General features: G+C 58.1%; 107 protein-coding genes, 2 tRNA genes and 1 pseudogene (1 of these 110 only partly in view). 37 read left to right on the plus strand and 73 right to left on the minus strand.

The features are described 5' to 3' along the window. Window positions 1-1,415, minus strand: a pseudogene (locus GRI44_RS10025) (hypothetical protein); the annotation flags it as partial. Between the two features lie 456 nt (window positions 1,416-1,871). Further along, a tRNA-Gly gene (locus GRI44_RS10030) sits at window positions 1,872-1,945 on the minus strand. A gap of 220 nt (window positions 1,946-2,165) precedes the next feature. Between GRI44_RS10030 and cysD the strand changes: the two genes are divergently transcribed. Genes cysD through GRI44_RS10045 form a run of 3 tightly spaced genes read left to right on the plus strand, consistent with a single transcriptional unit; the run spans window position 2,166 to window position 5,802 of the window. Next, window positions 2,166-3,068, plus strand: coding sequence for a sulfate adenylyltransferase subunit CysD (gene cysD / locus GRI44_RS10035; RefSeq protein ID WP_160601663.1), 903 nt, complete (start codon window positions 2,166-2,168; stop codon window positions 3,066-3,068). Then, window positions 3,068-5,017, plus strand: a complete 1,950-nt coding sequence (cysN, locus tag GRI44_RS10040; protein ID WP_160601664.1) for a sulfate adenylyltransferase subunit CysN — start codon at window positions 3,068-3,070, stop codon at window positions 5,015-5,017. The genes cysD and cysN overlap by 1 nt, the downstream gene beginning before the upstream one ends. Beyond that, entirely contained in the window at window positions 5,014-5,802 is a 789-nt protein-coding gene (locus GRI44_RS10045; RefSeq protein WP_160601665.1) for a 3'(2'),5'-bisphosphate nucleotidase CysQ, read from the plus strand. Before cysN ends, GRI44_RS10045 begins: the two co-directional genes overlap by 4 nt. A 71-nt stretch (window positions 5,803-5,873) precedes the next feature. Here GRI44_RS10045 and GRI44_RS10050 read toward each other — a convergent pair whose 3' ends face one another. From GRI44_RS10050 to pepN, 8 genes are all read right to left on the minus strand, one after another. After that, the gene (locus GRI44_RS10050; RefSeq protein ID WP_160601666.1) at window positions 5,874-6,509 is read right to left on the minus strand and encodes an OmpA family protein; all 636 of its coding nucleotides are present in this window, start codon (window positions 6,507-6,509) and stop codon (window positions 5,874-5,876) included. After that, the gene (locus GRI44_RS10055; RefSeq protein WP_160601667.1) at window positions 6,506-8,356 is read right to left on the minus strand and encodes a cation:proton antiporter; all 1,851 of its coding nucleotides are present in this window, start codon (window positions 8,354-8,356) and stop codon (window positions 6,506-6,508) included. The genes GRI44_RS10050 and GRI44_RS10055 overlap by 4 nt, the downstream gene beginning before the upstream one ends. Before the next feature lie 152 nt (window positions 8,357-8,508). Then, window positions 8,509-9,045, minus strand: coding sequence for an adenine phosphoribosyltransferase (locus GRI44_RS10060; protein ID WP_160601668.1), 537 nt, complete (start codon window positions 9,043-9,045; stop codon window positions 8,509-8,511). 90 nt (window positions 9,046-9,135) lie between these two features. Beyond that, entirely contained in the window at window positions 9,136-9,990 is an 855-nt protein-coding gene (locus tag GRI44_RS10065; protein WP_160601669.1) for a cytochrome c1, read from the minus strand. A gap of 40 nt (window positions 9,991-10,030) precedes the next feature. Beyond that, complete coding sequence (locus GRI44_RS10070; protein WP_160601670.1) at window positions 10,031-11,326, minus strand: cytochrome b; 1,296 nt, start codon at window positions 11,324-11,326, stop codon at window positions 10,031-10,033. 17 nt (window positions 11,327-11,343) lie between these two features. Next, window positions 11,344-11,919 (minus strand): ubiquinol-cytochrome c reductase iron-sulfur subunit, encoded by a 576-nt coding sequence (petA, locus tag GRI44_RS10075; protein ID WP_160601671.1) that lies wholly within the window; start codon window positions 11,917-11,919, stop codon window positions 11,344-11,346. 293 nt (window positions 11,920-12,212) lie between these two features. After that, on the minus strand, window positions 12,213-12,995 hold the full coding sequence (gene pgeF / locus GRI44_RS10080; RefSeq protein WP_160601672.1) for a peptidoglycan editing factor PgeF: 783 nt from the start codon (window positions 12,993-12,995) through the stop codon (window positions 12,213-12,215). Then, window positions 12,967-15,630: an aminopeptidase N gene (gene pepN, locus GRI44_RS10085; protein ID WP_160601673.1), complete on the minus strand. Its 2,664-nt coding sequence runs from the start codon at window positions 15,628-15,630 to the stop codon at window positions 12,967-12,969. Before pepN ends, pgeF begins: the two co-directional genes overlap by 29 nt. Before the next feature lie 216 nt (window positions 15,631-15,846). On the opposite strand from pepN, the gene GRI44_RS10090 reads away from it, so the two are divergent. Continuing rightward, window positions 15,847-16,674: a Rossmann-fold NAD(P)-binding domain-containing protein gene (locus GRI44_RS10090; RefSeq protein ID WP_160601674.1), complete on the plus strand. Its 828-nt coding sequence runs from the start codon at window positions 15,847-15,849 to the stop codon at window positions 16,672-16,674. On the opposite strand, the gene GRI44_RS10095 is transcribed toward GRI44_RS10090, so the two are convergent. Next, window positions 16,587-17,513 carry a DMT family transporter gene (locus GRI44_RS10095; RefSeq protein WP_160601675.1) on the minus strand — a complete coding sequence of 309 codons (927 nt, stop codon included), beginning with the start codon at window positions 17,511-17,513 and terminating at the stop codon, window positions 16,587-16,589. The two genes, GRI44_RS10090 and GRI44_RS10095, sit on opposite strands and share 88 nt — an antisense overlap. After that, entirely contained in the window at window positions 17,510-18,508 is a 999-nt protein-coding gene (locus GRI44_RS10100) for a threonine aldolase family protein (RefSeq protein ID WP_160601676.1), read from the minus strand. The genes GRI44_RS10095 and GRI44_RS10100 overlap by 4 nt, the downstream gene beginning before the upstream one ends. A 76-nt stretch (window positions 18,509-18,584) precedes the next feature. Here GRI44_RS10100 and GRI44_RS10105 point away from each other — a divergent pair, with 76 nt between their 5' ends. Further along, window positions 18,585-18,881, plus strand: a complete 297-nt coding sequence (locus GRI44_RS10105; protein ID WP_202386309.1) for a GNAT family N-acetyltransferase — start codon at window positions 18,585-18,587, stop codon at window positions 18,879-18,881. A 23-nt stretch (window positions 18,882-18,904) separates the two neighbouring features. On the opposite strand, the gene GRI44_RS10110 is transcribed toward GRI44_RS10105, so the two are convergent. The 4 genes from GRI44_RS10110 to GRI44_RS10125 form a co-directional block, all read right to left on the minus strand. Next, window positions 18,905-20,509, minus strand: coding sequence for a PH domain-containing protein (locus GRI44_RS10110; RefSeq protein ID WP_332872402.1), 1,605 nt, complete (start codon window positions 20,507-20,509; stop codon window positions 18,905-18,907). After that, complete coding sequence (locus GRI44_RS10115; RefSeq protein WP_232843103.1) at window positions 20,506-21,045, minus strand: PH domain-containing protein; 540 nt, start codon at window positions 21,043-21,045, stop codon at window positions 20,506-20,508. The genes GRI44_RS10110 and GRI44_RS10115 overlap by 4 nt, the downstream gene beginning before the upstream one ends. A gap of 63 nt (window positions 21,046-21,108) precedes the next feature. Continuing rightward, a complete protein-coding gene (locus tag GRI44_RS10120) occupies window positions 21,109-22,269 on the minus strand; it encodes an acyl-CoA dehydrogenase family protein (RefSeq protein ID WP_160601677.1) in 1,161 nt (386 codons plus the stop codon). A gap of 88 nt (window positions 22,270-22,357) precedes the next feature. Continuing rightward, window positions 22,358-22,432: transfer RNA gene (locus tag GRI44_RS10125), tRNA-Thr, on the minus strand. A 163-nt stretch (window positions 22,433-22,595) separates the two neighbouring features. Between GRI44_RS10125 and GRI44_RS13900 the strand changes: the two genes are divergently transcribed. The 9 genes from GRI44_RS13900 to GRI44_RS10165 are packed head-to-tail and all read left to right on the plus strand — an operon-like array spanning window position 22,596 to window position 30,417. Continuing rightward, window positions 22,596-22,763, plus strand: coding sequence for a hypothetical protein (locus tag GRI44_RS13900; RefSeq protein WP_202386310.1), 168 nt, complete (start codon window positions 22,596-22,598; stop codon window positions 22,761-22,763). Between the two features lie 35 nt (window positions 22,764-22,798). Beyond that, on the plus strand, window positions 22,799-23,497 hold the full coding sequence (gene gpmA, locus GRI44_RS10130) for a 2,3-diphosphoglycerate-dependent phosphoglycerate mutase (RefSeq protein ID WP_160601678.1): 699 nt from the start codon (window positions 22,799-22,801) through the stop codon (window positions 23,495-23,497). A gap of 1 nt (window position 23,498) precedes the next feature. Continuing rightward, window positions 23,499-24,014 carry a 5-(carboxyamino)imidazole ribonucleotide mutase gene (purE, locus tag GRI44_RS10135; RefSeq protein WP_160601679.1) on the plus strand — a complete coding sequence of 172 codons (516 nt, stop codon included), beginning with the start codon at window positions 23,499-23,501 and terminating at the stop codon, window positions 24,012-24,014. Between the two features lie 9 nt (window positions 24,015-24,023). Next, window positions 24,024-25,091 carry a 5-(carboxyamino)imidazole ribonucleotide synthase gene (locus GRI44_RS10140; RefSeq protein ID WP_160601680.1) on the plus strand — a complete coding sequence of 356 codons (1,068 nt, stop codon included), beginning with the start codon at window positions 24,024-24,026 and terminating at the stop codon, window positions 25,089-25,091. A gap of 2 nt (window positions 25,092-25,093) precedes the next feature. Then, a complete protein-coding gene (locus GRI44_RS10145) occupies window positions 25,094-25,600 on the plus strand; it encodes a dihydrofolate reductase (protein ID WP_160602333.1) in 507 nt (168 codons plus the stop codon). Next, window positions 25,597-26,535, plus strand: a complete 939-nt coding sequence (locus tag GRI44_RS10150; protein WP_160601681.1) for a bifunctional riboflavin kinase/FAD synthetase — start codon at window positions 25,597-25,599, stop codon at window positions 26,533-26,535. Before GRI44_RS10145 ends, GRI44_RS10150 begins: the two co-directional genes overlap by 4 nt. After that, window positions 26,532-29,471 carry an isoleucine--tRNA ligase gene (gene ileS / locus GRI44_RS10155; RefSeq protein ID WP_160601682.1) on the plus strand — a complete coding sequence of 980 codons (2,940 nt, stop codon included), beginning with the start codon at window positions 26,532-26,534 and terminating at the stop codon, window positions 29,469-29,471. The genes GRI44_RS10150 and ileS overlap by 4 nt, the downstream gene beginning before the upstream one ends. Next, the gene (gene lspA / locus GRI44_RS10160; protein WP_160601683.1) at window positions 29,471-30,001 is read left to right on the plus strand and encodes a signal peptidase II; all 531 of its coding nucleotides are present in this window, start codon (window positions 29,471-29,473) and stop codon (window positions 29,999-30,001) included. Before ileS ends, lspA begins: the two co-directional genes overlap by 1 nt. A gap of 2 nt (window positions 30,002-30,003) precedes the next feature. Next, window positions 30,004-30,417, plus strand: coding sequence for a DUF3035 domain-containing protein (locus GRI44_RS10165; RefSeq protein WP_160601684.1), 414 nt, complete (start codon window positions 30,004-30,006; stop codon window positions 30,415-30,417). A 111-nt stretch (window positions 30,418-30,528) separates the two neighbouring features. Here GRI44_RS10165 and GRI44_RS10170 read toward each other — a convergent pair whose 3' ends face one another. After that, entirely contained in the window at window positions 30,529-31,848 is a 1,320-nt protein-coding gene (locus GRI44_RS10170) for a hemolysin family protein (RefSeq protein WP_160601685.1), read from the minus strand. Window positions 31,849-32,076: 228 nt separating this feature from the next. On the opposite strand from GRI44_RS10170, the gene GRI44_RS10175 reads away from it, so the two are divergent. Next, complete coding sequence (locus tag GRI44_RS10175; RefSeq protein WP_160601686.1) at window positions 32,077-32,778, plus strand: OmpA family protein; 702 nt, start codon at window positions 32,077-32,079, stop codon at window positions 32,776-32,778. A 134-nt stretch (window positions 32,779-32,912) separates the two neighbouring features. On the opposite strand, the gene GRI44_RS10180 is transcribed toward GRI44_RS10175, so the two are convergent. Next, the gene (locus GRI44_RS10180) at window positions 32,913-33,695 is read right to left on the minus strand and encodes a 3'(2'),5'-bisphosphate nucleotidase CysQ (protein ID WP_160601687.1); all 783 of its coding nucleotides are present in this window, start codon (window positions 33,693-33,695) and stop codon (window positions 32,913-32,915) included. A gap of 105 nt (window positions 33,696-33,800) precedes the next feature. Here GRI44_RS10180 and sucC point away from each other — a divergent pair, with 105 nt between their 5' ends. From sucC to GRI44_RS10205, 5 genes are all read left to right on the plus strand, one after another. Further along, the gene (gene sucC / locus GRI44_RS10185) at window positions 33,801-35,000 is read left to right on the plus strand and encodes an ADP-forming succinate--CoA ligase subunit beta (RefSeq protein ID WP_160601688.1); all 1,200 of its coding nucleotides are present in this window, start codon (window positions 33,801-33,803) and stop codon (window positions 34,998-35,000) included. Window positions 35,001-35,006: 6 nt separating this feature from the next. Beyond that, window positions 35,007-35,660: an acetyltransferase gene (locus tag GRI44_RS10190; RefSeq protein WP_160601689.1), complete on the plus strand. Its 654-nt coding sequence runs from the start codon at window positions 35,007-35,009 to the stop codon at window positions 35,658-35,660. A gap of 209 nt (window positions 35,661-35,869) precedes the next feature. Next, window positions 35,870-36,616, plus strand: coding sequence for an electron transfer flavoprotein subunit beta/FixA family protein (locus tag GRI44_RS10195; RefSeq protein ID WP_160601690.1), 747 nt, complete (start codon window positions 35,870-35,872; stop codon window positions 36,614-36,616). 38 nt (window positions 36,617-36,654) lie between these two features. Further along, window positions 36,655-37,584, plus strand: a complete 930-nt coding sequence (locus tag GRI44_RS10200; RefSeq protein ID WP_160601691.1) for an electron transfer flavoprotein subunit alpha/FixB family protein — start codon at window positions 36,655-36,657, stop codon at window positions 37,582-37,584. A gap of 48 nt (window positions 37,585-37,632) precedes the next feature. Then, on the plus strand, window positions 37,633-38,526 hold the full coding sequence (locus GRI44_RS10205; protein WP_160601692.1) for an energy transducer TonB: 894 nt from the start codon (window positions 37,633-37,635) through the stop codon (window positions 38,524-38,526). A gap of 6 nt (window positions 38,527-38,532) precedes the next feature. On the opposite strand, the gene GRI44_RS10210 is transcribed toward GRI44_RS10205, so the two are convergent. The 8 genes from GRI44_RS10210 to GRI44_RS10245 all read right to left on the minus strand — a co-directional run bounded on the left by GRI44_RS10210 (window position 38,533) and on the right by GRI44_RS10245 (window position 47,410). Beyond that, entirely contained in the window at window positions 38,533-39,297 is a 765-nt protein-coding gene (locus GRI44_RS10210; RefSeq protein ID WP_160601693.1) for a sigma factor, read from the minus strand. Window positions 39,298-39,451: 154 nt separating this feature from the next. After that, on the minus strand, window positions 39,452-39,976 hold the full coding sequence (locus tag GRI44_RS10215; protein WP_160601694.1) for a GNAT family N-acetyltransferase: 525 nt from the start codon (window positions 39,974-39,976) through the stop codon (window positions 39,452-39,454). Between the two features lie 2 nt (window positions 39,977-39,978). Continuing rightward, window positions 39,979-41,199 carry a DUF445 domain-containing protein gene (locus GRI44_RS10220; RefSeq protein WP_160602334.1) on the minus strand — a complete coding sequence of 407 codons (1,221 nt, stop codon included), beginning with the start codon at window positions 41,197-41,199 and terminating at the stop codon, window positions 39,979-39,981. A gap of 155 nt (window positions 41,200-41,354) precedes the next feature. After that, the gene (locus GRI44_RS10225; RefSeq protein WP_160601695.1) at window positions 41,355-44,777 is read right to left on the minus strand and encodes an efflux RND transporter permease subunit; all 3,423 of its coding nucleotides are present in this window, start codon (window positions 44,775-44,777) and stop codon (window positions 41,355-41,357) included. Window positions 44,778-44,783: 6 nt separating this feature from the next. Beyond that, window positions 44,784-46,022, minus strand: a complete 1,239-nt coding sequence (locus GRI44_RS10230) for an efflux RND transporter periplasmic adaptor subunit (RefSeq protein WP_160601696.1) — start codon at window positions 46,020-46,022, stop codon at window positions 44,784-44,786. 302 nt (window positions 46,023-46,324) lie between these two features. Then, window positions 46,325-46,588, minus strand: coding sequence for a GlsB/YeaQ/YmgE family stress response membrane protein (locus GRI44_RS10235; protein ID WP_160601697.1), 264 nt, complete (start codon window positions 46,586-46,588; stop codon window positions 46,325-46,327). Window positions 46,589-46,796: 208 nt separating this feature from the next. Beyond that, window positions 46,797-47,096, minus strand: coding sequence for a CtrA inhibitor SciP (gene sciP, locus GRI44_RS10240; protein ID WP_160601698.1), 300 nt, complete (start codon window positions 47,094-47,096; stop codon window positions 46,797-46,799). Beyond that, window positions 47,093-47,410: a hypothetical protein gene (locus GRI44_RS10245; protein ID WP_160601699.1), complete on the minus strand. Its 318-nt coding sequence runs from the start codon at window positions 47,408-47,410 to the stop codon at window positions 47,093-47,095. The genes sciP and GRI44_RS10245 overlap by 4 nt, the downstream gene beginning before the upstream one ends. Before the next feature lie 185 nt (window positions 47,411-47,595). On the opposite strand from GRI44_RS10245, the gene mnmA reads away from it, so the two are divergent. After that, window positions 47,596-48,771, plus strand: a complete 1,176-nt coding sequence (gene mnmA / locus GRI44_RS10250; protein ID WP_160601700.1) for a tRNA 2-thiouridine(34) synthase MnmA — start codon at window positions 47,596-47,598, stop codon at window positions 48,769-48,771. A 40-nt stretch (window positions 48,772-48,811) separates the two neighbouring features. Here mnmA and GRI44_RS10255 read toward each other — a convergent pair whose 3' ends face one another. Beyond that, a complete protein-coding gene (locus GRI44_RS10255) occupies window positions 48,812-49,216 on the minus strand; it encodes a hypothetical protein (protein WP_232843104.1) in 405 nt (134 codons plus the stop codon). A gap of 29 nt (window positions 49,217-49,245) precedes the next feature. On the opposite strand from GRI44_RS10255, the gene GRI44_RS10260 reads away from it, so the two are divergent. After that, window positions 49,246-50,370: a serine hydrolase domain-containing protein gene (locus GRI44_RS10260; RefSeq protein WP_160601701.1), complete on the plus strand. Its 1,125-nt coding sequence runs from the start codon at window positions 49,246-49,248 to the stop codon at window positions 50,368-50,370. Here GRI44_RS10260 and GRI44_RS10265 read toward each other — a convergent pair. From GRI44_RS10265 to pdxH, 3 genes are read right to left on the minus strand one after another with little or no spacing between them, the layout of a single operon-like run. Beyond that, complete coding sequence (locus GRI44_RS10265; RefSeq protein WP_160601702.1) at window positions 50,355-51,182, minus strand: PhzF family phenazine biosynthesis protein; 828 nt, start codon at window positions 51,180-51,182, stop codon at window positions 50,355-50,357. The two genes, GRI44_RS10260 and GRI44_RS10265, sit on opposite strands and share 16 nt — an antisense overlap. Further along, complete coding sequence (locus tag GRI44_RS10270; protein WP_160601703.1) at window positions 51,179-52,129, minus strand: cation diffusion facilitator family transporter; 951 nt, start codon at window positions 52,127-52,129, stop codon at window positions 51,179-51,181. Before GRI44_RS10270 ends, GRI44_RS10265 begins: the two co-directional genes overlap by 4 nt. Further along, window positions 52,126-52,770 (minus strand): pyridoxamine 5'-phosphate oxidase, encoded by a 645-nt coding sequence (gene pdxH, locus GRI44_RS10275; protein ID WP_232843105.1) that lies wholly within the window; start codon window positions 52,768-52,770, stop codon window positions 52,126-52,128. Before pdxH ends, GRI44_RS10270 begins: the two co-directional genes overlap by 4 nt. 82 nt (window positions 52,771-52,852) lie before the next feature. On the opposite strand from pdxH, the gene GRI44_RS10280 reads away from it, so the two are divergent. The 7 genes from GRI44_RS10280 (at window position 52,853) to GRI44_RS10310 (ending at window position 61,473) form a co-directional block, all read left to right on the plus strand. Next, window positions 52,853-53,839, plus strand: coding sequence for a DnaJ C-terminal domain-containing protein (locus tag GRI44_RS10280; protein ID WP_160601704.1), 987 nt, complete (start codon window positions 52,853-52,855; stop codon window positions 53,837-53,839). A 103-nt stretch (window positions 53,840-53,942) separates the two neighbouring features. Continuing rightward, window positions 53,943-54,860, plus strand: coding sequence for a YihY/virulence factor BrkB family protein (locus GRI44_RS10285; RefSeq protein WP_160602337.1), 918 nt, complete (start codon window positions 53,943-53,945; stop codon window positions 54,858-54,860). After that, window positions 54,857-55,660 (plus strand): enoyl-ACP reductase FabI, encoded by an 804-nt coding sequence (gene fabI / locus GRI44_RS10290; RefSeq protein ID WP_160601705.1) that lies wholly within the window; start codon window positions 54,857-54,859, stop codon window positions 55,658-55,660. Before GRI44_RS10285 ends, fabI begins: the two co-directional genes overlap by 4 nt. Before the next feature lie 499 nt (window positions 55,661-56,159). Next, on the plus strand, window positions 56,160-57,764 hold the full coding sequence (locus tag GRI44_RS10295; protein ID WP_408609204.1) for a polysaccharide biosynthesis protein: 1,605 nt from the start codon (window positions 56,160-56,162) through the stop codon (window positions 57,762-57,764). A 162-nt stretch (window positions 57,765-57,926) separates the two neighbouring features. Continuing rightward, entirely contained in the window at window positions 57,927-58,919 is a 993-nt protein-coding gene (locus tag GRI44_RS10300) for a UDP-glucose 4-epimerase family protein (RefSeq protein WP_160602338.1), read from the plus strand. Window positions 58,920-59,026: 107 nt separating this feature from the next. Beyond that, window positions 59,027-59,992, plus strand: coding sequence for an MraY family glycosyltransferase (locus GRI44_RS10305; RefSeq protein ID WP_202386313.1), 966 nt, complete (start codon window positions 59,027-59,029; stop codon window positions 59,990-59,992). Window positions 59,993-60,054: 62 nt separating this feature from the next. After that, complete coding sequence (locus GRI44_RS10310; protein ID WP_160601708.1) at window positions 60,055-61,473, plus strand: hypothetical protein; 1,419 nt, start codon at window positions 60,055-60,057, stop codon at window positions 61,471-61,473. A 34-nt stretch (window positions 61,474-61,507) separates the two neighbouring features. Here GRI44_RS10310 and GRI44_RS10315 read toward each other — a convergent pair whose 3' ends face one another. The 27 genes from GRI44_RS10315 to GRI44_RS14145 form a co-directional block, all read right to left on the minus strand. Beyond that, window positions 61,508-62,611, minus strand: a complete 1,104-nt coding sequence (locus GRI44_RS10315; protein WP_160601709.1) for a glycosyltransferase family 4 protein — start codon at window positions 62,609-62,611, stop codon at window positions 61,508-61,510. A 1-nt stretch (window position 62,612) separates the two neighbouring features. Beyond that, window positions 62,613-63,788, minus strand: coding sequence for a glycosyltransferase family 4 protein (locus GRI44_RS10320; RefSeq protein WP_202386314.1), 1,176 nt, complete (start codon window positions 63,786-63,788; stop codon window positions 62,613-62,615). A 67-nt stretch (window positions 63,789-63,855) separates the two neighbouring features. Then, window positions 63,856-64,986 carry a non-hydrolyzing UDP-N-acetylglucosamine 2-epimerase gene (gene wecB, locus GRI44_RS10325; RefSeq protein ID WP_160601711.1) on the minus strand — a complete coding sequence of 377 codons (1,131 nt, stop codon included), beginning with the start codon at window positions 64,984-64,986 and terminating at the stop codon, window positions 63,856-63,858. After that, the gene (locus GRI44_RS10330) at window positions 64,979-65,989 is read right to left on the minus strand and encodes a polysaccharide biosynthesis protein (protein WP_160601712.1); all 1,011 of its coding nucleotides are present in this window, start codon (window positions 65,987-65,989) and stop codon (window positions 64,979-64,981) included. The genes wecB (GRI44_RS10325) and GRI44_RS10330 overlap by 8 nt, the downstream gene beginning before the upstream one ends. 9 nt (window positions 65,990-65,998) lie before the next feature. Then, window positions 65,999-66,853: a dTDP-4-dehydrorhamnose reductase family protein gene (locus GRI44_RS10335; protein ID WP_160601713.1), complete on the minus strand. Its 855-nt coding sequence runs from the start codon at window positions 66,851-66,853 to the stop codon at window positions 65,999-66,001. Continuing rightward, complete coding sequence (locus GRI44_RS10340) at window positions 66,853-68,241, minus strand: oligosaccharide repeat unit polymerase (protein WP_160601714.1); 1,389 nt, start codon at window positions 68,239-68,241, stop codon at window positions 66,853-66,855. The genes GRI44_RS10335 and GRI44_RS10340 overlap by 1 nt, the downstream gene beginning before the upstream one ends. A gap of 79 nt (window positions 68,242-68,320) precedes the next feature. After that, on the minus strand, window positions 68,321-69,796 hold the full coding sequence (locus GRI44_RS14140) for a lipopolysaccharide biosynthesis protein (protein WP_160601715.1): 1,476 nt from the start codon (window positions 69,794-69,796) through the stop codon (window positions 68,321-68,323). Between the two features lie 6 nt (window positions 69,797-69,802). Continuing rightward, entirely contained in the window at window positions 69,803-71,431 is a 1,629-nt protein-coding gene (locus GRI44_RS10350; RefSeq protein ID WP_160601716.1) for a hypothetical protein, read from the minus strand. Continuing rightward, a complete protein-coding gene (locus GRI44_RS10355) occupies window positions 71,428-72,192 on the minus strand; it encodes an AglZ/HisF2 family acetamidino modification protein (protein WP_160601717.1) in 765 nt (254 codons plus the stop codon). Before GRI44_RS10355 ends, GRI44_RS10350 begins: the two co-directional genes overlap by 4 nt. After that, window positions 72,186-72,797 carry an imidazole glycerol phosphate synthase subunit HisH gene (gene hisH / locus GRI44_RS10360; protein ID WP_160601718.1) on the minus strand — a complete coding sequence of 204 codons (612 nt, stop codon included), beginning with the start codon at window positions 72,795-72,797 and terminating at the stop codon, window positions 72,186-72,188. Before hisH ends, GRI44_RS10355 begins: the two co-directional genes overlap by 7 nt. Further along, window positions 72,794-73,840 (minus strand): methionyl-tRNA formyltransferase, encoded by a 1,047-nt coding sequence (locus GRI44_RS10365; RefSeq protein WP_160601719.1) that lies wholly within the window; start codon window positions 73,838-73,840, stop codon window positions 72,794-72,796. The genes hisH and GRI44_RS10365 overlap by 4 nt, the downstream gene beginning before the upstream one ends. After that, window positions 73,822-74,577 carry a polysaccharide deacetylase family protein gene (locus GRI44_RS10370; protein WP_160601720.1) on the minus strand — a complete coding sequence of 252 codons (756 nt, stop codon included), beginning with the start codon at window positions 74,575-74,577 and terminating at the stop codon, window positions 73,822-73,824. The genes GRI44_RS10365 and GRI44_RS10370 overlap by 19 nt, the downstream gene beginning before the upstream one ends. Beyond that, window positions 74,574-75,302: a hypothetical protein gene (locus GRI44_RS13905; RefSeq protein WP_202386316.1), complete on the minus strand. Its 729-nt coding sequence runs from the start codon at window positions 75,300-75,302 to the stop codon at window positions 74,574-74,576. Before GRI44_RS13905 ends, GRI44_RS10370 begins: the two co-directional genes overlap by 4 nt. Continuing rightward, window positions 75,194-75,763, minus strand: a complete 570-nt coding sequence (locus GRI44_RS13910; RefSeq protein ID WP_202386317.1) for an adenine nucleotide alpha hydrolase family protein — start codon at window positions 75,761-75,763, stop codon at window positions 75,194-75,196. Before GRI44_RS13910 ends, GRI44_RS13905 begins: the two co-directional genes overlap by 109 nt. Before the next feature lie 6 nt (window positions 75,764-75,769). Further along, window positions 75,770-76,750, minus strand: coding sequence for a class I SAM-dependent methyltransferase (locus tag GRI44_RS10380; protein ID WP_160601721.1), 981 nt, complete (start codon window positions 76,748-76,750; stop codon window positions 75,770-75,772). Beyond that, entirely contained in the window at window positions 76,751-77,302 is a 552-nt protein-coding gene (locus GRI44_RS10385; RefSeq protein WP_160601722.1) for an acyltransferase, read from the minus strand. After that, on the minus strand, window positions 77,281-79,164 hold the full coding sequence (gene asnB / locus GRI44_RS10390; RefSeq protein ID WP_160601723.1) for an asparagine synthase (glutamine-hydrolyzing): 1,884 nt from the start codon (window positions 79,162-79,164) through the stop codon (window positions 77,281-77,283). Before asnB ends, GRI44_RS10385 begins: the two co-directional genes overlap by 22 nt. A gap of 3 nt (window positions 79,165-79,167) precedes the next feature. After that, window positions 79,168-80,352, minus strand: a complete 1,185-nt coding sequence (locus tag GRI44_RS10395; RefSeq protein WP_202386318.1) for a DegT/DnrJ/EryC1/StrS family aminotransferase — start codon at window positions 80,350-80,352, stop codon at window positions 79,168-79,170. Then, complete coding sequence (locus tag GRI44_RS10400; RefSeq protein WP_160601724.1) at window positions 80,349-81,350, minus strand: NAD-dependent epimerase/dehydratase family protein; 1,002 nt, start codon at window positions 81,348-81,350, stop codon at window positions 80,349-80,351. Before GRI44_RS10400 ends, GRI44_RS10395 begins: the two co-directional genes overlap by 4 nt. Window positions 81,351-81,400: 50 nt before the next feature. Next, on the minus strand, window positions 81,401-82,501 hold the full coding sequence (locus tag GRI44_RS10405) for a DegT/DnrJ/EryC1/StrS family aminotransferase (RefSeq protein ID WP_269800998.1): 1,101 nt from the start codon (window positions 82,499-82,501) through the stop codon (window positions 81,401-81,403). A 14-nt stretch (window positions 82,502-82,515) separates the two neighbouring features. Then, window positions 82,516-83,115 (minus strand): acyltransferase, encoded by a 600-nt coding sequence (locus GRI44_RS10410; protein ID WP_160601726.1) that lies wholly within the window; start codon window positions 83,113-83,115, stop codon window positions 82,516-82,518. Next, window positions 83,115-84,062, minus strand: coding sequence for a Gfo/Idh/MocA family protein (locus tag GRI44_RS10415; protein ID WP_160601727.1), 948 nt, complete (start codon window positions 84,060-84,062; stop codon window positions 83,115-83,117). Before GRI44_RS10415 ends, GRI44_RS10410 begins: the two co-directional genes overlap by 1 nt. Window positions 84,063-84,297: 235 nt before the next feature. After that, window positions 84,298-85,419, minus strand: coding sequence for an NAD(P)/FAD-dependent oxidoreductase (locus GRI44_RS10420; RefSeq protein WP_160601728.1), 1,122 nt, complete (start codon window positions 85,417-85,419; stop codon window positions 84,298-84,300). Between the two features lie 46 nt (window positions 85,420-85,465). Continuing rightward, window positions 85,466-86,743 carry a tetratricopeptide repeat protein gene (locus tag GRI44_RS10425; protein ID WP_160601729.1) on the minus strand — a complete coding sequence of 426 codons (1,278 nt, stop codon included), beginning with the start codon at window positions 86,741-86,743 and terminating at the stop codon, window positions 85,466-85,468. Then, window positions 86,715-88,907: a GumC family protein gene (locus GRI44_RS10430; RefSeq protein WP_160601730.1), complete on the minus strand. Its 2,193-nt coding sequence runs from the start codon at window positions 88,905-88,907 to the stop codon at window positions 86,715-86,717. Before GRI44_RS10430 ends, GRI44_RS10425 begins: the two co-directional genes overlap by 29 nt. A gap of 34 nt (window positions 88,908-88,941) precedes the next feature. Beyond that, window positions 88,942-89,601, minus strand: coding sequence for a polysaccharide biosynthesis/export family protein (locus GRI44_RS10435; protein WP_332872403.1), 660 nt, complete (start codon window positions 89,599-89,601; stop codon window positions 88,942-88,944). A 134-nt stretch (window positions 89,602-89,735) separates the two neighbouring features. Continuing rightward, on the minus strand, window positions 89,736-91,208 hold the full coding sequence (locus GRI44_RS14145) for an O-antigen ligase family protein (protein WP_160601732.1): 1,473 nt from the start codon (window positions 91,206-91,208) through the stop codon (window positions 89,736-89,738). 213 nt (window positions 91,209-91,421) lie between these two features. On the opposite strand from GRI44_RS14145, the gene GRI44_RS10445 reads away from it, so the two are divergent. Further along, window positions 91,422-92,693, plus strand: a complete 1,272-nt coding sequence (locus GRI44_RS10445; RefSeq protein ID WP_160601733.1) for a nucleotide sugar dehydrogenase — start codon at window positions 91,422-91,424, stop codon at window positions 92,691-92,693. An 8-nt stretch (window positions 92,694-92,701) separates the two neighbouring features. After that, a complete protein-coding gene (locus tag GRI44_RS10450) occupies window positions 92,702-93,715 on the plus strand; it encodes an NAD-dependent epimerase/dehydratase family protein (RefSeq protein ID WP_160601734.1) in 1,014 nt (337 codons plus the stop codon). Window positions 93,716-93,735: 20 nt separating this feature from the next. Here the strand turns inward: GRI44_RS10450 and wecC are convergent, their stop codons facing one another. The 13 genes from wecC to GRI44_RS14080 form a co-directional block, all read right to left on the minus strand. Further along, window positions 93,736-95,037, minus strand: coding sequence for a UDP-N-acetyl-D-mannosamine dehydrogenase (gene wecC, locus GRI44_RS10455; RefSeq protein ID WP_160601735.1), 1,302 nt, complete (start codon window positions 95,035-95,037; stop codon window positions 93,736-93,738). Between the two features lie 89 nt (window positions 95,038-95,126). Continuing rightward, entirely contained in the window at window positions 95,127-96,248 is a 1,122-nt protein-coding gene (wecB, locus tag GRI44_RS10460; protein ID WP_160601736.1) for a non-hydrolyzing UDP-N-acetylglucosamine 2-epimerase, read from the minus strand. 41 nt (window positions 96,249-96,289) lie between these two features. After that, on the minus strand, window positions 96,290-96,913 hold the full coding sequence (locus GRI44_RS10465) for a hypothetical protein (RefSeq protein WP_332872404.1): 624 nt from the start codon (window positions 96,911-96,913) through the stop codon (window positions 96,290-96,292). Window positions 96,914-97,024: 111 nt separating this feature from the next. Continuing rightward, window positions 97,025-97,543 carry a demethoxyubiquinone hydroxylase family protein gene (locus tag GRI44_RS10470; protein ID WP_160601737.1) on the minus strand — a complete coding sequence of 173 codons (519 nt, stop codon included), beginning with the start codon at window positions 97,541-97,543 and terminating at the stop codon, window positions 97,025-97,027. Beyond that, a complete protein-coding gene (locus GRI44_RS10475) occupies window positions 97,540-98,016 on the minus strand; it encodes a disulfide bond formation protein B (protein ID WP_160601738.1) in 477 nt (158 codons plus the stop codon). Before GRI44_RS10475 ends, GRI44_RS10470 begins: the two co-directional genes overlap by 4 nt. 19 nt (window positions 98,017-98,035) lie before the next feature. Then, on the minus strand, window positions 98,036-99,382 hold the full coding sequence (locus GRI44_RS10480) for a S41 family peptidase (protein ID WP_160601739.1): 1,347 nt from the start codon (window positions 99,380-99,382) through the stop codon (window positions 98,036-98,038). A 130-nt stretch (window positions 99,383-99,512) separates the two neighbouring features. Then, complete coding sequence (locus GRI44_RS10485) at window positions 99,513-100,742, minus strand: murein hydrolase activator EnvC family protein (RefSeq protein ID WP_160601740.1); 1,230 nt, start codon at window positions 100,740-100,742, stop codon at window positions 99,513-99,515. A gap of 20 nt (window positions 100,743-100,762) precedes the next feature. Further along, window positions 100,763-101,185 (minus strand): 23S rRNA (pseudouridine(1915)-N(3))-methyltransferase RlmH, encoded by a 423-nt coding sequence (locus GRI44_RS10490; RefSeq protein WP_160601741.1) that lies wholly within the window; start codon window positions 101,183-101,185, stop codon window positions 100,763-100,765. A 43-nt stretch (window positions 101,186-101,228) separates the two neighbouring features. Next, window positions 101,229-101,618: a ribosome silencing factor gene (gene rsfS / locus GRI44_RS10495; protein WP_160602341.1), complete on the minus strand. Its 390-nt coding sequence runs from the start codon at window positions 101,616-101,618 to the stop codon at window positions 101,229-101,231. 102 nt (window positions 101,619-101,720) lie between these two features. Next, entirely contained in the window at window positions 101,721-102,410 is a 690-nt protein-coding gene (locus tag GRI44_RS10500) for a nicotinate-nucleotide adenylyltransferase (RefSeq protein WP_160601742.1), read from the minus strand. Between the two features lie 29 nt (window positions 102,411-102,439). Beyond that, on the minus strand, window positions 102,440-103,480 hold the full coding sequence (locus GRI44_RS10505) for an aldo/keto reductase (protein WP_160601743.1): 1,041 nt from the start codon (window positions 103,478-103,480) through the stop codon (window positions 102,440-102,442). A 29-nt stretch (window positions 103,481-103,509) separates the two neighbouring features. Further along, window positions 103,510-104,799, minus strand: a complete 1,290-nt coding sequence (locus GRI44_RS10510; RefSeq protein ID WP_160601744.1) for a glutamate-5-semialdehyde dehydrogenase — start codon at window positions 104,797-104,799, stop codon at window positions 103,510-103,512. After that, a complete protein-coding gene (locus tag GRI44_RS14080) occupies window positions 104,796-104,921 on the minus strand; it encodes a hypothetical protein (RefSeq protein WP_269800999.1) in 126 nt (41 codons plus the stop codon). Before GRI44_RS14080 ends, GRI44_RS10510 begins: the two co-directional genes overlap by 4 nt. A 171-nt stretch (window positions 104,922-105,092) precedes the next feature. On the opposite strand from GRI44_RS14080, the gene GRI44_RS10515 reads away from it, so the two are divergent. Both GRI44_RS10515 and GRI44_RS10520 read left to right on the plus strand, forming a co-directional pair. Next, entirely contained in the window at window positions 105,093-106,211 is a 1,119-nt protein-coding gene (locus GRI44_RS10515; protein WP_332872433.1) for a peptidoglycan DD-metalloendopeptidase family protein, read from the plus strand. Then, window positions 106,201-106,620 (plus strand): bactofilin family protein, encoded by a 420-nt coding sequence (locus GRI44_RS10520; RefSeq protein ID WP_202386321.1) that lies wholly within the window; start codon window positions 106,201-106,203, stop codon window positions 106,618-106,620. Before GRI44_RS10515 ends, GRI44_RS10520 begins: the two co-directional genes overlap by 11 nt. Before the next feature lie 44 nt (window positions 106,621-106,664). Here the strand turns inward: GRI44_RS10520 and GRI44_RS10525 are convergent, their stop codons facing one another. The 3 genes from GRI44_RS10525 to GRI44_RS10535 form a co-directional block, all read right to left on the minus strand. Continuing rightward, on the minus strand, window positions 106,665-108,338 hold the full coding sequence (locus GRI44_RS10525) for a long-chain-fatty-acid--CoA ligase (RefSeq protein WP_160601747.1): 1,674 nt from the start codon (window positions 108,336-108,338) through the stop codon (window positions 106,665-106,667). Between the two features lie 177 nt (window positions 108,339-108,515). Continuing rightward, window positions 108,516-109,256, minus strand: a complete 741-nt coding sequence (locus GRI44_RS10530; protein ID WP_160601748.1) for a DUF1013 domain-containing protein — start codon at window positions 109,254-109,256, stop codon at window positions 108,516-108,518. A 229-nt stretch (window positions 109,257-109,485) separates the two neighbouring features. Then, window positions 109,486-110,499: an NAD(P)H-quinone oxidoreductase gene (locus GRI44_RS10535; protein WP_160601749.1), complete on the minus strand. Its 1,014-nt coding sequence runs from the start codon at window positions 110,497-110,499 to the stop codon at window positions 109,486-109,488. 119 nt (window positions 110,500-110,618) lie between these two features. On the opposite strand from GRI44_RS10535, the gene GRI44_RS10540 reads away from it, so the two are divergent. The 4 genes from GRI44_RS10540 to GRI44_RS10555 all read left to right on the plus strand — a co-directional run. Further along, complete coding sequence (locus GRI44_RS10540; protein WP_160601750.1) at window positions 110,619-110,819, plus strand: DUF1192 domain-containing protein; 201 nt, start codon at window positions 110,619-110,621, stop codon at window positions 110,817-110,819. Between the two features lie 152 nt (window positions 110,820-110,971). After that, window positions 110,972-113,365 (plus strand): ATP-dependent Clp protease ATP-binding subunit ClpA, encoded by a 2,394-nt coding sequence (clpA, locus tag GRI44_RS10545; protein ID WP_160601751.1) that lies wholly within the window; start codon window positions 110,972-110,974, stop codon window positions 113,363-113,365. A gap of 72 nt (window positions 113,366-113,437) precedes the next feature. Continuing rightward, complete coding sequence (locus GRI44_RS10550) at window positions 113,438-114,442, plus strand: ligase-associated DNA damage response exonuclease (RefSeq protein ID WP_160601752.1); 1,005 nt, start codon at window positions 113,438-113,440, stop codon at window positions 114,440-114,442. Beyond that, window positions 114,443-115,343: the 5' portion of a cisplatin damage response ATP-dependent DNA ligase gene (locus GRI44_RS10555; RefSeq protein ID WP_160601753.1), read on the plus strand. Its footprint extends 722 nt past the window's final position; only the first 901 of its 1,623 coding nucleotides appear in the window; its start codon is at window positions 114,443-114,445; the stop codon falls past the right edge of the window. It abuts the gene before it with no gap.

Raw genomic sequence — 115,343 nt, forward strand, 5'->3', positions numbered from 1 at the left:
GTGGAACGAAGGCCGAATGCTGTGGCCAGATGACCCAGGGCAGTCGAACGCTCGTTCGCTGCAAGTGACTGCCAGCCAAAGGCCGTGGCGCCTGCACCTGTTGCTGTGCTCTGTCCGCCAACCGCTGTGGTTGAATTGCCAGTTGTCACAGCCATTGTGCCAAGCGCAACTGCGTCATTGCCATTGGCGATCGCATCATTACCGATAGCGGTCGAGAAATCGGACTGTGCGTCAGCGTTTTCACCGATGGCAGTGGAACGAAGGCCGAATGCTGTGGCCAGATGACCCAGGGCAGTCGAACGCTCGTTCGCTGCAAGTGACTGCCAGCCGAAAGCTGTGGCGCCTGCACCTGTTGCCGTGCTCTGTCCGCCAACCGCAGTGGTTGAATTGCCAGTTGTCACAGCCATTGTGCCAAGCGCAACTGCATCATTGCCATTGGCGATCGCTTCATTACCGATAGCGGTCGAGAAATCGGACTGTGCGTCAGCGTTTTCACCGATGGCAGTGGAACGAAGCCCGAATGCTGTGGCCAGATGACCCAAGGCAGTCGAACGCTCGTTCGCTGCAAGTGACTGCCAGCCGAAAGCTGTGGCGCCTGCACCTGTTGCTGTGCTCTGTCCGCCAACCGCAGTGGTTGAATTGCCAGTTGTCACAGCCATTGTGCCAAGCGCAACTGCGTCATTGCCATTGGCGATCGCTTCATTACCGATAGCGGTCGAGAAATCGGACTGTGCGTCCGCGTTCTCGCCAATCGCTACGGATCGCAGGCCAAATGCCGTGGACAGGTGGCCGACAGCAATAGCGCTCTCATTTCCTGCAAAAGACTGCTGACCTACAGCGGTTGAGTTCAGCGAATTCGCTACTGCAGAGTTGCCAACTGCGGTAGCGGCTTCACCGGTCGCCTGTGAACTGTTGCCGAGCGCGGTTGAAGCCACGCCAGTTGCCTGGGCTACTGCGCCAACTGCCACGGTGAAATCACCAGAAGCGACAGAGCTTGAACCGTTAGCCACTGCGCCAATACCGCTCGCATCTGCTCTTTGCCCCGTAGCGGAGCTGAAATCGCCGCCGGCGCTTGCGGCATAACCGGTGGCTGTCGAAAGGAAGCCAGCAGCGGTCGAGAGCGCGCCTGTGGCAACAGCACCCGGACCAGTTGCATTGGCGCTGAAGCCAGTTGCCGTGGTCTGGGTACCTGTTGCACTCGCCGAATTGCCCACTGCAGTTGAGCTGGTTCCGGTCGCCACCGCACCAACACCACATGCCAAGCTGTCGGGCAGGTCGGTGGAAGTTGCGCCGCCGTTGGTGTCAACGCCATCGGTCGCGACGCCATCTTCATTGGTGTCCAGCAGGCATTCTGTTGCCGAAGCAGGCGTTGCAGCCATCGCCATTGCCGCCATAACCACAAACGAAGCTGACAATGTCAGACGTGATAGGTTCGATACATTTTTGCGCATAATTTCAAATCCCTCTTAGCGGCCTTGAGCCGACAATGAAAATCACCCTGAACAAGCCAGGCAAGTAACCGTGCGACCCGATTATCTTGGAGAGAAATTTAATTCCCCCGCTATTTCGTTAGAAGTTTTTAGATAAGTTTCAACTGGTTCCGAAAAGCGCCAAGCGATTAGCTGAGCCTGCTACGCCGAGAGTCACGTTTTCTAGCGGTTTTTGCGCGAAATGGTTGTTGAAATAATGTCGCTTTCATCAGGCGTCACAGCTTCGCACAACAGTATTGTCAGCACGCTTGAGTGATTGTGCAGTTCGGCTGGACCAAATACAGCGCCCGACAGGGTGGCAATCGCATCCGCCGGCATTCGCGCTAAAAAATGTCATTCGCGCATTTGATCATGAGACAGGCCTGTCTGCGAACAAGGGCCTGGAGCGGGTAGCGGGAATCGAACCCGCATCACTAGCTTGGAAGGCTAGGGCTTTACCACTAAGCTATACCCGCTCTTGCGCAGTGCCCGATAGTGGCCATTTGCGGGCCTTGCAAGCCATCGCTGTCAAATGGCATTTTTTGTGCGGGTCGGCCATTTGCGTCAAATCGGGTGTCGGCCGCATCGGGCTTCGTGCTTCAAAAGCAATTCTAGGTTTGAGGCATTGCGTATATTGCCTAGCTGACATGGACGCACTGCTTCGGCAGGACGATCATTCAACGATCCGGAAAATGCATGCGCAGTCTGACCCATCTTGAACGCCTAGAGGCCGAAAGCATCCACATCATGCGTGAAGTGGTGGCAGAAGCGGCGAACCCGGTGATGCTGTATTCGGTCGGCAAGGACAGCGCCGTCATGCTGCATCTGGCGCGCAAGGCATTCTATCCTTCGCCGCCGCCCTTCCCCCTGCTGCACGTGGATACCACGTGGAAATTCCGCGATATGTACGCCTTGCGCGAAAAGGCGGCAAAGGATGCGGGGATGGAACTGCTGGTATGGCAGAACCCCGAAGCGATCGAGCGCGGCATTAATCCGTTCGACCATGGCGCGCTGCACACCGATATGTGGAAGACCGAAGGGCTGAAGCAGGCGCTCAACCATTATGGCTTCGACGCGGCCTTTGGCGGCGCGCGCCGTGACGAGGAAAAGAGCCGCGCGAAGGAGCGCATATTCTCCTTCCGCACGGCCAGTCACGGGTGGGACCCGAAAAGCCAGCGGCCCGAAGTGTGGAACCTATATAATGCGCGCAAGGCCAAGGGTGAAAGCATCCGCGTGTTCCCGCTGAGTAACTGGACGGAACTGGACATCTGGCAATATATCATGGCCGAGAATATCGAGATTGTGCCGCTGTATCTGGCTGCCCCGCGCCCCACAGTGGAACGCGATGGCATGCTGCTGATGGTGGACGATGGCCGCTTTCCGCTGGAAGACGGGGAAGAACCTGTGCTGCGGTCCATCCGGTTCCGCACGCTGGGCTGCTATCCCCTTACCGGCGCTGTCGAAAGCAAGGCAGATACGCTGTCAGCCGTGGTGCAGGAAATGCTGATGACCACCACCAGTGAAAGGCAAGGCCGCACCATCGACAAGGATGAAGGCGGCGCAGGCATGGAAAAGAAAAAGCAGGAAGGCTATTTCTGATGGCTGACAGTAGCAACATTGCCAGCACCGCTTCTTCTCCTTCTGGGTCTGCCTATCAGACAGATGCGCTGATTGCCGAAGACATTGATGCCTATCTGGACCAGCACCAGAACAAGGGCCTGCTGCGCTTCATCACCTGCGGCAGCGTGGATGATGGCAAATCGACCCTGATTGGCCGCCTTCTCTACGATTCCAAGATGATTTTTGAAGACCAGCTGGCCGCGCTGGAAGCAGACAGCAAGCGCGTCGGCACACAGGGGCAGGACATCGATTTTGCCCTGCTGGTGGACGGGCTGGCGGCGGAACGTGAACAGGGCATCACGATTGATGTGGCCTATCGGTTCTTCGCCACCGAAAAACGCAAATTCATCGTCGCCGACACGCCGGGGCATGAACAATATACGCGCAACATGGTCACCGGCGCTTCGACAGCCGATCTGGCAGTCATACTGGTGGATGCGCGCAAGGGTGTGCTGGTGCAGACCCGCCGCCATTCCTACATCGCGCATCTTCTGGGCATCCGGCACATTGTGCTGGCGGTGAACAAGATGGATCTGGTCGATTATGACCAGCAGGTGTTTGACCGGATCGTTACCGACTATACTGCATTTGCCAGCAGCATCGGGGTGGATGCGTTCACGGCCATCCCGCTGTCGGGCTTCAAGGGTGACAATATCGCATCTGCGCCGTCAGCCAGCACGCCCTGGTATTCTGGCCCCAGTCTGATCGCCCATCTGGAACAGGTCGAACTGGCCAATGTGGCAGCACAGGACGGCCCGTTCCGCCTGCCGGTGCAATGGGTGAACAGGCCCAATCTTGATTTTCGCGGATTTTCCGGCCTGATTGCCAGCGGCACGGTCAAGCCGGGTGACGGGGTGCGGATTGTGCCCTCCGGCAGGACCAGCACGGTCAAAAGCATCGTGACTTTTGATGGCGAGCTGGAAGAAGCGGTCGCGGGCCAGTCCGTCACGCTGACGCTGGAAGACGAGGTGGATTGCAGCAGGGGCGATGTGATCGGCGCTGCAGAAGACCCGCCGCAATCATCCGACCAGTTTGAAGCCACGCTGGTATGGATGAGCGACGAGGCATTGAAACCGGGCCGCGGATATTGGCTGAAGCTGGCATCACAGCAGGTGACGGCTACCGTTCAGGAGCCAAAATACGAAATCAACGTCAACACCATGGCGCAGCTTGCAGCCAAGACGCTGGAGCTGAATTCCATTGGCGTGGCCGAAATCCACACCGAACGGCCCATAACTTTTGAACCCTATGACCGGAGCCGCGCGCTCGGCGGGTTCATTCTGGTGGACAAGATCACCAATGCCACTGTTGGTGCGGGCCTGCTGCATTTCAGCCTGCGCCGCGCCCAGAATGTGCATTGGCAACCCACGGAGATAACCCGGGACGACCACGCTTCGCTCAAGAACCAGAAAGCGCGGGTGCTGTGGTTTACCGGCCTGTCAGGCTCGGGCAAATCGACCATCGCCAATGAGGTGGAAAAACGCCTCAATGTGATGAACCGCCACACTTTCCTGCTGGACGGGGACAATGTGCGCCATGGCCTGAACAAGGATCTGGGTTTTACCGAGGCAGACCGGATTGAGAACATCCGCCGGGTGGGCGAGGTGGCCAAATTGATGAGCGATGCGGGCCTCATTGTGCTCACCGCATTCATCAGCCCGTTCCGCGCGGAACGCGATATGGTGCGCGGCATGATTGCCGATACGGAATTTATCGAAATCTACGTTGAAACGCCGCTGGCAGTGGCAGAAGCCCGCGATGTCAAAGGCTTGTATAAAAAAGCGCGCAGCGGGCAGCTGAAGAACTTCACCGGCATCGACAGCCCTTATGAAGCGCCGCAAGATCCGGAAATTCGCGTCAACACGGTGGAGATGAGCGTGGAAGACGCAGCGGATTATATCATCCAGAGGATCCTCCCCCTGAAATGAACGATTTGCTGGACGATACGGCGCTTGCCGCGCATTTGGCCCGATGCGCGGGAAACATTCTGCTGCAGGTGCGCGATAGCGGCATGTTTACCGGTGCAGCGGGCACGAAGGAACGGTTCGCAAAAGCCTTGGGCAAGGCAGGCGATGCCACAGCCAACCAGTTTCTGGTTCATGCCCTTGGCTGCCAGCGCCCCGATGATGGTCTGTTGTCAGAAGAAAGCAAGGATACGCAGGAGCGGCTGACAAAGTCGCGCGTGTGGATTGTCGATCCTGTGGATGGCACCCGCGAATATGGTGAGAAACGCGCCGACTGGGCCGTCCATATCGCACTGGCGATTGATGGTGCGGCAACCGTTGGCGCGGTTGCGCTGCCCGGTGTGGGCAATGGCACCCTTGTGATTACATCAGACAAGCCAGTAGATCGCGCAGCCCATACAGGTGCGCCGCGCCTGGTGGTGAGCCGCACACGGCCCGCCCGCGAGGCAGTGTCGCTGGCCGAACGGCTGGGGGGCGAACTGGTTGCGATGGGGTCTGCCGGCGCAAAGGCCATGGCAATCGTACAGGGTCAGGCCGAAATATACCTCCACTCCGGCGGCCAGTATGAATGGGACAGCTGTGCACCGGTTGCAGTTGCAGCAGCGCAAGGCCTCCACTGTTCACGGATTGACGGGTCGCCGCTGGTTTACAATCAGGCGGACACTTACTTGCCTGACCTGCTCATCTGCCTGCCGCAGTTCGCGGATGCTGCGCTGGCGCATGTGCGGGACATTCACGCCCAAAGCTGACTGCCGATACGCTGGCTGGCGGGGTTGGCTTGGGCCGATGACTTGGGCGGCTGGCCTGCAAGACCTGCCGATCAGTTGCCGGTTATGGCCTCGACCAATGTGCCCGCTTTTTGCGCATCCGGTTCAGGCTGCTCATCGCTTTTGGCGGCGTTGGCTTCGCTCTGCCCGGGGACTTCGATTGTGACATCGACCCGGCGGTTCGCCGCGCGGCCTGCCTCGTCCGCGGTGCCATCAAGGTTGGCGTTGGGCGCAACGGGGCGCATTTCGCCGAGCGCAATGACGGTGATGCGCGCTACGTCCACGCCCTTTTCCACCAGATAATCGCGCACCGCCTCAGCGCGCTTTCTGGACGATCGCAAGTTCGCCTCGTCATTGCCTGCAGAATCGGTGTGGCCGCGCAGGATAATCGCTCCGCTTGTCTGCATCTGCGGCGATGCCACGATGCTGTCGAGATCAGCCCGCGCCTTGTCAGTCAGCGTCGATCCGCTTTCCGCGAAGGAAATGGCCTGTTCCAGCGGAGCCATCGGAATGGCTTCGCGGTCCACTTCCGCTTCGGGACGAAAGATCGAAACGGCCTCGGCCGGCTCGTCTGACGCGGTCGGTTCTGGCGCGATTGGCGGCGGTTTCTGCTCGCATCCGGCCAGGCCGAGGGCAGAAATTGCCAAGCCAAGAAACAAGGGCGTCCGGTTCGTTTTCTTCATCATCATGCCGATTGGGGCTTCAACCCCCGCTTCCCCGCATTCTTCGCGGCCACTTCTTCGACCGTCAGTTTTTTAGGGGGTGAAAAGGAAATTATCGTGTCGCCAGCCCTGGGTTCCGGGCGCGAGGCATGGGTAAAGAACCGCATGCGCCCCGTTTCGCGGACGAGCAGCAGCATATGCGTGGATTCGGGCAGTTTTTCCTGTGCGTCTTCAAAATCAAACGCTTCGGAAAGCTTGGTCTGCCGGAAAACCCAGCCTTCCGCCTGCCGCTCATTCACATCTTCCACGCCAAAGCCAGACTGGAACAAGGCACGGCCGCGGAGGGAATCGGGCAATTTGCGATGATCGTCATGATCGCCCGCCTCACCCAGCTGATAGACGGCATCACGGCCGATTTCATGGGCAAATTCGTTGCAGACAAGCGCGTTATACGCCTCGTTCTCGGTCGCGGCGACCAGCACGTGGAACTGCGTAAGATCAAGATTATGTTCGGTTGCTTCGTTCAAAATTTCGCCGTGATAGAATGGCAGGGCTTTCTGCCGGGCAGGCGCCAGCCTTTGCCAGCTGGAATCGACCACCATAACCGGCGTTTTCAGCTTCTGCAGCTGCACCGCCAGCGCGATGGTCCACGGCGTGCTGCCGACAATGAGCAACCCGGGCCGTGTCTGGCCTTTGACCTTGAGCAACCGTGCGGCCAGATCAATCGTGAAACCATGCGCCACGATGGTCACGACGACGACCGCGAAACTCAGGCCGATAAGCACATTGCCATCCGCATAGCCAAGGTCAGTCAGGCGAAGCGCGAACAGGCCGGAAATGGCCACCAGCACGATGCCGCGCGGCGCAATCCACGCCAGGAACAGCCGTTCGTTCCAGGGAACGGAACTGAACAGCAGGCTGACAAGAATGGTGGCCGGGCGGACAATGAACAACAGCGCCAGCAGGAACAGGCCGAAGCGCCAGTTGAGATAAGAAAGCTGCGAAAAATCGAGCGATGCGGAAAGGATGATGAAGATGCCCGATACCAGCAGCACCGCAATATTCTGCTTGAACGGGTGGATGCTGCGCAGGCTGGAAACATTCATATTGGCAAGCGCAATGCCCATGACCGTCACCGCGATCAGCCCTGCCTCATGCTCGATCTTGTTGGACAGAACGAACACGCCGATGACGGTGGTGAGCAGCACTGGCACCTTGAGATATTCAGGCACCGCGCCCCGCGGAAATGCCCAGGCAATGACCACTGCCGCAGCGTAACCCAGCAGGCCGGCAAGGCCTGCCGCGATGAGCATGGGCGGAACCACCTCAAATACCGTCGCCCCATCGCCTGACAGGCGGAAATATTCATAGGCAATGACCGCGCATAATGCGCCGAACGGGTCATTAACGATAGATTCCCATTTCAGGATCGCCGCCGGGCGGGTCTGCACGCTGGATTGGCGCAGCAAGGGCAGGACAACCGTTGGCCCGGTGACGACCAGAATGCCGCCAAACAGCACCGCGACCGGCCAGTTAAGGCCAGCAATGTAGAAACACGCCAGCGTGCCGAACAGCCAGCCCAGCGGAACACCCAATACTACCAGGCGGGAAACCCCGTCCCCTGCATGGCGCAGTTCGCGAAAATCAAGGCTCAGTCCGCCCTCGAACAGGATCAGCGCAACGCCGATTGCCACCATCGGCTCCAGCATTTCACCAAAGGCAAGTTCGGGGTCAATCAGCCCCAATGCCGGGCCAGCGATGAAACCCGCTGCCAACATCAGCACAATCGCAGGCAAGCCAGTGCGCCAGGCAAGCCATTGGGCCCCGATACCCAGCACGCCAACCAGCGCGATTACAATTGCCTGTTGTTCCATCAGTCCCCGTTTCGCGCCCCGTCAGTTGCCTGGGTTCAAACCCCCAAATGGGGCGGAGCCATGCAGACCGCAGCATGCCATGCCGCAAACCTACATCGGGCTGACATTATTCCAATGCCCCAACGGCAATATATTTCCCGTTACCAATGAGGCTATTGGCCTGCATAGTCCAGAATGGCATCAACCGCGACCCCCGCTTCGCGCAAACGGCCCGCGCCGCCAAGGTCCGGCAGATCAATCACGAACAAAGCATGGTCCACGCGGGCACCAGCAGTGCGCAGCAGTTCCACCGCCGCCAGCGCCGTGCCGCCAGTGGCGACCAGATCATCGACAATGACGATGCTTTCATCCTGCCTTATCGCGGCAGGATCCACCTCCAGGCGGTCCATCCCATATTCCAGCGCATAATCGACGCCGATGGTGGGCACAGGCAGCTTACCTGGCTTGCGCACGGCAACAAAACCCACGCCCAGTCGCACCGCGACCGCAGCACCGAAAATGAAACCGCGCGCTTCCATGCCAGCGATTGACTTTGCGCCGGCGGCATCTGCCTGCTCTGCCAGAATTTCCACCGTTGCGGCCAGCCCCGGACCATTGCTGATCAAGGTAGTAATATCCCGGAACTGAATGCCCGTCTTGGGAAAATCCGGAACAGTGCGGATAAGCGCGCGCAATGCATCAGGGGTCATATCATGGCCTTGGCAAGAAAATGGTCGCAACGAAAAAGCCCCTCGCATCACCGGGATGCAAGGGGCTTTTCAAGGGCAGCAAAGGAAAGGTCAATCCTTGCGGCTGGGCTTTACCGCAGACCAGATCTGCTTCTTGGCAAAGAAGGCCAGAATGGTGGCGAACAGCAGGAATCCAAGCACTGGCCAGCCTGTCTGCTTGCGCTTGTCGAGCGTAGGCTCGGCAGTCCAGGTCAGAAATGCCGCCACGTCCTGCGCCATCTGGTCGATGGTGGGATCAGGATTGCCAGGCGCGTAAGTGACCTGGCCATTGGCCGTCAGCGGGGGCGCCATCGCCAGGTTGAGATTGGGGAAATACGGGTTGTAATGCAGGCCCGTTGGCGTTTTGGATGCCGGGAATTCCTTCAGGAGTTCCGCAGGCTGTGCCTGATACCCTGTCAGCAGCGAATAGACATAGGCCGAACCGTCATGCCGCGCCTTTGCCATCAAGGAAAGGTCAGGCGGAATGGCATTGTTGTTGGCAGCCGCTGCTGCAACGGTGTTGGGGTAAGGCGAAGGAAAGTAGTCAGTCGGCAGGCCGGGGCGCATGGTTGCTTCACCGGTGCTGGGATCAATGCCCGGAACCTGCCAGCTGGCGGCTTCCGCCTTCAGCTGTGCCTCGTTGTACCCGAGATCCGCCAGATCACGAATGGCGACAAACTTCATCGAATGGCAGGCAGCGCATACTTCCTTGTATACCTGGTAGCCGCGCTGAAGCTGCGCCTTGTCAAACGTGCCAAACACACCATCGCTGGCGAGATGCAAATCCTTGGGATATTTATGAAACGCGTGCTCTGCTGTTTCTTCGCCAAGGCCCTCGGTCGCGGCGACAAAGGCGCCGGTCGCGAATGACCACATCACGGCCACGGTGAAGAACAAGCCAGCCAGAATTCCGAAGAGGCGGATCATGTCAGTCGCTTTCTAATAATCTTGGCCAATTTCCTGCGCATCAAACCGCAGGAGTGGTGTTTTCGCCGAGCACGGCTTTCTTGTCGGAACCCAGCACTGCTTCGGTGATCGAATAGGGCAGCGGCTCTGGCTTTTCGATGGACGAAACCAGCGGCAGGATCACGAGGAAGTGCAGGAAGTAATAGGCTGTCGCCAACTGGCTCAACATCACGAAGGGTTCTTCGGCTGGCGCGCCGCCGCAATAGAACAGCACGGCCATGGTCGGGATCAGGCCGAACCAGAAGAACTTGCGGAACAGCGGACGGTAATGGCCCGAACGCACGGGTGATTTGTCCAGCCAGGGCAGGAAGAACCACACCAGGATGGCGGCGAACATGGCCAGCACGCCCATCAGCTTTGCCGGGACGAAGAAGAAGTCCACGGTGAAGGCCCGCAGGATCGCGTAGAATGGCCAGAAATACCATTCCGGAACGATATGCGCCGGTGTCGAAAGCGGGTTGGCTTCGATGTAATTGTCCGGATGCCCGAGGTAGTTGGGCAGGAAGAACACCATCGTGCAGAAAAGCAGCAGGAAGATACCGAGGCCGAAACCATCCTTCGCAGTGTAATAGGGATGGAACGGAACCGTGTCGGCTTCGGTCTTGATTTCCACGCCGGTCGGGTTGGAAGAACCCGGAATATGCAGCGCCCAGATGTGCAGGATAACCACACCGGCGATAACAAATGGTAGCAGGAAGTGAAGACTGAAGAAGCGGTTCAGCGCGGCATTGTCAGGCGCAAAACCGCCCAGCAGCCACACCTGGATCGGCTCACCCACGATGGGGATGGCGCCAAACAGGCCGGTAATAACCTTTGCGCCCCAGAAGCTCATCTGGCCCCATGGCAGCACGTAACCCATGAAAGCAGTGGCCATCATGAGCAGGAAGATGACAACGCCCAGCAGCCAGATCATCTCGCGCGGGGCTTTGTAGGAGGAATAGAAGAAGCCGCGGAAAATATGCAGATAGACCACGATGAAGAAGAAGCTGGCGCCGTTGGCATGCGCATAACGCATCATCCAGCCCCAGTTTACGTCCCGCATGATGTGTTCGGTCGTGCCGAAAGCCACCAGCGCATTAGGCGCATAATGCATCGCCAGGACGACGCCCGTGACGATTTGCAGCACGAGGCAGAAACCGGCGAGAACACCGAAATTCCACATGTAGCTGAGGTTGCGGGGGACCGGATAACCGGCACCGATTGCACCATACACAAGACGCGGCAGCGGCAGTTTCTCGTCGAGAAACTTCGTCAGACCGTTCTTCGGTTCATACTGGCGGGCCCAGGGAAAACTCATATCGTGTCTCTTCAGCCTCAGCCGACCCGGATAACCGTGTCGGACGTGAATTCATAATCCGGCACTACCAGGTTGGTAGGCGCGGGACCTTTGCGGATACGGGCCGCGGTATCGTAATGTGACCCGTGGCAAGGGCAGAAATAACCGCCAAATTCGCCGCGGTTTTCACCTTCGGCAGCGCCCAGAGGCACACAGCCCAGATGGGTGCAGACGCCCATGGTGACCAGCATGTCCAGATGACCTTCCTTGGTGCGTTCAGCCAGGGTCTGCGGATCGCGCAGGCTGGAAGCGTCGACCTTGTCGGCCTGCGAAATTTCAGCAGGCGTCAGGCGGCGCACGAACAGCGGCTGCTTGCGGAACACAGCCTTGATGGCCTGCCCTGCCTCGATCGAACCGACGTCGATTTCGGTGCTGCTTTCCGCCAGAACATCGGCCGAAGGGGCCATCTGGCTGACCAGCGGCAGAACCACGGCCACAGCGCCTACGCCAGCAAAGCTGACTGCTGCAATATTGATAAAATCGCGCCGCCGAACACCGTCTTCGCCATGGACGGCGAGTGTTTCGGGTGTTGCGGTGCCAGTCGTGTCAGCCATCAGCCCTGCCTTGTAAAACACGCATCTTTAAGACTTGTCTTGCCTTGTAACAGCCCCGCAGAATTTGCGAGGCACACTCGATTTCCAGCTGATTCAGCAATCAGGAGAAGCCCCCGCTTACCGCGATCCGCACGACTTGCATACAATAGCCGTCCGTTGCCGGTTTGGGCGCGCTGATAGACGCGATTACCCGCGCTGCCAACCGCCTTTTTGGCATTGCGGCTGGTGTTTTGTGCATAATCTGCACCACAACTCCGCCCGCCCAAGGCCAATGCCGTAACGGCCGGGGCGCTTCAATCAGCCAGACCGATCAGGCTGATCTGCCTGCCATAGGTCTGCTGCCCAAGGTGCGTGGCGCGCCGATAGGAGTAGAATCGCGCCGCATCACCATAGGTATCGAGGCCCAATGGCTCCACCTGCGCCGCCCCGGATTCGGCAAGCCGATGCGCGACGAAGGCTTCCAGATCGAATTGGTAATGGCCCGCAGCGCCGGCTGCAAAGAAGCGGTCACCGGCTGCACCGATTCGCTGGCGGAACGCTTCGTCCACTTCGTAACTTTGCTGCGCGATACATGGCCCGATGGCGGCCTTTATACGGCCCGCCTGTGCACCCAGCTTTTCCATCGCCTCGACCGTTGCGGCGATCACCCCGTCAAATGCGCCGCGCCAGCCGGCATGGGCCGCGCCAATCACGCCGGCTTCCTTATCAGCCAAAAGCACCGGCGCGCAATCTGCCGTGACGATGCCCAGCAGCAGGCCGGGCCGGTCTGTGACCAGCGCATCGGCATGGGGCCGCGCATCCAGCGCCCATGGCTGATCCACGATGACCGCATCCGCCGAATGCACCTGATAGGGCGTTACCAGCGCCGCACCGGGTAGCACTGTGGCTGATGCGATACGCCGGTTTTCTGCCACCGCTTCACCGTCATCCAGCGCGCCAAGGCCCGCATTGAGGCCGCTGACGACCCCGCGCGAAACCCCGCCCCGCCGCCCGAAAAAGCCATGGTGAACCTTGCCAAGCAGCGGGGAGCGGATGATTTCAACCGGTTCAGCCAAGGCTGCGGGTGACCTGTTCATACGTATCGCGCGACAGGGCAGAAGCCGCAGCGATCCGTTCCAGTTCCTTGCGCATCAGCGCGGCGCGGCCCGGTTCCAGCCTGCGCCAGCGCCCCAGCGGGGTGACGAAACGCGCCGCGGTTTGCGGGTTCATCGGGTCCAGTGCCAGAACAAGGTCGGCAATCATCCTGTACCCTTCGCCGCTTTCAGCATGGAAAGCATGGGGGCTGCCCGCAAATGCCATATAAAGCGAGCGCACCCGGTTGGGGTTGCGCAAGGTAAAATCCTTATGCCCCGCCAGCGCCTTTACATGTTCCAGCGCATTGGGGTGGAGCGAGGAAGCCTGCAAAGCAAACCATTTGTCGATAACCAGTTCGTTGCCTTCATAGCGGCGGTAGAAATCGATCAGCGCGTTGGTGCGGGCGACACCGTCCATGCCGGTTAATACCATCAGCGCGCCCTGGCGGTCAGTCATATTGTCGGCATTGGCATATTGGGCAGCGGCTAGACGCGAAGCCTTGTCCGGATTGCCTGCCGCAAGGAACACCAGCGCCTGCGTCTTCACCTTGCGCGCGCCGCGGGCATCTGCATCAAGCGAATAGGGAATAGCGCAGACGCGTTCATACAGCGCCGACAATTCTGCATCCAGCTCTGTGCCCAGCCATGCCTTGAGCCCTTCGCGCGCGGCGTGAATGCGCGCAGGGTCAGCAATGGACAGCTGTTCCGCCAGATAGGTCTGCCCCGGCAGCATCATCAGTTCGCCGCGCATGGAATCGTCAATGCCATCATCCACCAGAATGGCCCTGAGCGCGGCGGCGATATCGCGGCGTGCAGCACTGCTTTCCATGTCGTTGAGGCCCGCAGCACCAGCATCACCAGCAGCAGCGGTCAGATGGCCGACGACCAGATCCTGCATCGCTTCATAGCGCGCAAACGGATCATCGTCGCGCGCTGCCAGAAATACCAGATCGTCCCGCGAAATATCGCGTTCCACCGTTACCGGCGCGGAAAAGCCGCGGTTGACCGACAAAACCGGCTTTTCGGCAAATCCGGTAAAGGCGATGGTGGTTTCTTCCTTGTCCAGCACTATCAGCTGCTGCCCGTCATGCATGCCGCTGCTGCGGTCGAACAAGGCGATCTTGAGCGGAATGGGCATGGGATATTTGGCTGGCTGGCCCGGCGTCGGCGGCACGGTCTGCTTCAGCGTCAGTGTGGCGGTATCCCCTTCATGCGCCAGTGTTACCGAGATTTTCGGGGTGCCCGCCTGGCTGTACCACAACCGGAACTGCGTGAGGTCGAGGCCGGAGCCATCTTCCATCGCCTTGATGAAATCCTCGCAAGTGGCGGCTTCGCCGTCATGCCGGTCAAAATAGAGGTCCGTGCCCTGACGGAAAGCGTCCGGCCCCGCCATGGTCCGCATCATGCGAATGACTTCGGCGCCCTTGTTGTAGATGGTCGAGGTATAGAAATTGGAGATTTCCTGGAAGGAATCGGGCCGGATCGGATGGGCCAGCGGGCCGGAATCTTCCGGAAACTGGACCGAACGCAGGATCCGCACATCCTCGATCCGCTTGACCGGCTGGCTTTGCATATCCTCGCTGAACAGCTGATCGCGCAGCACAGTGAAGCCTTCCTTCAGGGACAGCTGGAACCAGTCCTGGCAGGTAATCCGGTTGCCCGACCAATTGTGGAAATATTCATGGCCAATCACGCCTTCAACCGCGTCATAATCGCCATCGGTCGCAGTTTCGGCATCAGCCAGCACATATTTGGTGTTGAAGATGTTGAGGCCCTTGTTCTCCATCGCGCCCATGTTGAAATCGCTGACGGCGACGATGTTGAACAGATCGAGGTCATATTCGCGCCCGAAGGCTTCCTCGTCCCATTTCATGCTGGCGATGAGTGACCGCATGGCATGATCGGTGCGCGGCAGATCGCCATCGCGCACATAGATGTTGAGCGCGACCTTGCGCCCGCTGGCGGTGGTGAAACTGTCCGAATTGGCCACCAGATCCCCCGCGACCAGCGCGAACAGATAGGATGGCTTGGGCCATGGGTCCTGCCATTCCGCCCAATGGGTCTCGCCAGATTCGCCCGTTTCAACCATGTTACCATTGGAAAGAAGGACAGGGAACTGCGTCTTGGCCCCTTCCATGCGTACAGAGTAAGTCGACAGCACATCGGGCCGGTCGGGGAAAAAGGTAATCCGGCGGAAGCCTTCGGCCTCGCACTGGGTGCACAGCATTCCGTTTGATGCAAACAGCCCCATCAGCTGGGTATTGGCGCTGGGGTCGATTTCATTGACGATGGTGATGGTGTGCGCGTCCCCCGGCAGGGACAGGATCATATCGCCATTCTGCACCGTCCAGCTGGGCGTCGCCTCGCCATCGACCATCACGGACAAAGGCACCAGCCCATCACCATTGAGCAGGATTGTGGGCGATGGTTCCGCTGCCGGATTGCGCGCAATTTTCAGCGTGGCGCGCACTGTCGTGCGTTCCAGCCCCAAGTCGAATTCCAGCCGGGTTTCCGGCACATTCCAGGCAAATGGCTGGTAATCTTCGCGCCGGATAATCGCCGGGCTTTTGGGTTCAGTGGCGGCATCAGCCATTTCGGGGTTGCCACCGGTTTCAGAAGGGGTGCGGGCAATATCCATGACGATGTGCTTTCAGTAAATTTGAAACGGCAATAGCGGTAACGCCGTGCTGGCAAGGCCGGCAATTGGCGCTGTCATGCCACAAACGCATGACATTGGCTTGGGTTCATTGGTGGTTTAAGGAAACTGCCATTCGCACTCGTCCCTCTTACCCGTGATGCCCGCTACTGATACCGGCCCGCCATACCGGCCCGATCAGGCAAACAGGAACGCAAAATGCCCCATATGTTGATTTTCGGACTGGGATATACGGCGTCGCGGCTGGCAGCGGCATTGCGCGGGCGCGGGTGGGTTGTGGAAGCAACCGGCAGCGCAGGCGGGATCGACTTTGCAGATGGCGCCCGGGTGCGTGATGCGCTGACCCGCGCCAGCCATGTCCTGTCTTCCGTCCCGCCTGCCAGCGGGTCTGACCCTGTGCTGGACCTGTATGGCACCGATGTGACGCAGCAATGGCGCGGCTATCTTTCATCCACCGGCGTTTACGGCGATGCCAGGGGCGCATGGGTGGATGAAAGCGCGGCCACCGGCACCGGGCGGCGCAGTGATCGGTCTGACTGCGATGCCCGCTGGCTGGGCGCTGGCGCGCATGTTTTCCGTCTGCCCGGCATTTACGGGCCCGGCCGCAGCGCATTGGACAGAGTGGCACAGGGCCGCGCCAACCGGATAGACCTGCCCGGCCAGGTGTTCAGCCGGGTGCATGTCGATGATATTGTCAGCGGGGTATTGGCGGCGCTGGACGCCCCTGCCGGCGCGTATAATCTGTCGGATGATCTGCCCGCCAGCCAGAATGCGGTGATCGAGGAAGCCTGCCTGCTGATGGGGCAGGAGCCGCCGCCGCTGCTGACGCTGGAACAAGCCGACCTGTCCCCCATGGCGCGCGGCTTTTATGCTGAAAACCGCCGCGTGGCCAATGGCAGGGCCAAGCGTGTGCTGGGCTGGAAACCAGCCTATCCCGACTATCGGACGGGGTTGCGCGCTCTCAAGGCCACCACCATGCCCACCAGCGCAACTGCGCCGCCGCAGCCGGCCAGCACTGACCACTGATAGCCTTCGAACAGGGTGGAAAGGACCATGGCCACAATCACCACGATAACGCCATTATAAGCCGCACGGCCCGGCCCGATTTCGCGGACCAGCTTGTAATAGAGCGGGAATGTCACCACCGATCCGGCAATGGCCAGATAGGCAATACCGGCGCCATATTCGGCACGCATATCGAACACCGGCGGGCCTGAAATGGCCCATGCCAGCACTGCGTCACACAGGGTGCCATACAGCATGGCCCATGCCAGCAGGCTGGGCAGCGCCAGCTTGCGCCCCGTGTCGCCTGCCTGAATGACATTGGCGACAGAGGCCGACAGAATACCGCCGATAGTCAGCAGGACACCAAGCCCGACCTTGCCTTCCAGAGGGGCAATGCGCGCTTCGTGCACCAGCAGCATGGCAATACCGACCAGGGCGATGGCGCTGCCGGCCATGAACCGGCGGGTGATCGGCTGGCCCAGCAACAGCCTGCCGAAAATGGCATTGGGCACCATCAGCAAGCCGAACATGACTGCCACGATGCCGGATGTCAGATGCAGTTCAGCGCGGTAGACAAAATTGAAATTGCCGCAAAACTGCGTGACGCCCACGGCCAGCGCCAGCATCTGCCCCGCGCGGCCAAGCCGCAGCGAATGGCCCTGGAATTTGGCCAGCATGAACATGGCCATGGTGGCCACCACAAAACGCCAGGTGATGGACCAGCCGGGCGGAACCTGCGAAATCTGGTCCTTGATCACCAGCCACGTCGAACCCCAGATCAGCGCCACCAGCACAAAGGGGACGACGACTGATGGCCGCAGCAGGGCATGGGGCTGCGCCCCATCGGAAGCTGCGCTCATAAAGCTGCCACGGCCCGGCCCAGCGCCTGCGCATCTTCGGCGGTTGTGTTCCACGCGGTCACAAAGCGTGCGGCATCGCTGCCCCAATCGTAAAAATCGAAACCCTGCGCCCGCAGCGCGCTGCGTTCAGAGGCGCTGCACCGGACGAATAATTCATTCGCTTCTACGGCATGTATCAGGCGGTCGGCGGCGCAGCTGGCAATTGCCTGCGCGGCATCATTGGCCGACCGCGCATTGCCCAGCCACACATCCCCTTCGACCATGGCCAGCAATTGTGCTGCCAGAAACCGCCCCTTGCTTTGCAGATGGCCTGCCCGCTTGCGCCGGTAACGCGCCACATCGGCCAACGCCTGATCAAAGAAGATGATCGCTTCGGCCGTCATCCCGCCATTTTTGACGAAGCCGAAACTCAGCGCGTCAGCCGGGCCGACCGCTTCTGCCGCGCTGCACCCCAGAAAGGCTGCGGCATTGGCAAAGCGCGCGCCATCCATGTGCAGCCCGAGGCCGCGTTCCCTGGCCAGCGCGCCAATCGCGGCCAGTTCAGCTGGGCGGTAAACGCAGCCATATTCGCTTGCCTGCGTGATGGAAATGGCATGGGGCTGCACCTGATGCACGTCATCGCGAATGGGGTCGATTGCCGCACGGATTGTATCGGGCGTCAGCTTTGCGCTTTCTCCTTCTGCCAGCAGCAGCTTGGCGCCGTGCAGGTAGAAGCCGGGCGCGCCGCCTTCATCCATTTCGATATGGGCTTCACGGTGGCACACCACCCCGCCATGCGGCTGGACCATGGTGCTGAGTGCGAGGCAGTTGGCCGCAGTGCCGGTGGCAACCCACAAGGCAGTGCATGGCTGGCCGAACAATTCGCCGAATGCTTCGTCCATGCGCTGCGATACGCCATCACCATCATAGGGTGATTGCGGCGCGTCCGCGGCGCGCATGGCGTCCCACACAGCAGGGTGCACTCTGGCGGCATTATCGGAAAGAAACTGCTTCATGGTGGGTCATGTCATCCCGCTTTTGAGGGAACGGCCTTAGCCACCTTCACGTTATGTGCAAGAAGGAGACAATTGAATGGCCATCGAAGGTTTGGAAATTACGCGTCACGATGAAAATACGTCAGGTGAATATCATGCCCATGTGCCGGGCAGCGATGCCGTTGGCCGCCTGACCTGGGTGCATCGGGGGGACAGCCGCGTGGCTGAACATACATTGGTGCCATCTGAGATCGGCGGGCGCGGTGTGGCCGCGGCGCTGGTGCAGGAAATGGTCAGTGATGCGCGCAGCGAAGGTTTCACCATCGTCCCGCAATGCAGCTATGTCGAAGCGCAATTCAAACGCCACCCTGATTGGGCCGATCTGCGCGCCTGACGCTGAACAAGGCGACGCGGGCATCACTGCGCGAGTTGGGAAAAATCCTTTTCCGCAATGCTGGCCAAGATGGCGCTGCGTAATTCATATGCGCGCTGCGGGGAAATGCCCCGCAGCGCCATTTTTCCGCCCGCAAGACCAAGATGCAATGTGGCATAGCCGCGCCGCCTGCCGATAGAATTCTGGCTGATCTCCACCGATTGGAGCTTGATCCGTGACGCTATGGAAAGCTCCGGTGCCAGCCAACCCTTGCTGATGAACAATTGCCGCCCGGTCAGGCAATGGCGTTCAAACCGCCACAGGAAAGCCTGTCGCAGGGCAAGAAATGCCCCGCCAGCAATGGGCAATACGCCTAGAAGCGGCCCGGCGACCACCGCAGTGATGGCGGCTGCGGGGACCAGCAGCAGAGCGGGCAACAGCGCTGCATCCACCCGATATTCGACAGCGCCGCGTTGCCACGGCGCCATGTCTGCTGGCAGATCGAACCCGGCTTTCCGGACGATCGGTGCCAGTTCCTCCATCTGGCCAAACGGCGCGACAATGTGGTTCGACGCGCCGCTATCCTGTGCCAGGCTTATGAAACTCAAGCCATGCCAGCCAAACCGCTTGCGAATGATGCCGGTGGTGATTTTCACAGCCTGCACCCGGTGGGCGGGCATGACCACATCGGTGCGGGTCAACAATCCGCGCCGGCGGCGGAAACCCTTGTCTGTCCAATCCAGCGTGAAGCCCCAATCGCGCAGCACCGTGCGGACCAGCCCGGTGGCCACCCCCACAATCAGGCCCACCACCAACAGCGCGAAAATGGCCGCTGCAATGCCGATAAATTGCATCATCGGCCCGGCGCTTGCCAGCCAGTCGAACCGCCCGGCCACGCCGTCCTGCAAATCGGTCAGATTGTCGAGGCTGGCAGGCCACAGCCTGAACGCAAAAAAATCACCGAACTGCTGCACGGCGCCCGCGATCACCGCCACCACGGCAAGGGAAAATTCAAACAGGCCGAAAGTGACCAGACGGCGCGTATCCATCGCAAACAGCGGCTCTGATGCTGGTTCTGTTACTGGGGTGGACACGGTGCCATCTGCGGCCGGCACTGGCGCTTCGCCTGCCAGCCCCACCCCATCCTTGCGCGCGCGGACCAGTTCGCGCAGTTCTTCGCCTTCTGCCTGCGTCAGATAGGCCAGCTTCAGCTCGTCCTTGCCGCCAGCGCCTGTTTCGAAGCGCACTTCGACAAGGCCAAGCAGCCGGGGGATGAGCGATTGTTCGAGGCTGACATCCTGTATCCGTTCAAACGGAACAGAACGCGCCGCGCGCGACAGAAGCCCGCTTTCCACCCGAATGTCGGTCTCGCCCACCGTATAGGTCAGCCGCAGCCAGTGCAGATAGCGGATGCCCACGGCCACGCCTGCAATCAGCAGGCCCAGCCCGACAGCTGTAAGCAGCCCGAATGTTTCATCGCGCATCCCGTAGGCCACTGCCACCATGGGCAGGATTGCACGGCGCAGCCCGTCCAGCCCCTTGGCGACAAATCCCAGCGGACTGGTCCGTCTCGGTATCGCCGGCTTGCCATTTGCGCCAGACGCGCCAGTCGCGCCAGTCGCAGCAGCCACTTCTGTCACTTCTGTCACACCGTCTCGCGCTTGATATGGCTGCGGATGACCTCGCGCATGGCCAGTGCGTCCTGGTTCAGAATGCCCGGCAGATGCACCGAGGCGTTGTGGCTGCCAGCAGTATGCAACGTCAGCGTGGCAAGGTCGTAATACCGTTCCAGCGGGCCCTGGTTCACATCAATATGCTGGACCCTGCCAAATGGCACCACCGTGTCAGACCGGAACAGAAGCCCGCGCACCACGCGCAAACGATCGTCGCTCATGGCATATCCGCGCGCATGATGCCGCCGCAGCGGCACCCGGATAATCAGGAACAGCGCAGCCAGCAGCACCGGCACGACAAACACCCCGGGCGGCACCAGCTGTGCCATTTCCAGAACAAGCGATCCCAGCACAAAAGGCGCCGCCACCAGAAATGCCTGTATCCGCAGGATCTTGACGTGGTTGGGATGAAGCTCGGTCAGTTCGCCGCCGGTTTGTGGAGCGGCCAATACGGCATGATTGGCCGGATCAGCGGCCCCTTCTTCAGCCTGCATTTCGGTATGTTCGGTCATGGTGCCTTACATGGCTAATACGCCGGGGGATGACAATTGGAAAATCGTGCGAACGGTTGCAATTCAGCGCCTCTGGTCAAACCGGCGCCCTACCAGCGCCGCAGCGATGTTGGTTTTCTGCACATCAGTGGTGCCGCCCGCGATACCCCAGGCAAAACCATCGCGTAGGCGCTGTTCCATCGGATATTGCTTCGAATAGCCGTAACCGCCCATCACCTGCACACCCAGCTGCGTCACTTCGCGCACCATTTCGTTGGAAAAACATTTCGCGGCAGAGCTTTCATAGACACTGGGCAGACCGTCGCCAGCATTCACCGCCGCGCGCCAGATCAGCAGGCGGGCAGCATCCACCTGCATCGCCATTTCCGCCAGTTTCATCTGCACGGCCTGAAAATCGATGATCGGTTTGCCAAAGGCGGTGCGTTCCTGAGTATAGGCCAGCGCATCTTCCAGCGCCGCTGCCGCCAGCCCCAGCCCCATGGTGGCATTGCCGCAGCGTTCCAGCCCGAATGCGCTCATCAATTTGCCGAAACCGCCTGCCCCGATAATGAGATTGCCGGCCGGCACGCGCACATCATCCAGGAAAATATCGGCCGATGGGATGCCTCTGAAGCCCATCATTTCTTCGCGCGCGCCGAAGCTGACACCGGCAGCATCCTTTTCCACCAGCACCGCGCCAATGCCCTTTGCGCCGGCAATGCCGTCAAACCGGCAATAGGTGATGTAGTAATCGGAATGGCCCGCGCCCGAACTCCACCGCTTGGTGCCGTTGATCACGATTTTGTCGCCCTCAATCCGCGCCGTGGTGGCAAGATCAGTGAGGGCGGTTCCGGCATCGGGTTCCGACATGGCCACCGCGACGATTTTTTCGCCGCGCACCACTTCGGGAATAATCCGCGCCTTCAATTCTTCCGTACCGAATTGTTCGATGGTTCGCACTGGCCCGGTCAGCGCTTCGAAAACCGGAAAGGCAACTGCGGCTGAAACCTGCGCGAATTCTTCCAGCACCAGCAATGCCTCGAGATGGCCCAGCCCCATGCCGCCATATTGTGCCGGCAGGTTGATGCCCAGAAAGCCGAGATCACCATATTGGCGGAGCATTTCATGCGGCACAGGTTCATCGTCACGTTCAAGCTGGCGCGCCAGATCGGGCAATTGTTCCCGCGCGAATTTACGCGCTGCTGCCTGCAACTCAGCCTGTTCGTCACTTAATCCGAAATGCATCCCGCTTCGCTCCCTGAAATTTTCAGGGCAGTGCATATCCCGTCACGCGGACAAGGCAAATGCTGAGAGCGGGGAAAGGAAAGTGAAATGGTGCTGCTGGAGAGAATTGAACTCTCGACCTCAGCCTTACCAAGGATGCGCTCTACCACTGAGCTACAGCAGCACACCATTTCACTGATCTGCGCAGGTTCCTTGAAAGGCGACCCACGGCAGGGGCGCGCTATTGGCTGGCGCGCCCCCTGTTGTCAAGCGCCACCGCAAGTCGGGCAAGGCCTTTAAAGCAAAGCTTGTAAAGCGCAGCCCAGCGCGGCAATCGCCATGACACCATGGCAAATGACCCCACAAATATGTCCCGCGAAGAACGGCTGGCCGCCAAGCTGCGCGAGAATTTGCGCCGCCGCAAAGCGCAATCTCGTGCGTTTGAAGAAAATACTGCTGATTCTCCGGGCGATTCGGCAGCGCCAGCCCTTCCCAAAAGCGATGCCGAAAGCTAACGGCAACTGCTTCTTGTAATGCAGGAGCCTATTCCTTGCCGACCCAGACTACCAAGCTCATCCTGGTCCGCCACGGCCAGAGCCAGTGGAACCTTGAAAACCGCTTCACCGGCTGGTGGGATGTCGACCTGACCGAACTGGGCATTGCAGAAGCCCGGGCGGCTGGCCATTTGCTGGCCGAAAAAGGCCTGCTGCCAACCCGCGCTTTCACATCCGTGCAGACCCGGGCCATCAAGACGCTGCATCTGGCGCTGGCGGAATGCGACCGGCTGTGGATTCCTGAAACCAAGGACTGGCGCCTGAATGAACGCCATTATGGCGGGCTTACCGGCCTCAACAAACAGGAAACCGCCGAGAAACACGGGGCGGAACAAGTCCATATCTGGCGCCGCAGTTTCGACGTGCCGCCGCCGCCGCTGGAAACAGGCGGTGCCTATGATCTGAGCGCGGACCCGCGCTATGCCGGCATTGCCATCCCCAATACCGAAAGCCTCAAACTGACGATCGAGCGGGTGCTGCCCTATTGGCAGGACGCCATCGTGCCGGTCATCGCGGCGGGCGAAACAGTGATCATTTCCGCGCATGGCAATTCGCTGCGCGCTTTGGTCAAACATCTGTCGGGCATTTCGGATGATGATATCACCGGGCTCGAAATTCCGACCGGCCAGCCGATCATCTACGAATTTGACGCCCACATGCAGGCCGGCGAACGGTATTATCTGAAGGACAGCTGAGATGGCCGAACCCGGAACCGCGCCAAAGGTTGCGCCAAAAGTAGCCATCGTGATGGGCAGCCAGTCCGACTGGCCCACCATGCAATGCGCGGCCCATGTGCTGGACGAACTGGGCATTGCCCATGATGCGCGCATCGTCTCTGCCCACCGCACGCCGGACCGGATGGTAGAATTTGCCAAGGGCGCGGCAGACGAAGGGTTCAAGGTCATCATCGCAGGCGCAGGCGGCGCGGCCCATCTGCCCGGCATGATTGCGGCGATGACCCATCTGCCGGTGCTGGGCGTACCGGTGCAGTCCAAGGCGCTGTCGGGCATGGATAGCCTGCTCTCCATCGTGCAGATGCCCGCCGGCATCCCCACCGGCACGCTGGCCATTGGCGAAGCGGGCGCCACCAATGCAGGCCTGCTGGCCGCAGCCATTCTGGGCACCGCAGATGATGGCGTGGCTGACCGGCTGAAAGCATGGCGCGCCGCCCGCACGGATGCCGTCAAACACTATCCGTCTGACGAGGGCTGAGCAGGCACGATGATCAGACCGGGATCGACTATCGGCATTCTGGGTGGCGGACAGCTGGGCCGGATGATGGCCATGGCCGCAGCCCAGCTTGGCTATCGGTGCCATATTTATGCGCCCGACAGGGAAAGCGTGGCCGCTGAAGTCAGCGCCGAATTCACCTGCGCTGCATGGACTGACACTGCGGCCCTCGCCCGCTTTGCCGATGCCTGCGACGTGGTCACTTTTGAATTTGAAAATGTGCCGGTGGCCCCGCTGGCGGAAATCGGGGCGGCGCTGGAAAACAAGCTGGCACCGCATCCGCGTGCGCTGGAAATTGCGCAGGACCGGCTGCGCGAAAAGAACTTCGCACAGGAATTTGGCGGCAGGCCGGCACCGTTCTGCGCGGTCGATGCGGCAGACGGGCTGCATGCCGCGATCGAACGCGTGGGCGCGCCCGGCATTCTGAAAACCTGTTCCGACGGTTATGATGGCAAGGGGCAATGGCGCATCGCAGACGCGCGCGATGCCGATGCCATCCGCCTGCCGCAGCAACAGACGGTTTACGAAGGGCTGGTCCGCTTTTCCGCCGAATTTTCGGTGATTCTGGTGCGCGGCCAGGATGGGGAAACGCGGTTCTGGGACAGTTCCGAAAACAGCCATGAGGACGGCATTCTGGCCCGGTCATCCCTGCCTGCCAGCGATGCCATCGCGGCGCAGGTTGACGAAGCGCGCGCGCTGGCTTCCAGAATTGCCGCGGCACTGGGTTATGTCGGCGTGCTGACCTGCGAATTTTTCGCCACGGAAGACGGCCCCGTGTTCAACGAAATGGCCCCGCGGGTACATAATTCCGGGCATTGGAGCATCGAAGGCGCTGCCACCAGCCAGTTTGAAAATCACATCCGCGCCATTTGCGGCCTGCCGCTGGGGTCCACCGCCACCACCGTGCCAGCCCTGTCGATGACCAATCTGATTGGTGATGATGCGCTGGATGCCCATGCGCTGCTGCAGGACGAAGCGGCGCATGTACATCTGTATGGCAAGCGCGAAGCGCGCGAGGGGCGCAAGATGGGCCATGTCACTTGGATCCCGCTGGCGTGACCATGCCCATTGTTCTGATCTATGCCCGCGCCGCCAATGGCGTGATCGGCAGGAATGGCACCTTGCCGTGGCATCTGCCGGCTGATCTGAAGCATTTCAAGGCGCTGACCATGGGCGCCGACAAGGTTGGCAAGCCGATGATCATGGGCCGCAAGACCTTTGAAAGCCTGCCCGGTATGCTGCCGGGCCGCAGGCATATTGTCCTGACCCGGCGCGAATTGTGGGACTCGGGCAAGGCGGAAATTGTCCGCTCCGCCAGCGAGGCGATTGAACTGGCGCAGCAGGATAATCCGGCGGGCGAAATCGCCGTAATCGGCGGCGCCGCCATTTATGACGTATTCATGCCGCTGGCTGACCGGATCGAAATGACCGAAATTCACGCTGAATATGACGGCGACACCTTTATGCCGCCGCTGGACGCGCATTGGCAGGAAATAGCGCGGCAAGACCGTGCAGCGCAGGATGGCTTGCCCGCCTATTCCTTTGTCACTTACGAGCGCGCGCAATGAGGTGGATCGATCATCGCAGCGATATGCCGGACGCTTTGCGCGGGGCAATCATCGCGCTCGGCAATTTTGACGGGTTCCACATGGGCCATCAGGCCGTCGCGGGCGAGGCGATCCGCTGGGCGCGCGAAGAAGGCCGGCCCAGCATTGTCGCCACGTTTGATCCGCATCCGGTGCGGTTTTTCAAGCCCGATGCCGCGCCGTTCCGCCTGACCACGCTGGAACAGCGGCAGGAACTTTACCTCGCCGCCGGGGCCACCGCGATGCTGGTGTTTCATTTTGACGGCGATCTGGCTTCGACCAGCGCGGAAGATTTCGTCGGTAAGCTGCTGCATGATCACCTGGGCGCGGCAGGCGTGGTTACGGGTGAGGATTTCACCTTCGGCAAAGGCCGCACAGGCAGCCGCGAAATGCTGGAAAGCCTTGGCGCTGCCCATGGCATTGCCGCCCGCACCGTACCGCCGGTCATGGACAATGGCAGCCCTGTATCCTCCAGCCGCGTGCGCCAGGCATTGGCGCAGGGCGACCCGCAGGAAGCGGCCCGATTGCTGACCCGGCCCTTTGCGATTCGCGGAATCGTCCAGCATGGGGACAAGCGCGGACGCGAAATCGGCTATCCCACGGCCAATCTTTCCATCGAATCCTACCTCCGCCCCAAATTCGGCATTTACGCGGTGACCGGCAAAATCCTTGCCACCGGACAGGAATTGCAGGGCGCTGCCAACATTGGCATTCGGCCCCAGTTCACTCCGGCAAAAGAACTGCTGGAGCCGTATTTCTTCGATTTTTCCGGCGATCTGTATGGGCAGGAAATCGAGGTGGCTTTCCATCACTTCCTGCGCGGTGAAGCCAAATTCGACAGTCTGGATGCGCTGATGGAACAGATGGAGCGGGATTGCGGGCTGGCGCGGAAACTTCTAAGCGCCGCCACCATATGACCGACACGCCAGACAAACGAGATTACCGGGATACCGTCTTCCTGCCGAAGACCGATTTTCCCATGAAAGCCGGCCTTCCACAGAAGGAACCGGGCATTTTGGCACGCTGGCAGGACATGGGCCTATATGAACGCCTGCGCGAAGCCCGCGCGGGCGCGGAAAAATTCATTCTGCATGATGGCCCGCCCTACGCCAATGGCGACATGCATATCGGCCATGCGCTGAACCATGTGCTGAAGGATACCGTCGTCCGCACGCAAAGCCTGCTGGGCAAGGACGCGCCCTATGTGCCGGGCTGGGATTGCCACGGCCTGCCGATCGAATGGAAGGTGGAAGAACTCTACCGCAAGAAGAAGCTGGACAAGAAGGAAGTCCCCGCCAAGGAATTCCGCGCCGAGTGCCGCGAATATGCCCAGCAATGGGTCGATGTGCAGCGCGAACAGCTGAAACGTCTTGGCATCAATGGCCGGTGGGACAAGCCCTATCTGACCATGCGGCCCAAGGCCGAAGGCGCGATTGTCGCCGAATTGCACAAATTCGCTGAAACCGGCCAGCTCTATCGCGGCGCGAAGCCGGTCATGTGGTCGCCGGTCGAGGAAACCGCGCTGGCCGATGCCGAGGTTGAATATGCCGACCTGACCGACAGCCCGCAGATCGATGTGGCGTTCGAGATTGTCGAATCGCCGATTGCCGAACTGGTTGGCGCGCATGCGGTGATCTGGACGACCACGCCATGGACGATTCCGGTCAATCAGGCTTTGGCTTATGGGCCGGACATTGAGTATCGTATTATTGAAGTCAAAGACGCTGGTCAAATTTCTGCGTCCTACTTGATCGCCACTGAACTATTGCATCATTTCATTGATCGGGCTGGCATCATAGAGATGAACGAGAGCATTGATGGCGAAATCGGTCGACAGGTCATTCTCGGCAGCACGATTAACGGCTCCGACCTAGCCGGAACCATTGTCCAGCACCCGATGCACCATCTGGGCGGGTTCTACGCCAAGCCGCGCCCCATGCTGGCGGGCGATTTCGTCACGACCGACAGCGGCACCGGCATCGTCCATATGTCGCCCGATCACGGCGAGGACGATTTCGACCTGTGCAAGGCCAATGGCATCGAGCCGGTCTTTGCGGTCATGGGTGATGGCCGTTACCGCGATGACTGGCTGTGGCTGGGCGGCGAGGATGATCGCCGCCGCAGTGTCATCAACAAGCCCTTCAACGCGCCAGACGGGCCGATCTGCAACGATTTGCGTGAGGCGGGCGCATTGCTGTCTGCCAGCGCAGATTACCACCACAGCTACCCCCATTCATGGCGGTCAAAAGCCAAGGTCATCTATCGCTGCACCCCGCAGTGGTTCATCGCGATTGACGAACATCTGGCGCACCTTCCCGCTCTCACCCCCGCTGAACAACGGTGGGAAAATGAAGGCGGCGACGATACGATTGACGAACAGGCCACTGCCGGTTCGCCCACGTTGCGCGAAGTGGCATTGCAAGCCATTGCCGACACCCGCTTTGTGCCGGAAAAGGGCCGCAACCGTTTGCGCAGCATGGTCGAAAGCCGCCCGGACTGGCTGATCAGCCGCCAGCGCGCATGGGGTGTGCCGATTGCCCTGTTCGTGCACCGCGAAACGGGCGAATTGCTGGTCGATGCCGACGTTAACCGCCGTATCCAGCAGGCGATTGCTGCTGATACCGTGGACGCATGGGAAGAGCTGCGCGCCGGTGAATTCCTGGGGTCTGATCGCAAACCCGATGATTACGAGATGGTCAAAGACATTCTCGACGTGTGGTTCGACAGCGGTTCCACCCATGCCTTTGTGCTGGAATCGGACGAATGGCCTGAACTGCAATCACCTGCCGATCTGTATCTGGAAGGCAGCGACCAGCATCGCGGCTGGTTCCAGTCAAGCTTGCTGGAAAGCTGCGGCACACGGGGCCGTGCGCCCTACAAGGCCGTGCTGACCCACGGTTTCACCATGGACCCCAAGGGCATGAAAATGTCCAAGAGCCTGGGCAATACGGTCGATCCGCTGAAGGTGATGGAGCAATATGGTGCCGACATCATCCGCCTGTGGGCGCTGAGTGTCGATTACACTGAAGATCACCGCATCGGCGACGAAATCCTCAAAGGTGTCGGCGATACATACCGGAAGCTGCGCAACACTTTCCGCTATATGCTCGGCGCGCTTGTCGGGTTCGATCATGCCCGCGAAGCGGTCGAGACATCCGCCATGCCGGAACTGGAGCGCTATATGCTCCACCGCCTGTCGCAGCTTGATGCCAATTTGCGGCGCGCCATCGACGATTTCGATTTCAACGAATATGTCCGTGCGCTGGCTGAATTCACCAACGAAGACCTGTCGGCGTTTTTCTTCGATATTCGCAAGGACCGGCTTTATTGCGACGCGCCGGACGGGGCCGAGCGCCGCGCATACCGCACCGTGCTCGACATTCTGTTCCAGGCATTGATTCGCTACACCGCGCCGGTGCTGGTGTTTACCGCCGAAGAAGTGTGGTCCACCCGGTTCCCCGACCGTGACAGTATCCATCTGGAAAAACTTCACGCCCTGCCATCTGACTGGGCCGACGAGGCACTGGCGGCACGGTTTGACGCCTTGCGCGAAATGCGCGAAACCGTAATGGAAGCGATCGAACCCTTGCGGCGCGAGAAAACCATCCGCTCCGGCCTTGAAGCCGATGTGGTGGTGCCGGAAAATGTGGTGCCGGAAGGTTTCTCAGATGCTGATCTGGCTGATCTGTTCATCACCGCGTCAGTCACACGCGGCCAAGGAAGCGACGTGAAAGTCACTCGCACATCCGACCATAAATGTGGCCGCTGCTGGCGCCTGCTACCCGAAGTGGCAGAGGACGGCGATCTGTGTGCGCGCTGCGATGATGTGGTTGCAGAAATGGATGCGGCATAATGACTGTCACCACCCGTAACCGCCTGATCGGCCTTGGCCTTGCGCTGCTGATCTTTGCGGTCGATCAATATGTGAAATGGCTGATGGTCAGCCCGCTGCAATTGCGCGAAAAAGGCGTGATTGATCTGCTGCCCTTCTTTGACCTGCGCTGGACCCAGAATTTCGGCGTGTCGCTGGGCATGTTTACGGCAACGTCGATTGAAATGCGGTGGATGCTGGTGGCGATGACGGCGCTGATCGCGCTGGTCGTCACCATCTGGATGCTGCGCGAAAAGGTGCTGGCGGATATTCTCGGCCTGTCGCTGATTCTCGGCGGGGCGCTGGGCAACATCAAGGACCGCTACGAACTTGGCTATGTGATCGACTATGCCGATCTGCATTTTGGCGAATTTCGACCCTTCCTTATTTTCAATATCGCCGATGCCGCAATTACCATCGGCGTCCTGATAATCCTTGCCCGTTCCTTCTTTGCAAGCGACAAGAAGGACAAGAGCGACAACGAACCGGCTGAAGAAGCCGTGGAGATTTGACCATGCGTAAGAGCACCACTCTCATCCTTGCCACAGGCGCCTGCGCCATGTTGGCGGCCTGCGGCGGAAGCAGCGGCATCCTGGGCCGTGAACGGCCTGACGAATTTGCCGTCCAGCGGCAGGCGCCCCTGGTGGTTCCGCCAGATTTCAACCTTGTGCCGCCTGCACCCGGCGCCCCGCGCCCGGTTGACGGCACCGCATCATCCCAGGCGCTGGACGCCCTGTTTGGCGGCCCTGCTGCCCGTAGTGCAGTCGAAGCCAGCGCCATCAGCCGCGCCGGGACAGCCGCTGCCGGCATCCGCTCGTCAGTGGGTGATCCGGAAACCAACACTGTGGCCAAGGGCCGCGTGACGCGTGATATCATCGCTGCGCCCGAAGGTGACGGTCAGGCTGCACAGGCTGTGATTCCCGGCTGATCAGGCCCGGCTGATCAGGCACCATGAAAACACAAAGGGGGCTCGCCATCTGGCGGGCCCTTTTTCGTGGGATGCTTATGCGTGTGAAGCCATGTTCTGGCCCGTTCAGGCTCAGACAGGTTCGGTTTCGTCCTGCGGGAATTCGGGGCTGATCAGCAGCTTGTCGATCTTGCGCTGGTCCATGTCGACCACTTCAAAACGCCAGCCCTGCGCTGTAAAAATCTCGCCTTCGGCAGGCAATTTCTTCAGCACCGACAGGACATAGCCCGCCGTGGTGGCAAATTCGCGCGTGTCGCCATAATCCAGCCCCAGCCGATCTGCCAGTTCATCCGCCGACAAGGCGCCCGATACCAGCATCGAACCATCGGCCCGCTCGATAATGCCGGGCTGATCGCCCTGATCCTGATCGCTGGCGAATTGCCCGACCAGCGCGGTGAGCAGGTCCACCGGCGTCACAATGCCTTCCAGATGACCATATTCATCATGCACCATGGCCATGGCAATTTCCGATTGCTGTAATGCACGCAATGCATCCATCGCGTCCAGCTGATCAGGAATAACCACCGCTTTGGCCATCAGATCAGGCAGGGATACGGTTTTTCCAGACACCAGCAGGGCCAGCACCTCGCGCACTTTCACCACGCCCACAATCCTGTCGGGCGACCCTTCGGCCACTGGCAGCAGCGAATGGGGGCTGTCATCAATGGCCCTGCGGATGGCGTCGGGATCGGCGGAAATATCCACCCAGTCCACTTCTGTACGCGGGGTCATCAATTCGCGCACCGGACGGTCCACCAGCCGGACTACGCCAGCCAGTATCTGGTGCTGTTCAGCCTCGATTACGCCTTGATGCGTGGCATCGGCAAAAATCATGTGCAGTTCTTCAGCCGTCACATTCCCTTCGCCAGCCGGACGCACGCCCAGCAATCGGACCAGCACGCCGGAGCTTTTATCAAGCACCCAGACAACCGGCGCAGCAATGCGCGCCAGCATCGCCATCGGGCGCGCCATCACCAGCGCAATCGGCATGGCATTGCGCAGCGCCACTTGCTTGGGGACCAGTTCGCCGATCACCAGGCTGAAATAGGTGGTCAGCGCAATGACCAGCGCAAAGCCCGCATCGTCGGCATATTCCGGCGCGACGCCCAGCAGTTCCAGCCGCTCCCCCACAGGGCCGCCAAGGCTGGAGCCGGAATAAGCGCCGGCAATAATGCCCACCAGCGTAATGCCGATCTGCACGGTTGAAAGAAATTTCCCCGGATCAGCAGCCAGCGCAATCGCGGTGCGTGCGGCCTTGCTTCCGCCGGCTGATGCCGCACGCAGCTTCGCTGTGCGCGCAGAGACAATCGCCAGTTCGGACATGGCAAAAACACCATTGAGCACGATCAGGCAGGCGATGACGATCAGGTCTGGCCAAGGAAACGGTTCCACAATTGCCTCGCTAGCATAATTGCCGCACTTCGCCAGTGCGGAGTGCAGGCTGGCGCAAGGGCCAGACTATAAGGCGCAAGCTTTCGAGCCAAATCTCCTTTTCCAACGGGCGATACGCACCACGCGGGAACACACGCCCGCGTCGCGGGTTGTGGGTGGATAGGCGCAAGGTGGATGCGCTGATTAAAAGCTCATGTGCCATTGCACACCAAGAGGAGGGGCAACCCCATGAAGAATTCACGCATTTTTGTTTCAGGCCTTGCAGCGCTTTCGCTGGTTAGCGTTTCTGCCTGTGTTACCGACCCCAATACCGGCGAACAGAAAGTTTCGCGCACCGTTCTTGGCGGCGCTGGCGGCGCGCTTCTGGGCGGCCTGCTGGGCGGCGTTATCGGCGGCAAGACCGGGCGCATCATCGGTGCGGGCGTTGGCGGCGTGGCTGGCGGCGTTGTCGGCTACAAGATGGATCAGCAGATCAAGGAACTGAAGGAAAACACCGCCGGTTCCGGCGTTGATGTGACCGAAACAGACGGCGGCAGCGCCATTTTGGTCAACCTGCCAGACGGCGTGACCTTCGCCACGGGCAGCTACACCATCAACCAGACTTTCCGGAACACGCTGGATACAGTGGCGCAGAGCATGCAGCAGTATCCTGACAGCCTGATCGACGTTTACGGTTACACCGATTCCACCGGTTCGGATGCTTTCAATCAGCGTCTGTCCGAACAGCGCGCACAGGCAGTGGCCAATTATCTGGTCAGTCGCGGCGTTTCTGCGGCCCGTATCCGTTCGCAGGGCTTCGGCGAAGATCCATCCTATTTCAAGGGTGACAACACCACGGAATATGGCCGTTCGCTCAACCGCCGGGTCGAAATCAAGATCATCCCGATCACACAGGAAGATGTTGCCGCAGCGCGTGCGCAGGGTAACTGAACCCACTCACGGCATTACGCCTTGATCTTTATAAAGGGGTCGGCCGCAAGGTCGGCCCTTTTTTTATGGCGCTATTCCAGTAGCTTCAGGGGCCAATAGGCCGACAGCCAGCAGACCCACAGCCATTATCCCCGTCAGCCTTTGGCCAGAATTGCTGCCCGGTCCGCCAGCCGCGCCACGGCCGCATCATGAATGCCCGGCGCACAGACCAGCAGGCCAAACGCCCGCGGATCGCGTTTGTTGAAATTTAATGGCGCGCCGAACGCATCTGTAACGACAGCGCCAGCCTCGCGCGCGATCAGCGTGGATGCCGCGATATCCCATTCAAAGCCCCAGCGCAGCGTCGCCACCAGATCAGCCTCGTCCGCCCCGACCATGGCAATTCGCAGGGCAATGGAATTGGGCTTGTCCACCAGCGTCAAATCGCTGTCAGCAGATGGCAGTGCATCTGCAGGCACCCGCGCCCCGGCAAATACCTTGCGAGTGGAAGCCACCAACGCTGTGCCATTGCGCCATGCACCCTGCCCCGCAATGCCCAGCCATTCCTCGCCCCGGGCAGGCGCTGACAGCATGCCGATCAACGGGCGGCCGGCGCTGACCAGCGCGACCGACACGCACCATCCGGGCCGTCCGCGAATGAAATCGCGAGTCCCGTCAATCGGATCGACCAGCCACGCCAGCCCTTTGCCCAGCCGTTCCGGATGGTCGGTCGATTCTTCCGACAACCACCCCGCAGACGGCAAAAGCCGGCCCAGTTCACGGCGCAGGAAATTGTCCACTTCAATATCGGCTTCGCTGACCGGGCTTCCCGGCTCCTTGTCCCAGCTTTCCAGCGCATGGCCATGCCCCGGCCACCGGCTGACCGCAATCTGGCCAGCCTGACGGACTATCTGTTGGAGGAGGGCCTGATCGATCATGCAATAACCCTGTTGGAAGCGGACGCAGCACTTTTCAAGCGGTTCAATCCATGCTTAGGCGCACTCCGAACATATTCCCTCCTTTTGCAAAGCAATGGACGCCCCATGAACATTCACGAATATCAGGCCAAGGAACTGCTCGCGAAATATGGCATCGGTATCCCGACCGGCCACGCAGCACTCAGTGTTGAAGAAGCGGTTGCCGCAGCCAGGCAGCTTCCCGGCCCGCTTTACGTGGTAAAAGCGCAAATTCATGCAGGCGGCCGCGGCAAGGGCAAGTTCAAGGAACTGGGCCCCGATGCAAAGGGCGGCGTTCGTCTGGCCAAGAGCATCGAGGACGTGGAAGCGGATGCAAAGGATATGCTCGGCAATACGCTGGTCACCATCCAGACAGGCGATGAAGGCAAGCAGGTCAACCGCCTCTATGTCACCGACGGCGTCGACATTGCCGAAGAATATTACCTCGCCATGCTGGTCGACCGGGCCAGCGGCCAGGTGGCCATGGTCGTTTCCACCGAAGGCGGCATGGACATTGAAGATGTGGCGCATAGCACGCCCGAAAAAATCACCACCATCACGATTGATCCCGCGCAGGGCTTCATGCCCCACCATGGCCGCGCGGTTGCTTTTGCTCTGAACCTGTCGGGTGATCTCAACAAGCAGTGCCAGAAACTGGCTAGCCAGCTCTACACCGCCTTCATGGATCTCGATTGCGAAATGCTGGAAATCAACCCGCTGGTTGAAACCAAGGATGGCAATCTGCTGGTGCTGGACACCAAGATGAGCTTCGATGGCAATGCGCTTTACCGTCACAAGGACGTGGAAGCGATGCGCGACGAAACGGAAGAAGACCCCGCCGAAGTCGAAGCAAGCAAATATGACCTTGCCTATATCAAGCTGGATGGAAACATCGGCTGCATGGTCAATGGTGCGGGCCTGGCTATGGCGACGATGGACATCATCAAGCTGAACGGCGCCTTCCCTGCCAACTTCCTCGACGTAGGCGGCGGCGCGACGAAGGAAAAGGTTACCGCTGCATTCAAGATCATTCTCAAGGATCCGGCGGTTGAAGGCATTCTGGTCAACATCTTCGGCGGCATCATGAAGTGCGACATCATCGCCGATGGTATCGTTGCCGCTGCCAAGGAAGTGAACCTTTCGGTTCCGCTGGTGGTCCGCCTGGAAGGCACCAATGTGGAAAAGGGCAAGGAAATCCTCAACACCTCCGGCCTGCCCATCGTCAGTGCCGATGATTTGGGCGATGCGGCAAAGAAGATCGTCGCCGAAGTCAAAAAAGCGGCCTGACCGCACTTGGACTTGCCAACCCTCAACATCTACGGCGCAGGCGGATTTGGACGACAGGTCCTGCCGCTCGCGCTGGAGGTGGGGGGCGGCGCTGCTACCACTGCCCGGCGCGCTTTCAGCGCCATCCGCTATCTGGATGACAATCCGGCCGAGGCCGTTTTTGGCGGCGTGCCGATCGTGCCAGTGGCCCATGCCAGCGCAGGCGACCATGTCGCAATCAGCGTGGCCAATGGCACCATCCGTCAGACACTGGCTGAAAAATGCCGCGACATGGGACTGGTCCACTCCACCCTGGCTGCGGCCTCTGCGCGTCTTTCGCCAGCGGCCACTTGCGGTGAAGGGGCCATTTTCTGTGATTTTACCATTCAGGAACCAGGATCATCCATCGGCCGGTTCTTTCATGCCAATGTCTATTCCTTCATCGCGCATGATTGCGTGATTGGTGATTTTGTCACGTTCGGCCCGCGCGTAACTTGTAACGGAAATGTCGAGATTGGCGATTTTGCCTACATTGGCGCCGGCGCCATCATCCGTCAGGGTACAGGCGCTGACAAGCTGAAAATTGGCAGGGGTGCCATTGTCGGCATGGGTTCTGTTGTCACTCGCGATGTGCCTGATGGCGCTGTGGTCATGGGCAACCCTGCCCGCATCCGCATTTAGGTGATTCGCGCCATTGCCATAGGCGCAAAGGCTGCGCTGCAGGCATTTGCCGCAAAACCCGAGGGCACCTTACCTTACGGTGAAGGGGGACTGGCCAGCAAAGGTGCCGGCAGGGGTTGATTTTGCCCCATTCGGAACGCAAGTGCATCGGGCACCGTTCATAGTGTTAAGGCAGCGGCCATGATGCCGCCTGGAAGGACGAGAAGCAGATGAAAATCCTCGTGCCCGTAAAACGGGTTATTGATTACAACGTCAAACCGCGGGTCAAGGCGGATGGTTCAGGTGTCGACCTGACCAATGTGAAAATGAGCATGAACCCGTTTGACGAAATTGCGGTGGAAGAAGCCATCCGCATTAAGGACGCTGGCAAGGCTGATGAAATCATCGCCGTCAGTGTTGGCCCGGCAAAGGCTCAGGAAACGCTGCGCACGGCGCTGGCGATGGGCGCAGATCGCGCCATTCTGGTGGAAACCGATGCCGAAGTGGAACCACTGGCGGTTGCCAAAATTCTGAAAGCCATCGCCGATGAAGAACAGCCGGGCCTGATCCTGCTGGGCAAACAGGCGATTGACGATGATTCCAACCAGACCGGCCAGATGCTGGCCGCGCTGATGGGCCGCCCGCAAGGCACCTTTGCCAATACGGTGGAACTGGATGGCGACAGCGTGATGGTGAAGCGCGAAATCGATGGCGGTCTGGAAACGGTCAAGCTGGCGATGCCTGCCATCGTCACGACCGATCTTCGCCTGAACGAGCCGCGTTATGCTTCGCTGCCCAACATCATGAAGGCCAAGAAGAAACCACTCGACACCAAGAGCCCGGCTGATTTCGGCGTGGATATCACCCCGCGTCTTACCACCTCCAACGTCTCCGAACCGCCCGTGCGGCAGGCTGGCGAAAAGGTCGCCGATGTCGATGCGCTGGTTGCCAAGATGAAGGCGCTGGGCATCGCATAAGCACCCCGCCCGAGACGATATTCGCGAAGGAAGACGATATGAAAACGCTGGTTTGGGTCGAACACGACAATAACGCAGTGAAGGATGCCACGCTGGCCGCTGTCACCGCCGCAGGCAAGCTGGGTGAAGTGCATCTTTTGGTTGCAGGCGCCAATTGCGCCGCAGTGGCAGAAGAAGCCGCCAAAATCGCAGGCGTGGGCAAGGTCCACCTTGCTGACAATCCTGCGTACGAACACGCATTGGCAGAAAATGTGGCGCCGCTGGTCGCGGATCTGATGGGGCATCACGATGCGTTTGTCTGCCCTGCCACTACCACGGGCAAAAACATCGCGCCGCGCGTTGCAGCCCTGCTGGACGTCATGCAGATTTCGGACATTCTTTCGGTTGAAGGCGACAAGACCTTCACCCGGCCGATCTATGCTGGCAATGCCATTGCCACGGTAACCAGCAGCGATGCGAAGCTGGTCATCACCGTGCGCGGAACAGCATTCGAAAAGGCTGAAACCACCGGCGGCTCCGGCACGGTTGAAGCGGTATCCGGCCCGGCCGATGCCGGCCTGTCCAGCTTTGTCAGTTCCGAAATTGCCAAGAGCGAACGGCCTGAACTGACCAGCGCAAAGGTCATCGTATCAGGTGGCCGCGCGCTGAAGGATGCTGACACATTCCAGGAATATATCATTCCGCTGGCAGACAAGCTGGGCGCAGGCGTCGGCGCATCGCGCGCCGCAGTCGATGCAGGCTATGTCCCCAACGATTATCAGGTCGGCCAGACCGGCAAGATCGTGGCTCCGGAAGTCTATATCGCCATCGGCATTTCGGGCGCGATCCAGCATCTGGCGGGCATGAAGGATTCCAAGACGATCATCGCGATCAACAAGGACGAAGACGCGCCAATTTTCCAGGTGGCCGACATCGGACTGGTGGGCGATCTGTTCAAGATTGTCCCGGAACTGACCGAAAAGCTCTAAGCAATTTTCAGGATTGCGTGACCAGTCATTCCGGCATAAATTGCCGGAATGACTGGTAATTTTTCTTGGGCGAAACTCGCCATTATCGCTTTTGCCTTGGGCACGATACCCGCTGCGGCAAAAGACAGGCCAACCAAGCAGCTTAAGCCTACTTCGGCTTGGAACCTTGATTACGCAGCTGACAGTTGCCGCATCGCGCGCACTTTCGGGACGGGCGCGGACAGTAGCGCCTTTTATCTTGAACAATATGACCCGGGTGAAGATTTTCTCCTGCTGGTGGCGGGCGGACCGCTGGCGGGTGTGAAGCCAAGGGATATCTCCATCCAGTTTGGGCCCGCAGCCCAAGCGCAGGAGAAGCTGGGAATCGCGGCGGAATTCGGCAGTTTCGGAACTGGTTTCATGGTCACCGGAATGAGCATGGTGCCGACTGAAAAAGACCGTGGTGCCGATCAGAAAAAGTGGGACGAACCCGACCTTCCTTCCGTGCGTGCGCCCGAAAGTGACATAAGCTGGGTAGCCTTTACCAAAACTGGCGTAACTGATCTGGTGCTCGAGCTTGGAGCAATGGATAAACCGATGGACGCTCTGCGCGCCTGCACGGACGATCTGGTGCGGCAGTGGGGAATTGACGCGGAAGCGCAAAAATCTCGCACTCGCAAGGTCAGGCCAGCAAATAATCCAGGCAGATGGTTAGTTGCTGATGACTACCCGAGTGAACTGCTGCGAAAGGGTAACCAGGGCGTCGCCCCGTTTCGCTTGATAGTAGGCGCTGATGGAGTGCCGGAAAGCTGCCACATACAGAAAACTTCGGGGCATAAGGCGTTTGATGATGTGGTGTGCGAGAAAGTGATGGAGCGAGCCAGGTTCATGCCAGCGCTTGATGCGAACGATCAGCCGATCAGGTCATATTATATCTCGACTGTGCGTTTCGCGGCGGGTTGATGCCAGTCAGCGGGTAGCGGCTGCCAATTGCAATTCAGATGTTTGGCGCCACTGCGACCCCGTCATTTGTGAACCGGCCAATTGCGAACAATGCCGCAGCACCCGGCGTGTTACCTGACGTTTTTGTTCTCCGGTCAATGTGTCGTCTTCCTGCGGTTCGGGCGTATCGGTCAAAAAACGCGTAACTATCCCGCGTTCAAAGGCCAGCTTGGCGTTCAGCGCCAGTGAGGCATGGCGTTTGTCACGCGCGCGCATTGCCTGTTCCCACTCGTCCAGCAGCGCGTTGGCGCAGCGCGCGGCCATAAGCTGGCTTGCGCCCGCTTCGGTTCTTTCCTGCGCATTTTCGTCATGAATGGTGAATTCCAACTCAGTGCCAGCATTGTGCGGTTCCAGAGAGACTGTCCGCGCGCCCATTTTTTTCGCGCTTTCACGCTGGTCCAGCCGGACGCGGTGGCGCAGCCCCTGCAATTCGCCGCGCAACTGCCATGTGACAAATGTGGTGAACCGCGCCTGCTCCGGGTCATAGCTTTCAATCGCCCGGTGGATGGCAATGGCGCAGGCCTGCTGCGCATCGTCCCGCATATCGGTCAGGCCGTACACCTTGGTGAAATGCCGGATACGCCCACCCAGAATGATCATCAGCTGGCTGAAATGCCGGTCCACCGCGATATTTTCGCGCAAAGTGCGGCTTCGGCCTGCGCCGATTGCCCCCTCGTTAATCGCGATAATCGCCGCAACTTCCCGTTCCATCGCATCGCTATGTGCTGACATTGTGTTGGCCCCTTGCTTCCGGGGCCAAACCGCCCCGATCCCGCAAGGGGTATCGCGTGACAGTGTGTTTCGGGCTGATACCAGCCTATGGGTTCTTACCTAGAGGCCGCAGGTAGCGCCCCTTTGCCTTATAGAGAGCGCGGCGCACTTCCGGTCAGAGCGGCAATTTTTCCAGCAAGGCCAATGGCTCCTCACTTCCTGGCAGACAGCCATCACGAAAGATCTGGAAGCCAAGGGCCGCTGCAAGGGCAAGCGACGGTGCGTTGCCATGATCAATCATCGCCACGATACGCTGCGGGCCAAATTCGCTTTCAAACCAGCGCATCACCGCGTCCATTGCTTCGCGGCCAAGCCCCTTGCCCACATGGTCACGGCTGAAGATCCATCCAGCTTCGGGCAGGTCATCAAAATCTGCGCCCAACCCGCGCCAGCTGTGAAAGATGCCGCAAATGCCGATGGGTGCCAGATCATTCTTCAGCCGAACGGTAAAATTGCCATAGCCATAAAGAAGCCAGCTGCCCGCCCCGCGGGAGAAGCGCATGAAATGATCCTGCATGGTCGGCGCCGGCCCCAGATAGCGCGACGTTTCGGGGTCACTCACAATGTCGAATATGGCATGCAGATCGGCCTTCGCTGGCACACGCAGCACCAGCCGCTGTGTTTCAAGCTCGACCGCCATGGTCAGAACAGCCCATCCAGGAAATGGAGGGTGACGCCCACCAGCCCGCCCACGACCGTGCCATTGATGCGGATGAATTGCAGGTCGCGGCCAACCGCGCTTTCAATCCGGTCGGTCACCGTGCGGGCATCCCAGCGGCGCACGGTTTCCGATACCAGCTGCACAATCTGCCCGCCATAACGGGTGGCCACGCCCACCGCGGTGCGGCGGGCAAAACGGTTGATCTGCAATTGCAGTGCGGGATCATCCCGCAGCGCGGCACCCAGTTCGGAAAGGCTGCTGCCCAGCTGGCCGCTCAGCGTCTTGTCAGGGTTACGCGCCATGGCAATCAAGCCGCCGCGAATACGCTCCCACACGCTTTGCCACCAATGCGCCACTGCCGGATTGTCGAGCAGTTCGCGCTTCATTTTTTCCACTTTGTCGCGCGTTGGCTGGTCATGGATCAGATCATGGGCCAGCTTTTCCAGCCCTTCCTCAATCTTGCCGCGCAAGGGGTGATGGGGATCGACCAGCACTTCGGCCAGCAGCTTATACAGGCCATCCAGCACGGAATTTGCCAGCCGTTCATCCAGACCGACCCAGCGAATGAGCGAATTGGCCCGATCATGGATCATCGCGCGGACCATTTCTTCATTGTCTTCCAGCGTCAGGCCGGCCCAGCGGATCATCGAATCCATCAGTGGCAAATGCCGCCGGTCAGCAATGGCCGCGGTCAGCATCTGGCCCAGCAATGGGGATATTTCCAGCTTGGCCATCTGGTTCTTGAGGCCCGCCTTCACCTGACCGCCCAGCCGTTCAGGATCCAGCGATTCGAGGATGCCCGCTAGCAGTTCTGCTGCGCCGCCCCCAATGCGCGATCCGCTGCCAGTTTTTGGGCCGGTCTTGGGCTCAACCAGAAATTCGCCTGCTGCGCGCGCCAGGTTCATGGATTGCATGCGCCGCGCAACCACGGCCGGCGTCAGGAAATTGTCGCGCAGGAATTGCGCCATCGTATCGGCAATGCGGTCCTTGTTTTCAGGAATAATCGCCGTGTGGGGGATGGGCAGGCCCAGCGGCCGGCGAAACAGCGCCGTGACCGCGAACCAGTCAGCCAGGCCGCCCACCATCGCAGCTTCCGCAAATGCGTTGAGATAGCCCCAGGCGGGGTGGAAGCTGACATATTGGCGGGACAGCAGGAACAGCCCTGCCATGACCACCAGCATGAAAGTGGCAGTCAGCCGCATCACGCGGGCGCGGTCCGCAATAGGGGCGCCCGCGACAATAGGATTGCCCGCAATCGGAGTGGGAGTAAGATCCATACCTTGGCCCCTAATACGGGCGGAAGCCAATGTCAGGTCTGTATCTGCGTGGCGCACTTCGCCAGAAGGCGTTTTCTCGCTCACTCAGCAGGGGCAGCCTCTGGCCCTGATGGTGCCGGCCCGCGCAAGGGGCGGTTTTCATCACCGGGTTGATATGTCAGGAATTTATGACGCAGCCACGGCCCGACCCGCTTTTCAAAGCCGTCAGCCAGGCTGAACCCTGCGGGCACGATCAGCAAGGTCAGCAGGGTGGACAGAATCAACCCGCCAATCACCACCGTACCCATCGGCGCGCGCCATGCGCCATCGCCTGAAATGGACATTGCGGTTGGCACCATGCCCGCGGTCATGGCGACTGTGGTCATGACGATGGGCTGAGCGCGCTTGCGGCCAGCTTCGACGATAGCGACAAATTTGCCTTCGCCCCGCGCCATTTCCTCGATCGCGAAATCGACCAGCAGGATCGAGTTTTTAGCCACGATGCCAAACAGCATCAGCACCCCGATAAAGACCGGCATGGAAATCGGCTGGCCAAGCAGCTTGATGGCCAGAATGCCGCCCAGCGGGGCAAGCAGCAACGAGCCCATATTCACCAGCGGCGACATCAGGCGGCGATAGAGCAGCACCAGCACCGCAAATACCAGCAGAATGCCGGAAACCAGCGCAATGGCGAAGTCATTGATCAGCTCGGCCAGGAACTTGTCGCTGCCTTCGGCCTTGTTGGACACGCCCGTAGGCAGGTTCTGCATGATTGGCAGTTCCTTGATCGCTTCGTCAGCGCGGCCCTTTTCAGCACCCGGCGCAAGGTCTGCGCCGATGTAAACGCGGCGCTGGCGGTCATACCGCTGGATAGTGGTAGGGCCGGAACCAAAGCGGATGTCCGCCACCCGGCTCAAGGGAACCGAGCCGCCTGAAGCGGTGGGCACCGGCAGGTTGCGAATGGTCGATAATTTGTCGCGCGATGCTTCGGGCAGAACAACACGGATGGGCACCTGCCGGTCCGACAGCGAGAATTTGGCGCTGTTCTGATCAATCTCACCAATCGTGGCGATGCGAATGGCCTGGCTGAGGGAAACCGTCGTGACGCCCAGCGATGCAGCAAGGTCTGCGCGCGGCGTGATGATCAGTTCCGGGCGCTGAAGGTCTGCTTCCACGCGCGGGGCCTTGATCAGATCAATGCCCTTCATTTCCTGCACCACTGACGCTGCGGTTCTTTCCAGCAGGGCCGGATCGCTGCCTGACAGCATCACCGAAATATCGCGCCCTGATCCGCCGCCCGGCCCTTGCTGGTTCGCCTGGAAGTTTATCCGCGCATCAGGAATGTCGCGGAACAGCAGCGCTGTTTCACGTTCGTAATCAAGGCTGGAACGATCCCGGTCTTCGCGCAGGGTAATATAAAGCGTGGCATCGCCTTCGCCGGCCACCAGCAGGACATTATCTGTTTCCTGCTGCGCCTTGATGATTGTTTCCACGCGTTCCGCCACGGTTTGCGTCTGTTCCAGCGTGGTGCCGGGCACCATGGACACGCGCACGCTGCTGTAATCGAAATTGGAGTCGGGGAAGAACTGGACCGGCGTGGATGCAATAAGGGCAATGGTGCAGACAAATGCGCCAAGCCCGACGCCCATCACCCAGATGCGATGATCGCGGAACCGCGCCCGGACACGGTCGCCCAGATTGACATACCAATGGCCATATTCGCCCGCCACCCGGCCCATGATGGCGCGAATGACGAAGGCAACGACAAATCCCGCCAGAATGCCCACTGCAATGCCGCCAAAGATGTTGAGCATGACCGGCAATTCCATGTCGCCCATCACCTTCATGGTCATTTGCAGCCCGGCCACAAATGCCGCCAGAATAAGCGCGAAGAAAAATGCAGTCGGCAACAGATACCACCAGTGCATGGGCGTATCGTCGATTTTTGACCGCATCGCTTTTGCCACGCGGTTGTCCAGCGTCCAGCGCAGCACTCTTTCGTAAAAGCCCATTATCGGGCCATTGGCGTGGTCGCCCGCGCCGTGGTCTTTCATGAAATAGGCAGCGATCAGCGGCGTAATCATCCGCGCAACGGCCAGGCTCATCAACACAGACGCAACCACGGTCAGACCGAAATTCTTGAAGAATTGCCCGGCAATACCGGGCATCAGCCCAACAGGCAGGAACACTGCCACGATGCAGAAAGTGGTGGCAACCACGGCAAGGCCGATTTCATCTGCCGCATCAATCGACGCCTGATAGGCGCTTTTACCCATGCGCATATGCCGCACGATATTCTCGATTTCGACGATGGCGTCATCCACCAGCACACCGGCCACCAGGCCCAGGGCAAGCAGGCTCATCGTATTGAGCGTAAAGCCCAGCAAATCCATGAAGAAGAAGGTCGGGATGGCGGCGAGCGGTATGGCGATGGCGGCAATGATCGTGGCCCGCCAGTCCCGCAGGAACAGGAACACCACGACAATGGCCAGCAATGCCCCTTCGATCATGGCAGCCATGGAACTGTGGTATTGCCCCTTGGCGTAGCGGACCATGTTGGACAGTTCGACAAAGCGGATACCGGGGTTTTCAGCTTCGATCTCGCGCATGACTTCCTGCGCGCCATCATAGACAGTAACGTCGCTTTCGCCCTTGGCACGGGTGGGCGCAAAGGTGACGACCGGCTTGCCGTTTACCTTGGAAATGGTGCGGATTTCGCTGTTACCATCACGCACATCGGCGATATCACTCAGCTTGATGGTGCGTCCGCCGCCCAGTGAAATCTGCCGCTGCCCCAAATCATAGGCAGTATCCGCATTGCCCAGAACACGCACTGACTGGCGGGAACCGGCAATCTGCGCGACACCGCCCCCGGCATCGAGATTGTTCTGCCGCAGCACTGAATTGACCTGCGCCGCAGTCACGCCCAGCGCCTGCATCCGCGCGGGGTCTAGCACCACTCTTATTTCGCGGTCCACACCGCCGCGGCGTGCGGCAGAGGACATGCCCGGAACAGCCAGCAGCCGCTTGGACACAGTATCGTCCACAAACCAGCTGAGCTGTTCAATCGTCATATCGTCCGATTCAACAGCGTAATTGGCAAAGGAATTGCTGGACGTCGAAACCTTGAACACGCGTGGCTCGATAATGCCGTCGGGCAAATCGCCGCGCAGCTGGTCGACCGCCGCTTTGACTTCATTCACGGCATTATCGACATTCTGGCCGATTTCGAACCGCACCACGGTCTGCGAATTGCCTTCGCTGACCGAACTGGTGATGACATCAATGCCTTCCACCGTGCTGATCGCCGATTCCACCTTTTCAGTGATCTGCGTGTCGATTTCAGACGGTGCCGCACCTGGCTGCGCGATGCTGACGATGACGACCGGGAATTCGATATCCGGATCGTTCTGGATTTCCATTTTGTTGAAGCTGAGAATCCCTGCCAGCGTCAGCGCAATGAATGCGACAATCGGGATGATCGGATTGCGGATCGACCAGGCAGAGATATTGCGGAAATCCATGCGTTATCAGCCTTCAGGATTTGCAGGTTTGGCAGCTGACGGCCGGTCAGCCACCTTTGTCTTCACCGTGTCACCCACATTCAGGAAGCCGCCTGCACGCAGGACCACTTTTTCAGTGCCGGAAAGGCCTTCGATGATGGCGATGCCATCGTTTGTGACCAGCCCTGTCTTGATTGGCCGGCGGACCACCTTGTTTGCCTTGTCGATAATATAGACAAAGCTGCCTGTATCATCTGACAAAATGGCCGATTCTGGCAACATGGGTGCCACGACCGAACCGCTTTTGATTACCGCGCTGGCAAAGCCGCCGGGACGCAATTCTGGAGAATAGGGCAGGGAAATGCGCGCAGTTCCCTGCCGGTTCTGGGCGTCGATGGTCGGTGCAATCTGCCACACCTGTCCGGTAAAGACCTTTTCCGTGCCGACCGGAATGACTTGCGCCTGCGTGCCGACGCCGATCCGCGTCAGTTCCACTTCGCCAACACTGGCCAGCAATTCCATTTCGCCGCCCTTGGCGATGAGAAACAAAGTGCCCGACCCTGCACTGACGACCTGCCCCGGTTCCACATTACGTTCCAGCAGCAATCCGCCAGATGGTGCCACGATATTGAGGCGGGCATTGCGCGCCCGCAATTCACCAGCCTGCGCATTGGCCACCCTGACCCGGGCGTTTGCCGCATCCCGCGTGGCTGTCAGGCGGTCTACATCAGCAGTGCTGATAAAGCCGCGTTCCACCAGTTTCAGCGCGCGCGCCAGATTGGCCTGCGCCAGATTGGCATCGGCCTGCGCCACCTGAACCTGCGCCGATGCGCTGGCGGCCTGCTGGTTCTGCACCGAGCGATCAATGACGGCCAGAACCTGTCCGGCGTTGACCCATTGCCCGGCATCGACCGGAACCGACACTACGCGCCCACCTTCACCGGCAACGCCCACGGGCAATGCGCGGCGGGCAGCCAGTGTGCCCGTGGTCGCAATTTCACCGGCAATGGTGCCATTACCCGGCGAAGTAACCGTGATGAGCGGCGCCTGATCTTCGCTGTCTTCAGCAGGCACGGCACCTTTGTCACTGCCGCCGATCAGGAAATATGCCAGCGCCGCCAGAACAAGAACGACCAGCGCGACAAGCGCAATCCGGCGATTGCGGCGCTTGGCTGAAACCGGCGTTACACCTTCCAGACCATTGGCATATGGGTCGGCGGTATATTGGTCCCCGCGTTCTGAACTTACGGTTGTTTCATAATTCATCGCGCCAGAGCCTTGATCATATGGGCCTCGATCACCTGACAGGCCGCCTGATGGCGCTGTACGAAAGGTGTATTACAGACATAAGCCACCAGATGCAAGCGACCGGGTGATGCAGAAAACGCCATAGACCGGTGTTCAGCCGCGAGCAATATTTCGCTCGACGGGCGACGTATTCGCCCGACGAAGCGCCTTGAACCGCCCGCAGTTAAACAAAAATGTGAAGTTACCGCCCATCAGGGCACGAAAAAGGGCGGGCCAGCAATGCTGACCCGCCCCAAATCTGTTTGCTTAAGCAGTTCGAATTAACGAACGCGGCCGCGCTGTACCATGTTTACAATCCCGAGCAGAACGATTGCGCCCAGCAGCGACATCAGCAGACCGGGGACGCTGAATTCTGTCAGTGTGGAACCAACGCCGATCAGCGAACCGATGAAGCGGCCAATGAACGAGCCGACGATGCCGACCACGATGTTCCAGAAAATGCCCATCGAGGCATCACGGTTCATAACCATGCTGGCGAGCCAGCCGATAATGCCACCGACGATAATTGCAATAATCCAACCCATAATACTTCCTCCTGTTATTTTACCGATATGGTATTGCAGCCTCAACGCCGCATAAGCCAAACCGGTTCCCCAACTCTTTCGGTATGGGTGAAGAAAGTATATTATAGATAGGCGCAAAAACCTAATCGGCGCCGCAATGCGGCGCCGACGGGGTGCCAGACATCAGCTGGCACATTATTGGAAAACCCTGTCACAGGGCTTGCTGGTGTCAGTATTTCAGCTGGCGCTCGTACAGATCGCGGTAATGCTGGATACGCGTGACCCGCAGGCCCTGCATCCCTGAACGGTCCACTGCGCGCTGCCAGGAAGCGAATTCCTCCAGCGTCAGATTATACCGTTCCAGCACTTCATCAATCGTCATCAGCCCGCCATTTACGGCTGCCACGACTTCCGCCTTGCGGCGCACAACCCAGCGTTTCGTGCTTGGTGGCGGCAAATCGTCAATCGTCAGCGGCTCCCCCAGGGGGCCAATGACTTGCGCGGCACGGATTTTCTGGTTTTCAATCATTGCATCTCTCGGTCGCCGGGGGTCACATTATTCGCGGCACAAACCTCTATGGCCTCAACGTCTTTTCGAGCGCCTAAACCATCGGGGTTAACATCCTCTTGCGCATCGTTAAGCATAGCGTTCCTGAAATCGGCAAAAGCGGTAAATCTGCCGCCGGCAGGGGACGCCTCGCGCACCAGCAAGCGCCGCAAATCACGCGCAGCAGCAAGGCGTGCGACCAGTTCAGACCAGGCAATGGGCCGCAGCAGCATTTCATCTGCAGCGCCGTCCATGGCAGCATCAAAACCGGCGTGCGTGTTGGTCGTTTCGAACATGACAACCGCCTTACATCCGCTTTGGTCAAGATCGGGTAAAGCTGCGGTTTACCTCTCATTAGGATTGGGGCTGGAGGATTTGGCCGAATGACTGGGCCAGAAAAAGGGGCGACCGATTTGGGCGCTGACTGCGGCCATGTTGCGCCCTCTGGCGCGCAGGCCTGAGGATGTGTATGGGGCGCACCATGGACGCTGCAACATTGTTTGACCCCGCGCTGGACCCTGCCGCCTTGTTCGACCTGCCCCGCGCGGCCGCTGATTGCCGCATCGTGGTGGCGATGTCGGGCGGGGTGGATTCCTCCGTAGTGGCGGCGCTGGCTGCTGCCAGCGGCGCCGAAGTCATCGGCATAACCTTGCAGCTGTATGATTATGGCGCTGCCACGGGCCGCAAGGGTGCGTGCTGTGCCGGCGACGATATCAGCGATGCACGCGCCGTGGCGGACCGGCTGGGCATTGCGCATTATGTGTTCGACCACGAAAGCGCCTTTCGCCAGGATGTGGTCGAAACCTTTGCCGATGATTATCTGCAAGGGCGCACGCCGGTGCCCTGCATTCGCTGTAACATGGGCCCGAAATTTACCGATCTGCTGCGCATGGCGCGCGAACTGGGTGCAGATTGCCTTGCCACCGGCCATTATGTGCGCCGGATGATGGGCGCTGCCGGCCCCGAACTGCACCGCGCGCTGGACCCGGCGCGCGACCAGTCCTATTTTCTCTACGGCACCACCGAAGCGCAGCTGGATTTTCTGCGCTTTCCATTGGGCGGCCTGCCCAAGGCGCAAGTGCGCGAACTGGCGGAGCAGGCAGGTTTGCGGAACGCGGCCAAGCCTGACAGTCAGGATATCTGCTTCGTCCCTGATGGCGATTATGCCCGCATCGTGAAATCGCTGCGGCCCGAAGGCGGCAGGACAGGCGCCATTGTTCACGCCGAAACAGGCGAAACGCTGGGCGAACACAAGGGCGTCATTCATTTCACCGTGGGTCAGCGCCGCGGCCTGGAAGTAGGCGGTCAGCCCGAACCGCTTTACGTGGTCGGCATTGATGCCGCCCTTGCACAAGTGCGCGTGGGGCCAAAGCGGCTGCTGGCAGTCAACGCGATCGAGGTCATCGAAACCAACCGCATCGGGCCGATGGCAGGGCGGACCCCTGCGGCTGAACATGGCGCCCCGCTTACCGCAAAAGTGCGGTCCCTTGCCAAACCTGTGCCGGTCGAACTGGACGGCGTGCTGGGTGACGGGGGCACTGTGACCCTGCGTTTTGCCAATCCCGAATTCGGTGTTTCACCAGGGCAGGCAGCGGTAATTTATGCAGGCGACCGGGTGATGGGCGGCGGGTGGATTGATTCCACCGATTCGATCTGATTCGCAGCTTTAAATTTTCACCAGCCTGAAAAGGCCAGCTTCAGTCTTCCCACTTTTCCAGCACGCAGCCAAAACCTTCGCGATAGGTGGCAGTTTGCGAAGGCAGCAGCGGGAAGCGTGCGGTCACGCTGCGCGCATCCTCGTCCTGGCTCATCGAAACCATTTCCATACCGGCGATGCGGTCTGTCTTGCAGCTGTTCAGACTGCGCCCACCCAGATAGACGCAGGAACAGCCGACATGGGCGCTATAGGCAGCGCCCGCGCTGGTATAACCCAGGATCGGTTCGCGGTAGAACCACCCGGCTACCGCCACTGCCAGACCGATCAGCACCAGCACCATGGGCCAGCGCCGCTTGTCTTTGCGGCGCGATCCGGCCGCTGCGGCGCGTGTTTGCGTGCGCGCAGTTGCAGAAGGTTTTTGCGAAGTGGGTTTAGGCGTTGCCAAGCGGGAATCCTTGCGCGAGTGATGGGGAGATGACTCGAATTACAGCCTCCCTTATCGCCAGCCTTGTGGCTCTGCCAACCCTTGTGGGGTGCAGCGGTTCTGCAGAAACGCTTCCGCCCCTAACCAGGGAAGCCATTGCCGCAGTTTCGTCAAACCCCGGCGCGCCAACCAAACAGCTGGCGCGGCAGGTGGATGATGTGTTCACCAAGGACAGTCTGGGCGAAACCCGCGCATTGGTGGTGATGCATGGCAGCGAAATTGCCGCCGAACGCTATGCGGCAGGGTATGATGCCGACACCCGCTTCATCAGCTGGTCGATGGCCAAAACGGTGACTGCCGTGATGATCGGCATGCTGGTGGCAGATGGCCAGTTGCGGCTGGACGAATCCCCGCCAATCCCTCGCTGGCAGCGGCCGGGGGATCCGCGCGGCGAAATTACCCTGCGGCAATTGCTCCAGATGCGGTCGGGCTTGCGCCATACAGAAGCGGGCAACCCGCCTTACGAATCGTCCGAAGTGCGGATGCTGTTTCTGGACGGGCGGGATGATATGGCGGATTGGGCCACCGCCCAGCCGCTGGAAGACGAACCGGGCCGGACGTTTGAATATTCTTCCAACACCACTGTCATTCTGGCGGATATTGCAGCGCGTGTGCTGACCTCGGCGACCGATGCTGACAGCCGCCGCGAAGCGGTCGACAATTATCTCAAGACCCGGCTGTTCGGGCCCGTGGGCATGGCTTCCATGGTGCCGGAATATGACGCCAGCGGCACGCTGATCGGCGGCAGCCTGATGCATGGCACGGCGCGGGACTGGGCGAAATTCGGTGAATTCCTGCGCAATGGCGGCTCTGTGCGGGGTGCGCAGCTGATCCCGCGCAAATGGATCGATTTCATGAACACGCCCAGCCCGCGCAGCGGTTTTTACGGGGCGCAGACCTGGCTCAACCGCGATTCCGGCATTGACCGGGACGAAGCGGTGCCGGATCGCGGGCCGAAATCCATGTTCGCAGCGGTTGGCCATATGGGCCAATATGTGCTGGTATCGCCCGCCCAGAAACTGACTATTGTGCGGCTGGGCCATTCGGACGCAGGCCAGCGCAGCGCCCTCATCCCCGAATTATCCGATATCGTGGAACTCTACCCCGCAAGGTAGAACACGCCTTCCACCACGGTCACGCATTCGCCGCCCAGCCATGCCCGTCCATTTGAAGGCCCGCCATTTGACAACTGGCCGTTTTCCAGCCGACACGTCAGATCGCCGCCGCGTTTCGATGCCTGATGCGCGGTGAATTCGTCCTTGCCCAGGCGCGGCACCCAGAATGGGGCCAGCGCGGCATGGGCAGACCCTGTCACGCTGTCTTCATCCACGCCCCATGCGGGCACGAAAACCCGGCTGACGATATCGCTATTGTCCCCCCGCGCAGTGCAGATCGCCATCAGGTCAATGTCTGTCAGCTTGCGGATATCCGGGTTTATCGCGCGCACGGCGGCTTCATCGTCCAGCAGCACGATGGCGGTGGCTTCCGCACCTGACACGGATTCGAACACTTCGCCGGTCACGCCCAGCGCATCCAGCAATTCGGCATGCTCGCGCGGTTCCACCAGTGTCAGCGGCAGCGACAATTCATAGGCTGCGCCTGATGTTCGCACTTCCAGAATGCCTGCTGCCTTTGTGCGAAAAGTAACCCTGCCCGCATCATCACGCGACAGCAGCACATGGCCTGCTGCAAGCGTGGCATGGCCGCACATCGCCACTTCGCTGGTGGGGGTGAACCAGCGCAATTCCCAGTCCGCCTCGCCCGTTGCATCGGCCACGACAAAGGCCGTTTCGGCAAAATTATTCTCTTCACCAATCGCCTGCAGCACATCATCCGGCAGCCACGCATCCAACGGCATGACTGCTGCCTGATTGCCGCTGAATGGCTGGTTGGCAAATGCATCGACGTGATAATAGGGCAGTTTCATGGGGCTTTGCCTTTTTCCAGCTTGGCGAATTCATCATCTTCCACCAGCGGATTATCGGGTTCGTCGACATGGCCTTCGGGGTCGATATGGATGAGGAGGTCCATACCGGGAAAATGGCGGCACAGGTCTGCTTCCACCCGTTCGATAATGACATGCGCTTCGTCCACCGTCATGTCGCCTGGCATATCAACGTGGAATTGCACAAAATCATGATGGCCGCTGGTGCGCGTCCGCAAATCATGCAGATTGCTCAACTCAGGATGTTTGGCCGCCAGTTCGACAAACCGCTGGCGTTTGTCATCTGGCCATTCACGGTCCATCAAATGGTCTATTGCCTCGCTGGCCGCGCGCCATGCGCCCCACAGCAGCCAACCCGCAATTCCCAGGCCAAACAGCGGATCTGCCAGGCCAAAGCCGGCATATTGATCCAGCGCCAACGCGGCGATCACCGCCACATTGAGGAGCAGGTCCGACTGGTAATGAACATGATCTGCCGAAATGGCGACAGACCCTGTGCGCCTGATGACATGGCGCTGCCACGCCAGCAGACCGACAGTGGCGATGATGGCAATGACAGAGACCGCAATCCCGTCAGCCGCCGCAGCAGTGCGGCCCCCTTCGACCAGGCGCAAAATGGCGCGGAAGCCAATGGCCGCCGCTGACAGGGCAATCAGCATCACCTGGAACATGGCGGCCAGCGATTCAGCCTTGCCATGGCCGAACCGGTGGTCAGAATCGGCGGGCTGCGCGGCAATATATACGCCGATGAAAGTAGCGATGCTGGCGATAAAATCGAGCGATGTATCCGCCAGCGAGCCCAGCATGGCGGTGGAGCCAGTGCGCCATGTAGCCCATACTTTCAGCACCATCAGGAACAGCGCCATGGTGATGGATGCCATGGCGGCGCTGCGCGTCAACGCGGCCCGGTGATCATGCGCGACATTCATGGGTAGAGCAACGTGTCGGCCCAGCTGGCCGCATCGGCGCCAGTGCGGCGTTCAAACCGGCGGCGATCATGCAGACGGTTGGGCCGGTCCAGCCAGAATTCGAACGCTGCAGGGGTCAGGCAAAACCCTGTCCAGTGGCGGGGCCGTTCTACCTCGCCGCCGGCAAACCGCGCTTCTGCCGCTGCGAATCGCTGCACAAAAACGCTGCGGTCCGCCATGGGCCGTGACTGGTCAGACGCGACGGCGCCCAATTGGGAATCGCGGCTGCGGCTATGAAAATAGGCATCGGCCACGGCATCGCTGACTTGGTGCAGCGGCCCTTCGATACGAATCTGGCGGCGCAGGCTTTTCCAGTGGAACAGCAAGGCGGCCTGCATATTGGTGCGGATTTCCTCGCCCTTGCGGCTTTGCGCGTTGGTGTAAAACGTAAAACCGCCGCCTTCAGCGACATCGGCCCCATGCCCCTTCAGCAGCACCATGCGCACAGATGGCGCGCCCGTCGGGGTGGCAGTGGCCAATGCCATCGCATTGGCATCATTCGGCTCATTCTCTCGGGCCAGCGCAAACCATTCGTCAAACAAGGCGAATGGGTCGGCGCGAGGAATCTCACTGGCGGTGTGGCTGGTCATTTCGCTCGTCATTTACCTGCCCTAACGTGCGATTGCAGCATTGGTAAAGCATCACTGCTTGCACAGGCGCACTGGTCCACCTAGCTAACACGGTATGTCTGACCCTTATGCAACCCTTGGCATCTCCCGCTCCGCTACGGAAAAGGACATCAAAAGCGCCTATCGCAAGCTGGCCAAGGAATTGCACCCTGACCGCAATACCGATAACCCCAATGCGACGGAACGCTTCAGCAAGGCGACGCAGGCCTATGATCTGCTGTCCGACAAGGACAAGCGCGCCAAATTCGATCGCGGCGAAATTGATGCGGATGGCAATCCCACCAACCCGTTTGCCGGAATGGGTGGGGGCATGGGCGGCGGATATGGCGCAAGGCCGGGTCAACAGGGCGGTTTCAGGCCCGAAGACATGCAGGGTTTCAGCCAGGAAGGCATGGACCTTGGCGATATTTTCGAAGGATTGTTCGGCGGCGGTGCCCGCGCACGTTCCGGTGCCGGAATGGGCGCTGGGATGGGGGCCGGAATGGGAGGTCGCCGACCGCCCCCGCCCCGCAAAGGCGCAGATATTCAATATCGGCTGAAGATTCCCTTCACCGATGCCGCGTCGCGTGCTGACCAGCGCATCACCCTGTCCGATGGCAAGACCATTGACCTGAAATTGCCTGCCGGGGTCGAGGAAGGCACCCAGATGCGGCTGAAGGGCAAAGGCCAGCAGGGTCCGGGCGGTGCGGGCGATGGTCGGGTGCTCATTTCTATCGACAGCCATCCGTTTTTCCGGCGCGAGGGCGATGATGTCCGGCTGGATTTGCCCATTACGCTGGATGAAGCCGTGAACGGCGCGAAAGTTAAAGTGCCAACAGTGGACGGCGCAGTCATGCTGACGGTCAGCCCCGGCAGCGCATCTGGCAAGGTGCTGCGCCTCAAGGGCAAGGGTTTTTCGAAAAAGAACGGCCAGCGCGGCGATCAGCTTGTCACACTGGAAATCGACCTGCCGGCAGCGGGAAGCGAACCCATGACCGAGCTTGCCAAGCGGCTGGAAGGCTGGAAAGACGGAAGCGCGCCGCGCAGCAAACTCGGGATGTAACCTTTTGCTGAATTCTCAAGGGCCTGCCCCCGACAACCTTGATCCGCACCTGCGACGGGCGCGATCATTGTCGCCCGAAGCGCGCCGCCATGCCGCGGCCAAAATGCGGCGCAGCGTGGGCCGCAAGGTTGGCCCCGGAACCCGCTTTTTCGCAGTCCTGAAACGCACCGCATCGGGCGCCTGGAACGATGGTTTCATCCACGCAGGCAACCTTGCCTATATGGCGATGCTGGCAATTTTCCCGTTCTTCATCCTTGGCGCGGCGATATTTTCCGCATTAGGCGAAGAAGGCGACCGCGCAGCGACCATCAACGCCATATTATTCGCCCTGCCGCCTGTGGTGGGCAACGTGATAGAACCGGTGGCGCGCGACGTGATCGAAGCACGCAGCGGCTGGCTGTTGTGGGCGGGCGGGCTGGTCGGCTTGTGGACAGTGTCCAGCCTGGTGGAAACCATTCGCGACATCTTGCGCCGCGCCTACGGGACAGAGGCGACACTGGCGTTCTGGCGTTACCGCATCCTGTCGTTCGGCATCATCATGGCCGCCGTAACGCTGTTGATGGTGTCGCTGATTGCACAGGTGATGATCGGCGCAGCGCAGCAGGTTATTGCTGCATATTTCCCGTGGCTCAGTGATGCGCTGGGGCAATTGTCACTCTCGCGCATTGTGCCGGCCCTTGGGCTATACGTGTCGATTTACCTGCTGTTTTATACGCTGACGCCGCATCACTACCGTCACCACCGCTTCCCCAAATGGCCGGGCAGCCTGCTGGTTACGGTGTGGTGGGTTGGCGTCACGATTGCATTGCCGCCAGTGCTGCGCAGTTTCTTTTCCTACGATCTGACCTATGGCAGCCTGGCAGGCATGATGATCGCCCTTTTCTTTTTCTACCTGGTGGGCCTAGGGATGGTGGTGGGCGCAGAACTGAATGCCGCGCTGGTGGAAACACCGGAAGAAACTGGTGAAACATCAGATACGCAAGCCGTGCCTGCCAGGAAAATGAAGGAATACAGGGTATGAATGGTCTGATGGCAGGCAAGCGGGGGCTGATCATGGGCCTCGCCAATGACAAATCCCTGGCATGGGGCATTGCCAGACAATTGCGCGAACAGGGTGCCGAACTGGCGTTCACGTATCAGGGTGACGCGCTGGCCAAGCGTGTCAAACCTTTGGCGGAGCAACTGGGATCAGACTTCACTTTTGAATGTGACGTTTCGGAAATGTCGGCGCTTGATAAGGCATTCGAAACGCTGAAAAGCCGCTGGGACACCATTGATTTCGTGGTCCATGCTATCGGCTTTTCCGACAAGGCGGAATTGCGCGGCAAATATGTCGACACCAGCCTCGACAATTTCCTGATGACGATGAACATTTCCGCCTACAGCCTGGTGGCTGTGACACAGCGCGCAGCGCAGATGATGCCCAATGGTGGCTCCATCCTGACGCTGACCTATTATGGCGCGGAAAAAGTCATCCCGCATTACAACGTGATGGGCGTGGCCAAGGCCGCACTGGAAGCCAGCGTGAAATATCTCGCCAATGATCTTGGCCCGCAGAACATTCGCGTAAATGCCATCTCGGCCGGCCCGATCAAGACGCTGGCCGCCAGCGGCATCGGCGATTTCCGCTACATCCTGAAGTGGAACGAACTGAACGCCCCGCTGCGCCGCAATGTCACGATCGACGATGTCGGCGGATCAGGCGTCTATTTCCTGTCCGACCTTTCATCAGGCGTCACAGGTGAAACCCACCATGTCGATGCCGGCTACCATGTCGTTGGAATGAAACAGGAAGATGCACCGGATATTGCGCTGGATTGATCCATTGTCGGTTCATGTTGATGTCGCCAAACAGAACCACTAGATGAAAACGGGTCTTTTGAAGCAAATCAGGTTTCCTGTGGCACTCACAATTTAAGCCGGTATGACTGCCTCTCTCTAGGGGATGGGCGGGTTCTGTGCGAGCGCAACGGGCAAATCTAAGAAGGTGCATGGCATGACTAGCCGCGATTTCCGTAACGGAAATATCTTCAGGATATTCGCAAAAGTTCTGAAATGGGCACTCGGGCTCGATCGATCAATCAAGCGATATATTGTTCTCGCAATTGACGCCCTGCTGTGTGTGGCCTCGGTCTGGCTGGCATTTTCCCTGCGCTTGGGAGTGTGGGAGTTTTTCACCCCTCCCGTCCTGAAAGTAATGGCAGTCACACTGCTGATCTTTCCTCCGCTTTTTCTATTTACAGGCACGTATCGGTCGATCGTCCGGTTTGCTGGGTCACGCACGATCCTGCAATTGGGCGCGTCAGTCCTTATCCTGTCTTTGCCGCTAATTTCCATTTTCACCTTCGCCGGCGTATCTGGCGTGCCGCGAACAATCGGCGTGCTGCTGCCATTGCTGTTTTTCTTTCTGCTCGCGATGAGCAGAATATGCGGTCGTTATTTCTTTGTCGAAATCCTGCGTGATCAAGGTTTCAGCGGCGATATTAAGCGCACCATAATTTATGGTGCGGGCGTCGCCGGCCAGCAACTGGCGGTTTCCCTGCGGCACGATAGAAATTTTGTTCTGGTAGGGTTTGTCGATGACAACCGAAGGTTGGAAAACCAACACCTTGACGGGGTCTCGGTTACCCATACATCGCAATTGAGCAAATTGGTCAAGAAGGCATCCGTCGACACCATTTTTCTGGCGCTTCCGTCAATATCGCGAACGCAGCGCAAACAGATCGTTGACCGGCTCATGCCGCTGCGCGTCAAGGTGCAGACTTTGCCAAGCATGCAGGAACTGGTTGATGGCGAAGCCTCGATCAGCATTATGCGGCCAATCAAGGCCGAGGACCTTCTCGGCCGCGATGCGGTGGCGCCCAATCAGTCACTGCTCGACCGCACCATTGCGGGAAAGATAGTGCTCGTCACCGGGGCTGGTGGTTCCATCGGCAGCGAATTGTGCCGCCAGATCGCGCGATTGCGACCTAAGTTACTGGTTCTGGTAGAAATGTCCGAGCCTGCGCTTTATCAGGTCGAGCGCGAACTGCGCCTGCTCCGGCAGGCGAGCGGTCTCGGGTTCGAAATAGACGCACAATTGCTCAATGTCACCGATACAGCAGGGGTTGAGCGATTGTTTGATCGCTTTTGCCCGGATACCGTCTTCCATGCAGCCGCCTACAAGCATGTTCCGCTGGTGGAAGCGAATGCCATTTCGGGCCTGCGTAACAATATTATTGGTACACGCAACACGGCCAAGGCGGCCAACCGTGCGGGCTGCAAAAATTTCATCCTCGTCAGCACAGACAAGGCAGTGCGCCCCACAAATGTCATGGGGGCTTCCAAACGCGTCTGCGAATTGATTTTGCAAGCTGAAGACAACGCTGGTTCCGCCACTAGGTTTGCCATTGTCCGGTTTGGCAATGTTCTGGGTTCCAGCGGATCAGTCGTACCACAATTCGAGCGGCAGATTGCCGCAGGCGGCCCGGTTACTTTGACCCATCGCAATATCACGCGGTTTTTCATGACCATCCCCGAGGCAGCGGAACTGGTTATCCAGGCCGGGGCCATGGCGCAGGGCGGCGATCTATTCCTGCTCGATATGGGCAAGCCGGTGAAAATTTACGATCTGGCATCGACAATGGTTGAATTAAGCGGTCATTCGCTCAAGACGCCTGAAAGACCTGACGGAGATATTGAAATTGTTGAAATCGGGCTGCGGCCGGGCGAAAAGTTATACGAAGAATTGTTGATTGATGATTGCAGTGAGGCGACAGATCACGTTCGGATCCTGCGCGCACGGGAATATCACCTTCCTTCAGCCGAACTCGACCCGCAAATCGAGAGTTTACAGAGGGCGCTCTCCGCTGGCGATACCGGAGCTGCGCTGGAACTGCTGCAAAGCCTAGTTCCTGAATACACCCGCATGGAGGGCCAACCCTAGTAGAGACAGTAATGCGCAGGCGCGAAGCATGCTCCTGCAAATTCTCCTCGCTGGCAGAAGATCCGGCTACCAAAGTAGATTTACCGTGCGTCGCCACCTGTAGACCATGCCGCCAAGCGCAACGCAAATTTCCCCATTTTACAGTAGAAAGCCAATTTGAGTATGATCGTTCTGGTAACTGGTGCGAACGGATTTGTAGGACGAGCAATCGTCAACCGGTTGGCTGAAGATGGGGTACAGGTAAGGGCAGCAGCCAGAAACGAGATTGGTTCACTGCCGCCAGGCGTGACTTTTGCGCAAGCGCCGGACCTGGCCATAATTGATGGCAAAGAAATTTCGGGAAAGCCTGGCGAATGGGCCACAATTCTGGATGGCGTTGACGCGATTGTCCATTGCGCTGCTCGCGTTCACGTCATGCAAGACGATGCATCTGATCCCTTGGAGGAATATCGAAAAGTAAATCGAGATGGCACCTTGGCTCTGGCACAAGCAGCGGTCAAAGCTGGAGTTAAGCGCTTTATATTCATGAGTTCGATCAAGGTGAACGGCGAGCAGGCGCTACCGGGCGCGCCTTTCACGCGGCACAGCAAGCCCAAACCAGTCGATCCTTATGGCGTTTCAAAGCTGGAAGCCGAAAACGGACTTTTCGAGCTTGCTGAAAATACCGCTATGGAAATAGCCGTTATTCGCCCTGTCCTGGTCTATGGGCCAGGAGTTCAAGCAAATTTTCAGGCGATCATGAAGCTGGTTAACCGCGGGATCCCCCTACCCTTCAAATCCATCGACAATCGTCGCTCTATGATATTTCTGGGTAATCTTGCTGACCTCACTTGCCAGGCTATCAACCACCCCGCGGCGGCGGGAAAATGCTTTCTGGCCAGTGATGGGGAAGACCTTTCGACCGCGGAACTCATTAAGAAACTTGCCCATGCCATGGGGCTGGGACCGCGCCTTTTCACAATCCCGCAGCCAGTGATGGAGTTTGGGGCAAAATTGCTTGGTAAAAGCTCTATGGCTGTTCGGCTGTTCGGTTCGCTAGTTGTGGATAGCAAAGAAACGCGCGCGCTGCTGGATTGGCAGCCGCCGTTTTCCGTTGCCGAAGGTCTGGCGTTGACTGCCGAAGCCTACAAGTTGGAAAGCGCAAGCTCACGATGACGGCCTATTTCGACACATACGTCCCGACGCCTTTCCTGATAGCAATAATGTCAGGGCTGACTTTTATGGCGGCAAGCTTGCTCACCGGCAGAATGCGCCAGTACGCCATGTCGCGTCGGATGGTCGATCAGGTAAACGCCCGCAGTTCGCACACGGAACCAACCCCGCGCGGTGGCGGAATTTCCATTGTCGTCCTGTCGTTGCTGGCAATCCTTGTTTCCATGCTTTTCTTCAATTTCCCGCTTCACTGGGCTGTCGGGTTTGGCGGCGCTGGCATTCTTGTGGCGGCGGTCGGGTGGATCGACGACCATGGCCATGTTTCTGCCAGCATCCGGTTCTTGGCGCACATATCTTCTGCTGCATGGGTTCTGTTCTGGATTGGTCCGCCAGAGCTTACGTGGCTGGGAATTACTGGCGTATTGGCGCCAATCATTGGCTGGATCGGCGGGGTTCTGGCTATTGGCTGGCTCGTCAACCTGTTCAATTTCATGGACGGGATTGACGGCCTTGCGGCCTCTGAAACTATCAGTGTGACATTCGGCGGCGCGCTATTGCTGGCCGGTGCGACAGGCGGGATGACTATCGCCTTGCCTTTCATTCTCATGGCTGCCGCCACTGTCGGTTTCCTCCGCTGGAACTGGCCACCAGCGCGCATTTTCATGGGAGATGCCGCCAGTGGGTTTCTTGGCCTGATGGTGGGCGGCCTTATACTGGCCGCCTGGCAGTATGGGCCGTCGCTGGGTAGCGCCGTGGCTATCTTACCCGGTGTTTTCGTAGCGGATGCCACGGCTACCTTGATTGTGCGGATAGTGCAGCGCCAGAGGCTGCACGAAGCCCATCGAACCCATGCCTATCAGCACCTTGCTATAAGGCTTGGTCGGCATCGTCCGGTCACAATTGGTGTTATCGCGGTCAATTGGCTGTTCCTGTTTCCCCTCGCCTGCATTGCTGCTGCGGGACTTTTACAACCCTTGCTGGCATTGGCGGCCGCCTACGTGCCACTATTTGCTTCTGCATTTGCACTAAGGGCCGGAAGGGCCGAAAAGAGCTCTTCTTCGCCGCGCCCAGATTGAACATAAGGTACCGTTGAATGGATTTGACCAGACGCAATTTGCTTTCCCAGAGTGCGCCTGCGTTGATTGCTGCAACGCAAATAAGTACGACCAGTCCCGCTGATGCCGCGAAGGCTGCCGGCGTTAGCGATTTCAAATTTCTCGAAGAATTTGGCGCAATCGCCGATTTTGATCCGCAAAAGAGTGCAGGAACAGACAACACCGTTGCAATTCAGGCGGCTATCGACTGGGCCTATTCTGAAGGCCGCGGTCCGCCCCGTGCGCTGATGGTCTCAGCCGGGAATTACCTTTGCGGCAATGTTACCGTTTATCCTTACACGACCATTATCGGCACAGGCCGCCAAAGTTCCAATTTCTGGTGCGCTGACGGGACATCAGGAAAATGGTGGAGTGACCGGGGCAATGGCGCACAAAAACTTATGTTATCCGGCCTCGCCTTTTACGGCCGTAACCAACCGCGCCTCACACACATTTGTGAATTCGGTTCAGAAGGCATCCAGTTTGGGACGGAAGGTGTCCTGACAGGATTATGGATGCGAGAAGCGCCCAATGGGGTGGGCTTGAAAGTGGATGGCAATGTCGGGATAATCAGGGACATCACTCTGCTCAGATGTGCTACTGGCATCAAAATCAACGGCAATGGCAATCAGGTTGAAAATATAATTTGTATGGAATCGCGCGATACTGGCGCGGATCTGGCCGGGACATTTATACGCGGACTCCATCTGGAAGCGACTAGCAGTAATGGCGTTCCCCTCCGCATAACGGGAGATTGCCATGTGCATGACGTATTCGTATCGACAGCCAAGGCGACCAGTTTCAGTCATTTTTTCGAAGTAGATAATCTTAATTACGATGAATGGGCTCTCACCGGCGTTCATTTGCTTGGCCAGGATTACGTAATTTCAAATGGCATGATGAAAATCGGTGGCGAGTTCAGGGGCGGGACCGATCCGCGGCGATTTACCGGAGCCAATGTTTTTGCCCGTATTGACGTTCATTCCGGTGCATTTTCTTTGGGCAACCAGGCATGGCACGCGTTTTCAATTGAACTGACGCGCCTGCAGGGCGTCCTGCAACATCGCATAGGATCGATTGGCAACCCAGAATTACCGTCGCATCATGTGTCGGGAATTGGCGCCGCGCGCCATTGGTTCGGCAAAACCCCCATGGCACTGGAACTTGGCGATGTTTTTGCCACCGGCGCGCGCATTGCTGCCGATTCACCGAGTAAAATAATGCTGGATACCAAGGGTAAGACGGCTCCGGAAGATCAGGCAATTCAATGCGCCGTTCACCGCAGCTCTACCGGAACGGTACTGACTGCGCGGGCAGGTTTTACATCGAGAGGCGAGAAAAACAGTCGATCCCAGACCCTGACTATCCAGTTTTTCGACGCCGCAAGTGGATCGGAATATGATCTGAACCGGCTTTCAGAAGGCCAGGCAATTACTGTTGGCCTGAGCGGATTTCTGGCCTGATCAAAGACGCGCTAACGGGCATCGCCCGCGATCTTCAAGCTAGAGAGTGCTCCAGTTCCTCTGCGGTACGCTTGGCACAGGTTTCCCATGTAAAATCCAGTGAACGCAGGGCGGCGGCGGCCCGCATTTCCTCGCGCTGGCTGGCTGATGCGTTCAGTGCTTCAACCATCTTTACCGCCAGCGAAGCAGGATCCCCGCTATCATAATAGACCGCAGTATCTTCGAAAAATTCCGGCATAGGCTGATTTGCGCCACTCACTGAAAGGCAGCCATGGCTAAGTGCTTCCAGAACGGTATTGGGGCAGGCTTCCGCGCGTGAGGTCATTACGAACAGATCTGAATTCTTGAAGCACCAGGACATTTCTGCATGGCCGAGCCTGCCTGCCCAATGAATACGATCCGAGATACCATGGCGTTCTGCGATGTCATGCAGCGAAGTTTCATAAGCCTCCGCACCAGCGTCAACTTGGCCTGCAAAAACCAGTTGCAGGTCAGATGGCACCGAGGGCTGCGCCATCGCCTCGACAAGATCGTGCAGGCCGCGCGCCGGGCGAATGGAACCTGCAGAAAAAACAAAAGGCCGGTTGCCCAGTGACTGTAACGTCTCCGGCCGAACTGGTTCTGGTGGAGTTTCAACCCCATGGTAGACGGTTGCGACCTTGGCTGGCGGCACAGACCAGCGGCCGATCAGATAATTTGCGACATGGTCGGACACCGCAATGATGCGATCGGCTTTCCTGCAGGAACTCCAGGCGGCATAACGCCGGCCGAGGTTTTTCATCCTGTCGATCATCGTGTTGCCGCCAAACGGTGTTTCCAGCGGTTCCATGTTTCGAACCATCGTCACGGTTCTGGCACCGGGAGTAGCGAGATAGCGAGCGGACGGAATGAACAGTACCTGCGGTCCGTATTGGGCTAGTGCCGTTTTCAATTTTCTGAAACCCGAGCCTGGGCCGCTAACGGGAAATTCGTACACATCGATGTTATGGGGCAGGATGTGCGCTGATCCTTCGGGCACGAACACTCGTATGCGTTCGATACGCGGGTCTAGTGCCAGCATTGGCATCACAATACGCAGATGCTTCGCGGCACCTCCGCTAAGCGATCCATTCGTCAGCATTACGACGGCCAGTCTCATTTCAGTCGGAGCCTTTTTCAATGTTTCGGGGCCCGTCAGAGTTATTCGACATACCAAGCGCGGATGCTATCTGCCGGGCTGCCTGGGATGCTGAAAAGCGGGCGTTGGCCAATCTTGCCGCATTGTCCCGCATGGCCTGCAATTCGGCGCCCAGATCGAGCATGCGTTGGGCCATCTGCTGAAGATCCGCGCCGTCACCGTTGATGGAAGCGAAGCCAACGCCCTCGTCATTAATGATGTCGACCAGATCATTATTCGGATTTACGATGGCCAGCACCGGCAAGCTGGCGTGCATGTACGAGATGAACTTGCCTGGAATATTGTGCGATGTGTGGCGCGGATCTAACGCGACCATCCCCACATGGCACTGCGCATACAGGCCCGGGATTTCGTCAGGATGGATCTCGTCAAAAAACAAGATGTTCGTTAGTTGACGTTCGTCTGCTTTCGCTTTCAATTTATCCACCGCATCACCGCGCCCTACAAATACAAAGCCCGCTCTGGGATCGCTCTGCATTCGGGTTGCGAGGTCGAGCAGTCTGTCCATTCCCTGCGCCACCCCCATGTTGCCTGCATAGACAAACACCTGCCTGCCTGCGATGCGGGTCTGAGAGATATTTATGGAGCAATGTGCATGTTGCGGCACCTGCATCCAGTTTTGCAGAACTTCTACTGACTTGCTGCCATATTCGTTTTCATCAGCAAAGAATGTCAGGTTCCCCTTTGCCTGCACGCCGATAGTATCAGCAACGCGGTATTGGAACTTTGCAACCTGGTTCAGGAGGTGGAACGCAGGACCGCGTTTCATAATGCCCAGATCGGCCGCCCATTGCGGGAAAATATCGCGCAAGATGAGATAAGCAGAACAATCACTCTGCCGCTTCAGCGCGAGCACCAGTGGACCTAGAAAGATGGTAGGTGAATACCATGCTACGCCGTCGTAGCGCCGCACATTTGCCGGTGAGGCACGCAGACTCCTAAGCATCGCAAAGGGCATCGCGAATTCGCCGAGAGCCCGAACCAGATTGCCCCTATCTCTGGTGTAAGGGGCTTTGAGACGGATGACTTCGATGCCCTCGAAATCATCGATCACCCAGGCTTCTTCCTGACCGGAAGAGGGAACCAGAACTGTAACATCGACCCCTCGTGAGTAAAATTCGCGAGCAAGGTCGCGCATTTGCACAGCGCAAGACGTCCGCATCGGAGGAAAATGTTCGACAATAAGCGCAATTCTCATAACGAACTCAGTATCGCTTCCAGACGGTCCTGTTCACGTAATCTGTGTAGCTATGGATGATGCGCAAGACCTTTTCCGAGACATTAGGCATGCTGTAATCTGCAGGCAGGCGAAGCAGCCTTTCGTCCCCGCGCGGCTGGTTTTCCAGAATGGCCAGACCTTGCATAATGCGATCTGCATCCAGACCGACCATCATTGCCGAAGTCTCTTCCATGCCTTCAGGTCGCTCGTGCGTTTCCCGCAGGTTCAACGCGGGGAAATTCAGGATTGCGGCCTCTTCACTGATAGTGCCGCTATCGGACAGCACAGCCTTAGCGCTGATCTGCAATTTGTTGTAATCAATGAAGCCAAGAGGCTTCAACAGACGCACTTGCGGGCAAAACTCCAACCCCAGCGCATCGATGCGCTTCTTCGTCCGCGGATGGGTAGAAACGATGATCGGCAATTCGAATTTAGCGCCGATTTCATTAAGGGTCGCAGCCAGCCGGCGAAGGCTTGGTTCCGGATCGACATTCTCTTCGCGATGGGCGCTGACAACGAAATATTTCCCGTGCGTCAATTCCAACCGGTCCAGCACATCTGAAGATTCTATTTCCGGAAGATAATGATGCAGCACTTCGTACATCGGGCTGCCCGTCTTTATGACCAGATCGGGCGGCAGGCCTTCGCGGAGCAAATACTCGCGCGCAATGTCACTGTATGTCAGATTGATATCGGCAGTGTGATCAATGATCCGCCGATTGATTTCCTCTGGCACACGCTGATCGAAGCAACGGTTGCCCGCTTCCATGTGGAAAGTTGGTATTTTGCGGCGTTTGGCGGGTATCACTCCAAGACAGCTGTTGGTGTCGCCAAGTATCAGTAATGCTTCGGGCAATTGCTCTGCCAAAACCTTGTCGAGAGCAATTATGACATTACCGATGGTTTCAGCACCTGACTGACCAGCGGCGTCAAGAAAATGATCAGGTTTGCGAACTCCGAGATCGTCGAAGAAAATCTGGTTGAGTTCGTAATCGTAATTCTGACCAGTATGCACCAGAATATGGTCGCAATAGCGATCAAGACATTCGATTGTTCGCGACAATCTGATAATTTCCGGCCGCGTCCCTACGACCGTCATGACTTTCAGTTTACGCACCAACCAGACCCCTTATCTCGGGCAATTTCATCAGGACCTGTTTGACACCTTCGACATCGAGACGGTCGGTATTATGCGATGTATAGTCTTCGATCTCAGAAATTTCGATCTCACCTTCGACAAAGTAGCGCGAATAATTCAGGTCGCGGCTGTCGGCCGGGATACGATAATATTCACCGCAATCTTCCGCCCTGGCCATTTCTTCGCGGGAGACAAGCGATTCATATAGTTTTTCACCATGGCGGGTGCCAATGACACGGATCGGGTTATCGCGGTTTAAAAGCTCTTTGAGAGCTTGCGCGAGGTCTGCAACAGTAGACGCCGGAGCCTTCTGCACGAAGATATCGCCAGGGCGGGCATTTTCAAAAGCGTAAAGCACCAAATCAACCGAATCTTCCAGCGACATCAGGAACCGCGTCATGTTGGGGTCGGTTATGGTCAGTTCCTTGCCCGCCAGAAGTTGCGAGATAAACAGGGGAATTACCGACCCCCGTGAAGCCATGACATTGCCATAACGGGTGGCGCATAAAACCGAGTCCTTGATCCCGCATATCCGGGAGCTGGAAACCATCACCTTTTCCATCATGGCCTTGGACATGCCCATCGCATTGATGGGATAAACAGCCTTGTCAGTGCTCAACACCACGCATCGGTCCACCCCTGCAGCAATGGCCGCCCGCATGACATTTTCCGCGCCGAGAATGTTGGTGCGCACTGCTTCCATCGGATAAAATTCACAGGACGGAACCTGCTTCAGCGCAGCGGCATGGAATACGTAGTCCACACCGTGCATCGCATCTGTCACGCTGTCCGCATTCCGCACATCGCCGATATAGAATTTCACCTTTTCGTTCTGCAGGCCGATCCGCATGTCCTCCTGCTTCTTTTCGTCCCTGCTGAAGACGCGGATTTCCCCGAAATTCGCATCGACCAATCGGTTGAGGACGGCGTTACCAAACGACCCGGTGCCGCCAGTGATGAGCAATGTCTTGTTTTCAAACATATGTTTTCTTTAACGAAATGATTCCATCTCCGCGACAAGCGCAGGCCATGGAAGGGGAGAGTATCCGGTTGCTGCATGAAACCGGGACGAATCCAGCGAACGATCGATGACCAGATCATCACTCGGGATGATTGTGATCGTCTTGTTGTAAGTCTGGGCGATGAGTTGAAGCAGGGCGAGTTTGTCGATGGGTGCCGCTGAGACATGATACACACCAGACAAGCCTGCATTTGGAATGACGTAATCGCGAATTATACGCGCCATTTCCACCGTAGGCAGACCAGAGAAAATTGCTTTGCCAAAGCCTTTTACTTCACCTTCCTGCGCCAGAAACCAGTTCAGCAAGCTGCGCGAACCAGCCAGCTCATGCCCGATAATCGAAGTGCGCAGCGTAATCGCGTTTGGATAATCAACTTCACCGAGCAATTTGCTGCGGCCATATAAATCATACGCATCCGGAGCATCGTCTTCGGTATAAAGCCCCTTGTTACCAGAAAACACGCAGTCTGTGCTCATATGGATCAAGCGCGCACCGCCCACAGCGGCCAGCCGAGCCAGACGGTGGGGCAAAAGAGAATTTATCGGCAATGCCACCAACGGATCATTGGCGTCAGACAATTGCTTGACCACTCCGATGCAGTTGATGATCACATCCGGGCGCGCAATATTCATCGCCGCGATCAGATCCTCAAACCTCTCCACGTCAATGTGAGGTATGAACTGCGGAGCAAGATCAGCATCAAAAAACTTTGCTGACGATGCGCTCCGCACTGTGCCAAAAACACAGGTGCCGGGGTCTTGCACAAATATGCGCATAACCGCATTGCCCAACATTCCCGACGCACCCAGAACAAGTATTCTCATCACTTCACATCCGCTGTTCGAGGATCAGCCATGAAGCGCTGCGGCTCGGCCAACCGCCCTCGTGGCGCCGTGCCGTGCTGACCCGAACGTGCCCGCTTGCCGCCCACGCGAGCAGCAACATTCTTACGATAGGAGAAATATGCTCGCATTGCGAAAAGGGGAAATAGCTGGTTCAGCAACAGGCCCAAAATGGTTGCTGTAATTTCGCCAATCATCAAGCCGATCGCAGACCAGAGGACAGTTACATAAATCGCAACATCGATGGCAAAAACCGCATCGCGCTGCCGACCGCGTGTTCGAAGCAAGGTGCGATATGCGCCCAGGATGGCGAGAAAGATCGCAAAATAGCTGATCAGATAACCAATGATGCCGGGCGCCCAGCCAAAGTTGATGATCCATTCACCCTGAAATGTGGGCGTCAAATTCGAAAAACCTTCCCACGCATCACCTGCGTAACTCTTGGTAAAGAAAACGCCGCCGGTATCGGGCTTTTCTGGATAGATGGAGCGGGGGATCGCATTGGTGAACAATGACAGAAAAGTCGAGCCATGCGCGAGCGGCATAGGCTGCGTGGCGACAATCAGATTAAGCGGATCTACGCCGTAAAAAAACGAATTGAAGCTGAAATTGTTGCCTGCTGTGGAAAGGCCAGTGGTCAATTCTCCGTTCGAAAAGGTCAGACCATTTCGCGCAATTCCAAGCAGGGATGCACCACCAATCATGGCCGTAACCATCAAAGACGCGAAACCAGCCCCAATCGGTTTGCGCAAATAATGGAATATGACCAAGAGTAACGCGAAGATGTTGAGCAAGCCACTGCGCGAGCCCGAAAGTGAGCCGAAAAATAGTACAAAGGCGAAATGGCCAGCAAACAGCGCCCAGAAGATTAGCGGCCGCTTTGCAATGAGCCCGACAGCAAAAAACGCCACATTGATGACGACCATCATGGAGATGAGCGTGCGCGCCCAGCCAAATCCGCTCCAGTCGACAACACGTGTATTGAGCGACGCGATGTATCCGGAAAACCCACCAAACTCATAGATCATGTAAAATTGTGCAAAAACGGCGGGGAGGGAAATGATGCAAAAAAACAGCGCCGCCCCGATGCTCGCCACACGATCGACCGCACCTGTTGGTGGCGCGATCAGTTTGGCCGCCGGCAAATCGTATTGAACCTTCACTGCTTCGACGATAGCAATCAGCAAACCGATCGCCAAAGTCACGAAAATCAAACCGTAAACCAGATTTTCTGGCGGCTGGACGATGATTCCGACATGGAAAAGGATGAAGAAGGCAAAATAGAATTTGGCTGGGGAGAAGATATCCGGGTTTGATGTAACCGCGATGATGCCGCCAATAATCAGGAATAGAGCAACGATCAGCAACAATGTCTTTTCCCTCGGAGTGATCACACTTTCGTGCATGCCGCGGCGCGGCGGGCGATGCATCCCGCTGCTAGCTTATCAATCACTTGAGCAAAACCCTGAATCTTGAACGTAGGGATCGCACTTCGGAATTGGCCGCTGCCAGAACCTCGCGCTCGATCCCCCATGCGGAAATTATCGCAGCCAAGGCTGCAACCAGACATGCCATCTCTAAATAGGGCAAATACGTCGTCCATCGGCTGACCTCTGGATCGGCAAAGGGTCTGTATATTTCGAAGGATCCTACTGCCAGAATTGCGCTCGCAATGGCCGCGCAGACCAGCGAACGTCCATGAAAATTGGTCGAAAAATGGCGCTCGCTATACCATGCAGCAAGGATGGTTCCGACGATCTGGCTTGCCAGAAAGCCGATAGCGGCAGCTAGCATTCCCATTGACTGGCTCAACAGGGCCAGGGTCAGGAAGTTTATGGCTGCACCGGCGCCAAATACATAAGTGAGCCGCGAAGTGACCCGCGCACCATGAATGCCAATTGACGTAATGCTGGTGGCGCCAAGCCAGAACTGGCCTATGACAAAAAATCCGGTAATGGCGACCGCTGCCCCGTATTCCGCTGGCGCAAAAATGCTGACCAGCACGGGCGCTGCAAGAATGGCAACTCCTGCCATCGGGAACATTGCAAGAATGTAGATTTGCAGTGCCCGCGCATATAGTTTCGGGTCACCATCCGCCTCGTCGATGTTCTTGAAGGCGATGGGTTCCCAAGCCATTCTGAACGCGTAAACAACAAAACCATACAGGGCGGCTACCCGGATCGATACGCCCACTATCGCGACATCCGATAATGTAAGAAAGATTGCCAGCAGCACTCTAGTGCCATTTGTCTGCAACCAGCCAAGCATGACAGACGGCATTGTGGGGAGAGAATAGGCGAGCATCTGACGCACTATTGCGTTGCTGGTCCAAGGCCAGCCGGGGCGGCCGAATGTGCGCAGCCAGGCAACCAGCACGCAGATCGATTTGCCGCACACCATGCCGAGGATCGCGCCAGGCACCCCCAGGTCCAGCCCGACTATGAATATGACACTCAGGACGGCCGAAAGGCCCAGATCGAGGAAAGAAACGACTGAAAATGCGATCGGCGTGCCGGCAAATCGCAGAATGATAAGTTGCAGCCCAAGCAGTTGGGCCAGAAAAGTCAGCACCAGAAGCAAACCTATATTCTGTGCGATATAGAGTGGCAGCATCCCCATGAGCCAGACTGCCGCAATACCTAGCGCCAGCGCGATGAGCCCGCCAAGGCTGATCGAAAACGCGCCCCACACCAGACCTGCAAGCTCTCCTCGCTCCTTTGCTGCATAGTAGTCGCGAAGCAGCGCAGATTCGCTTTGCAGGCCCGAAAGCAGCACCCCTGCCAAGTGCAGCGCCAGCAGAACTTCGAGCTCGCCGTATGATTCAATCGACAACGTTCGGGTATATAGCGGCACCAGAAAAACTGCGGCCAATCGGCTGGCTGCGGCACCAAGTCCGTAAATCAGGAAGTTACGAAAGAAATTCACGCCCCATCAGCCACCGACAGCCGAGGTGGCCGGAGCAGTCATGGGGCTTGCCCATTCCAGCCTGAGGACTCGCAAGCCTTCAGATAGAAACTGTGTTTCGATCTTGAGAAGATCGGCAGGCGGATTTTCAAAAATGTCCTCGAACAATGCCCGGTCAAGCGCGCAAGCATTGATCTTGTAGGTTGCGACGATTTTTTCCAGCGCTTCGCGGTGCAAGAACGGAAATTGGGAAAATGCCTCACCTATGGCCATGCCGCAATATCCGTGACCGACAGCAATGCAGTATGAAAACTGCCAGTCATTGGGCAACATCAATTTGGTATACTGCTCGTTATTGCTGCAAAACCGCACCGCTTCGCCATCCACACTGCCGGCAGATATTGCCTTCATCGCATCTTCGATCTGATGCGGTTTGCTGTTCAGGTAATTGGATAGAATCTTCGAACCTGCCACCTGAATGGCCACAACAGCCAGAAATACCAGGCCCAAACCAAAGCCGGCCGTATCAGCAGCCTCGACCGAATATCTTTCGGAAAGAAAACCAAGCAATACAGCAGCGCCGCCGATAACGGCCCAGGGGGTGGTGGCTTCGACATACCGTTCCGGTTCGCCCAGAAACCTGGTTCGCCTTAGCGATGTCACCAGCATGGCAGCCCACCCGGCCAAAGCGAAATCACAGGCATAGGCCACTAGCGGTTCGTCCTGCCCAAGAACTGTGATCTTACCCAGAATGGCCACGATAAACAGCGGATTTAACAATGCGGAAACGATCAGAGAATTTTCGTACGCATATCGCAATCCGTCCTTGGGATTCTTCGCAATCCTGATCCAGATATCGCGAATGATGTCGCGCCATATACTATAACGGCGCGACAAAACGTACACGGGCGCAAGTTCGACGCTGTATGCTCGAATGAAACGGTAGGTGTGGTATAGATATCCAAGAGAATATCGCGGGTGGAGGCAGACAAATACAATCAGCCCGGCCACTGCTCCAGCGATTGTATGAAAATGCCCCGTGAGAAGTGCGGCCAGAACACTAATCAGGATCAGCGCCTGCGCCCCGAAAGTGCTGAATGCCCAGATCAGATAACACGATATGATTAGCAGGCCCCATCCTTTGATCGACGTCGGATCAGCTTCCACCAGATACCCGCCCGCAATCGCAGCGGTGAGGAAAAACAAGCCGAGGCTGCGCGCGCTTAGCCCGAAATTGCGCGCGCTCAATGCATGATAAAACTGAGGCGTGAGGGCAAAAAGAAGCGCGCAAATCGCCGCAAAATACACATTCATTCCGGCTGCCCAGCCAGCGACCATCGCCACCAGCAACACTTGACAAGCGTTCATGAAAGGGTTGATCAACCGCTCGGCCCTACGCATGATGCCGGGCGAGAAGTGCGCAAAAATCCAGTGTAGGTATAACGGCAAAGCACCGATATATGCCTTGTTTATCAGATTGGGAATACGAACGAATAGTCGGTAATTATTTTGCCGGATGCAGCGAATAAGAAAGCTGTGAACGGCGTGATCAGTACCGTGTTTGGCATTGATATGGGATTGCACGGCTGAAATCACAAAGGTCATCACACCTGCGGCAGCAATTATGAGCGCAGGTACGCTTGCAACCATTGTCATGCCAAAAACGCTTCTTCCAGCGCCGATCGTTCAGGAAAATTCACCAAGACACCGAAATCCTTCTTCTGGTAAACTACCATTGATCCGACCGCGACTGACGATGCCCCGCCTTGCTTCACGGTCTCAACCATATCACCGATACTACGCGTTCCGCCTTGGGCGATGACTGGAATGTTGACGGCTTCGGAAACCTCCTTGACCAAAGCGATATCCTGACCACTCCAGGTTCCCTCGCGCTCAATCGACGTCAACAAGATTTCACCTGCGCCGCGCCGCTGCATTTCTACAGCCCAACTCACCGGATCGGGACGTTGGCGTTTGCGCCCACCATGGGTCATTAAGGTGGGCCGCCCAAAGAGCGATTTACCCACATCGATTGAAGCCACCACTGCCTGTGAGCCGTAAACTTCAGCAATTTCGGAGATTATCTCGGGCCGTTCGTGTGGGTAGCTGTTAAGAATAACCTTCTCGAAGCCAGTGCCATAGATACGTGCAGCTTGGTCCAGGCTGGTTATTCCGCCACCATAGGCAAGCGGCATGAAACATTCTGTTGCGATATCTTTCAGAAGGGCAAAATTCGGCTCGCGGCCCTGACGGGTCGCCGTAATATCCAGAAAGGCGATCTCATCGACTTCAAGTTCATTGAATATCCGAAGTGTATTGCAGGGGTCGCCGACATATCCTGGTTTTCGAAACTGCCTGGTTTTTACAAGGCTTTCATTATCCAGCAGTAGGGCGGGAATGATACGGGTTCTCAACATGGGATGTCTGCAAATGCCTTGAGGAATGCCATACCGAAACGATGGCTTTTTTCCGGATGAAACTGCGCACCGTAAATGTTGCCGCGGTTTATGGCCGCATCAAATTCAATCCCGTAAGTGCATTTCAGCAGCGAGGATGCGGGGTCTGCCACATGAACCGCATAGCTATGGACGAAGTAGAACCGCGCTTCTTCGCCGAGATTGTCCACAAGCGGCGACGGGCGCACGGGCCTTACGACATTCCAGCCCATGTGTGGAACCTTCAACTCTTCTGTGTGCGTTAACCTGGTGGCTTTTGCATCAATCCAGCCAAGGCCCTTCAAGGTGCCTTCTTCACTACCATTGCACAGCAATTGCATGCCAAGACAAATTCCAAGCACCGGCACTTTTTCCGTGAGCGCCTTTTCATCCAATGCATCGCGTAGGCCCGACTGCTCCAACCGCCGCATGGCTGCATCAAACGCACCAACACCTGGCAAGATAATACGCGTTGCTTGCTTGATGCCCTCCGCACTCGAAGTGACAACACTGTCAACACCGGCGCGCAGCAGCATATTGCGTACGGACCCCATGTTGCCCATGCCGTAATCGACAATTGTTATCATGGCCGCTTGGTACCTAGTTTGATGATGTCTGCACTCAGAGGTTGATCCGGGAAATTCGCCACGTGGCGATTTATGATAGCGTCAATCGTCTCAGAAAACGGCCGTGAGCTGAAAATGTGGCCGACCTGCAAGCCGCGCGCTGCACTGTCAAAATCATTCTTTTCCAACATGGCATAGCCGTCACCTGTCGCGACAACCAAATCCCCCTGCCTGGAAACGCTGATGATTTCACCGGGCACGCCCGGCGGTTCGAGCGGCAGATCCCCAATAGGCCTCACGCGCCAGATTTTCATTTCCTGCCCGTCGATGACTGTGCTGGCGCCAGGATAGGGCTTTGTCAGTGCAGCAACATGACGGCAAATTACCGTGGCAGGGAGCGTCCAGTCGATTGCTCCGTCTTCTGCAATGCGCTGCGGCAAATATGCAACTTCGCCAGAAGTCTGGGGCACTGCATTCCTGACACTGTGGTCCCAATCCTTGAGTGCGCGCGCAATCATTTGCGCGCCCAGCAGCATGGATTTCTGATAACTGGAAGCGATGTCGTCATGCACTGTATATCCAAACCGTGCGGATGCGAGAACCGGGCCGGAATCCACACCGGAATCGATAAGAAAAGCCGCGATCTCAAAACCGTCGGAACCACTTATCAAGGCCCAATTCTGCGGTGAACGTCCACGGCCTGCGCTAATTCCGTTGGCACTCCCGTGAAGGCCGATTACCCCCAGATTGCAATGATCGATCAGCCAGCCCGGCACAAGCCTCTGCCACCCTGCCACGATCAATACATCAATATCAATGCCAGTCAGCAATTGCTTGGCAGCATCTGATGCAAGAGGATAGCTATCGACTTCGAACACTGGCATGTCTGCTGGCAGGCGAGCGCTCGATGCCAACTGGAATCCGGACACAGCGGATCGGTCCCGGGCATCAGACAGACTGATTACGCCTGCCAGTTCCACACCTCTTGCCATGAGCGCGTGAACCAGGTCAAAGCCGGCGCCAACCGCACTGAGCGCGTATATATTCACGAGCTTTTTTTCCATGCCGCCGCATCCTGGCGCAGCATGTCGTACCACTGATCGCCCACCCGTTCATGATATGTCGAATTCGGGCTGAAAATAGCATCAAGTTCGCCAGCCATCCGGCGCAGATAATCAAGTTGCGCTCTTGGATATAGCGGCGGTTCGTCAGAGTAATGCATCGGATGCAACAGCAACTGGTGGGTGCGGTCCCCAGCTTCATCGAAAAAGTCCATCGGGTCGGACCTGAAATTCATCCGAGAATCCGACAGGTATATTTCGGGCGTGAATATCTGATCGTCATACGCGTTAAGCCATCCGGGCAGCATTGGATAATTATTTGCCACACTGGGATTATGCAGACTGACAGAACCAATCCGCATTCCGCAGATGTCTTCAAGCAACGCAGCTTCCAATCGCGCCAAATTACCCAAGGTCGCTGGATCGACCTCATTATAGATCGACGGGTCAAAATGCAGCGCAATCTCGTGCCCGGCATTTGCCATTTCCCGGATCAGCCTGCGGTTTGCAGACGAACCACAATTATAGGTCTGGGCAGTGGTCATGAAAAAGAACGTACCGCGCACGCCAATGTCGCTTTCCGCCATGGAAAGGCGATGGGCCGGCTGTACGTCGAGGTCAATATCATGCCTCAGGATAATACCTGGCTGACCACGCCAATCGGCCAAAGGAAATAAGCCAAATCGGGTATTGAGTGACGAAAGCATCTGCTGAGCCGCAGCGTAAGTGAAATAGCTCACTTGGCAGGCCCCGCTTCGTTATATTTGATAGGAAAGCAGTATTTCATGTAAAAACTGCGTTGAACCAGTTCTCGGTCGGCAAGGATCTCGAATATCGGGCGGAATCTTTCGAAACGCTTTTTATATGAAGGAAACATCGTCCAATTCTTGGGATTTTCAGCCATTATCCTGTCATATGTTGTATCACTGAGTTCCAGTCTTTTTTTGAAATATGAAACCAGCCCTTCCTCGACATGGCGCGGAGCATTGTATTCTGCCCATGCTTCCTCGCGAGACATCTTGCCTTGCCGCGCCAGTGCCGACAGCGTGTTGTTCCGCATATCAGCGTTGAATTTTTCGGGCAGATAGACCGAATGAAAATAAGCGGTCATCCGATTTTCGAGGTGGTGCCCGCCATAATAGCTCCACCCGAATTCACTTTCGAGGAAATCGCGCGCCTTTTCCTTGGAATAATCGGCATACCAAAACGGCCTCAGCTTGCGGATCCGGGCAACTGCTGACCAATACATCATCCTGTTGAAAGTCATCAGTGGATACGTCTTCATCGGCATACTGCCGTATTGATCATGAATAGCCTTGATGTATTTCCCGTCGAAATAATTCTTGCCTAGCGGTGTTATGCCTTCATTGACGAAGGTGTGGCCCTCCAAAATCGTGCCGACGTTATATTTATTGGCTGCATACTGAAGTACTTCTGCATAGGCGAGATCTGTCGAAGCTTCCAATTCCGGCACACCAGCCAGAAAGAACGCCCTAAAATATCATCTGCTTCCTTGTTATTGACCACCCAGGTGAACAAGTCGACATTCAGCGGGCGCAGAACTTTTTCAATATTTTGCGTCGCAATCGCCGAATTCCAGGTGTTGTCGTAATGGACTGCAAGTGGCCGCAGCCCCCATTCCTTCGCCAGATGGACCATGTAGGAACTGTCAGTTCCGCCGCTGACACCAATGACGCAGTCATATTTCTTACCATGGCCCTCGCGCTTGATGGTCTCGACCGTTTGAGCGAGCCGTGCTTCACCCTTGGGAAGGCCGGTGCCGTATTCGTCGATCAAGTCGTCAATCTGATGGCAATAGTTGCAAACGCCGCTTTCATCGAAACTGATGCTGGCAACGCGCTCGTCGTAAATGCAGCGGTTACAGACCTTGTGATTGGTCAGGGAAAGATTGGAATGGTCGTGCATTATGCCTCAGTCCGGAACGGTCGAGTGGGCAAAGCGGCCGGAATAGGCAGCTTCTTCGCTGTGAAAAGTTGCAGCTTTCATACCATTGTCAGCAACAATGCGCCGGACTTCATCTTCGCTAAAGCGACGCGCATTGCTCGGGCTATACCAGTCGAAGTTGGTTACGATTGACGTGTCTTTTCCGAGTTCTTCGTTCCAGAAACACTTAAGGAAATTCCAGTAAACAAACCGCTGGATGTCCATTTCACCGCCCTTGATTCCCAGAAGCGGGATTTCAGGGACATCAATGTTCACCGTAAGTTCGCTCAGGCGTTTGCCCAGTTCCGTGAGCTGTTCGGACATCTCCCACAACTGCTCACTTGTCACTTCCTTGCAATGCATGCGGAAATAGTCATCCAGCAGTTCACGCGGCAACGCCTTCTTGGCGTAAAAGTAGCACGCAAATTGGCCTGCACTGGCGGTAATGCGCGAGAGTTCAGCGAAAGTGGCTTCCGGACTTTCTGTGTGCATGATCACTTGATCACAGCTCACATAATCGACTGCGCCATCTTTGAACGGTGTTTTCGCAATGTCCCCCTGGAGGAAAAAGAGATTGTCGAGCTCGCCAAACAGTTCAGATGCCTGCTTGGCCGCCCCCGAATAGTCAATGCCGACCACAACCGCTCCAGGCGCCAGCCGGGCAAACCACGCCGCCTTGTAGCCCAGGCCGCACCCTGCATCGACAATTATGCGGCATTTGCCGAGATGCGTGGCAAGCGCTGCCTCGCTGTCGAAGCCATAAAGCTTCAGGTACCAGTCGCGCTGAAAAGCATAAAACTTCTCCAACTCGTCAGTAGCTGCGTATTTGTCCCACTTTTCTGTGAAAACATCGTTCGTCTGTTGCTGATTTTCGGCACCAGACACATCGGTCAGGCTTGCGTAACGTTCCGAAAGCTCGATCGGCTTTTTCACTGACGCGTCGAAAATTGCATGGAAAGTATTAGTCATTTAGTCCCTCGATGATTCAGAAGCGGTATCCGAAGATATCCGGGCTGGGTTGCCATAGGCTTTGGCGCCTGAAGGAACATCCTGAATTACAAGACTATTTGCTCCGATGATAACTTGGTCACCTATGCTTACGCCTTTGGCAATGACCGAATTGGGGCCGATATAGCAATTGTTTCCGATTTTGGTCGGAGCCAGCTTATATTCGGCGCGTCCGGCCGAGATGGCCCAATCTACCGTATCATGACTGTAAATCTGCACGCCTGCAGAAATCGAACAGTTGCTGCCAATTTGAAGGCCGCCCGACCCGTCGAGGATGGTAAATGGTCCGATCCATGTATTGGCCCCCACTGACACTTCTCCGAAGACATGGCTACTATCGTAGATGGACGTGCCTTCTCCAAACCCCAGGGCTTGCGCTTTTTCCCAGCGATCAGAAACATAGTCACCAAACGGCAACACGCGATCATACTCGTTTTTCAACTTCTCACGGCGGGCTGTTAACATGTCTCTCAACTGGGTCAGGAATCCCGTCACAAGATTTGCTCCATCCATTCGTTGACGTTCAGCAAGGACCATATGAGAAGGCGCCGGTTTTCATGCCCGTCGAGATGTTCGTTGACGAGTTCTTGCACGGCAGACCGGTCAAGAACGTCATAGATAGCTGCATTGCCGTTCATAAGGCGATTGCGGACGAAATCGATGCTTTCCCCTTTGAACCAGCTCGCATCCGGCGATGAAAAGCCTTGCTTTTGCGCCTTGGTAATATCTTCGGGAATATAGCGTGACATCATGTCCCGCAAAATCTGCTTTCCGTCGCTGGTCTTCTGAAAGACGCCTTGCGCCTTTTTGGTCAGATCATTTTCGTTGATCCGCACGACTTCCTGCAGCCGGTTCAGCTTTAGCGAAACCGGACATTGCATGGCAAAATCGACCAGGTCATTATCCATGAACGGCACACGCGTTTCGAGACTGTGGGCCATCGACAGCTTGTCTTCGACTACAAACAAGCCGTGCAGGAACGTCTTGGCTTCGAAATATAGTGAGTGATTGATATAGTCTTCAGCGCGTTCCAGCTTATTCTGATGCGTGTCGAACACTTCACGGAAAATTTTTCTCGTGCCTGCAGGATCTGTGCTGACTTCCGTAGCAACCGGACTGAAAATGCGTTTGAGTTCACGGTTGTTCACCAGTCGCTGCCAATATCCGTAATATTGGTCGACATAATGATCGAAATCATCGCTGACAGCCGCGCGGTAATAGCGCCAGGGATATCCACCAAACAGTTCATCGCCGCCAGCCCCGGACATGACGACCTTGACAAATCGGCTGGCCAACTGGGCTGCGTAATAGTTGGGGTAGCTCTGACCCACCCGAGGTTCTTCAAGATGCCACGCCAATTCAGGCAAGCACCGCTCCATATCGCCTGCCTTGAGCACCATTTCATAATGCTCTGTCCGAAACTTGGCCGACATGGCCTCGGCCTTCACGCGTTCGTCGAAGGCCAGCTCTATTCCAGAAGCGGAGCTAAGATCAAAACCGCAGGTAAAGGTCTTGAGATTGGGAAAGCTTTTTGCGGCAATAGCGGTAATCGATCCGGAATCCATGCCGCCGCTAAGATAGCTTCCCAGCTCCACGTCACTTATCAGCTGGCGTTTGACCGCTTGATTGAACAGCCGATCCAGTTCCTCACGATACTCCTGGTCGCTCGCACGGATGGTCGGCTCGCGGAATTCATAATCCCAATACTGGGTGAGTTCCAGCGCCGGGCTTTCATGACCAAGGTCAATGACGCCAAAATGGCCCGCTGGAAGCAGGTCGATATCCTGCAGTAACGTGCGATCAGTAAAGAGGTTCTGGAAGGTAAAATACTCAACCAGCGCCTGCTTGTCCAAATTGCGAGAAAAAGCAGGATCAGCAAGAATTGCCTTTTGTTCAGAAGCAAAAACGAACCTGTTGCCCTGTCGCGAAACATAAATGGGTTTTACGCCATATCTGTCTCGAGCAACCACCAACTTGCGGTCTTTGCGGTCCCAGATCGCAAACGCAAACATCCCGTTGAAACGGGAAATAGCGCCTGTTCCCCAGTGAGAAAAGGCATTGAGAACGACTTCGGTATCGCAGTCCGACCGGAACCAGTACCCCGCGTTTTCCAACTCGGCGCGCAATTCACGGAAATTGTAAATTTCGCCGTTATAGACGAGCACAAATCGATGCTCGACGCTGACCATGGGCTGCGCCCCTTGATCGGTGAGATCAAGAATAGCCAGCCGCCGGTGACCCAGACCAACATTGCCTTCAGCCCAGTGGCCTTCCCCGTCGGGACCACGATGGGCAATGGCATCCGTCATCTGTTGCAGCACGCCGCGGGCAACTGGCGCGCCGTCCAGTTGAATAAGGCCGGCAATTCCGCACATTTTTCAGGCGGGCCCCTTCAATACTGTCGCGATGACATAATCCTGCTCTGCTTCCGTCATGCCATGAAACAGAGGAAGGGAAATTGAGCAGTCATTTGCCGCAAATGCGTTGGGCATGTCCTCTTCGCGCAGGCTGTATTTTTCGCGGTAATAGGTCAGCATATGGACGGCATGGGTCGCCGGCCTTGTGGACACGCCCGCTGCCTGCAGATCTTCCATCCAGGCATTGCGTTCACCGTTTATGCGTTTGACCGTGTCCGGCCTGATTTCGGCTGCTTTGAACAAACACGGGTAGCTTTGGTAGCTATGTTTGCAACCATCTGGCTCCTGCGGAGTACGCAACCAGTCGAGCCCGGCGAACGCCTCGTCAAATCGCGCGGCCAACCGTCGGCGCTCTGTCACGATCTTGGCGGCGCGATCCATCTGGGCTGCACCCAGCGCAGCCTGAAAGTCAGTCATTCTCTGATTGTAACCAGCCAGCGGATGATCTGCCAGAAGGTAAGGCCTAGGGCCAAGATGACGCTGATGGTCGGACATCGCTGCACCATGATCGCGCAATTGGCGAATGGTTTCGGCCAAGTCGGCATTATTGGTCGTCACCATCCCCCCCTCACCGGTGGTGATGGCTTTACGAGGGTGGAAGCTGAATGAACCGGCATCACCCAGAGTGCCCACATGCTTGCCGTGGTAAGTGGCGCCGAAACCGCAGGCTGCGTCTTCAATCACCCACAATCCGTGCTTCTTTGCCACAGCATTTACAGCATCCATGTTTGCCGGCAGGCCGAACAGGTGAACTGGGATAATTCCCTTGGTCCGCGGCGTAATGGCTGCTTCCATGGCGGGAATATCAATATTGAATGTTTCAAGATCAATATCGCAGAACACGGTTTTGGCTTGCTGGTGCTCGACAATGTTGGCGGTAGCGATCCACGTAAACGCTGGGACGATCACCTCATCCCCGGCACCAAGCCCAAGCGCTACTGCCGCCAAATGCAGACCAGTTGTGCAGGAAGTTACCGCCAGCGAATGGTTGGCGGCAGTAAAATCTGACCACTTGGTCTCAAATTCTCGCACTTTTGGTCCCTGCACCAGCCATCCGCTGCGCAATGGACCAAGGACGCTTTCGATTTCGGCTTCGGTAAGGGCTGTACGAGCAATCGGTACATTCATGACAGGGGCGCTGCTCATTCTGACAAGCCTACAGCCATGCGCCTCGTGGCGACGGCTTCCTTGTGCGCGGCGCGCCAGTCGATCAGGCGACGAAGGCCCTCATCAAGATCGATCTCGGAAGTAAATCCGATTTCGTTCGATGCTTTCTTGGGGCTGCCGATGCGGTTGCGTACCAGAGTGGCCTGGCTGCGCTCAGCATATTGCACTTCCTTGTCGCTACCCGTCAGATCGATCAGCTTCTGGGCCAGTTCCTTCAGGCTCGTGCGAACGCCGGTCCCGACGTTATAAAATTCATCGGTGGCATCGGCCTGCATCGCGCGTACATTGGCCAGCGCGCAATCTTCCACTGCAACAAAGTCGAACGCTTCAGAGCCGTCCCCCATAATGGTAGGCGCATCACCACGATCAATCGCATCGAGCATTTTCATAATGACGGCGATATAAGCGCCATGATAATCCTGACGTGGGCCATAGACATTCATGTAGCGCAAACCGACAAAATCGAGCCCATATCTGTGATGGTAAGCGCGCAACATCGCTTCGCCACAAATCTTGGTCGCGCCGTAAAAATTTTGATTATTGAACGGGTGGTCTTCTTCCATCGGATCAGTCACTGCATCGCCATATACCGAAGCGGACGATGAATAGACCAACCGGTCAATACCGTTACGAACGCATGCGTCCATGACATTGAAAGTTCCCGCCACATTCACATTGAATGCCGACCGGGGATATTCATGGCATTGCAGCAGCCAGAGTGCCGCGAAGTGAAACACGCCATCGATATCCTTCATCGCTGAATCGAGGATATCTGTTTGCAGGATATCGCCGCCGACATCATATATCTTGCACCGCGGATCCTTCACCGCGTCAGCCAGATTTTCTTTGCTGCCACGCGCAAAATTATCATAAATCCGGATCGAGTCGACGTCATGCTTCAAAAGAGCATCGACCGTATGCGATCCAATCAGGCCTCCGCCTCCGATAACCAGCAAGTTTTTACCTTGAATGTTCATGCTATTCTCCAGCTGGGCGATGCACCCAGCTTATTGTGTGTGTGTATGTGTCAGGCTTCAGGCGAAGTACTGGTTTTTTCGACCGCTGATTTCAGTTCCGCTGCAATCATGTCAATCGTAGCATCATCCAGATAGGGATGCATAGGCAGGCTCATAACGGTTCGTGCCGCTTCTTCGCTATGAGGAAGGTCAAGAATTTTTTCAGAAGCAACCGCAGGTTGCCGCGCTAGCGGGACTGGATAATGGACCGAAGTGGGGATGCCTGCTGCCTTCAGAACCGCCTGAACCGCATCACGGTTTTCAACTCTCACCGTAAATTGCGCCCAGGCACTTTCATTATGCGGCGCGATCTCGGGCAGTTCGATGCCAGCGCTATCGCGCAATGCGCGTTTATAATGGCTCGCAACCGCATTGCGCGCTTTGATCTCATCCTCAAAAATGGTCAACTTCTGCAGCAGGATCGCCGCCTGCAACGTGTCCAGGCGGCTGTTTATGCCTACGCGCACATGATGATACCGCCGGTCCTGACCATGGCGGACAATCTGGCGGACAATCTTTGCTAGCGCAGCATTATTGGTGAAGATTGCGCCACCATCACCATAACATGCCAACGGTTTGGTGGGGAAGAAGCTGGTCGTTGCGATTGTAGTCAGGCCGCAGGATGCGCGGGCCTTGTAGCGGGCACCGAAACTTTGCGCGCCGTCTTCAATTACGAAGAGCCCGAAACGTTCGGCAATCTGGTTTATCGCATCGAAATCGGCGCATTGGCCATAAAGGGAGACCGGGATGATCCCCTTCGTTCGCGGGGTGATTGCAGCTTCAATTGCTGACGGGTCGATATTATAGGTGGCCGGATCAATATCGACATACACCGGCACGGCGCCAAGAAGGGCGGCGGCTTCGGCAGTAGCGATATAACTAAAACTTGGGGTGATGATTTCATCGCCCGGGCCCACACCCAAGCCCATCAGGGCTGCTTGCAAGGCATCGGTGCCATTTGCGCACGAAATGCAATTTTCGGCGCCCGCCAGAGTAGCAAGCTGGGCTTCGAGTTCCGCTACTTCGGGACCAAGGATAAACTGGCCATGATCCAGAACCCTGGCAATTGCCTCATCCAGCCCATTACCAAGTCGCGCCCGTTGGGCGGCCATATCTACAAAGGGGATCATGATGCGCTATCCGCTTTGCGCTGGTGGCGCGTAACCACGCCTCCCGAAAGCCGGTAGAGATCGTTTGTGGCAGCACAATGCGCCTCGCATTCGCCCTGGAGCGGAAGATCGAGCTTGTCCCCGTAGGCGCTCATCCAACCGATCTGACGCGCAGGGACGCCTGCCATCAAGGCGAAATCGGGCACGTTCTTGTTCACGACTGCGCCAGCAGCCACAAATGCATAGGCGCCGATCGATATACCGCAGACTATGGTACAATTCGCGCCCAGCGAAGCGCCTTCGCGGACCAGTGTGTCGCGGTATTCGTCCTTGCGTTCAACAAGTGCGCGAGGATTATAGACATTTGTGAACACCATGCTGGGTCCGCAAAAAACGCCGGTTTCCAGTGCGACGTTGTCGTAAATCGACACGTTGTTCTGGACTTTGCATTTATCACCGATGCGTACCTTGTTTCCGACGAACACCCCTTGCCCCAGCGAAACGCCAGCACCGATCACAGCGCCGCTGCAAACATGCACAAAATGCCAAATTCGCGAGCCATCGCCAATTGTCGCACCTTCATCAACGATGGCGCTTGGGTGAATTGTATAGGCCATTACCCTGCACCTAGCGCACGGTGCCGATCGCCTCGCCCTGGTTCGGCTGCGCCGTTGCGGATGGCGGACACCACATCGATAGCAGACCGATTGGCTTCCAGGCCAAAACCGCGGCCAGCAAGAATTTCCTCATAGCTCCGGGTATGCAGATCGGTGAAACCGCCACTGAATTCTATCTCGCTGCCATCAACCGTGATGGAGCGGAAGGTTCGGAGGCCCTTGACACGTTCTTCTGCCGGGACATCGTCGATGTCGAGGGAAAGAAACCAGCGCACGCGCGCATGTTCATATTCAAGATATCCTGCGGCCCGATCATGCTCGGACACATGGACTATTTGCTCCTGAAACCCGCCAAATATGAAGTGCAGCATATCAAAGAAGTGAACGCCAATATTCGTCGCTATCCCGCCGGCCTTCCGGTCATCACCTTTCCAGCTCTGCGAATACCACCGCCCTCGCGACGTGACGTATGTAAGGTCAACTTCATGCTTGGTATCTTTACGTGCCGATGCGATTTGCTGCTTAAGTGCGATAATCGCAGGATGCAGACGAAGTTGCAGGATTGTATGAATCTTATGGCCGGAATCGCGCTCCACATCCAGTAAGGCTTCAAGGTTCCACGGGTTCAAAACCAACGGTTTTTCACAAATTGCGTCAGCTCCGGAACGCAGCGCGAAACGCATGTGAGAATCATGCAGGTAGTTGGGTGAACAGACCGATATATAATTGACTTTTTCTGCGTCGGCGCTGCGTCGCAATTTGTCGATATGGCGGTCAAACCGTTCAAATTCCGTGAAAAAGTGCGCGTCAGGGAAATAGCTATCCATGATTCCGACTGAATCGCTCGGATCAAGGGCTGCCACAACGCGATTTCCGGTATCGCGGATGGCCGCCATGTGGCGCGGAGCAATATAGCCGGCTGCGCCAATCAGTGCGAAGTTTTCCATGCCGGGTATTCTCTCAGTCTAGTTTGCGTACTACGCAATGCGATGTTAGGGCTATCAACGCCGGGGAATAGCCCAAACCGGGTAGATTTCAATGGTATTGAACGCGGCAGCAAGGCTATCGTTCGTTGCGCCTGAACCCCCACTTACCAAACATGCTGGAGAATGGCAGCGTTAAAAGAATAGCGGGATCAAGGTGTTGAAAGCTGATCCGATGCCTTTCGGACATTTCCGGGGTTTAGAAATGTGTGCAGGCAAGGTCTGCCGCCATCTCACCAAGAGGTAATGACGATGTCAGCCCCGGTGATTCAATTCCGAAAAGATTGACCAAGCCGTCGAGCCCATGATGCGCCGGCCCGGAAACCACGAAATCCGCCCCGGCTTCGGCCGGCCCTGACAATTTAGGGCGGACCCCCGCATAATCAGGAAACATGCGGCTTCGATCTACCTCAGGCCAGAATTTGGCAACGGCATCGGCGAAACGGTCCCGTGAGCTGATGTTGACATCGTATTCAAGGCTTTTAATCCACGTCACATCGGGTCCAAAACGCGCTCTTCCTGCAAGATCGAGAGTTAGATGTATTCCCAAGCCGCCAGGTTCAGGGAGCGGGTAGATCAGGTGGGAAAATGGCACATTTGCGCTGTATGAAAAATAACTGCCTTTCGCGTATCGCGTTGAGGGAATGCAGCCACCCGGCAGTCCTTCAACCATTGCAGCCACTTCTGAGGCCCACAGGCCAGCGCAATTGATGACTGCGCGGGTTGTAACGCTTTCCTCCGCATCGTCTGTTGTGAAAATCTGCCACGAGTTTCCGGCAGACTTGATGCCCGAAACCTGACAGCCCGCCACAAACTGCGCGTCCAGACTTTCCGCATGGCCAAGCAGCGCGGTCATGTATGCGTGGGAATCGATGATGCCGGTGGACGGGGAAATCAGCGCACCGATACCCTTCAATTGCGGTTCAATCGTTACCAATTCACTGCGATTGACGAATTGGATATCGCTGACGCCGCATGTTTCCCCGCGAACGGCTATGGCTTCTAGCGCAGCCAACTGGTATTCAGCATTTGCGACGATCAATTTTCCGCATTGCCGGAATGGAACCCCGTTTTCTGCCGCAAATTCATATAGACGATGCCTGCCGGCAACGCACATGCGAGCTTTCAATGACTGCGGTTCATAATAGATTCCAGCATGAACAACTTCGCTGTTTCGCGCGCTGGTTTCCTGGCCATAACTCGCATTGCGTTCCAGAATCAGAACTTTGTGGCCCAACTTGCCGGCTGCCATCGCGGCTGACAAACCGATAACGCCAGCGCCGATGATGACGACATCGAAGTCCGGGGCATATGCGGCCATTAAGCTGCTGCTTCTACACGTGTTTCATGGCGCAATTTGCGCTGCGTCATCGGGCCAGGTCGAACGTTTCTATCACGATTTCCATACCTGACATGCCGCTGCCCCCCACAAGGTTCAATTCGAGTTCCTGTACCGGGCAATTAGCGGAGATGGTTGGACCCGCAGCGTCCGCAACCCTGTATTCGACATCATTTCTGAAGCTAGTCCAGATAACAGGCGCTCCGCTCAGGGACGGGCATTTTATCGTCCAATATGCTTTTGCCCCCTCGCTCTCGACCAACGAACGGCGGCGCTCGCTCAACCTGTAAGTGCCAGAGGGTAACGCCAGGAAGCGGCGCAGCGCAACGCCGCCAGCATTGCGCGTGGCATAGGCGCTGGCGATCAATTTGCCGCTCTTGTCAGCACCAAGCGCCCCGCCAACCGAAACATCGTTGACTGCTGTCCAGCCCAATGGGCCCGCAGATGCCGCAATGGTCTGTTTGGTGATTTTCGGGTCGTCGGCGATCGATTTTGCCCCTGCGTTCATTCTTGAATACAGGCGAAGCATAAGATCATAATCTCCGCGGATCGAAAGGAGGGTCAGAAGGTCGGTGCCTACTGACTGTAAAATCTCTTTCTTGGTGTCGCGATTGCCTGCCAAAAGCAGTTTCGCTGCGTTTTGCGGTCCTGCTGGCAAAGTACGTGCCGAATAGAGCAAATAGTCGGCCATCCATGCCGACTTGTCATCAACCAATGGCAAAAGCGCGGCAAACACATCGGGATTGTCGCCATTTTTTGCCAACAGCGCAAAAATCTGTTCGCGGCCACGCTCTGTAGTTCGTAGCGCCATGTCAAAATGCTGCATGGCTGCTGCGCCATCACCCTTTTCGGCAGCACTCTGCGCCAACAGCAGTTGTGCGAGTTTGTCCCGACGGGTGATTTTTTCGGCCAAAGCTGCGAGCGAGGCAGCTTTCTGCTTCTCGCCGGTCATGCTATAATGAAAAGCCATTATTCGCATAGCGGGTGCATCAAGGGGGTTTTCCGAAAGACGGGCCCTCCCCAGTTTGATCGCCCGTGGATCGCGCAACGCTTCTGGATCCTGCGCACCTTCAATCATAAACAGCTTCAAAGCGGCTTGGTGACCGTTGCCCAGCCGGTCAGCCAATACCGGATTGCTTCGGTTGGCCACAGTGACCATGGGCAAAGTGGCTGCGCGCACCCCCACCATCGCGCCAATGACAATTATCGCGGCATAAAAGGTGCGCTGTTGCCAGGAAAGGGCAGCAAACCGTTTCCATGGCCCCTTCTGGCGGGGATTAGTCGTCCTGCTGCGAGCCATAGCCATACCCGTAACCATACCCGTAACCATAGCTGGCCCGACGGCTGTCGATTTTGGTCAGAATTGCACCGAAGATATGACCATGGGCCTGGCGCAAGCGAGCCAGTGAGGACCTGAGCCCACGGACCGCAACGCCATCAGCTTCCACGACAAATACTGCACCTTCGACCGCACGCGAAATCAGCGGAGCGTCTGCGAGGCCGAGCAACGGCGGGCTATCAACCAACACGTGGTCATAATGTCCAAGCGCTTCTTCAATGATCGCGCGGAATCGATTGCCACTTAGCAGTTCCCCGGCGCTTGGCGGCGTTGGGCCGGCGGACATTACATGAAGCCCGCGCAAGCCTGTATCCTTGGTAACCTCCTGGAGGGTCTTGTTGCCCGTGAGCATATTGCTCAGTCCGGCATCGTTCGTGAGACCGAAATATTCGTGACACGAGGGTGACCGCATATCCGCATCGATCAGCAGGACGCTTTTGCCGGTGCGTCCAAGTGCGGCGGCAAGAGCGACACTGGAAGTTGTCTTGCCCTCAGCGGGACGTGAACTTGTTGTCATGAGCGAACGGGGGAACCCGTGCGCTGTGGCAAATGACAAGTTCGACTGCACACTGAAATACGCCTCCGACAAATGAGACTTCGAATCTTTCAGTGCCTCTGTTGCATCTTCATCGTCATCCGCCATCGGCACAGAGCCGAGCAGTGGCAGATTGAGCAGACGACCAACCGACGACGGATCGTGGAGACCCTCATCGACCTGCTCCAGCGCGATAAGTGCGAGGAAGGAGAGCCCGATACCTGCGACAAATGCAAGCGCGATGTTAAGCAGAAGATTGGGCGAAGACGGCTTGTTGGGAACTTGCGCCTGATCGACAACTGCAATGTTGCTCAGCGCGACACCGGCAACGCCAATTTCCTTATATCGTTGCAGCAGGCTGTCATACAGCTGCCGGTTGGTGTCGGCTTCACGCTGGAAAATATTATACTGAATTTGGTTGCGGCGCTGGTCAGACAACTGTGATTTAAGCGCGTCAACGCGGCCGCGCAGATCATTTTCACGCGCCGCTGCTTCACGATACGCAGAGGAGCGTGATGAGGAAACACGTCCCTCTTCCCTGGCGATAGCTCCATCCAGCGACTGGATCTGCTCCTGAAGGGCCTTGGCGCGAGGATAACCGGGTTCGAACTGGACCATCAGCTCAGCATATTCGGCAGCAGCCAACGCGCGTTGCTGACGCAAATTGGAAATCGCAGGGTTCGTCGAGCTTTCGGAAGTAGGCCCGCGTGTCGCCGCGCGGCTTTCGGCAGCAATTCGTTCAGTTGTCGCTTCGGACAAAGCGGAATTCAACGCCTCGAGATCGCTTGAAACAAGTGTACGCTCGACAATCGTCTTACCATCAGCGCTTTCGCTTTGACCCAGCGCGACGATGTTCTTGTTGGCCGCATAGGCCACTGCCGCGCGCTCGGAATCTTCCAGACGAGTCCCTAATTCAGCAAGGCGCTGCTCGAGAAACTTCCGTGCGTCCGCAGTGGACTCAAAACGGCGGTCAATCGTTGTGGCAACAAATTGCGCTGCCCAGGCATCAGCAATCATCGCGGAGATGTCGGGCGAGGCACTGGAATAGCTGATATCAACCAGCCGGGAGCGCGAAATCGGCGTAATGGTGACATGATCCAGCAGCAGATCGACTGCCTCACGCAACTGTTCTTCACGCGCATTGCCGGCAGTCGCCGTCCCGCCGCTTATCAAGCCTCCAGGGGCTTCTGCCCCATGCGCCGCAAAAAACGCGTCATTGTTAGCCAGCCGAAGTTGCCGAGCAACGCGCTGGGCCAGCGAACGCGCCTGAAGATTGGAATATTGCGTTTGGTAAAATTCGTCATCCTGGGTTGATTGCGGCGATTCAATGCCTTCAACCTTGGTCACATTCTGCTGCTCGCGATTGATTTCGATACGCGTCGTCGCTGTGTATTGCGGAGTGGACAGCAGTGTTATGATCGTCCCGGCTGCCAGACAGGCGACCATGATGCCCAGAACTACCCATTTCCAGCGGATGAGCGTCTGCCAATACTGCAGAAGTATTGGCGCATCTGCGTGCTGAATATCTGTACCCTCAGCGCCCTGATAAGGGTCAAGATTCTGGTCTTGTGCCAGAGGCAGCGTAGTATCGTTCATTGCAACCGTTCCAATGGGATCGCCAGATGCTTTATCAGCGGGTTAATAGAATTACGAGCGGCGAAAGCAGTGCTGGAGTAAGGCCAATCGCATCGCGAATGAGCCGACGCTGGGTCGATTCGCCCACCACGACAATGTCATTCGCGTAAATTTCAGGGTCTTCATAGGTCGCACTGCGAATAGCGCGCAGATTGTAGATGGCTGCCATGCGTTGGCCATCCACCGTGCGGAAGACAACAACTTCATCCTGTTTCGCGAATTCCTCCAGCCCCTTGGCTGTTGCAACCGCCTGCATCAGCGTCATGCGCCCGACCACAGGGTAGAGACCAGGCTGCCGCACTTGCCCATCAACCGTGACGACCTGGCTGACAGTCTCAACAAGGTTCACCGTAACTTGTGGATCACGGATATACCTGCCGCGTAAACGCTGGGCTATTTCGTTTTCCAGTTCTGCTGGCGTCAGTCCGCCAGCTTCGATCACCCCTGCCAAGGGAAAGGAAACTCGCCCGCCTGCGTCGGTGCGATATTCCTTTCTGGCCAGCTCATCCACGCCGAAAACGTCGATTGCAAGACGGTCGAACGGCCCGATGCGGTATGGCCGGAACTGAACCGAGCGATCGCGCGCCGAAGGTGCCGGCAAAGTATCGGCCGCCAAAATCTGAATATCAGAACTGGGGCCACTGGCGGTCTGCACAGGGCCGTAGTGCGTTTGTCCACCGCACGCGGACAAGAACATGCAGCAAATCGCCACCAACATACCGATGCGCATCAAATATCACTTTCGTTTCAGAAACCGGGCCGAATGCCAAAGGCGCCGCTCGTATTAACTCACGATTTACTAACAGTATTTCCGCTTTTTGCAAAAGATTGCCGAGTTGTCCGAAAAAGGCTCGCTGGCCTCATCCACAATGTCACAATGGCAAGCACGCAACCCAGAAGGGGCGTTCGCAGCGGATAGTCAACAAAACTGGATCCTGCAAGTATCACCAGGATTACGCTGGCCATACGGGCGTAACTGATTTCGCGGGAATCGATTTTGCTCACCCACACCCGTACAGATGTGTGCAGCCATACCCAAGCGGCGATGGCTGCGAGAATGACAGACGGTATGCCGCCTGTAAGCAGTAACTCCAGCCAATCATTATGCGCATGGTTCACATAGGTAGGCGCGAGCGTAGCTACCGGCTCATCCCGCTGAAATGCCTCCACAAAGGTACCAATGCCCGAGCCAGTCGGAAAATACTGCATCGCTATTTGCATGCTGGGCTGCCAAATTTCCCAGCGGAAGTCTGCGTCTACACCTCCCAGCAGGCGTTCAAGCGCTTCTGCACGAGAGAAGATGAGGCCCGCCAGAACGAGCAAAAGCGCGCTCGCTGCGGCCGCGACAATCAATATCAAGGATACTCTATTGTCTGCCGAACGTCTTTTGACAGTCTCGGAACGGGGTGCGCGATACAGAAACGGGATGGACAAAAGTCCGATTGCTCCGAAAACAAGACCGGCGCGTGAACCTGTAACCAGGATCAACGGAATCAGGATTACGGCCATTGCGAGCGAAGCAATCGTTCTCAATTTCCTGCTGGTTCCACCGCGATCTTCAAGCGAGGCATAAACTGCGAGCATGGGAAATAACGTTGCCAGGAAGACACCCTGATGATTGCGATTAGCGAGAAAGCCAATCGCGGAATCAGTATTCGATATCCGATAATAATAGAGCGGACTTTGCGGCCCCCCGCCAATTTGCGCGAGGCCCAGAATACCTGATAAAGCGCCAAGACAAATGATGACGGGAAGCATGATAAAGCGCTCTTCGCGCTTCAGCGAGCAGACAAGCAGCATCACCGACAAGGGCACCAGTAATGCGTAAAATGCGTTCCAGGTCCTTTCTGGTGCAATCGAAAGCGGCCGCCATTGGGGGTCAATCCCGGCAGCAACGTCAATCTGGAAGATGAGTTCGCGGTGGGGCAAACTTTGCCAAACCGATGGCGGTAGTGGCAATAGATGCAGTGTAACCAGTAGGATGAGAACCAAGAACAGACCCAACTGCACCGGGAACTGGCGGATATTGTCTGTGGTTATGACCACCAGCGCGTAGGCGATGGCAGCAATGGCCAGTGGCCTCAGTATCACCAGCGTTGCGATGTCATCGCGAGCACTACCGCCAAGCAGGAACACAATCGTCAGATAGCAAACGACCAGCCAGAAACGGCCACTTAGCGGCATATTGCCAGCGAGCTTGGGTGACATCAAAAACCTGCAAAACACATAAAGAAATGGATAGTGTGCGGGCGCGAGTGCCACCGATCCAAATTATTGGCAACAAAGATTACTCCGGCAGATACCGGGCATCGGCCAAGGCTGGCTGGGAACGGTCTGCCAGGCCCGCGTTTTGAAACAGGGCTCAATCTCCTTGGCCAGCCAAACAGTTGCTTGTGTCCCAATGCCCCTTTATGGGCCCGCTAATTGTGCCGCAGATGGCCTAACCATATCGAGAATTAAGGTTTCGTCGAACCCATGATTAATACATCAAGCGCCGTGACTGTTATCGGTCTTGGCTATGTGGGATTGCCGTTGGCAGTCGCCCTTGCAAAACAGTTTGCCACGACAGGTCTGGACGTTAATGCCGCGCGGATATCGGAACTGTCGGAAGGCCACGACCGCACTGGCGAAATTGACCGGGACCGGATGCTGGCATCTACCTTGTCGCTCACTTGCGACCCGGCACAATGCCCGCCGTCCGATTTTTACATCGTCACTGTGCCAACGCCGATTGACGAGGCGAACCGGCCGGATCTGGCCATTGTGCGGTCAGCGTCGCGGACGGTGGGGGAAATGGTCGCGCGCGCTGTGGCAGATGGCCGCACGCCGATCGTGATTTATGAAAGCACGGTATATCCCGGTGTGACCGAGGAAATCTGCGCCCCGATACTGGAAGAAGTTTCCGGCCTCACATGCGGCAAGGATTTCTTTCTGGGATACAGCCCGGAACGCATCAACCCGGGCGACCGTGAACATACAATCGACAAGATTACCAAGGTCGTTTCAGGCCAGACGCCCGAGGTGCTGGACAAGGTTGCCGATCTTTACAGCGCCATTACCAGCGGCGGCGTTTTTCGGGCTGCATCAATCCGCGCCGCAGAAGCGGCCAAAGTGATCGAAAATGCCCAGCGCGACATCAACATCGCCTTCATGAACGAAATCGCGCAGATTTTCGGCAAGATGGGCCTTTCAACTTGGGATGTGCTGGAAGCGGCGCGGACTAAGTGGAATTTTCTGCCATTTTCGCCCGGGCTTGTGGGCGGTCATTGCATCGGGGTTGACCCCTATTACCTGTCGCACCGCGCCGAAGAACTTGGCCACGATCCCAAGGTCATTCTGGCAGGCCGCGGCGTGAATGACGGGATGGCCGGCTGGGTGGCGCAGCGATTGCATGAAGCATGCAGTGGCAGAGCCGGATCAGTATTGGTGCTGGGCCTTACCTTCAAGGAAGATGTGCCCGATCTGCGCAACAGCAAGGTGGCCGATCTGGTCGCCAGCCTGGCGGCGCTGGGGCATGATATCACCGTCCATGACCCCCATGCCGATGCTGCAGAAGCGCAGCACGAATACGGGCTGACGCTGGACGATGGCGCGCTGGATCGCACGTATGATCTGGTCCTGCTGGCAGTACCGCACCGTGAATATCTGGATATGGGCCATGACCGGTTCCGCGCGTTGACGACAGCAGACGGTATCGTGGCTGATCTGAAGGGCGCATTGGGCGGCCATGCGGACTGGACGCTTTAGGAACCGATATGCGCAAGGTTCTCATTACCGGCACTGCCGGCTTCATCGGGTTTCATCTGGCACAATTACTGCTGAAGGAAGGCTTCGCGGTGGTCGGCTATGATGGCATGACCGACTATTACGATGTTCGTATCAAGGAACGGCGGCACCAGATGCTGCTGCAGAATGAACATTTCAGCGCCCATATCGGCATGCTGGAAGATTTCGACACGCTGCGCGATCTGATGTTGGCCGAAAAGCCGGACGTTATCGTCCATCTGGCGGCACAAGCCGGCGTTCGTTACAGCCTCGAAAATCCGCGCGCTTATATTGAAGCCAATATCATCGGCACTTTCAACGTAATGGAATGCGCGCGTGAACTGGGCATGGACCATTTGCTGATGGCATCCACCAGTTCAGCCTATGGCGCAAACGAAGTAATGCCGTTTCACGAACGCGAAAAATGTGACACGCAACTGACGCTGTATGCGGCGACCAAGAAAGCCAACGAATCGATGGGCCACAGCTATGCCCATCTGTGGAACCTGCCGACCACCATGTTCCGCTTCTTCACGGTGTATGGCCCGTGGGGCAGACCGGATATGGCGCTGTTCAAATTCACCAAGGGCATTCTCGAAGGCACGCCGATAGACGTGTATAATCATGGCGAGATGTACCGCGATTTTACCTATGTAACCGATCTTGTGCGCGGTATCCGTCTGCTGATCGACGCGGTGCCGGAACGTCCGGCGTCGGCAGAAGATATTGCCGAATATGACAGCCTGTCCCCGGTTGCGCCGTTCCGCGTGGTCAACATCGGCAACAGTGACAAGGTCAAGCTGACGGATTTCATCGATGCAATCGAGCAGGAATGCGGACGCGAGGCCAAGCGCAATTACATGGATATGCAATTGGGCGATGTGCCGGCAACCTGGGCCGATGCCACCTTGCTGAAGGAACTGACCGGCTACATCCCGCAAACAGGCGTCAAAGAAGGGATCAGCCAGTTCGTCGCGTGGTACCGCGAATATTACGGCGTCTGATCACATCTTCGGCGCGGGGGCTAGCTCGCCAGCCGCAGGCTTGCCCCAGCAGGCGTGATCTTCGCATCAGGCCAGATACCGCGCGTATCGTACACCAGTGCATGGCTGCGTTCTTCTGCGGGCACCACGCGGAATACGTCATGGTCCACCAGCACAATCAGAATGCCGCAATTTTCCAGCGCGGTATCCAGATCTATGAGCGCAGCACCCGTGCCGTCAAATTCGCGCGGCAATTCGCCAGCATAAGGTTCCACAACCTGCACCCGCGCGCCAAATTCGCGCGCCAGCGATGCCGCGACAAAACGCGCCGGGCTTTCGCGGAAATCATCAATATTGGCTTTGAAGGCAAGGCCCAGACAAGCGACCTTGACCCCCGGATTATCCGCCACCAGTGATTTTGCCTGGGCAATGACATGGTGCATCTTGGCATCATTCACCTGCCGGCCTGTGCGGATAAGCGGTGAATGGTCGGGCGCGCCGTGGATGATGAAATAGGGGTCCACTGCAATACAATGCCCGCCAACGCCGGGGCCGGGCTGGAGGATATTGACCCGCGGATGGCGGTTCGCCAGCTTGATCACTTCCCACACATCAAGGCCCATGCTGTCCGAAATCATCGACAATTCATTGGCAAAGGCGATGTTCACATCACGGTAGGCGTTTTCGACCAGCTTGGTCATTTCAGCGGAGCGCGCATCGGTAGTGACACAGGTGCCGCGCACGAAACGTTTGTAAAACGCCAGTGCCTTGCGGGCACAGCGCGGCGTGATCCCGCCGATTGACCGGTCATTATGGGTCAGTTCCTCAAGGATTTTGCCCGGCAGCACGCGTTCGGGGCAGTAGGAAATGGACACATCGGCGATGTCACTTGTGAGGCCCGGCATCTTGAGATCCGGGCGCAAGCCATGGATGAGATCGCGCATCGCCTCTGTGGTGCCGACCGGCGATGTCGATTCAAGGATGATCGCATCGCCCTTTTTCAGTACGCCGGCCACTTCGGTTGCCGCGGCCATGACATAGGAGGTGTCGGGCGTGTGGTGCCCGTCTTTTTCAAACGGGGTCGGCACGGCAATCACGAACACATCGGCTGGCACGATCTGCGTCGATGCTTTCAGCATTCTGCGTTGGACCACGCCATGAACCAGCCCGTCGAGGTCGACTTCCTCGATGTGAATTTCACCGCGATTGATCGTGTCGACCACGTGCTGCGACACGTCGATGCCCGTAACAGGGCAATTTGCTCGCGCAATGATCGCCGCTGTTGGTAGGCCGATATAGCCCAGCCCGATCACACACACTTCCGGTTTACTATCGCCGCGCATTACTATCCCGCCATTTGCAAATCAGCGGCCAGTCTAGACGGACAAGGGTAAAGATACCGGTAATGATAGTACTGCCAGTATAAGTGAGCCTAACGCGCCAGCAGATCCAATATGCGGGCAGAAGTGCGGCCATCACCAAACGGATTATGCGCTCGTGCCATGGCGGCATAGGCGCTGGCGTCATCGAGCAGGCGGTTGGCCTGCGCCGCGATACGCGTTGCATCCGTGCCGACCAGCAGCGCCGTCCCTGCCTCTACCCCTTCAGGGCGCTCAGTGGTTTCGCGCATGACCAGCACCGGTTTGCCTAGCGCGGGCGCTTCTTCCTGCACGCCGCCGCTATCGGTCAGCATCAGCGTGCTGATGGCAATAAGCCGCGCAAAATGCGGATAATCCAGCGGCTCGATCAGGGCGACATTCTCCAACCCGCCCAGTTCCTGGTTCATCACCTGGCGCACATTGGGATTCAAATGGACCGGAAAAATCATCGCCACATCCCCGCGTGCGGCAAGTTGCCTGATCGCTTCGGCGATGTTTTCCATCCCGTCGCCGAAATTTTCCCGCCGGTGGCTGGTGACGCCGATGATCCGTTTTCCGGCAAAGCGTTTTTCCAGCGGTGCCAGATTGGCTGCCAGGCCGGGCTGCCGATCAATCCGCGCTGTGATCCAGTGGAGTGCATCGATCACTGTATTACCCGTCACATGGACGGTTTCAGGCGCCACATTCTCACGCAAAAGCGCTGCTTGCGCTGTTTTGGTCGGGGCAAAATGCAGCCCTGCCATACTGCCGATGATCTTGCGGTTCACTTCTTCCGGCCAGGGATGATGGATATTGCCGCTGCGCAGACCCGCTTCGACATGGGCCACGGGAATTTTCCTGTAATATGCCGCCAATGCGCCAGACATGGCCGTGGCCGTATCGCCCTGCACAACCACCCAGTCTGGCTGTTCCTCGTCCAGCACCGTGCCGATTGCGGTCAGCAGGCTGGCGGTCAGGCCGTCCAGCGTCTGGTCTGGCTGCATCAGATCAAGATCATGATGCGGCACGATTCCGGCAATCTCCAGCACCTGATCCAGCATACCGCGATGTTGGCCGGTGACACAGACCCGCGAACAAAATCGTTCATCCGCCTCCAGCGCATGGACCAGCGGGAACATCTTGATGGCTTCCGGCCGGGTGCCGAAAATGGTCAGAATTTTAAGCGGAGCGTTCATGCCTCGCGCTTTACCGCGCCGGGGTTAAAACACCGTGTGCGTCAATTGGGCGCAGTATCATCTTCAGGCCCTGTCTGCCCGTCCGGTTCGGCGCTATTCCCAACCGCAGGCAGTGGTGCCTCGTCAGGGGTCAGCCCGGCCCGCTCGCGCTCCAGCTTTTCCATATAGGCGCGTTCCAGCACTTCCACGCGCGCCTGCGTTTCAGCGGCTTCCTCGTCAATGGTGGACAGGCGTTCTGCGCGGGCCGCTTCGATCAGCTGGCCGAAGCGGATGCTCTGCGCTTCGCCCTTTTCGCCGTAAGCAGCCTTGATCATCTGCTGGGTGCAGCCGGTAAAGCCGCCCAGCCCGGCTGGCGAACAGGACATGGTGCCAAATGCGCCGACCATCTCGAAACTTTCCACCCGCTCGGCCCATGCCGTATTGGCCGGGTCATCGCTGAACCGCAGGTTTTCAGGGATGCGGTAACGTTCCTGCTCCCCCTTGCGGGCGCACACGTTGATCACGTCATCGGTGGAGGCGGGGCAGGCATCATTGCCATAGACGATGACCATGTTGACCTTGTCACCGGCATCATCCTGCGCGGCAACTGGCGCGGACAAAGGCACAGCGGCAAGCCCCATCAAACTGGCAAACATGGCGGATGTGATGATGCGTTTCATGAGCATGGGCTTTCGGTTGTTCAAATCTGTCACGCCCATAAGGGCTCAAATGCGCTGAACAGGCAATGAAGCGGCAATGAAGCAGCAGGGCGCAGCGCGCGCCCGCTGCCTCCACTCCTATACCCGTTCTGCCAGCTTGATGGCTACGCGGCAGCCAAGGCGGATTGCCCCGCTGAGCAATGGGTAGGCTGGCGCCTTTTCTGCGCCGGCGGCAAGTGCTGTTTCACGATGTTCGCGCTCATCCTCGCGGAATTCCGCAATCATGGCGGCCAGTTCCGGGTCGGAACCTGATTCTTCCAGTTCGTCCAGTTGCTGCGAATAATGGCGGTCGATTTCTTCTTCGACAGCAGCCGTACACGCCATCGCTGCCTCAGGCCCGATCAGCGCTGTCGCCGCGCCCAGCGCATAACCCGCCGTTGACCAGATCGGATGCAGAATGGTCGGGCGCACACCGCGCCGCGCCATCAGCGCGTCAAATTTCGCGCGGTGACCTGCTTCCTGTTCGGCCATTGCGGTAATTTCCGCCGAATGCGGTGCGCGGTCACCCATCACGGCCAGCTGCCCGGCATATATGCGCGTGGCGCCAAATTCGCCCGCCTGGTCCACCCGGATCATGCGTGTCGTATCAGGCTTCATGCGCGTTTCCTTTTCGAAAGCAGCCACAAAATGGCAATGCCGGCCGTGGTGGAAATGAGGAAGTTGAACCCGGCCAGCGATATGCCGGCCAGTGTCCACGGCGCCACGTCACACCGGATGAGTGGTGCATTCATGATATTGTCGAGCGCGCTGCCGCCACCCTCAGTTGCGGCGGTGGTGCAGGCCGTCACGCCTTCCCACCAGCCATATTCAACACCGGCATGAAACCCGCCGATGATGCCGGCAGCGATGATGGCAAAGCCGGACAACGCCACCCACAATCGCTTGGCCCCGGGCAGGGCCGACATCAGCGCCAGCGCCAGCGCGATGAAATGGGCATAGCGCTGCCACCAGCACATTTCGCACGGGTAAAGGCCGAATACGAATTCCGAAATATACGCCCCGCCCAGCAGCAGCGCCGGTATCCCCAGCGCCAGCCGCTGCGCCAGACGGGCCCAAATTGTGTCGATCATCGTCGCTTCCGCTACCGCCCTATTTACGCGCCGCGAGTTTGGGCGAAGTGCGGCGCAATGTTTCCAGCGCATAATGGAGCTGGAAATCCTCGATGCCCTTTTCCTTCAGTTCAGCCGAAGTCTGCTTGAAGCGCGGGTCATCACGCTTGTCAGTTTCCAGCGCTTCGTCCTGCAAAGCCAGTTCATTTACCAGATGGCCGCGCAAATCCGATTCGCGCAGCTGGAAACGGGCCCGTTTTTCAAGATCGGGATCGGACAATTGCGGCACGGCAATGTCAGGCTTGATGCCGCCTTCCTGCACTGAATGGCCAGACGGCGTATAATAGCGCGCCGTGGTCAGTTTGAGCGCGCTGTCCCGCGTTACCGGCAGCAGCGTCTGGACGCTGCCCTTGCCGAAGCTGCGCTGGCCCATGATCACTGCGCGGCGATGGTCCTGCAGTGCGCCGGCCACAATTTCAGACGCCGAAGCAGAGCCTGCATCGATAAGGACAATAAGCGGGACATCCGCCGCGATTTCACCGCGGAACATCGATTCGGCATCATACAGCACCGTCTCGCCCTTGGCGCGGCCCCGCTGCGACACAATTCGCCCCTTGTCCAGGAACAGGTCTGACAAGGCGACTGCTTCGTCGAGCGATCCACCGGGGTTGGAGCGCAGGTCCAGCACCAGCCCGCCTATGCGGCCGTTGGCTTCCTTGCGAATGGATTCCCATGCCGCCAACACGTCAGCGCCGACATCGCGCGAAAATTCATTGACGGTGATGACACCCACATTGCCTGCTTCCAGCTTGTAGGTGACAGGTTCAAGCTCGATCACGCCGCGCGTGACGGACACATCAAACGGTTCTTCGCGGCCCGTGCGGAAAATGGTCAGGCGGATGGCCGTGCCAGCCGGTCCGCGCATCTGGCTGACAGCATCATCAAGATCGCCGCCATAAATCAGCTTGCCATCAAGATGGGTGATATAGTCGCCCGCCTTGATCCCGGATTGATCGGCCGGGCTGCCACGAAATGGCGAAATGACCTTTACCGCGCCATCTTCCATGATGACCGACAGGCCAAGGCCCGAATAATTGCCGTCAATCATGGTTTCGAGGCGCTGCAGATCGGCCCCGTCCAAATAGGCGGAATGGGGGTCAAGCGACGCCAGCATCCCGTCAATCGCCCCGCGAATCAGCTTGTCATCGTCAACCGGCTCAACATAGCTGGCCTTGATCCGCTGATAGGTGGCGAATAATTTGGCAAATTCCGGCCCTGCACGCCCGTCTACCTGGGCAAGCCCGGCAGTGGTGGCAGGAATAAGCGCCACTGCCGTGACAAGCGCGGCAGAGCGGATCAGGGAACGTGATCGGGCGGCGAAATTCATGCAGTTCGGCCTTTCATTATCAGACATTCTATCGCGCACACGGGCTTAACGCCAGATGAGGATTGGCATCGCTTGCCTAAAGATTTTCCCGATAGGCTTAAAACGCAGGCTTGCGCGGAATAAACCACCGCTAACGCAGATAGTCGACCGGGTTCACAGGTTCGCCATTGCGGCGCAGTTCCAGCGTGATGATGGGCCTGCCTGCGCCTGCAACGCCCAGCGGGCTGCCGCCCACTACGCCCTCGCCCACTTCGACATCGTTGCGGGCAAGGCCCGTCACAAGGCTGGTCCAGCCGCCGGGATGTTCGATGATCACGATCCGGCCATAGCCTTTGTAGGCACCTGCAAAGACCACGCGTCCCGCGGCGGGCGAAACCACTTGCGCGCCGCTGCGCGAAGCCAGCGAAATGCCGTTACTGGCAATCCCCCCGTCTCCCGGCGCGCCGAACCCGGCCACCGTGCGACCGTTGACGGGTAGCTGAAACTGGCGCGGCGCCGTGGTTGGCGGCGCATTGACAGGCTGGGTCGCGGCCATCACCTCCGAGGCTTGCGGCCGGTCAGGGCGCATGATGGGGCCAGGCAATGCGGCCAGTTGCTTGCGCAAGGCACCCGCCGCATCCAGCGTGCGGGCCAGCGAATCAAGATCGCGGGCTTCTTCTGCCAGCGCCAGTGCGCGTTCCACCTCGCGGTTGGCATTACCGCTGGCGCGGCGTGACGCGATGCGCTGCTTCGTTTCCAGCGCGGCGAGGCTTTGCTTCCTGCCGGCCAGAACGCTTTCGTTTTTCTGCATCGCCGCAAGCGCAGCGCGGGCCCCCTGTTCCAGCCGGCGTGCACGCTCAATTTCAGCGCGCAGCCCGGCGGTTCTGGCGCGCACCTGCGGCAGGGTCGCCCCCAGCATCGCGCGCAGATAGACTGTGTCCTGCAGTGAACCGGGGCGAAGCGCAGACAGGGCCAGCGGCCGGCGCGCCATTTTCTGCAAGGATGCAGTCAGCCGGATCAGCGGTTCACGCTTTTGCGCCAGCCGGTTGTCGAGCGCGGCACGCTGTCCGTCAATCAGCGAAATCTGTGCTTCTGCGGCAGCGATGCCGGCTTCCGCCTGCTGAATGCGCGCTGCCAGAGCAGCCGCCTCACGGGCGGTTTTATCTGCCGAGCGCGTGGCCCGCCGGGCCTGCATCTCCAGCCGTTTGCTGCGCATTTCGGCATCGGCGGCCTGTGCATGGGCGCTTTTCAGGGCAGCGCGGGTCTGGGCAGGCGTGTCGAACTGGCCAATTTCTTGAGCTGACTGCTGGGCACCCTGCTGGGCGATCGCACTTGTGGCAAGAAGCGCCAGAACAGCGACAAGAGAGACAGAACGCGACATCGTGGCGTCACTTTGCCCGATTAATTGGCGCGATGATAGGGATGGCCTGCAACGATGGTCGTCGCGCGGTAGAGTTGTTCCATTAACATGGCGCGGGCCAGCAGATGCGGCCAGGTGGCATTGCCGAATGCGACCAGCAGATCGGCTTCCTGACGGTCCTGTGCTGAATGGCCATCTGCCGCGCCCAGTACAAAGCGGGCTTCGCGGATCCCGCTGTCACGCCATTCGCCAAGAATGGCGGCAAATTCCCCGGACGACAGATTGCGCCCGCGCTCATCCATCAGGACAGTGCGGCACGGCGTTTGGGGATCGGGGATACGGCCGCCTGTTTCAGGCAGTTCGGTCAGTTTTACAGGCCAGGTCAGCCGCTTTTCATAGCGCGCGACCAGTTCTGCCTCTGGCGAGCGGGCAATTTTACCGCGGGCGATGACATGAAGCAGCATAGGTGCGTTTCCCCCGGCCCATCAGGCCGGGGAAAGGGGGGGATCAGGCTGTGCCGGAAACCGGCGGTGCATCACCAAAGGCCCACATGCGTTCCAGGTTATAGAAACTGCGGACTTCCGGGCGGAACAGGTGAACCACGACGTCACCTGCATCCAGCAACACCCAGTCAGCGGCTGGCAAACCTTCAAGCCGGACCGGGCCATGGCCCGCCTTCTTGACGATTTCCGCCAGTTTCTGGGCAATGGAAGCCACCTGCCGGGTTGAACGGCCCGAAGCAATGACCATGAAATCGGCGATGCTCGACTTACCCTCAAGCGGGATCGAGACGATATCCTGCGCCTGATCCTCCTCCAGCTGTTCCATCACCAAAGCGTGGAGCGAGCCGGGAACCGGGGCCGGGGCCGAAGCCGGGTCGAGTGCGTCTTCAACCATCGGCGTGTTGGCCGACGAAGCGTTTTCTGTGTGCGCCTGAGTCATAGGCGAAGTCATTTCTCCTGAATGTGCATGCGTAAGCCATGAGGGTTACAACGCACATCATGGTGCAGTTGTTTCCATCTGACTGTCTGGTCGCATCACGATGGGGCGATGGGTAATCTGGTCACGCGGTGGAATGGATGACATGCGCGATGCCCAATCCGGATCAACACGGCGAATAGCCGTGGCCGAACGGGAATCAGGATCGAAACGCAAAGTCACCAGTGCCGGTGCGCTCCATTCGCCCCTCTGTCTGAATCTGGCAGCAGGCATTCGATAACGCCTGAACCAGGCCATTGCGGGGCTTGCAACAGCATGGCCATCATAGCCGGGCCGGGCGATAACCGCAATCGGCATCGTCCGACCTATTTCCCGCCAGTTTTGCCAGAGGTGAAACTGGGCCAGATTGTCCGACCCCATCAGCCAGACAAATTCCACCTTGGGATAACGCAGTGCCAGCATTTTCAGCGTATCAACCGTGTAACGCGTCCCCAAATCACGTTCTATCGCGGTAACCCTGATCGGCGCGCGGCGCGCCTGCGCCATCGCGGACCGGACGCGGGCAGCCAGATTTGCCATCCCTTTTTTCGGTTTTAACGGGTTGCCGGGCGATACCATCCACCACACTTCATCAAGGCCCAGCGCCTTTATCGCGAACAGGCTGATGCGGCGGTGGCCACCATGGGCAGGGTTGAAACTGCCGCCCAGCAGACCGATTCGTTTGCGCCCTCCAGGAATGCTGCCACCCATCTATTGTTCGGCATTCGGGGTAATGCTGCTCACTTGGCCGGTGCCTGACCGGCCTTTACCCCTTTGCGATATTCGCTCTGCCGTTCGATCATCCAGCCGGGGTATTCAGCGCGCGGCTTGCATGATGCGTCCAGCTTCGCCATCTCGTCTGCATCCAGTTTGACGCCCACAGCGCCAAGATTATCGTCCAGCTGCTCCGGTTTTTTCGCCCCGATAATCACAGTGCTGACGGCAGGTTTGGCAAGCAGCCATGCAAGGGCGATTTGCGGCACGGTTGCGCCCTTGGCATCGGCAATTTCGCGCATGACATCCACCGCATCATACGCCTTGTCCTTGTTCACCGGGGGAAAATCGAAATTGGTCCGCCGCCCTTCAGCCTCGCCATCGCGGGTGTATTTGCCGCTGAGGAAACCGCCGGCCAGCGGGCTCCACACCATCAGCCCCAGCCCTTCGCTTTCCAGCATGGGCACCACATCGCGTTCCAGATCGCGGCCAGCGATGGAATAATAGGCCTGCAGCGACGCGAATTTTTCAAAACCGCGCTTTTCCGACAGGCCAAGCGATTTGGCGATCTGCCACGCGGCCCAATTGGAAACGCCAATATAGCGCACCCGGCCCGAACGGACGATATCATCCAGCGCGCGCAGCGTTTCTTCCATGGGGGTAACAGGGTCCCAGCCGTGAATCTGGTAAAGATCAACATGGTCAAGCTGCAGCCGCTCAAGGCTGGCATCGATCTGGTTCATCAGGTGATAGCGCGACGCACCGCGATCATTGATGCCATCGCCCATAGGCCCCAAAGCCTTGGTCGCAATGACCACATCGCTGCGGGCAATGCCCAGGTCTTTCAGCGCCTGGCCGGTAATCTTTTCCGACAGGCCATTGGAATAGACATTGGCCGTGTCGAGAAAATTAACTTCCGCATCCAGCGCGCCTTTTACAAGCTCGTTGGATTTTTCCTGATCCAGCGCGCCAATGGCGGTCCACATACCCTCGCCGCCGAAGGTCATAGTGCCAAGGCACAGCTCGGACACGAACAGGCCGGTATTTCCCAGTTGGTTGTAGCGCATGATCTGTAATGCTCCCTTATCAGGCCCAATCAGGGGCGGACCTGCCCGTTCCCCCGCACCAGCCATTTATAGGTAGTCAGCCCTTCCAGTGCGACGGGACCACGGGCGTGCAGCCGCCCTGTGGCAATGCCGATTTCCGCGCCCAGCCCGAATTCCCCGCCATCGGCAAATTGCGACGATGCGTTGACCATCACGATTGCCGAATCGACCTCGGCCAGAAATTCCTCGGCCACTGCGTCATCCGCTGTGACGATGGTGTCTGTATGATGCGAACCATGCGCCGCAATGTGGGCCATGGCCGCTTCCACCCCGTCCACCATGGCAACAGACACTATAGAATCGAGATATTCTGTACCCCAGTCCTGCCCGGTGGCAGCGATGATGCGCCGGTCAATTGCCTGCGCCCGGGCATCACCGCGCACTTCGCAGCCGCTATCCAGCATAGTGCCCAGCAAGGCGGACGCATCAGGATATGCAGCATCGATCAACAGTGTTTCCAGTGCGCCGCAAATGCCGGTGCGGCGCATTTTGGCATTCACTGCAATAGTGCGCGCCATTTCCGGGTCCGCGCCGTGGTGGATATAGGTGTGGCAGATCCCGTCGAGATGGGCGAGGACGGGCACGCGCGCATCCGCCTGAACGCGCGCAACCAGGCTTTTGCCGCCGCGCGGAATGATCATGTCGATCAGGCCGGCTGCCGCCAGCATCGCGCCCACGGCATCGCGGTCCTGCGTGGGCATCAATTGCACGGCATCTGCGGGCACGCCGGCAGATGTGAGGCCGCGGATCATGGCTGCATGAATGGCGCGGTTGGAATGCAGCGCATCCGTACCGCCGCGCAGCAGCACGGCATTGCCCGCCCGCACGCACAGGGCCGCCGCATCCGCAGTGACGTTGGGCCGGCTTTCATAAATTATGCCGAGCAGGCCGATCGGCACCCTGACACGGTCCAGAACCAGCCCGTTGGGGCGCTGATTGCGGTCGATTCGCTGCCCCACCGGGTCTGGCAAGCCTGCCACCTGGTCCACTGCGGCAGCCAGCGCATCGATCCGGCCTGCATCCAGGGCCAGCCGGTCGATCAGGGCAGCCGACAGGCCAGCTTCGGCGCCAGCGGTAATATCGAGGGCATTGGCTGCCAGGATTTCGTCCTTCGATCCGCGCAATTCACTGGCAGCGCTTTGTAATGCATCGGTTTTTTCGCGGTCAGCCATGCGGGCGAGTTTACGCTGCGCCGTCCGCCCGGCCGCGGCCAGCCCTTGCACAAGCGTGGTCATGGCCTCGTTTTCGCCAGTTTTGCGATTAAGGTTGTTGCTGTTCATGCCGCAAGCGTAGCAAGCAGCCGCACATATGTCAGCGCGTAACTGCCTGCCAGCAGGGCTGTTATGGGTGTGGAAAGCGGATGCGAACCTTCCTCGGCATCTATTGTTCCCGACTTTTTCAAAAAATTTCCCATATGCGAAACGTTTCATCGCAAGAGTCTGTCAGTTGGGCTGTTTGGAACCCTCCCGGATTCGCCCCATGCGGATTCGCATGATAGCCGCCCGCACACAATGAAACGGGACGTGGGGTCATTTTGACTAACAATATCACCGCAAGCGGGATTCTGACCCGCCTGCGGACCTGGTTTCCGGATCGCGAATTTTTCATGCGATCCCAGGGACAGGTCCGCTTTATCAAGATTTCATCCAGACTGCAGATCATCGCAGCGGCCCTGACCGTGGGTATTCTGCTGGCGTGGGCCATTTCCATCGCCGTCCTGGGCTGGAGCCAGTATCGCACGCAGGCAGACCGCACATCGCTGCTGCTGCGGGAAGCGAAAGTGGCCACCGCCGAAGACCGCGTGGCCGAATATAGCAGCGAGATTGACGGCGTTGCCAAGGATCTGGTCAAGCGTCAGACTTTCATCGAAGATATGGTTTCGGCGCTGCCTGACGATGTGAAGGCAGAAGAAACCGTCAGCGATTCTGCGGATGAAACAGACCAGACCATTGCGAAGGTCAGCGCGCTCATTCCCGAGGCTGCCGGCCTTGCGCGGATAGAAGCGCGGCAAATTGCCTTTGTCGAACGCCTGACGCGCTTTGCAGACCGCCGTTCGCAGCGCGCTGCCGATGCGATTCGCAAGCTCGGTCTTGACCCCAATGCCATGCTGCGGGGCGCTGACAGGTCGGCCATGGGTGGTCCGCTCGAAACGCTGGCCACAGGCGCCAATGGCAAGATTGACCCGCGCTTTGAACGGCTCGGCCTCAGCCTGGCGCGGATGGCGGCACTGGAACGCGGGCTCGACGGTGTGCCCCAGGTCATGCCTGCCAGTATAGACAATATCTCGTCCGGCTTCGGTTACAGGCGCGATCCGTTCAATGGCAGCGGCGCCATGCACAAGGGCCTTGATTTCCGCGGCCCCATTGGCGCCCCCATCCATGCGGCGGCAGCTGGCAAGATCAGCTTTGTCGGGCAGAAATCGGGTTACGGCAATGTTGTGGAAGTAAGCCACGGCAACGGTCTGATGACCCGCTATGCCCATATGTCGAAATTTGCTGCCAGGATTGGCCAGAAAGTCACTGCCGGTGATGTCATCGGTGCCATTGGCAGCACTGGCCGTTCCACTGGCCCGCACCTCCATTTCGAAGTGCGCATCAATGATCGCGCGGTCAATCCGCGCCCTTTCCTGGAGATTGCTCCCGATGTTCTCAAAGAAGCCCGATCAGGCGCCACGCGCCAGCATGGCGAGTAAGCCCATGGCCAATGGCAGTTCCACCTTTTCGGTGATTGGCAGCGATGTCACCATCAAGGGCAATATTTCCGCCAGCACCGAACTCCATGTTGATGGCCGTATCGAAGGTGACATACGCTGTGCCTCGCTGGTGCAAGGCGAAGGCAGCGTGGTGCATGGCGCGATTGAAGCGGAAAGCGCCCGACTGTCGGGCACGGTAGTCGGCTCCATTTCGGCGCGCGAACTGGTCGTGCTCAGAAGCGCGCGGATCGAAGGCGATGTTCATTATGACGCGCTGACGATCGAACAGGGCGCCGAAGTGGAAGGCCGGTTTGCGCACCGTGTCCCGGAGCACCGTGATGTAGACCAGACCGCGGGCGATAAAGCCGCATCTGCCGAGGGCGAACCCAAGCTAACCCTGGCCAGCTGACGTTGTCATCCGGCTTATCCGGATGCTGGCCCGGATGAAAATTATCAGCGGCCGACTTCGAGCCGTAACGCCTTGCGGTCGAGTTTGCCGATCATGGTTTTGGGCAATTCGTCGCGCAGCACCACGGCTTTCACGCGTTCATGCTTGCCCACGCGGCTGTTCAGCCATTTTGCCAGGCTTTCGCCCGTGGCATCCGCGCCATCATTCAGCGTGACATAGGCTTCGGGCATTTCGCCCAGATAAGCATCCGCCACGCCGATCACCAGCGCTTCCTTGACCGCAGGGTTTTCGACCAGCACGGCTTCCACCTGGCTGGGAAACACCTTGAACCCGCCAACCGCGATCATATCCTTGCTGCGGTCCACAATCGCGATGAAGCCGTCTTCATCCTGCGTGGCGATATCGCCGGTGCGGAGCCACAATTCGCCGTCCACTTCGACAAAAGCGGTCTTCACATCATCGGGCCTGTTCCAGTAACCCTGCATGATCTGCGGGCCGCGCACGACCAGTTCGCCCGCTTCCCCGTCAGGCGCAGGCTGGCTGACATCTTCCTTGTCGCGCAGTCGGATGCGTGTTTGCGGCAGAACCTGGCCGATTGTGCCGGGCTTGCGCCTGCCGTCATACGGATTGACCGACACCACGCCTGAACTTTCAGTCAGGCCATAGCCTTCCACCAGCCGTGCACCCGATACCGCTTCGAATTTGTCGCGTACCGGTGCCGGAAGCGGCGCGCCGCCGGAAATACAGATGCGGAGCGAGGAAAAATCGGTCTTGGAAATATCGGGATGGTCAAGCAGCGCCTGAAACATGGTCGGCACGCCGGGAAAGGCATTGGGGCGCATGCGGCCAATGGTTTTCAGCGCCTGCCCCGCATCGAACCGCGGCAGCATGGAAATGCAGCCGCCCTTGGCCACGGTGCGGTTCAATACGCAGGTGTTGGCGAACACATGGAACATGGGCAGCACGCCCAGAATAATGTCGGGCACATCCCGGTCAAACGGGTCGATGGCATCAACCTGCTGCGCATTGGCGGCAAGGTTGGCATGGGTCAGCATGGCGCCCTTGGGCACGCCGGTGGTGCCGCCTGTATATTGCAGCAAGGCCAAGTCTTTATCGGGATCGATTGCCACCGTCGTTGGCGCATCAGCGCCAAGGGCGCTGTCCCACGAGGCAACATCGCTGCGCGTGGGCATTGGCGCAATCTGCTTGCGGCCCAGTATTTTCAGGGCAATCCGCTTAGTCAGCGGCAACATATCGCCCAAGCGGCCTACAACCAGCTGTTGCAGGGACGATGCATCCAGCACTTTAATCGCTGTAGGCAGCAGGGATGCGACATTGAGGGTGACCAGCAATCTGGTGCCGGAATCTTCCACCTGATGGGTCAGTTCCTCGGCGCTGTAGAGGGGCGAGAAATTGACCACGATGGCACCCGCCATCATGGCCCCGTAATAGGCAGAAATATAGATCGGGACATTGGGCAGAAACAGGCCGACGCGGTCGCCCTTGCCAATGCCCATTGCCTGAAGGCCGGCGGCAAAACGCCGCGCTTCGTCATACAGCGAGGTATAGGAATAGGTGCGGCCCAGAAATTCCGCCAGCGGCGCAGCTGGCGTTGCCGCCGTGGTGGCGGCGAACATCGCGGGCAGGGACTGGCTTTTTATTGCCATGTCCCAGTTGCAGGGGTGCTGGTAGAGTTCGGGCGCGTTACTGACATCCATGTCAATTTATTGGCGCAGTGCGCCGTTGCAGGCAAGGGCTTTGCAACAGCGGAACCAAATATTCCGGGCATTTACGCCAGCAATTATAGGCGCATGCACGCCCGCGCTGATGGGCGCATGCAAACGGGCATGCACCCTGGCCCCCGATCGGGCCAGAGGTGCATGCTCATGCGTTAATCAGGGTGCCTGTGTGCCTGCATCGGCTGGCGCATCAGGCGTTTCGCCAGCTTCTGCGGCGCGCTTGGCTTCCAGCCATGCAGCAGCTTCTGCTTCCTGCGCTGCTTCTGACGCGGCCTTGACGCTGGCCGTGCGTTCCGCCCGCAATTCCTCGATCAGCTTCTCACGATCGGTCGCGCCGCTTGGTGCAGGTGCCGGTTCTTCCCCTTCGACAGGGGCGATGTTCTTGGATGCCTTGGCCACTACCGCGTCGAGTTCGCGCTGCGAACACAGGCCCAGCGTTACCGGGTCTTTCGCCTGGATGTTCTGGATATTCCAGTGCGACCGCTCGCGAATCGCGCCAATGGTGTTGCGCGTGGTGCCGATCAGCTTGGAAATCTGTGCGTCAGATACTTCGGGATGGTTGCGCAAAATCCACGCAATGCCATCGGGCTTGTCCTGCCGCTTGGACACCGGCGTGTAACGCGCGCCCTTGGTGCGGCTGACAGCCACCGGGGCCTTCTGCATTTTCAGACTATAGGAAGGATCGTTCTGACCTTTTTCGATTTCGGCCAGATTGAGTTCGCCTGAATGCACAGGATCACGGCCGGTATATTTGCTGCTGGCCAGATCATCAGCCATCGCCTGCACTTCCAGAATGTGGATGCCGCAAAACTCGGCAATCTGTTCGAACGCGAGTGCGGTATTATCCACCAGCCAGGTGGCAGTGGCGTGCGGCATTAGCGGGGTGGGTTGTGACATTGTGGATCTCCGCCCTTTCGGGCCCCAAAAAGAAGGCGCAAAATATAAGGGCCGCCCCTTGCGGAGCGGCCGTTGCTGGTCTGATTTAGGGCATCGCCTGCCTTTGGGCAAGTGAATTGGGCGGCACCTGTCTGCAGCGCCCGGCTTCGCAGTGGGATCAGCGTACGATGAACGGGCGCAATTTTCACCGGCAAAGCCGCCGGTCGCTGTCCGGATTATCGGCAGCGGATCAGATTTTCAGGACAATTTTGCCAATATGATCGCCCGCTTCCATCCGCGCATGGGCCAAAGCCACATCTTGCAGCGCAAATGTCTGGTCCATTTCCGGGCGCAGGCTGCCATCTTCGACAAAAGGCCACGCAATATCGGAAATTTCCTCGGCTACCGCCTGTTTGAAAGCATCCGGCCGCGCCCGCAGGGTGGACCCGGTCAGCATCAGGCGGCGGCTCATCACTTGTGCCATGTTGATTTCTGCCTGCATCCCGCCCAGCACGGCAATGGTAACATGGCGGCCATCTTCGGCAAGGCAGGCGAGATTGCGCGCCACATAATCGCCTGAAACCATGTCCAGCACCAGTTCCACACCCTTGCCACCGGTGATTTTCTTCACTTCCTCGACAAAATCGTTGGTCTTGTAATTGATCGAATGATCCGCGCCGATGGTGCGCGCGGCATCACATTTGCCGTCGCTGCCGCATGTGACGATGACCGTCAGGCCAAACAGCTTTGCCAGCTTGATTGCCATAGTGCCGATGCCGCTGGTGCCGCCATGCACCAGCAGGGTTTCCCCTTCACTCGCCCAGCCGCGTTCGAACACATTGTGCCACACGGTAAACAGGGTTTCGGGCAAGGCCGCCGCCTGCGCCAGATCCATGCCCCAAGGCACGGGCAGGCAATGGCCGTGTTTGGCAAGGCAATATTCGGCATAGCCGCCGCCTGTAACCAGCGCGCAGACCCTGGTGCCCACGACATCGGCCGGAACATCGCTGCCCGCTGCCACCACTTCGCCGGCGATTTCGAGGCCGGGTATGGGCGATGCGCCGGCCGGGGCCGGGTAAAACCCCTTGCGCTGGATGACATCGGGCCGGTTGACCCCGGCAAACGCCACCTTAATCAGCACTTCGCCTGCACCCGGTTGCGGCACCGGCAGCGTTTCAGCGCGGAAAACCTCCGGCCCGCCAGGCTGGTCAAACCCCATTGCCAGCATGGTTTGTGGTATCGATTGTTCGGTATTACTTGTCATCTGCACCCCTGACCGGGCCAGATCTGTGGCCCATGGGCGAAAAATCGCCCAATTTGCAGACAGAATTAGACACGCAACCCATTGACAGCAAGCACCAAGGGTTGGGATGATGCGAAGAGATGGAAGATACAGACCTTCCGCGCCCCAGAGGCGATGCTGCAGGCGAGCTGGCCGCAGAAGACCTTGCGCCTTATTCGCAGCACGAACTGGACGAGCGGATCGCCCTGCTCGAAGCCGAAATCACGAGGGTCAGGGCTCATCGGGACAAGGCATCTGCCCATCGCAGCGCCGCTGATGCCTTGTTCGGCAAGCCATCTTGATGTGCGGCGGGCCTCGAAATTTTCCGGGCCGTTCCCATATTGGTCGTAACCGGGCCATATCGGCCAAAATCAAGCGTGTGACTTTGTGTTGACGCGTCTGTTCATGACTTCCCGCAACGGGACATACTCTTCTCTCCTGGAAAGACAGTTGAATGCCTAGCTTCGCCCAAAACCTAGAAAAGACCCTTCACGCGGCCCTGACCCATGCGTCGGACCGGCAGCATGAATATGCCACTCTGGAACATCTGCTGCTGGCGCTGGTCGATGATACCGACGCGCAAGCGGTGATGAATGCCTGCGGGGTCGACCTGCATGAGCTGGGGTCGGTGGTGAAACAATATCTGGATCAGGAATATCAATCCCTGAAGACAGAAGATGATGCGGACCCCCAGCCCACTGCCGGTTTCCAACGGGTGATCCAGCGCGCCATCCTGCATGTCCAGTCTTCGGGCAAGGATACGGTAACGGGTGCCAATGTGCTGGTGGCGCTGTTTTCCGAACGCGATTCCTATGCGGTTTATTTTCTGCAGCAGCAGGATATGTCGCGGCTGGATGCAGTCAGCTTCATCAGCCACGGCATTGGCAAGGGCGGCAAACCAGCAGGCGGCAATGCCGCCCCGCAGGGCAGCGAAGATGCGGCCCAGTCCGAAGACAAGGGCAGCGAGGCAGGCGGCAAAAAGGATTCCGCTCTCGACCAGTTCTGCGTTGACCTCAATGCGAAAGCCCGCGCCGGCAAGATTGACCCGCTGATCGGCCGCGGCCCCGAAGTGGACCGCACGGTGCAGATCCTGTGCCGCCGGTCCAAGAACAACCCGCTTTACGTGGGCGACCCCGGCGTTGGCAAAACCGCTATTGCCGAAGGGCTGGCGCGCAAAATCGTCGAAGGCGATGTGCCCGAAGTGCTGGAAGAAGCAGTAATCTATTCGCTCGACATGGGGAGCCTGCTGGCAGGCACCCGCTATCGCGGTGATTTCGAGGAACGGCTGAAGCAGGTGGTGTCCGAACTCGAGAAAATGCCCCATGCAGTGCTGTTCATTGATGAAATTCACACGGTAATCGGCGCAGGCGCCACCAGCGGCGGCGCGATGGATGCGTCAAACCTGCTGAAACCGGCCCTGTCTGGCGGTTCCATCCGCTGCATCGGATCGACCACCTACAAGGAATTTCGCAACCATTTCGAAAAGGACCGCGCCCTGTTGCGCCGGTTCCAGAAAATCGATGTGAACGAACCCACGGTTGAAGACACGATCAAGATCCTGAAAGGATTGCGCACCGCATTTGAAGACCATCACAAGGTGAAATACACCCCTGATGCGATTAAGACCGCGGTGGAATTGTCGGCCCGCTACATCAATGACCGCAAATTGCCGGACAAGGCGATTGACGTGATCGACGAAGTCGGCGCGATGCAGATGCTGGTGCCCCCCAGCCGCCGCAAGAAAAAGATTACCTCGAAGGAAATTGAGCAGGTTATCGCGACCATGGCGCGCATCCCGCCCAAATCCGTCAGCAAGGATGACAAGAAAGCGCTGGAACATCTCTCGCGCGATCTGAAGCATGTCGTCTTTGGTCAGGACAAGGCGATCGAAGTGCTGTCGACCGCGATGAAACTGTCCCGCGCAGGCCTGCGCGATCCGGACAAGCCGATTGGCAGCTTCCTGTTCAGCGGCCCGACTGGCGTCGGCAAGACCGAAGTGGCGCGGCAGCTGGCCAGCATCATGGGCATTCCGCTGCAACGCTTCGACATGTCGGAATATATGGAACGCCACAGCGTTTCCCGCCTGATTGGCGCGCCTCCGGGCTATGTCGGCTATGATCAGGGCGGATTGCTGACCGATGCCATTGACCAGCAGCCGCACTGCGTGCTGCTGCTCGACGAGATCGAAAAGGCCCACCCTGATCTGTTCAACATCCTGTTGCAGGTGATGGATAATGGCCGCCTGACCGACCACCACGGCAAAACGGTAGATTTCCGCAATGTGGTGCTCGTGATGACGACCAATGCTGGCGCTGCCGACATGGCCCGCAGCGGCATCGGCTTTGGCGATGTTTCCAAGGAAGACGCCAGCGACGAAGCTGTCAAAAAGATGTTCACCCCGGAATTCCGCAACCGTCTGGATGCGATTGTGCCGTTCTCCTACCTCGGCAAGGAAACGGTCAACCGCGTGGTCGACAAGTTTATCCTGCAGCTGGAATTGCAGCTGGCGGACCAGAATGTGCACATCCAGTTTGACAGCGATGCGCGCACCTGGCTGGGCGACAAGGGGTATGACCGCCTGTATGGCGCCCGTCCGATGAGCAGGCTGATCCAGGATAAGATCAAGCAGCCGCTGGCCGAAGAACTGCTGTTCGGCAAATTGTCCGAAGGCGGCGAAGTGCATGTGACGGTGAAGGACGGCAAGCCATCCTTTGAAGTGACCCCTGCGCCGCCCAAAGCAGCGCCGAAACGCAAGGCTTCCAAGAAAGCCGCTGCCAAGGGAACCGAGACGCCGGCGCCCGACGCATCGGCGGATGAAGGGCCGGACGATAGCGGCGATCAAAGCTGATCGCCTGATGACAATGCCATAAATCGGGGCGCGCATCGGGAACGGTTCGCGCCCCGTTTTCATTCTAGCAGCATGATTGCAGATTTTTCGTGGATCCGGCCAGAGCCGCACGGCATCCACGTGGTGCCGGCAGATTGCTGGATTGATCCCTCTCGCGCAGTGGACAAGGCACTGGTAACGCACGGCCACGCCGACCACGCCCGCGGTGGCCATGGGCAGACCGTGGCCACGCCGGAAACATTGGCGATCATGAAGTTGCGCTACGCAACAGATGAAGGCGCGACGCCAGTTTCCTATGGCGAGACGATCCGCTTGCCCGGCGGTGTGGATGCTACCTACATCCCTGCTGGCCATGTGCTGGGATCAGCGCAGATCCTGCTGGAACATGGCGGCGAGAAAGTGATCGTCACCGGTGATTACAAACGCCGTGCTGACCCCACCTGCCCGCCGTTTGAAGTGACCCCGTGCGACATTCTGATTACCGAGGCGACCTTCGGCCTGCCGCTGTTCGTGCATCCGCCCATTACCGAAGAAGTCGGCAAATTACTGAAAGCGCTCAAGGACAACCCAGATCGCTGCGTGCTGGTGGGGGCCTATGCGCTGGGCAAGGCGCAGCGGGTCATCGCGGAATTGCGCGCAGCGGGCCACGATGCACCCATCTATCTGCATGGCGCGATGGAACGAATGTGCCGCCTGTACGAGGAACTCGGGGTCAATCTGGGTGATTTGCGGCTGGTGGCCGACCAGGAAAAAGATGCCATGCGCGGTTCTATCATCGTGTGCCCGCCATCTGCGCTGAATGACCGGTGGAGCAGGCGGCTGCCCGACCCGATTACGGCCATGGCCAGCGGCTGGATGCGCGTGCGCCAGCGCGCCCGCCAGCGCAATGTGGAATTGCCGCTGATCATTTCCGACCATGCTGATTGGGGCGAATTGACCCGCACCATCGAAGAAGTGAACCCGCATGAAAGCTGGATTACCCATGGGCGGGAGGAAGCGCTGCTGCGCTGGTGCCAGTTGCACCAGCGCCGGGCCCGCGCACTGGCCATGGTCGGTTATGATGACGAGGACGATTAGGTGGAAGAATTCGCCGCCCTGATCGATGCGCTGGTCTATACGCGCAGCCGCAATGCGAAGCTGGCGCTGATTGCGGAATATCTGCAAACTGCGCCTGACCCTGATCGCGGCTGGGCATTGGCAGCGCTGACTGACGGGCTGGATTTCAAGGCTGTTAAATCCAGCACCATCCGCAATCTGATGAAAGAGCGGGTGGACCCGCTCTTGTGGACCCTCAGCCGCGATTTTGTGGGCGATACGGCAGAAACGGCCAGCCTGTTGTGGCCCGAACCCATGCATGACGTCGATGCGCCACCGGGCGTGGCAGAAGCCGTGGAATTGCTCAGCGCGATGACCAGGGCCAGCGTGGTGACGCAATTGCCGCACATGCTGGACCGGCTTGACCCGTCGGGCCGCTATGCCCTGTTGAAACTGGCCACCGGCGCCATGCGGATCGGAATTTCCGCGCGGCTGGGCAAGGTCGCCTTTGCGCAGGCCTTCGGTGTCAGCGTGGATGATGTGGAAGAATATTGGCACGCGCTGCAGCCGCCCTATGCCGAACTTTTCGCCTGGGCGGCAGATGGCGCGGCCCCGCCCGAAACGGAAAACCTGCCGCTGTTCCGTCCGTTCATGCTGGCCCATCCGCTGGAAGATCTGACCGTATCGATGGAGGATTATGCGGCGGAATGGAAATGGGACGGCATCCGGGTCCAACTGGTTCATGTCACCAACGAAGATGGCGGGGAAACCCGGCTTTATTCCCGCTCCGGCGATGATATTTCAGCCACATTCCCCGAATTGCTCGGCGCTTTGAAAATTCCCGCCGTGCTGGACGGGGAATTGCTGGTGCGCGGTGCGGTGCAGGGCGGTGAACAGAATGACCGGACGCAAGGCGGGGCGGCCAGTTTCAACGCCTTGCAGC

The sequence above is a fragment of the Allopontixanthobacter confluentis genome (genome assembly GCF_009827615.1).
In the GTDB taxonomy this organism is placed as follows: Bacteria; Pseudomonadota; Alphaproteobacteria; order Sphingomonadales; family Sphingomonadaceae; genus Allopontixanthobacter; species Allopontixanthobacter confluentis.

Excerpts from the sequence above, each read along its gene's own strand:
- cysD (WP_160601663.1), top strand. The coding sequence starts at position 2,166 with ATGCGCAGTCTGACCCATCTTGAACGCCTAGAGGCCGAAAGCATCCAC.
- cysN (WP_160601664.1), top strand. The coding sequence starts at position 3,068 with ATGGCTGACAGTAGCAACATTGCCAGCACCGCTTCTTCTCCTTCTGGG.
- GRI44_RS10045 (WP_160601665.1), top strand. The coding sequence starts at position 5,014 with ATGAACGATTTGCTGGACGATACGGCGCTTGCCGCGCATTTGGCCCGA.
- GRI44_RS10050 (WP_160601666.1), bottom strand. The coding sequence starts at position 6,509 with ATGATGATGAAGAAAACGAACCGGACGCCCTTGTTTCTTGGCTTGGCA.
- GRI44_RS10055 (WP_160601667.1), bottom strand. The coding sequence starts at position 8,356 with ATGGAACAACAGGCAATTGTAATCGCGCTGGTTGGCGTGCTGGGTATC.
- GRI44_RS10060 (WP_160601668.1), bottom strand. The coding sequence starts at position 9,045 with ATGACCCCTGATGCATTGCGCGCGCTTATCCGCACTGTTCCGGATTTT.
- GRI44_RS10065 (WP_160601669.1), bottom strand. The coding sequence starts at position 9,990 with ATGATCCGCCTCTTCGGAATTCTGGCTGGCTTGTTCTTCACCGTGGCC.
- GRI44_RS10070 (WP_160601670.1), bottom strand. The coding sequence starts at position 11,326 with ATGAGTTTTCCCTGGGCCCGCCAGTATGAACCGAAGAACGGTCTGACG.
- petA (WP_160601671.1), bottom strand. The coding sequence starts at position 11,919 with ATGGCTGACACGACTGGCACCGCAACACCCGAAACACTCGCCGTCCAT.
- pgeF (WP_160601672.1), bottom strand. The coding sequence starts at position 12,995 with ATGAACAGGTCACCCGCAGCCTTGGCTGAACCGGTTGAAATCATCCGC.
- pepN (WP_160601673.1), bottom strand. The coding sequence starts at position 15,630 with ATGGATATTGCCCGCACCCCTTCTGAAACCGGTGGCAACCCCGAAATG.
- GRI44_RS10090 (WP_160601674.1), top strand. The coding sequence starts at position 15,847 with ATGCCCCATATGTTGATTTTCGGACTGGGATATACGGCGTCGCGGCTG.
- GRI44_RS10095 (WP_160601675.1), bottom strand. The coding sequence starts at position 17,513 with ATGAGCGCAGCTTCCGATGGGGCGCAGCCCCATGCCCTGCTGCGGCCA.
- GRI44_RS10100 (WP_160601676.1), bottom strand. The coding sequence starts at position 18,508 with ATGAAGCAGTTTCTTTCCGATAATGCCGCCAGAGTGCACCCTGCTGTG.
- GRI44_RS10105 (WP_202386309.1), top strand. The coding sequence starts at position 18,585 with ATGGCCATCGAAGGTTTGGAAATTACGCGTCACGATGAAAATACGTCA.
- GRI44_RS10115 (WP_232843103.1), bottom strand. The coding sequence starts at position 21,045 with ATGACCGAACATACCGAAATGCAGGCTGAAGAAGGGGCCGCTGATCCG.
- GRI44_RS10120 (WP_160601677.1), bottom strand. The coding sequence starts at position 22,269 with ATGCATTTCGGATTAAGTGACGAACAGGCTGAGTTGCAGGCAGCAGCG.
- GRI44_RS13900 (WP_202386310.1), top strand. The coding sequence starts at position 22,596 with ATGGCAAATGACCCCACAAATATGTCCCGCGAAGAACGGCTGGCCGCC.
- purE (WP_160601679.1), top strand. The coding sequence starts at position 23,499 with ATGGCCGAACCCGGAACCGCGCCAAAGGTTGCGCCAAAAGTAGCCATC.
- GRI44_RS10140 (WP_160601680.1), top strand. The coding sequence starts at position 24,024 with ATGATCAGACCGGGATCGACTATCGGCATTCTGGGTGGCGGACAGCTG.
- GRI44_RS10145 (WP_160602333.1), top strand. The coding sequence starts at position 25,094 with ATGCCCATTGTTCTGATCTATGCCCGCGCCGCCAATGGCGTGATCGGC.
- GRI44_RS10150 (WP_160601681.1), top strand. The coding sequence starts at position 25,597 with ATGAGGTGGATCGATCATCGCAGCGATATGCCGGACGCTTTGCGCGGG.
- ileS (WP_160601682.1), top strand. The coding sequence starts at position 26,532 with ATGACCGACACGCCAGACAAACGAGATTACCGGGATACCGTCTTCCTG.
- lspA (WP_160601683.1), top strand. The coding sequence starts at position 29,471 with ATGACTGTCACCACCCGTAACCGCCTGATCGGCCTTGGCCTTGCGCTG.
- GRI44_RS10165 (WP_160601684.1), top strand. The coding sequence starts at position 30,004 with ATGCGTAAGAGCACCACTCTCATCCTTGCCACAGGCGCCTGCGCCATG.
- GRI44_RS10175 (WP_160601686.1), top strand. The coding sequence starts at position 32,077 with ATGAAGAATTCACGCATTTTTGTTTCAGGCCTTGCAGCGCTTTCGCTG.
- GRI44_RS10180 (WP_160601687.1), bottom strand. The coding sequence starts at position 33,695 with ATGATCGATCAGGCCCTCCTCCAACAGATAGTCCGTCAGGCTGGCCAG.
- sucC (WP_160601688.1), top strand. The coding sequence starts at position 33,801 with ATGAACATTCACGAATATCAGGCCAAGGAACTGCTCGCGAAATATGGC.
- GRI44_RS10195 (WP_160601690.1), top strand. The coding sequence starts at position 35,870 with ATGAAAATCCTCGTGCCCGTAAAACGGGTTATTGATTACAACGTCAAA.
- GRI44_RS10200 (WP_160601691.1), top strand. The coding sequence starts at position 36,655 with ATGAAAACGCTGGTTTGGGTCGAACACGACAATAACGCAGTGAAGGAT.
- GRI44_RS10205 (WP_160601692.1), top strand. The coding sequence starts at position 37,633 with ATGACTGGTAATTTTTCTTGGGCGAAACTCGCCATTATCGCTTTTGCC.
- GRI44_RS10210 (WP_160601693.1), bottom strand. The coding sequence starts at position 39,297 with ATGTCAGCACATAGCGATGCGATGGAACGGGAAGTTGCGGCGATTATC.
- GRI44_RS10215 (WP_160601694.1), bottom strand. The coding sequence starts at position 39,976 with ATGGCGGTCGAGCTTGAAACACAGCGGCTGGTGCTGCGTGTGCCAGCG.
- GRI44_RS10220 (WP_160602334.1), bottom strand. The coding sequence starts at position 41,199 with ATGCGGCTGACTGCCACTTTCATGCTGGTGGTCATGGCAGGGCTGTTC.
- GRI44_RS10225 (WP_160601695.1), bottom strand. The coding sequence starts at position 44,777 with ATGGATTTCCGCAATATCTCTGCCTGGTCGATCCGCAATCCGATCATC.
- GRI44_RS10230 (WP_160601696.1), bottom strand. The coding sequence starts at position 46,022 with ATGAATTATGAAACAACCGTAAGTTCAGAACGCGGGGACCAATATACC.
- GRI44_RS10235 (WP_160601697.1), bottom strand. The coding sequence starts at position 46,588 with ATGGGTTGGATTATTGCAATTATCGTCGGTGGCATTATCGGCTGGCTC.
- sciP (WP_160601698.1), bottom strand. The coding sequence starts at position 47,096 with ATGATTGAAAACCAGAAAATCCGTGCCGCGCAAGTCATTGGCCCCCTG.
- GRI44_RS10245 (WP_160601699.1), bottom strand. The coding sequence starts at position 47,410 with ATGTTCGAAACGACCAACACGCACGCCGGTTTTGATGCTGCCATGGAC.
- mnmA (WP_160601700.1), top strand. The coding sequence starts at position 47,596 with ATGGACGCTGCAACATTGTTTGACCCCGCGCTGGACCCTGCCGCCTTG.
- GRI44_RS10260 (WP_160601701.1), top strand. The coding sequence starts at position 49,246 with ATGACTCGAATTACAGCCTCCCTTATCGCCAGCCTTGTGGCTCTGCCA.
- GRI44_RS10265 (WP_160601702.1), bottom strand. The coding sequence starts at position 51,182 with ATGAAACTGCCCTATTATCACGTCGATGCATTTGCCAACCAGCCATTC.
- GRI44_RS10270 (WP_160601703.1), bottom strand. The coding sequence starts at position 52,129 with ATGAATGTCGCGCATGATCACCGGGCCGCGTTGACGCGCAGCGCCGCC.
- pdxH (WP_232843105.1), bottom strand. The coding sequence starts at position 52,770 with ATGACGAGCGAAATGACCAGCCACACCGCCAGTGAGATTCCTCGCGCC.
- GRI44_RS10280 (WP_160601704.1), top strand. The coding sequence starts at position 52,853 with ATGTCTGACCCTTATGCAACCCTTGGCATCTCCCGCTCCGCTACGGAA.
- GRI44_RS10285 (WP_160602337.1), top strand. The coding sequence starts at position 53,943 with ATGCGGCGCAGCGTGGGCCGCAAGGTTGGCCCCGGAACCCGCTTTTTC.
- fabI (WP_160601705.1), top strand. The coding sequence starts at position 54,857 with ATGAATGGTCTGATGGCAGGCAAGCGGGGGCTGATCATGGGCCTCGCC.
- GRI44_RS10300 (WP_160602338.1), top strand. The coding sequence starts at position 57,927 with ATGATCGTTCTGGTAACTGGTGCGAACGGATTTGTAGGACGAGCAATC.
- GRI44_RS10305 (WP_202386313.1), top strand. The coding sequence starts at position 59,027 with ATGTCGCGTCGGATGGTCGATCAGGTAAACGCCCGCAGTTCGCACACG.
- GRI44_RS10315 (WP_160601709.1), bottom strand. The coding sequence starts at position 62,611 with ATGAGACTGGCCGTCGTAATGCTGACGAATGGATCGCTTAGCGGAGGT.
- GRI44_RS10320 (WP_202386314.1), bottom strand. The coding sequence starts at position 63,788 with ATGCGCGACCTTGCTCGCGAATTTTACTCACGAGGGGTCGATGTTACA.
- GRI44_RS10330 (WP_160601712.1), bottom strand. The coding sequence starts at position 65,989 with ATGTTTGAAAACAAGACATTGCTCATCACTGGCGGCACCGGGTCGTTT.
- GRI44_RS10335 (WP_160601713.1), bottom strand. The coding sequence starts at position 66,853 with ATGAGAATACTTGTTCTGGGTGCGTCGGGAATGTTGGGCAATGCGGTT.
- GRI44_RS10350 (WP_160601716.1), bottom strand. The coding sequence starts at position 71,431 with ATGACAATGGTTGCAAGCGTACCTGCGCTCATAATTGCTGCCGCAGGT.
- GRI44_RS10355 (WP_160601717.1), bottom strand. The coding sequence starts at position 72,192 with ATGTTGAGAACCCGTATCATTCCCGCCCTACTGCTGGATAATGAAAGC.
- hisH (WP_160601718.1), bottom strand. The coding sequence starts at position 72,797 with ATGATAACAATTGTCGATTACGGCATGGGCAACATGGGGTCCGTACGC.
- GRI44_RS10365 (WP_160601719.1), bottom strand. The coding sequence starts at position 73,840 with ATGGAAAAAAAGCTCGTGAATATATACGCGCTCAGTGCGGTTGGCGCC.
- GRI44_RS13910 (WP_202386317.1), bottom strand. The coding sequence starts at position 75,763 with ATGCACGACCATTCCAATCTTTCCCTGACCAATCACAAGGTCTGTAAC.
- GRI44_RS10380 (WP_160601721.1), bottom strand. The coding sequence starts at position 76,750 with ATGACTAATACTTTCCATGCAATTTTCGACGCGTCAGTGAAAAAGCCG.
- GRI44_RS10385 (WP_160601722.1), bottom strand. The coding sequence starts at position 77,302 with ATGGATGGAGCAAATCTTGTGACGGGATTCCTGACCCAGTTGAGAGAC.
- asnB (WP_160601723.1), bottom strand. The coding sequence starts at position 79,164 with ATGTGCGGAATTGCCGGCCTTATTCAACTGGACGGCGCGCCAGTTGCC.
- GRI44_RS10395 (WP_202386318.1), bottom strand. The coding sequence starts at position 80,352 with ATGAGCAGCGCCCCTGTCATGAATGTACCGATTGCTCGTACAGCCCTT.
- GRI44_RS10400 (WP_160601724.1), bottom strand. The coding sequence starts at position 81,350 with ATGAACATTCAAGGTAAAAACTTGCTGGTTATCGGAGGCGGAGGCCTG.
- GRI44_RS10405 (WP_269800998.1), bottom strand. The coding sequence starts at position 82,501 with ATGGCCGCCCAACGGGCGCGACTTGGTAATGGGCTGGATGAGGCAATT.
- GRI44_RS10410 (WP_160601726.1), bottom strand. The coding sequence starts at position 83,115 with ATGGCCTATACAATTCACCCAAGCGCCATCGTTGATGAAGGTGCGACA.
- GRI44_RS10415 (WP_160601727.1), bottom strand. The coding sequence starts at position 84,062 with ATGGAAAACTTCGCACTGATTGGCGCAGCCGGCTATATTGCTCCGCGC.
- GRI44_RS10420 (WP_160601728.1), bottom strand. The coding sequence starts at position 85,419 with ATGGCCGCATATGCCCCGGACTTCGATGTCGTCATCATCGGCGCTGGC.
- GRI44_RS10425 (WP_160601729.1), bottom strand. The coding sequence starts at position 86,743 with ATGGCTATGGCTCGCAGCAGGACGACTAATCCCCGCCAGAAGGGGCCA.
- GRI44_RS10430 (WP_160601730.1), bottom strand. The coding sequence starts at position 88,907 with ATGAACGATACTACGCTGCCTCTGGCACAAGACCAGAATCTTGACCCT.
- GRI44_RS10445 (WP_160601733.1), top strand. The coding sequence starts at position 91,422 with ATGATTAATACATCAAGCGCCGTGACTGTTATCGGTCTTGGCTATGTG.
- GRI44_RS10450 (WP_160601734.1), top strand. The coding sequence starts at position 92,702 with ATGCGCAAGGTTCTCATTACCGGCACTGCCGGCTTCATCGGGTTTCAT.
- wecC (WP_160601735.1), bottom strand. The coding sequence starts at position 95,037 with ATGCGCGGCGATAGTAAACCGGAAGTGTGTGTGATCGGGCTGGGCTAT.
- wecB (WP_160601736.1), bottom strand. The coding sequence starts at position 96,248 with ATGAACGCTCCGCTTAAAATTCTGACCATTTTCGGCACCCGGCCGGAA.
- GRI44_RS10465 (WP_332872404.1), bottom strand. The coding sequence starts at position 96,913 with ATGCTCATGAAACGCATCATCACATCCGCCATGTTTGCCAGTTTGATG.
- GRI44_RS10470 (WP_160601737.1), bottom strand. The coding sequence starts at position 97,543 with ATGAAGCCTGATACGACACGCATGATCCGGGTGGACCAGGCGGGCGAA.
- GRI44_RS10475 (WP_160601738.1), bottom strand. The coding sequence starts at position 98,016 with ATGATCGACACAATTTGGGCCCGTCTGGCGCAGCGGCTGGCGCTGGGG.
- GRI44_RS10480 (WP_160601739.1), bottom strand. The coding sequence starts at position 99,382 with ATGAATTTCGCCGCCCGATCACGTTCCCTGATCCGCTCTGCCGCGCTT.
- GRI44_RS10485 (WP_160601740.1), bottom strand. The coding sequence starts at position 100,742 with ATGTCGCGTTCTGTCTCTCTTGTCGCTGTTCTGGCGCTTCTTGCCACA.
- GRI44_RS10490 (WP_160601741.1), bottom strand. The coding sequence starts at position 101,185 with ATGCTGCTTCATGTCATCGCCCGCGGTAAAATTGCCCGCTCGCCAGAG.
- rsfS (WP_160602341.1), bottom strand. The coding sequence starts at position 101,618 with ATGGTTGAAGACGCACTCGACCCGGCTTCGGCCCCGGCCCCGGTTCCC.
- GRI44_RS10500 (WP_160601742.1), bottom strand. The coding sequence starts at position 102,410 with ATGGGTGGCAGCATTCCTGGAGGGCGCAAACGAATCGGTCTGCTGGGC.
- GRI44_RS10505 (WP_160601743.1), bottom strand. The coding sequence starts at position 103,480 with ATGCGCTACAACCAACTGGGAAATACCGGCCTGTTCGTGTCCGAGCTG.
- GRI44_RS10510 (WP_160601744.1), bottom strand. The coding sequence starts at position 104,799 with ATGAACAGCAACAACCTTAATCGCAAAACTGGCGAAAACGAGGCCATG.
- GRI44_RS10520 (WP_202386321.1), top strand. The coding sequence starts at position 106,201 with ATGGCGAGTAAGCCCATGGCCAATGGCAGTTCCACCTTTTCGGTGATT.
- GRI44_RS10525 (WP_160601747.1), bottom strand. The coding sequence starts at position 108,338 with ATGGATGTCAGTAACGCGCCCGAACTCTACCAGCACCCCTGCAACTGG.
- GRI44_RS10530 (WP_160601748.1), bottom strand. The coding sequence starts at position 109,256 with ATGTCACAACCCACCCCGCTAATGCCGCACGCCACTGCCACCTGGCTG.
- GRI44_RS10535 (WP_160601749.1), bottom strand. The coding sequence starts at position 110,499 with ATGACAAGTAATACCGAACAATCGATACCACAAACCATGCTGGCAATG.
- GRI44_RS10540 (WP_160601750.1), top strand. The coding sequence starts at position 110,619 with ATGGAAGATACAGACCTTCCGCGCCCCAGAGGCGATGCTGCAGGCGAG.
- clpA (WP_160601751.1), top strand. The coding sequence starts at position 110,972 with ATGCCTAGCTTCGCCCAAAACCTAGAAAAGACCCTTCACGCGGCCCTG.
- GRI44_RS10550 (WP_160601752.1), top strand. The coding sequence starts at position 113,438 with ATGATTGCAGATTTTTCGTGGATCCGGCCAGAGCCGCACGGCATCCAC.